Below are 113,443 nucleotides of genomic sequence, written 5' to 3' on the forward strand. Positions count from 1 at the left end.
GCTGTCCTCACGCACGACCTCCGCAGCGGTCGTACCGGCCGTCGGGCTGTCGTCCGCGCCCAGCGCGTTGAAGAGGAGCACCAGGCCGACGACGACGGCGGCGGCTGCCAACAGGCCGATCGCGATCCGGTTCGGCAGGCTCAGGCCCTTCGTCGTGTCGGGCGTCGCGCTGGGAGCGGGGGCGGGGGTCGGCACAGTGGGTGTCTCCTGGTCATGGAACGGCGTCGTCGCGCAGGTGCTTCGGACGGTTCGGCGGTCATTGCTCCTGAGCATCTTCAACAGTACCCGGCATCATGTACTGACCCGGGGCGCCGGGAAGAGCCGGCTACTCCCTCACGGAGGACGGGCCCAGGCGGTGAAGGACCCCCTGCTGACCTAGCGGAAGGACAGCGCGAGGCCGAGCATGGCCAGGGCGAGGAGGGGGAACAGCCAGTCGGTCACCTGGACCATGAGCCGCGCCCCCGTCCCGGTGCCGTCCGCCGTCCCGGAGAGCGGATCGGTGACGTCGTCGGCGCTCCCCGGGCGGGATGACCGGACGGCGTTCGTGATCGACAGGGCCACCATGACCAGGGCGCTGCCGACCACCCAGGGCAGCGGATCCATGGACAGCCAGGCCTCGGCCTGGTTCGTGGGGGTCACGACCGCCGAGAGGATCCCCGCCACAGCACAGGCAGCGGCAAGGGCCACGCAGACCCGGATGCGACGGACGACGGCGTCGAGGTAGAACGGCAGGAGAGCGACAAGCACGACCGGCGTGGCGAGGAAGGCCGCCTGCGCCGGGGACACCAGCAGCAGCTCCGACCGCGTCCAGGACACGACCGCCTGGTTGAAGAGCAGGAAGGCCAAGAGCCCCAGGAGCGACGGCCACAGTGCGGTGCGGATCCAGTCGTGCTTCGGTGCGGCCGGGAGCTCGAGCGCGGCTGCGTAGTCCCGGGCGGGCCCGAACGCCTCCTCGGCCCGCTGGCCGGTGTCGCCGAGGAGTTCCCGGGCGCTTGCGACGGTGTCACCGATGGCGCTCCCGTGCACCTGGCGCAGGCGGAGTTCCATGACGAGCTGATCGAACCACTTCTTGTCGCTGGTCTCCTGCGTCATGCCGGGGTCTCCTTCGTGAGCCGCTCGGGGTCGAGGTAACCGGTACTGGTGTCGGCGAAACGCCGCCAGTCAGCACACAGACGGGTGAGTTCGGCGCGTCCCTGATCCGTCAGTGCGAAGTACTTGCGGCCGGGACCTCCGTCGCCGGCGCGCCATTCCGTGGTCACCAGCCCGGCGGTCTCGTAGCGGGACAGGAGCGGGTACAGCGTCCCGCCCTTGATGGTGCCGAACCCGTGACGCTCGAGCTCGCTGATGATGGCGTAGCCGTAGGACGGTCCCGCGGACAGGGCGCGAAGGGCCAGGAGACCCAGCGTGGCTCGCAGCCAGTCGCTCGGCCAGTCCACGCTGCCCGGGGTCGGGCGATCGGCACTCGGGACATCCATGACTAGATTGTCTATCTAAGTAGTTAGCCTGTAAAGAGCGCATCGTGCGGTCCGTGATCGTGGACCGCACCTCCAGGAGGGAGGCAGCGTGCCCGGCCTGCGCTGATCCGTTCTGCGGCGGGGCCCCGGCATCTACCCGGCGAGGTCGGCTTCCGAGTCGAAAGGCCCGACGACGACCGTGGTGCGCGGCGCCGCGGCGAGTTCCCGGGCCAGCGCCTGGACGTCCTCGGAGGTGACGGACCGGATGCGCTGGAGGGAGGTGTCCATGTCGACGAACTCGCCCGAGACGAGCTCGGACCGGCCGAGCCGCGACATGCGGGAGCTGCTGTCCTCGAGGGCCATGACCAGTCCGCCGGAGAGCTGCCCGACGGCCTTGCGGAGCTCCTCGGCGTCGATGCCGTCGGCGGCGAGCCGGTCCAGTTCGGCGCCGAGCAGATCGATGACCTGGGCGGTCTTGGCCGGCGAGCACCCCGCGTACATGCCGAAGTAGCCCGCGTCCGCGTAGGCCGCCGAGAACGAGTAGGTGGAGTAGACGAGGCCGCGCTTCTCGCGGATCTCCTGGAACAGCCGCGAGGACATGCCGCCCCCGAGGACGGCATTCAGGACGCTCATCGCGAACCTGCGCTCGTCGGTCGCCGTGAGGGAAGGACATCCGATCAGGATGTTCGACTGTTCGACGGCGCGCCGGATCACGTGGACGCCCGTCGCCCCCCTGACCGGCACTTCGGTGGTCCGGCGGCGCGGGACGGGCAGGGCACCCTCGTCGAGGGTCCACCCGGCGGACACGAGCGCTTCCTGCACGAGACGGCAGACGACGTCGTGGTCCAACCCGCCCGCGGCGGTGACGACGAGCTCGGCGGGCGTGTAGTAGCGGCGGTAGTGGGCGAGGACGGACTCGCGCGGCACCGCGCGGATCGCCTCGGGGGTTCCGCCGATCGGCCGGCCGAGGGGGTGCTCCCCCAGCACCAGCTCGACGAACCGCTCGTGCGCCACGTCCGCGGGATCGTCGCTGTCCATCGCGATCTCCTCGAGGATGACGTCGCGCTCCTGCTCGAGTTCCTCGGGGTCGAGCACGGCGGAGGTGACCATGTCCGCGATGACGTCGATGGCCATCGGCAGGTCCGAGTCGAGGACCCGCGCGTAGTAGCAGGTGTTCTCCTTCGCGGTGGCGGCATTGGATTCGCCGCCCACCTCGTCGAAGGCGGACGCGATGTCCATGGCGCTGCGACGCGTGGTCCCCTTGAACAGCAGGTGCTCGAGGAAGTGGGTGGAGCCGTGCTGGCCGTCGGCCTCGTCGCGGGACCCGACGCCCACCCAGAAGCCGATGGTCGCGGAGCGCTGGCCCGGCATCGCCTCGGTGAGCACGCGCACGCCGCCGGGCAGCACGCTGCGCCGCACCACGTTGCCGCCGGGATCACCGGCCACGAACGTGGGATCGGCACCCTCCGCACCGGTGTGGGTGGTGGGCAGCAGGGGAAGGGACACTACGGAGGACAGGGACATCCTGGTCTTTCTGGTCTGTCGACTGGGCAGGGAACGGCAGACGGCCCCGGCGCTGATCGAATCGATCGGCGTCGGGGCCGTACGGTGCTCAGGACGAGCGGGGCAACAGGTCAGTCGTCGCCCTCGGTGGCCTCGGGCAGCTCGATGCCGGCGTCCTCGGAGAGATCCTCCGCGACGACGGGCGAGAGCGAGAGCTTTCCGCGGTCGTCGACCTTGGTGATCTCGACCTGGATCTTCTGGCCCACGGAGACGATCTCGTCGACGTTGTCGACGCGCTTCCCACCGGCGAGCTTGCGGAGCTCGGAGATGTGCAGCAGGCCGTCCTTGCCGGGGGTGAGCGAGACGAAGGCGCCGAAGGTCGTGGTCTTGACGACCGTGCCCAGGTAGCGCTCACCGATCTCGGGGACCTGCGGGTTGGCGATGGCGTTGACGGCGGCGCGGGCGGCTTCCGCCGACTCGCCGTTCGTCGCGCCGATCAGCACGGTGCCGTCGTCCTCGATCGAGATGTCCGCTCCGGTGTCCTCCTGGATCTGGTTGATCATCTTGCCCTTGGGGCCGATGACCTCGCCGATCTTGTCCACGGGGATTTTCACCGAGATGATCCGGGGTGCGAACTCGGAGAGCTCGTCCGGGGTGTCGATCGCGGCCTGCAGCACGCCCAGGATGTGCAGGCGCGCCTCGCGGGCCTGCTTCAGGGCGGCGGCGAGCACGGACGCGGGGATGCCGTCGAGCTTCGTGTCCAGCTGGATGGCCGTGACGAACTCCGACGTTCCGGCGACCTTGAAGTCCATGTCGCCGAAGGCGTCCTCGGCACCGAGGATGTCCGTCAGCGCCGCGTAGCGGGTCTGGCCGTCGACGACGTCGGACACCAGGCCCATGGCGATGCCGGCGACCGGCGCGCGGAGGGGGACACCGGCGTTGAGCAGCGACAGCGTGGAGGCGCAGACCGAGCCCATCGACGTCGAGCCGTTGGAGCTCAGCGCCTCGGAGACCTGGCGGATCGCGTACGGGAACTCCTCGCGGGTGGGCAGGACGGGCACGAGGGCGCGCTCCGCCAGTGCTCCGTGGCCGATCTCGCGGCGCTTCGGCGAACCGACGCGGCCGGTCTCACCGGTGGAGTAGGGCGGGAAGTTGTAGTTGTGCATGTAGCGCTTGCGCGTGACGGGCGACAGCGAGTCGATCTGCTGCTCCATCTTGAGCATGTTCAGCGTGGTGACACCCAGGATCTGGGTCTCGCCGCGCTCGAAGATGGCGGAGCCGTGCACGCGCGGCAGGACCTCGACCTCGGCGGTGAGCTTGCGGATGTCGCTCAGGCCACGGCCGTCGATGCGGACCTGGTCCTTGAGGATGCGCTGGCGGACGACGGCCTTGGTCAGCGAGCGGAAGGCTGCGGAGAGCTCCTTCTCGCGTCCCTCGAACTGGGCGCCGAGGGCGTCCATGAGCTCGCCCTTGAGGGCGTCGGAGGCGCTTTCGCGCTCCTGCTTGTCGGCGATCTGGAAGACCTGCCCGAGCTTCTCGGCCCCGGCGGACTCGACGGCGGCGTAGACGTCGTCCTGGTAGTCGAGGAACACGGGGAACTCGACGGTCGGCTTCGCGGCGCGGGCCGCGAGGTCGGCCTGCGCCTCGCACAGCGCGCGGATGAACGGCTTGGCGGCCTCGAGGCCGTCAGCGACGATCTCCTCGGTGGGGGCGGTGGCGCCGTTCTCCTTGATGAGGGTCCACGAGTTGTCGGTGGCCTCGGCCTCGACCATCATGATGGCGACGTCGTCACCGGCGATGCGCCCGGCGACCACCATGTCGAAGACCGAGTTCTCGAGCTCGGAGTGCTTCGGGAAGGCGATCCACTGGTCGGAGCCGCTGCCGTCGGAGACGAGGGCGACGCGGACGCCACCGATCGGTCCCGAGAAGGGCAGGCCGGAGAGCTGCGTGGACATCGACGCCGCGTTGATGGCGACGACGTCGTAGCGGACGTCCGGGTTGATCGCGAGGATGGTCACGACGACCTGGACCTCGTTGCGCAGTCCCTTGACGAAGGCGGGGCGCAGCGGGCGGTCCATGAGGCGGCAGGCCAGGATGGCTTCGGTCGACGGGCGGCCTTCGCGACGGAAGAACGAGCCCGGGATGCGGCCCGCGGCGTACATGCGCTCTTCGACGTCGACGGTCAGCGGGAAGAAGTCGAAGCCTTCGCGCGGGTGCTTCCCGGCCGTCGTGGCCGAGAGCAGCGCGGTGTCCTCGTCGATGTAGACCATGGCGGAGCCGGCGGCCTGCTGGGCGACACGCCCGGTCTCGAACCGGACGGTGCGTGTTCCGAAGCGACCGTTGTCGATCACTGCTTCGGCGAACTGAATTTCGGGACCCTCCAAGAGAGTCACCTCCGTTTCCTGGTAGGCGGAGGCAATCGGCACCCGACGTGGCCCGTCCCTCATGGACGGCCCACAGCACCCGGTCTTCGATCGAGATCCACGGAACTGCCGGTCCGGCGTTCCGGAGACCACTACCGAGGACCGCGAATGCGTGGTGCCGGTTGACTCCTGTTATGCGTGGGGTACTTCGATGCTGTTTCCAGCAAGAAGGCGGCTCCCCCTCCCGGGGAGAGGGTGCCGCCTTCCGATGCTACTTATCGACGCAGACCCAGGCGCTCGATGAGCGACCGGTAGCGCGTGATGTCGGTGTCCCGCAGGTAGTCCAGCAGGCGACGGCGACGACCGACGAGAAGAAGCAGGCCACGACGCGTGTGGTGGTCGTGCTTGTGCATCTTCAGGTGCTCGGTCAGGTCGAGGATACGGCGGGAAAGCATCGCGATCTGCACCTCGGGTGAACCGGTGTCACCTTCGGCCAGAGCGTATTCCTTGATGATTTCCTGCTTGATGGCGGCGTCAAGGGCCACGAGTAACTCCTAGAGTTGTACCGTGAACATGTGCTGAGCATCGCTTGCACGACGACACAGAAAAATCCAGCCACCACGGACTGCAGCCGGATCTTCCCCAAGTCTAGCGTCTGGGCTGATGTTCTGTCGAAAGCAGGCCGCGCGCGCGGTCGACGTCGAGCCTCATCTGCTCGATCAGCGCCTCGGGCCCCGTGTAGGTCACCTGCCCGCGCAGCCGCTCGACGAATTCGACGACCACGGACTGCCCGTACAGGTCGAAATCCTGCACACGTTCCGGCGGACGGTTGATGACGTGCGCCTCGACCTGGCGGTCCACGCCGTCGAACGTGGGATTGGATCCGACGGAGATGGCGGCGGGCCAGCGCGTCCCCGCCTGGTCGATGAGCCAGCCTGCGTAGATGCCGTCGGCGGGGATGAACCCCTGCGCGGACGGGGCCAGGTTCGCCGTCGGGTAACCGAGTTCCCTGCCCCGGGCCGCCCCGTGCACCACTTCGCCGCGCATGCGGTGGAGCCGTCCGAGGACGCGCGCCGCGGTCCCCACGTCACCGGCCACCAGCGCCTCACGGACCCAGGTCGACGAGCAGCGACGGTCGCCGTCGGCGTCCGTGGCATCCGCCGGATAGCTGGCACCGAAGTCGTCGATGGTGATGACCTCGAAGCCGAGGGTGCGGCCGAGCTCGCGCATCGTGTCGAGATCCCCGCTGTTGCCCCTGCCGAACCGGACATCGTGGCCGATGACCACGGCCTTGGCCCTGAGCGCCCGCACGAACACGCGCTCCACGAATTCCTCCGGCGAATTGGAGGCGAGGTCGAGCGTGTAGTGCATCATCAGCAGGGCGTCGATGCCGGTCTCGGCGAGGGTCTCGACGCGGTCGTCGAGCCCCATGATCAGTTCGGGCGCGGAGTCGGGACGATGGACCTGTGCGGGATGCGGGTCGAAGGACACGACGACGGCCGCAGCGGATCGTTGCCGCGCCGCTTCGACGACCTGCTGCAGGACGCGCTGATGCCCCCGGTGCACGCCGTCGAAGTTGCCGAGCGTCAGGACGGAGGGCCCGAAGTCCTCGGGCACGCTGTCCAGGTCTCTCCAGTAGTACACGCATCTCCTTCGCGATTCGGCCGGACCCCCGGGACCGCGGTGTGGTCCGGCGGGTCGATCGCCGATCCCATTATGGCCGACGGCCCCGTCCCGGACGGCATCGCGCACCCGCTCCCGGGGTGCGGTCCCCGCTAGGTGCGCTGGGAGAACTCCTTGCGGAGCTCGCTGGTCTTCGCGATGTACTTGTGCCAGACGAGCAGGGCCGCCGGGAAGGCCAGTTCGATGACCATGAGGATGATCAGGAGGTAGTTGGGGGTGCCGGAGAACGCCCACGACAGGACGCGTCCGATACCGCCGACGAACACCATGAGGCACACCAGCCAGAGCATGTTGGCCCACTGGAACTTGATGGCGATGGTGATGAAGGCCGCGCCTACACCCACCATCATGGCCGAGTAGAACCGGAACTGGCTTTCGAGGGTGGGGTTGACGGGGGTGCCCTCGGTGTCCGGCAGGCCGGCCGTGCCGAGGATCAGGTAGTAGACGCCGAAGGCGGCGAGGGCCAGTCCCACCAGGACGACGACGGTGCGGAACACGTTCCAGTCACCACCCGTGGACGCTGCCTTGCCTGCCTTCTTCCCCTTGGCCGGGGCCCCGGACGTGGGGGTGCCTGCCCTGGTGCCCGCCGTCGGCCCGGAGGCCGATGTCCCGGTGCCCGATGTCCCGCTACCGGTCGCGGGGGTCGCGGCGCGCGACGAGGAGGGGGCCGATCCGGCGCCGTCGCGCCCGTTGGCGTCGGACCCCGCGGGCCGCCCGCCGGGCGCGGAGGAGTTGTCGTGCTCGGGGGTGTTGCTGGTCATGTCGGCTCCCTGGAGGCAGGCTGGATGGTGCTCTTCCGCCATACTCTCACGGTGCGGCGTGCGCCCAGCGGCGGATGCGACGGAATCCCCCGGACCACGTGTTCGGCTACGATCTGCCGTCGCGCGGGCTCCGGCCCGGCTGGTTCCTGCGCAGCCAGAGAAGGCCCAGGACCGGCAGGATGAGCGGGACGAACCCGTAACCGCGGCCGAAGGCCGACCACACCGTCTCGCTCGGGAACGCCTGTGCGTCGAAGACGCTGAGGAGCCCCACCGCGACGACGCCCACGAGTTCCGTGGTCACGGCGATGACGGATATCCGGTACGCCCGGGCGCCGGGCCGTGCGAGGGAAACGGTGGCGACGATGTACACCACGGCTGCGACCGCCGAGAGCAGGTACGCGAGCGGGGCTTCACCGAACTTCGTCGCGATCTGGAACCCGGCCCTGGCGGTCGCCGCGAGGGCGAACACGCCGTACACGGCGATCAGGAGCCGCCCGGGCCCGCTCGCGCGGCCGGCGCCGTCCGGAGCTGTGGCGGCGGATGCTGCCCCGTTCCCCTGCCTGCTCCTCTGCCCGGTCACAGTCCAGCCACCCCGTCCCAGATCTGCTCCATGCGGAAGAGCATGACGAAGACCGTCACCCCCGCCGCGGCCAGCACGAAATTGCTCCAGCGGGTCTTCTCGAGGATGGCCCACCAGAACGCCCCGACGGGCACGAGGAGCGCGGTGAGGAGGTAGCCCCAGAACTCCCAGGCTTCCCCGAGGACCGGCTCCCCCGCGAGCTGCCGGATCACGGCTCCGACGGCGTAGGCGACGAGGAAGAGTTCTACGGCGGCGATCGAGAGGATCGTGATGTCGTTGGGCGGCCGGCGCAGCACACCGGCCCCGAGGCAGAGTGCCGCGGAGACGGCGCACACGATCACGCCGACGAGGAGGAAGGGATCCACGCCTACTCCTTGCCGCCCGGAGCGAAGACCAGGACGGTCCGGGCCGCTCCCCCGCGGTTCTCGAGCAACGCAACGAGCGTGCCGTCCGGCGCGAAAGCAGCGACCGGTTCGTCCGGGTCCGTGTTCGGAGCCACCTTCCGGCCGTGGGACACGTCGGCGGTCTCGGTGTCCGAGAGTTCCCTGACCGGGAACAGGGCCCGCCCGGCGTCGTCGAGCGGGAGGACCTCCAGCTCCTCGGCCAGCTGCTCCAGGGTGCGTGCCTGCCCGATGGTGTACGGGCCCACCCGGGTCCGTCGGAGGGCCGTGAGGTGGCCGCCCACCCCGAGCGCCGCACCCAGGTCCCGGGCGAGGGCACGGATGTAGGTCCCGGAGCTGCACTCGACGGTGACGTCGACGTCCTGGAGGCGGCCGTTGCTCACGCGGCGGATCGCGTGGATGTCGAAGCGGTGGATGGTCACCGGACGCGCGGGGAGGTCGACCTGCCCGCCGGAGCGGACCCGTGCGTACGATCGCTCGCCCTTGACCTTGATGGCGCTCACGCTGCTCGGGACCTGCTGGATCTCGCCCGTGAGCGCGGCGACGGCGGTGCGGATCTCCTCCTCCGTCACCGCTGCGGCGATACTCCCGCCGGTGACCTCGCCCTCGGCGTCGTCGGTGAGGGTGGACTGTCCCAGCCGGATGGTGGCGGTATACGTCTTGGTGGTGCCCACGATGAAGGTCAGGAGCCGGGTGGCGCGGTTGATCCCGACGACGAGGACCCCGGTGGCCATCGGATCGAGGGTGCCGGCATGGCCGACCTTCCGCGTCCCGGCGAGTCGGCGCAGGCGCCCGACGACGTCATGACTGGTCCAGCCCTGCGGCTTGTCCACGATAATCAGCCCTGAGTGGACCTGCCCGGCATTCACGCCTCCCAGTATATGGTCCGTATCGGGACCCCCTGTGCGCGATAGCATCCTCCGTATGCCCTCCCCTCCAGCCCACGTGGTGAACGTCCCGGTCAACCAGATCCGCGAGATCACGCAGGCGGCCTGGGCCACACCCGACGCCATCGTGCTCAGCATCGGCGAGCCGGCCTTCCCGGTGGCACGGCACGTCCTCGAGGCGGGGATGGCCGCGCTGGACCGGGACGACACCAACTACACCCCCAACGCCGGGATCGCGCCGGCCAGGGCTGCCTTCGCCGGACGGTTCGCGCAATCGTCGGGGGTCGACGACGATCCGTCGCGCGTCTTCGTCGTCGCCGGCGCGCAGCAGGGACTGCACCTGGCGCTGAGCACGCTGATCGGGGCAGGGGACGAGGTGCTCCTCCCGGATCCGGGGTATCCCACGTTCACCATGACCGTCGGCCTGCTCGGCGGCGTGCCGGTGCCCTACCCCCTGGTGCCCGAGCACGATTTCCAGCCGCGGATCGAGGACCTGCGGGGACTCGTCACCGGACGGACGAAGGTCCTCCTGCTGAATTCCCCCTCGAATCCGCTGGGCTCGGTGTTCGACCACGAACTCACGCGCGAGCTCGTGCGGTTCGCGCACGAACAGGATCTGTGGGTCGTGTCCGACGAATGCTACGAGGCCTTCACCTACGACGCCCCCCACGTCAGCCCGGCACGCTTCGACGCCGGCGGGCCGGAGGCGGTACCGGAGGCCCGAGAGCCACGCGTCATCACGTCGCTGACGCTGTCCAAGACCTACGGCCTCACGGGCCTGCGGATCGGGGCGCTCGTCACTCCGCCGGGCATGGAGCCGCTGCTCAGCAACATCATGGAGGCCACGGTGTCCTGCGTCTCCGCGGCGTCGCAGTATGCCGCCGTGGCCGCCCTCACCGGACCCCAGGACTACGTGTCCACGGCGCTGCGGCACTACCGTGCCAACCGGGACGCGGCGACCGCGGTCCTCGACGGTCTGGGCATCGGCTATCTGGACGCCCGCGGCGCCTTCTACCTGTGGGCCGACCTCTCGCACGCGACCGGCGGCGACGTCCGTGCCTGGACGCGCTCGTTCCTCGCGGACCACGGGGTGGCGTTCGCCCCCGGCACGGCCTTCGGCGCCCGCGGCGAGGGATGGGTGAGGACCGCCCTCTGCGGCCGGACGGAGGAGCTCGTGGAAGGACTCTCCCGGCTCCCCTCCCCGCCGCGGACCTGACCGGCTCCGAGGACGCGAAAGGCAGCCGCCCCGTGGGGTCGGCTGCCTTGTGCGTCGTAATCCAGGACGGGTCAGGGACTAGCGCGCTGCCTCGTCGTCCTCCGACGTGCGGTACGGATCGGCGTCACCCGCGAAGTTGGCGCCCTGCGCGATCGCCGCCACTTCGGCGTCGCGCTCGCGCGCCTTCTGCAGGAGTTCCTCGAGGTGGCTGGCGTTGACCGGCACCTCGTCGGGGACGAACTCGAGGGTCGGCGTGAGGCGCGCCGTGATGTTCTTGCCGACCTCGGACCGGAGGACGCCGCGGGCGGACTCGAGCGCCATCCGCGTGGCCTGCTGCTCCTCCGCGTCGCCGAGCACGGTGTAGTACAGGGTCGCGTGCTGGAGGTCGTTCGTGACGCGGGAGTCCGTGATGGTCACGGCTTCCAGCCGGGGGTCCTTCACGCGGCGCCGCAGCGCCTCGGCGACGATGACTTTGATGCGCTGCGCGAGCCGCGCGGCGCGGGCCGGATCTGCCATTGCTGTTACTCCTACTGAAGCTGGTCTGAAGAGGAATCCGCGAGGGGTTCCGGCGGTCCGACGGGTCGGGCGCCCTGGAGGACCAGGGCGCCCGACCTGCCTACCTGCTAGGCGCGGGGCTTCTCCCGCATCTCGAAGGTCTCGATGGTGTCGCCTTCCTTGACATCGTTGAACGAGCCGAGGCCGATACCGCACTCGAAGTCCGTACGGACCTCCGTGGCGTCGTCCTTGAAGCGCTTGAGCGAATCCACGGAGAGGTTGTCTCCGATGACCTTGCCGTCGCGCAGGACACGGGCCCTGGTGTTGCGTCGGATGATGCCCGAACGGACGATCGAACCGGCGATGTTGCCGAACTTCGAGGAGCGGAACACCTCGCGGACCTCTGCGGTACCGAGCTGCACCTCCTCGTACTCCGGCTTGAGCATGCCCTTGAGGGCCAGCTCGATGTCGTCGATCGCGGCGTAGATGACCGAGTAGAAGCGCATGTCGACGCCTTCACGCTCGGCGAGGTCCGCCACGCGCTCCGCCGGCTTCACGTTGAAGCCGATGATGATCGCGTTGTCGACAGTGGCCAGGTTGACGTCGTTCTGCGTGATGGCACCGACGCCACGGTGGATGACGCGCAGCTGCACGCCTTCTCCTACGTCGATCTTGAGCAGCGAGTCCTCCAGGGCCTCGACGGCACCCGACACGTCACCCTTGAGGATGAGGTTGAGGGTGTCGACCTTGCCCTCGGCCACCGCCTGGTCGAAGTCCTCGAGGCTGATGCGCTTGCGGCGCTTCGCGAGGGCCGCGTTCCGGTCCGCCGCTTCACGCTTCTCGGCGATCTGGCGGCCGGTGCGCTCGTCGTCGGTGACGAAGAACGTGTCACCTGCACGGGGCACGTTGGACAGGCCCAGGACCTGGACCGGACGCGAGGGTCCCGCCGTCGTGACGACGTCGCCGTTCTCGTCGAACATCGCCCGCACACGGCCATGGGCCGTGCCGGCGACGATGGTGTCACCGACGTGCAGCGTTCCGGACTGGACGAGGACGGTGGCAACCGCACCGCGGCCCTTGTCCAGGTTCGCCTCGATCGCGATACCGCGGGCGTCCTTGTTCGGGTTGGCCCGCATGTCCAGCGCGGCGTCGGCGGTGAGCAGGACGGCCTCGAGGAGTTCGTCGATACCCATGCCCTGCAGCGCCGAGACGTGCACGAACATGGTGTCGCCGCCGTACTCCTCGGGAACGAGGCCGTACTCGGTGAGCTGGCCCTTGACCTTGTCCGGGTTCGCGCCTTCCTTGTCCATCTTGTTCACGGCCACGACGATCGGCACGTTGGCCGCCTGTGCGTGGTTCAGCGCCTCGACCGTCTGCGGCATGACGCCGTCGTCGGCCGCGACGACGAGCACCGCGATGTCCGTGACCTTCGCACCACGGGCACGCATGGCGGTGAACGCCTCGTGGCCGGGGGTGTCGATGAAGGTGATGGCGCGGGTCGCGTCCTCGTGGACGTGCTGGATCTGGTAGGCACCGATGTGCTGGGTGATGCCACCGTGCTCGCCCTCGACGACCTTGGTGTTGCGGACGGCGTCGAGCAGTCGCGTCTTACCGTGGTCGACGTGGCCCATGACCGTGACGACCGGCGGACGTGCCTCGAGCTGCTCGTCGCCCTCGGCTTCCAGCTCCGCATCGAAGTCGATGTCGAAGCTGCTGAGGAGCTCGCGCTCCTCGTCCTCGGGCGAGACGACCTGGATCAGGTAGCCCAGCTCGGTGCCGAGCACCTGGAAGGTGTCCTCGTCGAGGGACTGAGTCGCCGTCGCCATCTCGCCGAGGTGGAACAGCACGGTGACCAGTGCGGCGGGGTTCGCCTCGATCTTGTCGGCGAAGTCCGTGATGGACGAACCGCGGCGCAGGCGGACGATGGTGTTGCCGTCTCCACGGGGTACGCTCACGCCACCCAGCGAAGGAGCCGACATCTGCTCCAGTTCCTGCCGCTTGGCACGCTTCGACTTGCGCTGCTTGCCGCGACCGGCGCCACCCTTGCCGAAGGCGCCGGCCGTGCCGCCGCGTCCGCGGCCGCCCTTGCCGAAGCCACCGCCGGCGGGTGCCCCACTCGGGCTGTTCGGTGCTCCACCGGGTCCGCGGCGCGGACCGGCTCCAGCACCGGCACCGGGGGCTCCACGGCCGGGGGCGGCGGGACGCTCGGTGCGGTTCGGCATCATGCCGGGAGTGGGACGCGATCCCGGGGCTCCTGCGGGTCGGGGTGCACCCGGACGCGGAGCGCCGGGACGCGGTCCACCGGCACCGGCTGCCGGACGGGGTCCACCCGCACCGGCTGCCGGACGGGGTCCACCGGCGCCGGCGGCGGGACGCTGCTGTGCATCGTCACGACGACCGGGGCGGGGCATGCCCTGCGACGGGGCGAACGGGTTGTTGCCCGGACGCGGGGGACGATCCGAACCGCGCTCGGCACCACGATCGGTGTCGCCACGGCGCGAGCCCATGCCCTGTGAGGGCGCGAACGGGTTGTTGCCGGGACGGGGTGCGCCGCCGGGACGGGCACCCGACGGGCGCGTCGTCCCCGCCGACGGTGCGGCGGGAGGGGTCGCCGGACGGGGCGCGGGACGGGTGCCCTCGCTCGAGTCCTCGGCCCGGGGGGTCTGCTGCGCCGGCGCGGGTGCGTCCTGCGCTGCCGGTGCAGGGGTGCTCGGTGCGGCCGGAGCCGGGGCTTCCGGTGCTGCCGGAGCGGGGACGGAGCCGTTGGAGAACGGCGACGCCTGGGGTGCAGCCGGCGCCGCCGGGGCCGGGGCGGCCGGTGCTGCGGGCTCAGCCGGCGCGGGCGTCTCGGGAGCCGCCTGGGCGGCACCGGGCTTCGGACCCGGCGAAGGCGCCGAGGGTCGCTTCGGTGCGGGGGCTGCCGCGGCCTGGGAGGCGCCGGCATTCGGGAAGGCGCCGCGAAGCTTCTTCACGACGGGGGCTTCGATGGTGGATGACGCGGAACGGACGAATTCTCCCAGTTCCTGCAGTTTTGCAACTGCGTCCTTCGAGGTTATACCGAGCTCTTTCGCGAGCTCGTGTACGCGGACCTTGGCCACATTTCTCCTGTCTCGGTCCGCACCGAGTCAGGCACGAACCGTCTATTTCCTACTGCTGATCCCAGTCGCAAGCGCGTCTGGCAGATCGAATGCCGAGCGCAACGGATTGATCATCGTTGCGCACTCATCGCTGGGTGCTCATCGGGTTTCCATGAGGGTACTGACCCGCTTTCAGGGAGGACGGTGGGTACGGGGCGTCCGTCTCGACGCTCCAGGTATGCGTGGAAGGACGCTGCGAAATGGGCAGTGTCCACCGGCCCGCGGAAGGCCCTGTTGAAGGCTTTCCGCTTGACCGCTGTTTCCATGCATGCCGGGTCGGGGTGCAGCCAAGCACCCCGTCCGGATAGCCGGCGCCGCTCATCGATGACGGCAGTAATCTGGCCGTCGATCGGTCGTGCAACAACCCGCATCACGTGTGACTGGCGGTCCCGCCGACGGCATCCCACGCAGGTGCGTATCGGATGTGCGTCCATCGGTCGGTGCCCGGAATCGTTGCGGCATACAGCCACTTCCGGGCGCGACTGGGCAGCAGTCCCTTCCATTCTACCCCTTCCGATGCCGCTGCCCGACCCGCCGGCCTAGGCCTTCGCCGACGCGGCCTGCTGCGCGGCGTCGGACACGATGTCGATCCGCCAGCCCGTGAGCTTGGCGGCGAGGCGGGCGTTCTGGCCTTCCTTGCCGATCGCCAGGGAGAGCTGGTAGTCCGGGACGACGACCCGCGCCGAGCGGGTGGCTTCGTCGGTGATCGTCACGGAGGTCACGCGCGACGGCGAGAGTGAACTGGCGATGAAGGCGGCGGCGTCGTCGTTGTAGTCCACGATGTCGATCTTCTCGTCGTTCAGCTCGTTCATGACCGCACGGACGCGGCTGCCCATCTCGCCGATGCAGGCCCCCTTGGCGTTGACGCCCGGGATGTTCGCCTTCACCGCGATCTTGGTGCGGTGCCCGGCTTCGCGGGCGAGGGCGACGATCTCGACCGTCCTGTCGGCGATCTCGGGCACCTCCAGCTCGAAGAGCTTGCGCACGAGGCCGGGGTGCGAGCGGGACAGGGTGATGGAGGGTCCCTTCATGCCGCGGTGCACGTCGACCACGAACGCGCGCAACCGGGTGCCGTGCAAGTACTTCTCCCCCGGTACCTGCTCCGGCGGAGGCAGGACCGCCTCCACCGAGCCGAGGTTGACCTGGATCATGTGCGGGTTGGTGCCCTGCTGGATCATCCCGGCGACGAGTTCGCCTTCCTTGCCGCGGAACTCCCCGAGGATGTTGTCGTCCTCGGCGTCCCGCAGGCGCTGGAGGATGACCTGGCGTGCGGTGCTCGCCGCGATGCGTCCGAAGCCGGTGGGCGTGTCGTCGAATTCGCCGACGGGGGCGCCGTCCTCGTCCTTCTCCGTCGCCCAGATGGTGACGTGCCCGGTCCGGCGGTCGAGCTCGGCGCGGGCGGTCTCGTGGGAGCCGGGCGAGCGGTGGTACGCGATGAGCAGTGCCTGCTCGATCGTGGGAACCAGCTTGTCGAGGGGGATCTCGCGCTCGTGCTCGAGGAGTCTCAGCGCGCTCATATCAATATCCATGTGGGTCTCCTTACGCGTGGTGCACGGCGCCGGAGATCTCCGGATCGGCCCCATCGCTGTCATCGTGGTGTTCATCCTCGAGATGCGCGAATTCGACCTGCACGGTCCCCTTGCGGATCTTGGAAAACTCGAGGGCGAGCGGCTCGCCCTGCTTGGGCTTCATGCCCTTCTTGACCGGCAGTTGTGGGATCAGCCGGATCCCGGTGTCGGACACCTCCTGCAGGCGGCCGAGGATCACGTCGCCGGTCACGGGCTTCACCTCGACCATGCGCCCCACGTTGCGGCGCCAGTGCCGCGGTTCGGTGAGGGGACGGGAGACCCCGGGGGACGACACTTCGAGGTTGTACGGACGATCGTCGTCCTCCAGGCTGTCCATCGCCGTGGAGAGGTCCGTGGAGATGGCGGAGATCACATCGAAACCGACGCTCCCCGTGCTCTCCTCGGGCAGGTCCACGACGACGTGGACCGTGCGATGGGACCCTGCGACCTTGACCTCGACGTCCTCCAGGTACAGGTTGTGCTGGTCGACCACCGGCTTCAGTCTGGTCCTGAGGCGCTGCGCTTCGGCCTGCAGTTCGACCTCTGAGGCCGACCTGCTGGTCGAGGCATGATTTTCGTTCCCGGACCGGACCGCCATGGCTGCCTCCCACTCGATGATGTTGTGCTCCAAGAGTACCGACATTCCGCGGCACCGGCGGTATCGGCGGCCGAAACGGGGAGCGCCATGACATCATCGGGAACTGTGATGAAGCGGGCGGAGACGGACAGGCAGCTGGGCGGCGGAGGACGCCGCGGATCCCGCGCCGGACGCCTGGCGCGGCGCTCCCTGGGCCTCGTCGGTCTCTTCGCCGTGATGCTCCTCGTGGTCGGCGTCGGGCTGGGCGTCCGGTCCCCGGAGCCGCAGGAGCGCGTCCACTCCGTCTCCGAACAGGCGCAGCTCGACGCCGAGTACCGCTACCGTGCCGCCGCCGACCGGGCGCGCAGGGCGGCTGCGGACCCCGGACTGCCCCCGGAGACCACGGCGGAACTGGCCGCGGTCGCCGTCGACCTCGACGAGCAGGCGGACGCCGTCGCCCTCCCGCGCTCCTCCGGTCCGACGACGGAGGACGGTTCCTCGCCCCACGCCACCCCGCATCCGGACGGTCAGTCGGACCGCCCGGGTCCCGCGACGGCCCCGGCAGCGGGCACCGATGGCTCGGCCGACGCCGCGCCTGCCGATGCGCCCGCCGTGCTGACGGCCCTGCGCGACAGCGCACTCCGGAGCCTTCGGGACGCAGCCCTCGCGGACCCCGGTCCCGGCCGCGTGCTCGCGGCCGCCGGCGTGAACCAATGGCGGCACGCCCTGCAGCTCGGCCACACCCTGGGGATGGACCCCGGACTGCCCGCGGCCGGCTCGCTGTCCCCGGTCGACCTCGCCACCGGCACCGGCCCGTTCGCGGCCCTTGCTGCACCGGCAGGACAGGCCGGCGCCGCACCCACCGGGTCCGCCGTCCCCACCGCTCCTGTTCCCACGACTCCTGTTCCCACGACTCCTGTTCCCACGGCTCCTGTTCCCACGGCTCCCGCCGAGTGCGCCGGGACCCCGCTCGGCCCCGACGCCGACCGCCAGGCCCTCCTCAATGCCAGGACCGCGGAGGATCAGGCGCGGTACGCGTACGAGGTCGCTGCAGCACTGATCCCGGAGCCCGCGCGGGCCCTGGACGCGGCGTCCACCCACCGGGAGGCAGCGGATGCCGCGGCCGACCGCCTCGCCGCCCTGTGCGTGCCCACGGGCCCGACGCCGGCCGGCTATGCGATCGGGCCGGACTTCCGCGACGATCCCGTCGCCGCGATGCAGGCGATCGAGCAGGACCACACCGAGCTGTACGCGGGCCTCATCGCGACGGTCGGTCCGGAAGCCCGGGCCTGGGCCGTCACCTCGTTCAGCGCTGCCGCCCAGCGCAGCCTCGACGCCGGCGCGCCGCTGGAAGCCCTCCCCGGCCTGGCCGGCAGCGCTCCGGCACCGGACGCCGCCCCCGCGCAGACTCCCGAGAAGGTCCCAGTGCGGGCGACGGAGCAGCCCGGTGGGTAGCGACGCCGGGGCCGGGACGAGCGGGCGGTCGTCGGCCGCCGGCCGGCTCGCGGACCTCCCGGACCTCCCGCCGGCCCTGGTCCACTCCGCGAGGACGATCGAGGGCGGTGCCCGATGGACCCGCTCGTGGCACGGTCTCCTCGCGGAGAGACTCGACGCCTGGAACCTGGACCTCGACCTCCGTCCGGGACAGGCCGCCTGGGCGGGCCGGTGCGCCGTCGTCGTGCCGGTGCTGCAACGCACCGGTGGTACGCCCGACGCCGTGCTCAAACTGAGCATCCCCCACGACGAGGCCCTGCCCGAGCCCGATGCGCTGACGCTGTGGGACGGGACGGGCGCGGTCCGCCTGCTGGCGTCGTCGCGCCCCGACTACGCGCTGCTGCTGCAGCGCCTCGACGGGGACCACTCGCTGCGGGACGTGCCGCTCGACGAGACCCCCGCGCCGTGGGGGGCGGTGCTGCGGCAGCTGTGCGTCCGGCCCGAGGGCGGTGCGTCCTGGGCGGTCTTCCCCCACCTGGCGTCGGAGGCCGAGCAGTGGACGGACACGCTGCCCGCGCAGTGGGACGACCTCGGCGAGCCGTTCCCCCGCTGGCTCATGGAGGCCGCGCTGGAGGTCTGCCAGTCGCGCGGAGTCCTCGGCCGGCGGTCGGAGCGCGACGTCCTCGTCCACTCGGACCTGCACTACGACAACCTCCTGCCGTCCTCGCCGGACCGCCTCGGGGACTTCGTCGCGATCGATCCGAAGCCCGTGCTGGGTGACGCGGAGTACGCGGTGGCCCCCATGCTGTGGAACAGGCTCACCGAACTCGATCCTGCCGACCCCGCCGGCCACCTGCAGGCGCACTGCCGGGCGCTGGCGGCGGCCGCGGGCCTCGATGCCGAGCTGGCCCGGGGGTGGACCGTGGTCCGCGAGGTCCGCAACGCCCTGTCCTACCTGGCGCACGGACACGAAGGCGACGCCGACCGGTCGCTGTGGGTGGCGAGCTCTGTGCTCGGCCGGACGCTGGACGGACTGCCGCCCGTCGGAGCGCTGCCGTCCCTCTGACGGGCCCGGCCGGGCGTCAGCCTCCGGCGACCAGCGAGCGGAGGTTCTCGACCCAGACGTCGTAGCCGAGCTTGACGATCAGGGCACCGACGACCAGGAGGAACACGATCCTGATGAACCGGCTGCCCTGGCTGATCGCCATGCGGGACCCGGTGTAGCCGCCGGCCATGTTGGCGACGCCGAGCAGCAGCCCGAGGCCCCACAGGAGGGACCCGTTGGGCAGGAAGAACAGAAGGGCTCCGAAGTTGGTCGCCATGTTCACGATCTTGGCCTTGGCGCTGGCACCGAGGAAGTTGTAGCCCAGCAGCGTGACCATCGCGATGATCAGGAAGGACCCGGTGCCGGGGCCGATCAGCCCGTCGTAGAAGCCGATGACGAGGCCGATGGCGCACGCCGTCCCGTAGTGCCGGGCGCCCTCGTACCGCAGCCTGGTGAGCGTCCCGACGGAGGGCTTCAGGGCGGTGAACACCGCGACGCCGACGAGCGCCACCACGATGATCGGCTTGAAGACCGACGAGGGCAGCGACGACGCGAGGACGGCCCCACCGAAGCTGCCGAGCAGCGCGACCCCCGCCATCGGCAGCGCCGTGCGCAGGTCCGGGTGGGCGCGCCGGTAGTAGGTGACGGCGCTCGTCGTCGTCCCGAAGATGGACCCCATCTTGTTCGTGGCCAGGGCCTCCACGGGCGCGATGCCGGGCACGAGGAGCAGTGCCGGCAGCTGCAGCAGGCCGCCCCCGCCGACGACGGCGTCCACCCAGCCGGCGGCGAACCCGGCGACGAGCACCAGCAGGATCGTGGCGAGGTGCAGCTCCTCGAGTCCCGAACCCCCCAAGGTCAGTGCGCGGTGAGTTCGCGCAGCAGCGCGGCGGCCTGGTCGACGGCCACGTTCTGCGCCTCGCCCGTGCGCCGGTCCTTGACCTCGAGCACGCCGTCGGCGAGCCCGCGCCCGACGACCACGATGGTGGGCACGCCGATGAGCTCGGCGTCGCCGAACTTCACCCCCGGGGAGACCTTGGGACGGTCGTCGTACAGCACGGTCAGGCCGGAGGACTCGAGCTCGGCCGCGAGCTTCTCGGCGGCCTCGAACACCTCGGACCCCTTGCCCGTGGCGACGATGTGCACGTCGGCGGGCGCGACGTTGCGGGGCCAGATGATGCCGCGGTCGTCATGGTTCGCTTCGGCGAGGGCGGCGAGGGCGCGTGTCACGCCGACGCCGTAGGAGCCCATGGTGACCGTGGCGAGCTTGCCGTTGCGGTCGAGGACCTTCAGGCCCAGCGCGTCGGCGTACTTCCGCCCGAGCTGGAAGATGTGGCCCATCTCGATGCCGCGGGCCGCGACCAGGGGGCCGGAGCCGTCGGGTGCCTCGTCGCCCTCGCGCACCTCGACGGCCTCGACGACGCCGTCCCAGGTGAAGTCGCGGCCGGCGACCAGGCCGAACACGTGCTTCCCGTGCTCGTTGGCGCCGGTGATCCACGGGGTGCCGCTGACCACGCGGGGGTCCACGAGGTATCGCAGGCCCGTGGTGGACCCGGCACCGAGGACGGCGGCGTCCGGCGTCAGGCCCGGGCCGATGTAGCCCTTCACGAGGCCCGGGTGCTTCCTGAGGTCCTCGTCGGTGGCGGCCTCGACGGCCACCTCCCCGCCGGTCTCCAGGTGGCCCGCGATGTTCGCCTCGATGCGCTTGAGGTCCACGGTGCGGTCGCCGGGCACGCCGACGACGACGATCTCGCGCTCCCCGGTGGGCAGGACGGCGGCGAGCACGACGTTCTTCAGCGTGTCGGCGGCCGTCCAGGGCCGGTCCCCGCGGGGGGCCATCGTGTTGGCGCCGGCCACCAGCGTGTCGATGGTCGGCGTGTCCGGGGTGTCCCGCACCTCGGCCGCAGGAGCGTCGGAGTAGTCGACGGCGTCCGGGATCACGGTCGTGACGGCCTCCACGTTCGCGGTGTATCCGCCCGCCGAGCGGACGAAGGTGTCCTCGCCGATGGGCGTCGGGTGCAGGAACTCCTCGCTCTTCGATCCGCCCATCGCTCCGGCGGTCGCCGTCACGGGGATCACCTCGAGGCCCAGCCGCTCGAAGATGCGCAGGTAGGCCGCCCGGTGCAGCTGGTAGCTGGCCTCGAGGCCCTCGTCGTCGATGTCGAAGGAGTAGGAGTCCTTCATGATGAACTCGCGGCCCCGGAGGAGCCCGGCCCGGGGGCGTGCCTCGTCGCGGTACTTGGTCTGGATCTGGAACAGGTTCAGCGGCAGGTCCTTGTACGAGCTGTACAGGTCCTTCACGAGCAGCGTGAACATCTCCTCGTGCGTCGGCGCCAAGAGGTAGTCCGCGCCCTTGCGGTCCTGGAGCCGGAACAGGCCGTCGCCGTACTCCGTCCAGCGGTTCGTCGCCTCGTAGGGCTCCTTGGGCAGCAGCGCCGGGAAGTGGACCTCCTGGGCGCCCATGGCCTCCATCTCCTCACGGATGATGCCCTCCACGCGTGCGAGGACCTTCAGGCCCAGGGGCAGCCAGCTGTAGATGCCCGGGGCAGCGCGCCGGATGTAGCCGGCCCGGACCAGCAGGCGGTGGCTGGCGACTTCGGCGTCGGCTGGATCGTCACGCAGGGTGCGCAGGAAAAGGGTGGAGAGTCGTAAGACCACGCGGGTGTCCGTTCGTATTCATCGAGCACTGCTGAATCGAGCACTGCCATTCACTCCCCCGCCGTCCGGCGGGAAACAACAGGTACCAATCTAGCCGGTCCGCCTGCCCCGCCGCCGTCACCTGCGCGAGGGACCCGCCCTCAGAAGAGGATCGTCGCGAAGGTGTCCACCTGCTCGAATCCCACGCGCTTGTACGCCGCGATGGCGCGCGCGTTGTAGGAGTTCACGTAGAGGCTCACGGTGGGTGCCAGGGAGCGGGCGGCGACGACGACGCCGGCCATGTAGGCGGCGCTGAGTCCCCTGCCCCGGTGATCGGGATTCACCCAGACCCCCTGCACCTGGACCGCCTGCGAGGACACGGTGCCGAGCTCGGCCTTGAAGATCACGGTGCCGTCGTCGTCGAACGCCGCGAGCGAATGCCGGCGGCCGATCAGCGAGGCGACCCGCCGGCGGTAGTGGTCGGACCCTCCGATGAACGGCGAGTAGCCCACTTCCTCCTCGAACATCGCGGCGCAGGCGGGCAGGAGGCGGTCGAGCTCGTCAGGGCGCGTGAAGCGCAGATCGGGAGCGGGGGTGATGAGGGGGTCCGTGTCGATGGCCATGAGGGGCTGGGTGGGCCGGACGTCGAACGGCTCGGCGCTGTAGTCCTCGAGGGTGGACCACAGGTCCATGACACCCTCGGACAGGCCGAAGATCGAGGAGAAGGTGCGCCCCGACCGGCCGAGGTGGTCACCGAAGATGGCACCGGTCTCGTCCGTCACGCCCACCGGGACGAGGTTGACGCCGGCCCAGCAGGCGGCGCGGAGCTCGTGGTGGCGGAACATGCCGATGACCTCGCCGCCGGCGAACGACGGCGCGGCGCTGCCTGTGACTTCGAGGTGCGAGGCGACGAAGACGTTGGCCACGGGATCCGCGTTGACGAGGCTCCAGAGGTCCGGGGTGTCCGCCTCGCCGAGCACCCGGAAGGACCACGGCCCTTCCGGGTCGGGCTGGGGCCTAGCTAACGGTAACCATGGGGCCACCCTGGCCAGCAGTTTCGCCATCAGCCTCCCCCATCTCCTCCGCGAGCCGCATGGCTTCCTCGATCAGCGTCTCCACGATCTGGTCCTCGGGCACGGTCTTGATGACCTCGCCCCGGACGAAGATCTGTCCCTTGCCGTTACCGGAGGCGACACCGAGATCGGCCTCGCGGGCTTCACCGGGTCCGTTGACAACACAGCCCATCACGGCCACGCGCAGCGGGACCTCCATGCCTTCGAGGCCGGCGGTCACTTCCTCGGCGAGGGTGTAGACGTCGACCTGCGCCCGGCCGCACGAGGGGCAGGACACGATCTCGAGCTTGCGGGGGCGCAGGTTGAGGGACTGCAGGATCTGGTTGCCCACCTTGATCTCCTCGACCGGCGGCGCGGAGAGGGACACGCGGATGGTGTCGCCGATCCCCTTGGACAGGAGCGCGCCGAACGCGGTGGCGGACTTGATGGTGCCCTGGAAGGCGGGCCCGGCCTCGGTCACACCGAGGTGCAGGGGCCAGTCGCCGCGCCCGGCCAGGAGCTCGTAGGCCCGGACCATGATCACGGGGTCGTTGTGCTTCACGGAGATCTTGAAGTCGTGGAAGTCGTGCTCCTCGAACAGGGACGCCTCCCAGACTGCGGATTCGACGAGCGCTTCCGGGGTGGCCTTCCCGTACTTCTCCATGAGGCGCGGGTCGAGCGACCCGGCGTTCACGCCGATGCGGATCGAGGTCCCGGCGGCCTTCGCGGCGTCCGCGATCTGCTTGACCTGGTCGTCGAACTTGCGGATGTTGCCCGGGTTGACGCGGACGGCCGCGCAGCCGGCGTCGATCGCGGCGAACACGTACTTCGGCTGGAAGTGGATGTCCGCGATCACCGGGATCTGCGACTTCTTCGCGATGATCGGCAGCGCCGCGGCGTCGTCCGCCGAGGGGCAGGCGACCCGGACGATGTCGCAGCCGGTGGCCGTCAGTTCGGCGATCTGCTGGAGCGTCGCGTTGATGTCGGTGGTCGGCGTCGTCGTCATCGACTGGATGCTGATCGGGGAATCGGATCCCACGCCCACCGAGCCAACCTTGATCTGGCGGGTCTTGCGCCGGGGAGCGAGGACGGGCGGCGGTGCTGCTGGCATTCCTAGGTTGACCGAGGTCAAAACATCCTCCATGCTGGCGGCCCTGGCCGCACGTGTGACGACATACTTGATTTCATTATCCACCCGGCGTGGCGCTGCGTCGTCCTGCCGGGACACAGGTCACACGAGGTCCCGGAAGGCTCCGATCACGGGGTTCCAGGCGGTGGTCTTGACGGCGGAGATCGCCCCGGCCTGCGCGAACGGGTCCTCGCTCACGAGCTGGTTGAGGTCCGCCTCGGTCTCGGAGGCGAAGAGCAGGAGCGCCCCGGTGCCGTCGGCGAAGGGACCCGAGGCGAGGACGCGGCCGTCGCCGACGAGTCCTTCGAGCCACTGGCGGTGTGCCGGCCGGTGCTCGGCACGGAGGTGGTCATGGTCGGGGTTGTACACGTACTCGACGGCGTAGATACTCATGGGTTTCACCCTACGTGACTCCCAGCAGGTAGACCTTGACGATCGTCGCGACGCCGGCGGCCCACAGCAGGGAGGTCAGCGTGCCGATGATGAACCGTTCCGCCGCGGCAGGGGTCTCCTTCAGCTCGGCGTAGCGTCCGAGGGCCTTGACCGCCACGACATAGGCGATGGCGACGGGCTCGCCGCCGAGGATCGCGAGGGTGACGGAGAGTCGCTCGAGCACGCCGATGACCAGTCCGCCGCGGAGCACGCCCGGGGGCAGCGCGTCGATCGGAACCTGGGGCGGGTGGGCCGGGGGCTCCGGGAGTTCGAGCTGCGGCTGGTCCGCGGGCTCGGGGAGTTCCCGGCGCCGTTCCGCGGTGTCCACCGATCGCGCCAGGCGCAGCACGAGCATGGTGACGGGCGAGCCCAGGCCTCCCGCTGCGACGAGGGCCACCGCGATCCACAGTGCGTCCACCGATACCTCCCGAACCGTCGTCGACCGTGTCGCTCACCGTCGTCCGTCATGTCTACCGCACGCCACCCCCTGCGGAGCCAGGACTCAACCGGGCCGGTCGGTCCAGGCCAGGAGGCGTGCGGCCGCGTGGCGGACCGCGCGCTCCTCGTGCCAGGCCGCACGGGCGGCCGCCTTGCTCACGGCCTGCGGACTGATGCCGAGGCTCCGCGCGACGACGGTCTGGGTGCCGCGTTCGCCGGGCTGCAGGAGATCGAGGATGCGCCACTCCGCCTCGGACCGCGCCATGACGTGCCGGCCGAGCAGCGCGAGCACGCCCTCGGCCTCCGCTGCCACGTCGGTGCGGCCGTCCGGCCCCTCGACGGCCAGCGGCGCGCGGTCACCGGTCTTCTTGGCGCGGTCCACGGCCTTCCGGGCGGCGACGAACGCGGAGCCGCGGCCCTCCCGTGGAGAGGACGGGAACGGCTCCTCGACCCCGCCGACGCCGATCCCCACGTACCAGCCCCCCGCGCGCAGGCAGAGCAGCACGGCGTCGACGACGTCGGCCGGATCGGCCAGGACGCCCTGCGCCTCGTCCCCCACCGAGCGCTCCCAGGGGAGCACGGCCCGGAAGGGCTGCAGGAGGTCCAGCAACTCGGGGATCCGGTCCGGGGAGGTGCGGCTTGCGGCCTGATCGATCGTGAGGACGAACATTCTTCAACCGTATGGGGTTGAATTTCGATTTACAACCGATCAGCCGAAGAGATCGACCGGCTTCACGATGTCGGCGTAGATCAGCAGGACGCCCATGCCCATGAGCAGGATCGCGACGGCGTAGGTGAGGGGTAGCAGCTTCGCCATGTCGAACGGTCCCGGATCCGGGCGCTTGAACAGGCGGGCGATGCCGCGGCGGAGCCCCTCCCACAGGGCCCCTGCCACGTGGCCGCCGTCGAGCGGCAGGAGCGGGATCAGGTTGAACACGAACAGGGCGAGGTTCACGCCCGCGACGAGTCCGATGAGGGTCGCGGCGCGGGAGGCCACGGGGACCTCCTCCATCGCGGAGATCTCCCCTGCGATCCGGCCGACGCCGACCACGCTGATGGGCCCCTCGGGGTCGCGGGGGGCGTCCGAGAACGCCGCCTGGCCCACCTCGACCACGCGCTGCGGCAGGTTCAGCACCACGCCGGCCACGCGCGCCAGGGAGTCGCCGACGGCGGGCAGCACCTCGGTGGCCGGCTGGGGCACGAGCTCCTGCGTGGAGCCGACGCCGATGAAGCCGACCTCCTGGGTCAGCGCGGTGCCGTCGTCGTCGACCGCCGGCGTGCCGTCCTCCGCCGCGACGGGCCGTTCCGTCAGCAGCGGCGTGATCCTGGAGTCGATGGTCTCGCCGTCGCGGACGTAGGAGATGGCGACCTCGCGCCCGGCGGCGTCCCTGATCCAGCCCGACAGCTCGTCCCAGTCGGTGACCTCCCGGCCGTCGAAGGCGACGACGCGGTCGCCGGGTTCCAGGCCCGCCTCGAACGCCGGCGCGGCGGGGTCGTCCGGTCCGCAGTCGGTCTGGCCCGTGGCTGCCTGCTGGCTGGCGGGCACGACGCAGCGGTACACCTCGGAGACCGTGGTGGTGGCCTGGGCGGCGCCGAAGCCCATGATGAGGACCGCGAAGAGCACGGTCCCGATCAGGAGGTTCATGAGCGGCCCGCCGAGCATGATGATGATGCGCTTCCAGATGGGCAGCTTGTAGAACACGCGGTCCTCGTCGCCGGGCTGGAGCTGCTCGGCAGCGGCGCGCCGCGCGTCGTCGGACAGTTGCTGGAAGACGCCGGTGCTGGACTGGCGGACGGCGCCGGCCTCCGTCGTCGCGGGCGGGAACATGCCCACCATGGCGACGTAGCCACCGGCCGGGATCGCCTTGAGCCCGTACTCGGTCTCGCCGCGGCGCCTCGACCAGAGGGTGGGGCCGAACCCGACCATGTACTGGGTGACGCGGACCCGGAAGAGTTTCGCGGGCACCAGGTGGCCCACCTCGTGCAGCGCGATCGACGCGGCGATGCCGACGACGACGACGAGCACTCCGATGATGAACAGCAGAACAGTCACAGCGTTTCCTTCTGGCCTTGCATATCCCCTGCACCGTCCGGCAGGGACGACTCCTCGAGCCCACAACGGGCGCGGGCGCTCCGGCGTGCCCAGCGCTCCGCCGTCAGCACGGCGTCCAGGGTGAGCTCGCCACCGGCAGTGCCCGGGTCGTGGGCACGCTGCTCGTCGACGACCGCGGAGACCGTGTCCACGATGTCAGTGAAACCTATGACCCCCCTGTGAAAGGCATCCACGGCCTCCTCGTTCGCGGCGTTGAAGACGGCCATGCGGGTGCCGCCCTCGGCTGCTGCCCGCTTGGCCAGGGCGACGGCCGGGAAGGCGTCGTCGTCGAGCGGCTCGAAGGTCCACTCCTCGGGGCGGCTCCAGTCGCAGGCCCTCGCCGCCCCGGGTACGCGGAACGGCCAGCCCATGCCCAGGGCGATCGGGAGGCGCATGTCGGGCGGCGAAGCCTGCGCCAGGGTGGACCCGTCGACGAACTGGACCATCGAGTGGATCACGGACTGCGGGTGCACGACGACGTCGATGCGCTCCAGCGGGATGTCGAAGAGGAGATGAGCCTCCACCAGCTCGAGGGCCTTGTTGACCATGGACGCCGAGTTGGTGCTGACCACGCGCCCCATGTCCCAGGTGGGGTGGGCGAGGGCCTGGCTGGGGGTCACGTGCTGCAGCTGCGTGCGGGTCATGCCGCGGAAGGGACCGCCCGACGCCGTGAGGACGAGCCGGTCCACCTCGTCCGCCGTCCCCCCGCGGAGCGCCTGCGCGATCGCCGAGTGTTCGGAGTCGACCGGGACGAGCTGCCCCGGGGCGGCCGCCGCCCGCACCAGGGCTCCACCGGCGATCAGCGACTCCTTGTTCGCGAGCGCGAGGAGGTGCCCGGCGCCGAGCGCGGCGAGGGTGGGCTCAAGCCCGATCGACCCGGTGATCCCGTTGAGCACGACGTCGGCGTCCGGCCAGGCGGCGACATCCGCTGCGGCGCGGTCGCCGGCGAACAGGTGCGGTGCGTAGCCGGTGACACCGGCGTCGTCGGCAGCTTCTCCGATGGCCTTTTCCAGCTCGGCCTCCGTGGCGGACGCAACACCGACGGCGGGGGCCCGGACGGCGACGGCCTGGCGTGCGAGGAGTCCGAGGTTCCGTCCGCCCGCGGTGAGACCCGCAACGCCGAAGCGGTCCGGGGCGGCGGCGATGACGTCGAGCGCCTGGGTGCCGATCGAGCCGGTCGAACCGAGGATGGTGACGCGCCGGTGCCCGCGGGTGGGGTTGCTGAAATCCATGGCCCCAGTATCCCGCAGACTGCCGACGCTGACCGTCCAGGCTGCGCGGTGGTGGTCGTTCCGGGTGTACGGCAGTCGGTCTCTTCACTCCGCGGTCAGGCATTCAGATGTCGAGGAGTCAGCGCTTTTCCGGGCCCGCGATAGCCCCTTATTTTGTCGGTGCGGGGTGATTGGCTGGAGCCATGACCACCGGATCGGCGCTGCTGACCCTCGAGGACGCCTACAGCGAGGCGCTTCAGGGCTGGCCCGCGGATGCGTTCGAGGAAGTCCTCGGGTCGGATGGCGAGTTCGACGATGACGGGGTCGACCAACATGCCCGTGCGCGCGTCGAGGACGCGTCTCCCTACGGTCTGGTCGGTCGGTTGGAGGGTGCGGCGTCCGGTGCGATCGATCCCTCCAGTCTCGCCGCCATCCTCGATCTGGTGCGGGCTGCGGACCGGCTCACGTCATGGGCCGCCGCGCAGCGGGCCCGCTTGGTCGCCCGGGTCCACACCTTCAGCAATCCCGACCATCATTCCTGGTCGGGCTCTGCCTCGTCCCTGGCCTTCACTGAGACGGTCGCCGAGACCGCAGCGCTGCTCACGATGTCCGAAGGGTCCGCCGCACGGCTCGTCTCGGAGTCGCTGGCGTTGACCGGTGACCTGACGACCACATTGGCGGCCCTGGAGAAGGGCACGATCTGCCCCGGGCGCGCGTCGGTCATCGTGGAGCAGTCCCGCACCCTCCCCGACGAGGCCGTGCCCGCGTTCGAGACAGAAATCCTGAAGGTCGCAGGCAGCCTGAACCGGCCGAAACTCACCGCACGGTGTCGTCGGCTGAGAGAGAAGCTCCACCCCGAGACGCTGACCGTGCGCCGGGTGAGAGCGGCGGCCGACCGGTGCGTCGCGTTCGAGCCGGACCGCGACGGCATGGCGTGGTTCAGTGCCTATCTGCCGGCCGAACAGGCCCTGGCGCTCCACACGTCGGTGGACGCGGTTGCCCGGACGCTCCGCAGTGGCGATGATCCGCGGACGTTACCGCAGCTGCGGGCCGATGTCCTGGCCGACATGCTGCTCGGCGCCGGCCGGCCCGCCGTGATGCCGTCCACCAACGGCAGCTGCCGTTGCGGAGGCAGCGAAGGGCGCGGCGCCGCGGGCAGCAATGTCGGCCAGCGTGGCGCCGCGGGCAGCAATGTCGGCCAGCGTGGCGCCGCGGGCAGCAATGTCGGCCAGCGTGGCGCCGCGGGCAGCAGCGCCGGCCAGCGTGGCGCCGCGGGCAGCAGCGCCGGCCAGGGCGTGCGTCCTTCCACGGCGAAAATCGTGGTCACCGTCCCGGTGTTCTCGCTGATGGGGCTCACCGAGGAGCCGGCCGAGCTCGAGGGCTACGGCCCGATCCCGGCCGACGCGGCCCGCCATCTGGCTGCCGACGCCACGTCGTGGATGCGCCTGCTCACCCACCCGTACACGGGTGCCGTGCTCGGTCTGGACCGGACGAGGTACCGCCCGAGCGAGGACCTGCGGACCTGGGTGCAGCTCCGGGAGAAGACCTGCAGCTTCTACGGGTGTTCCCGTCCCGCGAGCCGGTGCGACCTCGATCATCTGGTGTCCTGGGCCGACGACGGATCCACCAGTGCGGACAACCTCTATCCCGCCTGCAAGCGGCACCACATGATGAAGCACCGGACGGACTGGACGCCGATGCCCAATCCCGGCGGCGGCCTGAGCTGGCTGTCGCCGGGTGGTCGGACCTATACGACGCCGCCCGAACCGCCGCCGGGCGACCCGCACTCGTCGGCGACCGCCCGGATACTGCACGAGCTCGAGACAGCGATGCGCACTGGGCGGGTGCCAGACGCGGAAGCCCTGCCACCCTTCTGACAGTCGGGCGGACGGCGGCACCACGGCAGGTCCGGCGAGCGCAGCGCCGTCCGATCACCTGTCGCCGCATCGATGGTGCGGGCGATGGGTTCGGTCCACGCGGGCCCCGGGCCGTCCGGCCCCGGCGGACGACGATCACCGCGGAGCACGACCCGCGCCGCAGGATGTGCGGCAAGGACTGTCAGCTGCCCGACGCCCTGCCCAGGACACTGCGCGCATGCCTGAGGATCGGTTCGTCCACCATGCGCCCCTCGAAGGTGAAGACCCCTCGCTCGTTCTCGGCCGCAGCGAGCAGCTCGCGGGCCCAGGCCACGTCGGCCTCGGCAGGGGCGAAGGTTGCCCGGACCACCGCGACCTGGCCGGGGTGGATGCAGGCCTTCGCCGCGAAACCGGAGGCGACGGCGTCGTCGGTCTCGGCCGCGAGGCCTTCGTGGCCAGTGATGTCCATGTAGACGGCATCGATGGCTTGCCGGACCGCTGCCCCGGCGGCGAGCAGCACCTGCGAGCGCGCGTGGAGGGCCACTGCACGGTAGGCGCCGCCCGGATACCGGCTCGATGTCCCGCCGAGCGAGGCCACGAGATCCTCGGCGCCCCACATGAGAGCGACGACGCCCTCGGCGCGGGCGATCTCCACCGCGTTCACGACTCCCCGCGCGGTCTCGCACAGTGCGATGACGTCCACCGCGCCGAGTGCCTCTCGGACGGCGGCGACGTCGTCGGGCGATTCCGTCTTCGCGAGCATGACCGTGCGGTAGGGCGTGCGGCGGACGGCGTCGCAGTCGAGTGCGAAATCAGGTGTGCCGACGGCGTTCACACGCACCACGGTGCGTTCGGGGTCGAGAGCGGACGCGACGAGCGCCTCCCGAGCGGCGTCCTTCGCCGTCGGCGCGACGGCGTCCTCGAGGTCGAGGATGACGGTGTCGGAGCGGTCTGCTGCCTTCCCGTAGCGTTCCGGGCGGTCCGCCGGGCAGAACAGCAGGGCCGGGCCCAGTGCAATGGGGATGACGGTGGCGCTCATGCCAGGCCGTCCCGGGGCGCCGTCGAGGACCACATGAGCACGCTGCGGGTCGCCGTCGCCACGACGTCCGCGTGCTGGTTCCGCCCGGTGTGGGCCATGGTGACGATGCCCTGCCCCGGTCGGGACGACGACGGACGCACGCCGGTGATCTCGGTCTCTGTATACAGGGTGTCCCCGTGGAAGAGCGGCTTCGGGAAGGCGACGTCGGTGAGCCCGAGTTGCGCCACGATGGTGCCCTGCGTCAGCTGGGACACCGACTGCCCGACGAGGGTCGCCAGGGTCAGCATCGAGTTCACGAGCCGCTGCCCGAACGGCTGCCCCGCCGACCACGCCGCGTCCAGGTGCAGCGCCTGCGTGTTCATGGTGAGCGTGGTGAACAGGACGTTGTCGGCCTCGGTGAGCGTGCGGCCCGGCCGGTGCGCATACACGGACCCGACCTCGAGCTCGTCGAAGTACAGGCCGCGCTGCTCGATCACAGTGTGCCTGAACGGCGCGGGATCCCGAGCACCGCTCTCCTGATCGTTCACGCCGCGGCTCCCCCGAGCTCCACGCGCAGCGGCGCGCCGGTGGCCGCGAGGACGTCGTCGGTGCTGACGCCGGGCGCCGTCTCGCGCAGCACGAGGCCGTCGGCCTCGACGTCGATCACGGCGAGGTCGGTGATGATCCTGTCGACGCAGCCCTTGCCGGTGAGCGGCAGGGAGCAGGACTCGACGATCTTCGACCGCCCGGCACGGTCCACGTGCTCCATCATGACGATCACGCGCTTGGCCCCGAACACCAGATCCATGGCACCGCCCATGCCCTTGACCATCTTGCCGGGCACCATCCAGTTCGCGAGGTCGCCGTTCCGTGCCACCTCCATGGCGCCGAGCACTGCGACATCCACGTGCCCGCCGCGGATCATGCCGAAGGAGGACGCCGAGTCGAAGAACGCGGCCCCGGCGTTGGCGGTCACGGTCTCCTTGCCGGCGTTGATGAGGTCGGGATCGACGGCGTCCTCCGCCGGGTACGGCCCGACGCCGAGGATGCCGTTCTCGGAGTGCAGCACCACTTCGACGCCGTCCGGGATGTAGTTGGGGATGAGGGTCGGCATGCCGATCCCGAGATTCACGTACTGGCCGTTCTCGAGCTCCTGCGCGACCCTGGCCGCGAGTTTGTTGCGTGTCAGTGCCATGGTCATGCTCCTTCGGAGGCGGCGGGTGCAGCGGATCCGGCGGGTACGGCCAGCGAGACCGTCCGCTTCTCGACGCGCTTCTCGGGGTCCGGCGCGACGACGACGCGCTGGACGAAGATGCCGGGCGTGTGGACCTCGCCGGGGTCGAGCTCGCCCGGTTCGACGAGCTCCTCCACCTCCGCGATGGTGATGCGCCCGGCCTGGGCGCACAGCGGGTTGAAGTTCATGGCGGTCGCGTGGAAGACGAGGTTGCCGTGGCGGTCGCCCCTCCACGCGTGGACCAGCGCGTAGTCCGGACGCAGGGACTCCTCGAGCACGTAGTCGACGCCGTCGAAGGACCGCACCTCCTTGGGTTCCGAAGCGAGGGCGACGTTCCCCTCGGCGTCGTAGCGCTGCGGCAGGCCGCCCTCGCTGACCTGGGTGCCGACGCCAGCCGTCGTATAGAACGCCGGGATGCCCGCGCCCCCCGCGCGCAGCTTCTCGGCGAGGGTGCCCTGCGGCGTGAGCTCCACCTCGAGCTCGCCGGCGAGGTACTGGCGGGCGAACTCCTTGTTCTCCCCGACGTAGGAGCTGATGGTCCGGCGGATGCGGTGGTCGGAGAGGAGGATCCCGAGCCCCCAGTCGTCCACGCCGCAGTTGTTGCTCACCGTCTCCAGCTCCGCCGTCCCCTGCGCGTGCAGGGCACCGATCAGGGTCGCCGGGATGCCGCAGAGGCCGAACCCGCCGACCGCGAGCGACGCGCCGTCGGGAATGTCCGCCACGGCCTCCGCCGCGCTGCCAACCACCTTGTTGATCACTGCTTCTCCTTCGTGTCGCCGCCGTCGTCGCCGGCTGGATGGACCTAGAGGCCGAGTTCCCTCGCGATGAGCATGAGCTGGACCTCGGTGGTCCCCTCACCGATCTCGAGGATCTTCGAGTCACGGTAGTGCCTGGACACCACGAACTCGTTGATGAAGCCGTAACCGCCGAAGATCTGTGTCGCGTCGCGGGCGTTGTCCATGGCGGCCTCTCCGGCCACGAGCTTCGCGATGGACGCCTGCGTCTTGAACGGCTTGCCCGCGAGCATGCGGGACGCGGCGTCGTAGTAGGCGAGGCGCGCGGTGTGGGCGCGGACCTGCATGCGGGCGATCTTGAACTGGATGGACTGGTAGGCGCCGATGTTGCTGCCGAAGGCCATGCGCTCCCCGGCGTACCGGCTGGACTGCTCCACGCAGCCCTGGGCCGCGCCGGTGGCGAGCGCCGCGATGGCGATCCGGCCCTCGTCGAGGATCTGCAGGAAGTTGGCGTAGCCGCGGCCACGCGTGCCGAGCAGGTTCGCCTCCGGGACGCGGACGTCCTTCAGGGTCAGCGGGTGCGTGTCGGAGGCGTTCCAGCCCACCTTGTTGTAGGCCTTCTCCGCGGTGAACCCGGGCGTGTCCGTGGGCACGAGGATGGTGGAGATCTCCTTCTTCACCGTGCCGTCGGGCCGTTCGGAGGTGCCCGTGACGGCCGTGACGGTCACCAGGGAGGTGATGTCGGTGCCGGAGTTGGTGATGAATTCCTTCGTGCCGTTGACCACCCACTCGGAACCGTCGACCCCCTCCTCGAGCTTCGCGGTCGTCTTCGTGCCGGACGCGTCCGAGCCTGCCTCGGACTCCGTGAGGCCGAAGCCGCCCAGGGCCGAACCCGACGCGAGGGACGGCAGCCACTGCTGCTTCTGCTCCTCGGTGCCGAACCGGTACACGGGCATGGCCCCGAGGGAGACACCGGCTTCGAGCGTGATGGCGACCGACTGGTCCACGCGGGCCAGCTGCTCGAGGGCCAGGCACAGCGCGAAGTAGTCGCCGCCCATGCCGCCGTACTGCTCGGGGAACGGGAGCCCGAAGAGGCCCATGTCGCCCATCTGCTTGACGACCTCGTACGGGAAGCTGTGTTCGGCGTCGTGCTTGGCGGAGACCGGTGCCACCACCTCGTCGGCGAACTCGCGGACGGTATCCACGAGGCTCTGGTATTCCTCGCTCAGTTCGAAGTTCATGCTGCGTTCCCTTCCGTGGAACCGGGTGCGGTGCTGGATTCGGAGGTGGTGGCGGCCTCGATGGTCGCGACGATCTGTTGTGCCTTCACGAGGTCCCCGGGCTTGAGGGACAGGCGGACGACGCCGGACAGGCCGGCGGTGAGCTGGTGTTCCATCTTCATGGCCTCGACGGCGACGAGGACGTCGCCGGCCTCGACCGTGGCTCCGTCCGCGACCGCGACGGACACGACCGTCCCGGGCATGGGGCTGCGGACCAGCGGATCAGCGGCGCCCTCCTCCCGCGTGATGCGGGACCGTGCGGCGTCGACGAGTTCGCGGCGGCCGGGACGGCGGATGCGTGTGGACCAGCCGGCGTCGCCGATCCAGACGGTGTCCCCCTCGACCGCGTACGGGCGGAGCGACCGGACGCCGTCGATCGTCGCGCCGGGCACGCCCGCCTGGACCGAGACGGCGATCGGGACGGCGGGGATCACGTCGTCGACCGTCGCGGTCCATCCGGCGCGGTGGCGCAGCAACGAGACGGTCGCCGTCCCGCCGTCGTACTCGAGGGGCACGGAGCGCGGGCGCGCCGGGCCGAGGCGGAAGCCGTCCCCGCGGCTCCACGGGGACCCGCTGCCCAGTCCGGACCCGGCCTCGCCCTCGCCCTCGACGAGGAGGACGGCTGCGAGCGCCAGGTCCTTCGCGGAGACGTGCCGGAAGGCCAGCGCGGGGAGCTTCCGCTCGATCAGCGTCGTGTCCAGGTGTCCGGCCCGGACGTCGTCGTCCCCGATCAGCAGGCGCAGGTACTCGATGTTGGTGTCCACACCGAGCACCACGGTGCCGGCGAGCGCCGCGTCGAGGCGGTCCAGCGCCTGTGCACGGTCGGTTCCCCAGGCGATCACCTTGGCGAGCATCGGATCGTACGACGACGAGACGGTCCCGCCGGGCAGCAGCGAACTGTCCACGCGGATGCCGTCCCCCGCCGGTTCGGCGAGCGCCAGGATGCTGCCCGTGGACGGCAGGAAGCCGGCCTCCGGGTTCTCCGCGTAGACGCGCGCCTCGACCGCGTGGCCGGTGAGGACGACGTCGTCCTGCGCGAGGGGCAGGCGCTCCCCCGCGGCGACGCGGATCTGCCACTCGACCAGGTCCACCCCGGTGACGAGCTCCGTGACGGGGTGCTCGACCTGCAGGCGCGTGTTCATCTCCATGAAGAAGAACTCGTCCGGTGCGGCATCGGAGACGAGGAACTCGACCGTCCCTGCACCCGTGTAGTCCACGCTGCGGGCGGCGTTGCACGCGGCCTCGCCGATCCTCCGGCGCGTGGCCTCGTCGAGCAGGGCCGACGGCGCCTCCTCGATCACCTTCTGGTGGCGGCGCTGCAGCGAGCACTCGCGCTCGCCGAGGTGGATCACGGTGCCGTGGGTGTCGGCGAGGACCTGCACCTCGATGTGGCGGGGCCTCTCGATGAGGCGTTCCAGGAACAGGGTGTCGTCGCCGAAGGCGCGGGCGGCGACGCGGCGGGCGGTCGTGAGCACTTCCGGCAGGTCCTCGGCGCGGTGGACGGCGTGCATGCCCTTGCCGCCGCCTCCCGCGGACGGCTTGATGAGGAGGGGGAACCCGACGTCGTCGGCCGCGCGGAGGAGGTCCGGATCCGTCAGTCCCGGCTCGGCGATGCCCGGGACCACCGGCACCCCGAACCCGGCCACGTGGTTCTTGGACCGGATCTTGTCCCCCATGACGTCGAGGGAGTGGACGCTGGGGCCGATGAAGACGATCCCGGCCTCCTGCAGCGCGTCCGCGAAGGCGGCGTTCTCGCTGAGGAACCCGTACCCGGGGTGCACCGCCCCGGCTCCCGTGCGACGGCAGGCGTCGACGACGGCGGGGATGGAGAGGTAGCTCTCCGACGGTGCTGCGGCACCGAGACGGACGGCGACGTCCGCCTCCAGGACGTGCCGGGCACCGGCGTCGGCGTCGCTGTACACGGCGACCGAGCGCAGGCCCAGCGCACGGACGGAGCGGATGACACGGCAGGCGATCTCCCCCCGGTTGGCCACGAGGACGGTGTCGAAGGGCCATGCGGCCGTGGTGGGGATAGCGTTGGAGATCGGGCTGGAGGTCGGGCTGGAGGTCGGGCTGGAGGTCGGGCTGGAGGTCATCGGGTCACATCCGGAAGAGGCCGAAGGAGGTATCGGGCAGGGGCGCATTGGCGCAGACCTCGAGGGCGAGGCCGAGGACGGTGCGGGTGTCGGCGGGATCGATGACGCCGTCGTCCCAGAGCCGCGCCGTCGAGTAGTAGGGGTTGCCCTGCGCCTCGTACTGGTCGCGGATGGGCGCACGGAACGCCTCCTCGTCCTCGAGCGCCCATTCCTCGCCGCGGGCCTCGAGCTGGTCGCGGCGGACGGTGGCGAGGACCGAGGACGCCTGGTTGCCTCCCATGACGGAGATGCGGCTGGCGGGCCACATCCACAGGAACCGCGGCGAGAACGCCCTGCCGCACATGGAGTAGTTGCCGGCACCGAAGGACCCGCCGACCACGACCGTCAGTTTCGGCACCCGCGCGGTGGCCACGGCGGTGACCATCTTGGCGCCGTTCTTCGCGATGCCGCCGGCTTCGTAGTCCTTGCCGACCATGAAGCCGGAGAGGTTCTGCAGGAAGACCAGGGGGACGCCGCGCTGGTCGCAGAGCTCGATGAAGTGGGCTCCCTTGAGCGCGGACTCGCTGAACAGGACGCCGTTGTTCGCGACGATGCCCACCCGGTGGCCGTGGATGGTCGCGAAGCCCGTGACGAGCGTGGTGCCGTACTCGCGCTTGAACTCGTGGAAGAGCGACCCGTCGACGATGCGCGCGATGATCTCGCGGGCATCGTAGGAGGCGTTGACGTCCGTCGGCACGGCCCCGTACAGCTCGTCCTCCACGACGGCCGGCTCGGGGGCCGGCGCGGTCGGCACTGGGGTGGCGGGCGGCAGGGTGGCGATGATGTCGCGGACGATCTCGAGCGCGTGCTGGTCGTTGTCCGCCAGGTGGTCCGTGACGCCCGAGATCCGGGAGTGCACCTCGCCGCCGCCGAGCTCCTCGGCCGTCACCACCTCGCCGATCGCGGCCTTCACCAGCGGTGGTCCGCCCAGGAAGATGGTGCCCTGGTTGCGGACGATCACGGTCTCGTCGCTCATGGCGGGGACGTAGGCGCCGCCGGCCGTGCAGCTCCCCAGCACTGCGGCGATCTGCGGGATCTTGCGCGCCGACATGGTGGCCTGGTTGTAGAAGATGCGGCCGAAGTGGTTGCGGTCGGGGAACACGTCGTCCTGGCGGGGCAGGAACGCTCCGCCGGAGTCCACGAGGTAGACGCACGGCAGGTTGTTCTCGAGGGCGATCTCCTGTGCGCGGAGATGCTTCTTCACCGTCATCGGGTAGTAGGTGCCGCCCTTGACGGTCGCGTCGTTCGAGATCACGAGGACGTGGCGACCGTGCACGAGGCCGATCCCGGCGATCACGCCCGCCCCCGGGCACTCGTCGTCGTACATGCCGTTCGCGGCCAGCGGCGCGATCTCGAGGAACGGGCTGCCGTCGTCGAGGAGCCGGTCGATGCGCTCACGCGGCAGGAGCTTGCCGCGGGCGACGTGCCGCTCGCGCGACCGTTCGGGCCCGCCGAGGGCGGCGGTGGCGAGGCGCGAGCGGAGGTCCTCGACGAGCGCGGTCTGGGCGGCATGGTTCGCGGTGAACGCCGGTGAGAGCGGATCCACCTTCGACGTGAGGGTCTCCATCGACAACTTCCTCGAGCACGGTTCAGTTAGCACGCGCTAACCGGTTTCAGGTTAGTGGTCATTAACCCGGAAGTCCATCAGAATGAGGGAGACGTTCCCCTGGACAAGACCGGAACCACAGCAGACGAGGACCCGCATGGAGGCATCGCCCATCGAAGAGCGCGTGACCGGCCGGAGCATCGCCAAGGCCACGCGGCGTGCCGCCCTGCTGGAAGCAGCCGCCCAGCTGTTCGCCGAGCGGGGCTACAACGGTGTGTCCATCGAGGACCTCGGCGCCGCAGCGGGCGTGAGCGGGCCCGCCGTCTACCGGCACTTCGCGGGCAAGCCCTCCGTGCTCTCCGCCCTGCTCACCGGGGTCAGCGAGGACCTGCTCGACGGCGGACGGGAGGTCGCCGGGGCGGCCGCGTCACCCGAGCAGGCCCTGAAGGGCCTCATCCGGTTCCAGGTGGAGTTCGCCGTGAGCCACGCCGACGTCATCCGCGTCCAGGACCGCGACCTCGGCGCGCTGGCGGCCGACGACCAGCGCGCCGTGCGGTCCCTGCAGCGCACCTACGTGCAGGTGTGGGTCGACGAGCTCGCCGCCTATCGGCCGGACGCCGACCTCTCGCTGCTGCGCCGCAAGGTGCACGCCGTCTTCGGGCTGATCAACTCGACCCCGCACACCACCCACCGACCCAGCTCCGCGCGTGAACTGGCCCTGTTCCGGGACCTGCTGGAGCAGATGGCGTGGGCGGCGCTGACGGTATGAGGGACCGCGTCCCACCCGCTCCGCGGGCCGCGCCGCCTAGTACGCTGAAGCACGAGAAGTTCCCGCCGCGCCGACCGCCCGGCCACTCCATCGACTGAAGGTACCGCCGTGATCACGCTACGTCCCGTTGAAGCCACCGACCTCGACGAGTTCTTCTCGCACCAGCTGGACCCGAGCGCCAACCACATGGCCGCCTTCGGCGCCAAGAACCCCTCCGACCGCGGGGTGTTCGACAACCACTGGCAGGACATCCTCAACGACAGCCGGATCACGGTGCGGACCATCCTCTCCGACGGCGACGTCGTGGGCAGCATCCTCGCCTATCACGACGACGAGACACCCGAGATCAGCTACTGGATCGACCGTTCCCGCTGGGGGCAGGGCATCACCACCGCCGCCGTCGGCCAGTTCCTGAGCGAGGTGACGCAGCGGCCCATCCGGGCCCGTGCGGTCGCCGACAACGTGAGCTCCATCCGCATCCTCGAGCGCTGGGGATTCCGGCAGGTCGGCGAGACGCAGGGCTTCGCTCCCGCCCGCGGCGCCGTGGTCAGGGAGCTCATCCTCGAACTGCCGTAGCCCCACCGATTCCCAGGAGGACACCGCATGGACACCACACCGCTCGGCCGCCGCGCGACACGCGACGGCGAGGAGCAGCTCGTCCTCACCCGCTCGTTCGCCGCGCCGATCGCCGACGTCTGGGCCGCCTGCACCGAGCCGCAGCGGATGGAGCGCTGGATCGGCACCTGGAGCGGGGACCCGGCCGCCGGCGAGGTCGTGTTCCGGATGACCGCCGAAGGTGACGACGTCCCCGAGGAGGTCTACCTCGTGGAGGCCTGCGAGCCGCCGCGCCGGCTCGTGGTACGCAGCCGTGACAGTGCTCCGTTCTCGGCCGACGGATCCGGCCCGCGCGTGACCTGGCAGCACACCCTGGAGCTCACCGAGGCAGCGGGCTCGACCACCCTCACCTTCACCCAGGCCGTCCCCGACGGGCCGGTAGGAGCGGCGCTGGCCGGCAACGTAGGACCGGGCTGGGACTACTACCTGGACCGGCTCGCTGCCGCGATCGGCGGCGCCGACCCCGACGCGATCCTGTGGGAGCCCTACCTCGAGCGCTCCGACGGGTACCGCGACCTCTTCTCCTAGCGCCCGGCCCGCTCGTCGGACCGCGTCACACCATCGTCAGGACCATCGCCGGATTCCTGAGGATGGTGCCGACGTCCGCCAGGAAGCGCGAACCCTGCTCGCCGTCCACGAGCCGGTGGTCGAAGGACAGGCTGAGCGTCATCACGGAGCGCAGGGCGATCTCGCCCCGGTACTCCCAGGGCGTGCTGCGGACGGCGCCCATCGCGAGGATCGCCGCCTCCCCGGGATTGAGGATCGGCGTGCCGGCGTCGATGCCGAAGACACCGATGTTCGTGATCGAGATCGTGCCGCCCGCGAGATCTGTCGGCGGCGTCCGGCCGGCACGTGCGGTCTCGGTCAGCGCACCGAGGGCCTGCGCGAGGTCCTTCAGGGTCAGCGACTGCGCGGCCTTGATGTTCGGCACGAGCAGCCCTCGCGGCGTCGCGGCGGCGATCCCCAGGTTCACGTCCGCGTACTGCACGATCTCCTGCGCCTGCTCGTCCCACGACGAGTTGAGGATCGGATTGCGCGCGATCGCGATGCACACCGCCTTCGACACGACGGTCAGCGGCGTCACCCGGGTGCCCTCGAAGGCGCGGCCCGCCTTCAGCTCCGCGAGCAGCTCCATGGTCGGCGTGACGTCGATGGTGAGGAACTCGGTTGCATGCGGGGCCGAGAACGCACTGGCCACCATGGCGGCGGCCGTGTGCTTCCGCATGCCACGGATCGGCGTCCGGATCTCTCCGGTGCTCGAGCGGACCGCCCGAGGGCGGGGCCCCGGGGAGGCGGGCTCCGCCGTGGACGAAGGGGTTCCCGCGAGTGCGGCCAGGACGTCCGCCCGGGTGATGAGCGCGCCGGGACCGGTTCCCGTCAGGGTGTCGAGGGTGATGCCGAGGTCACGCGCCAGCTTGCGGACGGGCGGCGTCGACCGCGGCCGCTCGCGTGGCTGCGGGGCCGCTGCCGGTTGGAGGACTGCAGCGGGCTGCGGGGCGTTCGCCGCCGGGAGCGAACGACCACGCCGCTGCGGGCGCCCGCCCTTCTCCACCGCGGCTCCGTACCCGACGAGGTTCGGCTCACGCCGGGCGGGTGCCGGCTCAGCGGGCACCGGTTCGTCGGGCACCGACGCCGGGACCGGGACGGCGTCGTCGGGCCCGGCCGCCACCTCGAACGAGACGATGGGGGCTCCGACGTCGACCACGGTTCCCGCCGCCTCGTGCAGCCGCACCACCACGCCGGCGTAGGGCGACGGCAGTTCGACGACGGCCTTCGCGGTCTCGACGTCGGCGATGATCTGGTTGAGCTCCACGGTGTCGCCCTCGGCGACGTGCCACTGGACGATCTCCGACTCCGTCAGCCCCTCCCCCAGGTCGGGCAGGCGGAACTCGCGGATCCTGGTGTTCGTCCTCGATGCGGTCACGGTCACTGTCCTGCTCCCTGGCTGCTGTCCGGGCGGTCGAGTCCGCTGAGGGAGTTCGGCCGGCGCAGGGCACGGTCCACTCCGTCGAGGATCCTGTCGAGGTCCGGGAGGTGGTGGAATTCGAGCTTCGAGTACGGGTAGGGGATGTCGAAGCCCGTGACGCGCACGGGCGCGTGCTCCAGGTAGTCGAAGCACCGCTCGGTGATGCTCGCGGCGATCTCCGCCCCGAGCCCGCCGGACTGCGCGGCCTCGTGCGTGACGACGAGCCGGCCCGTCTTCCGCACCGAGGCCTCGACCGTCGCGAAGTCGATCGGTGCGAGCGAGCGCAGGTCGATCACCTCGATCGAGATGCCGTCGTCGGACGCCGCGACGGCCGCGTCGCGGGCCGTCGGGACCAGCGGGCCGTAGGTCACGAGCGTGACGTCGGTGCCACGAACGACCACGCGCGCGGCTCCCATGTCCGACGACGCCGGATCCACGCCCTCGTCCACCTCGCCCTTGACGTGGTAGCGCCGTTTGGGCTCGAAGTAGAGGACGGGATCGTCGCTCGCGATGGCCTGCTGGATCATCGTGTAGGCGTCCTGCGGGTCGGAGACGCTGACCACCCGCAGGCCTGAGGTGTGCGTGAAGTAGGCCTCGGGCGACTCGGAGTGGTGCTCCGGGGATCCGATGCCGCCGCCGAAGGGCACGCGGACGGTGATCGGCATCTTCACGGCGCCCTGCGTGCGGTAGTGCAGCTTGGCCACCTGGCAGACGATCTGGTCGAAGGCGGGGTAGATGAAACCGTCGAACTGGATCTCGACGACGGGCCGGTACCCGCGGTACGCCATGCCGACGGCGGTGCCCATGATGCCGGCCTCGGCGAGCGGGCTGTCCATGACGCGGTGCGGCCCGAAGTCCTTCTGCAGTCCGTCGGTGATGCGGAAGACGCCCCCGAGCTTGCCGATGTCCTCTCCCATGAGGATCACCTTGGGGTCCTCGTCCATGGCGCGGCGGAGACCGGCGGTGATCGCGCGGCCGAAGGTCATGGTGGACATCAGCGGGGTCCTTCCTGGGGCGCCTGGGCGAAGGAGGCGAGGTAGCGCTCGTAGTGGTCCTGCTGGCGGTCCAGCCAGGAGTTCGGCGTGCTGTACACGTGCTTGAACACGTCCGACGGCGCGGGTTCGGGCATCGACAGGCAGCCCTCCCGCAGTTCGGCGGCCACGGCGTCGGCCCTGGCCTTCACGGAGTCCGTGTACCCGGCGTCCAGCAGGCCGAGGGAGTCGAGCAGGGTCGCGAGGCGGGCCAGCGGGTCGCGCGCCGCCCAGTCCTCGAGTTCGTTGGCGTCCCGGTAGCGCGTGGGATCGTCCGCCGTCGTGTGCGGACCCATGCGGTAGGTGACGGCCTCGATGAAGGTGGGTCCGCCGCCGGAGCGGGCGCGGGCGAGGGCTTCCCGGGTCACGGCGAGGCACGCGAGGACGTCGTTGCCGTCCACGCGCACCGACGGGATGCCGAAGCCCGGCGCCCTGCGCGCGATCGGCACGTGCGCCTGCAGCCCTACCGGTTCGGAGATGGCCCAGTGGTTGTTCTGGCAGAAGAAGATCACCGGCGCCTGATAGCTCGCGGCGAAGACCATGGCCTCGTTGACGTCGCCCTGGCTCGTGGCGCCGTCGCCGAAGTAGGCGACGGCCACGGAGTCGGCGCCGTCGTTGACGATGCCCATCGCGTACCCGGTGGCGTGGAGGGTCTGCGCCCCGATGATCACCTGGGGGGTGGCCATGTTGATCGTGTAGGGGTCCCAGCCGGAGGACGCGTTGCCGCGCCAGACCCGCAGGATGTCGGCGAGGTCGACGCCGCGGCAGTACGCGACGGCGTTCTCCCGGTAGCTGGAGAACACGAAGTCGTCGGAGCGCAGGGCGCGTCCGGACCCGATCTGCGCCGCCTCCTGTCCCAGCAGCGGCGGCCAGAGGGCGAGCTCGCCCTGGCGCTGGAGCGCGGTGGCCTCCGCGTCGATGCGCCGCACCACCACCATGTCCTCGTAGAGCCTCTGCAGCGCGGCGCCGTCGACGTCGGCCACGAGCGCGTCGTAGTGTCCGTGCGGGTGCCGGACGCCGTGGTGGTCGATGAGCTGGACGAGGTCGTCCGCCCCGGCATGGGCGGGGCCCGGGAGTACCGTCCCGCTCGCGGGCCCGGCGTCGTCGTTCCCGCCGGTGGATCCCGGTCCTGGCCGGGTGCCGTCCTGAGCCATTGCACGCAACCTTCGCATTTGCAGAGGACCCTTCCGCCGGCGGTCCGCACGGCTGGAAGGGCCCCGGGCGCCGTTGCCCGGAGTGGTTGTGACCCTACTCACACCGCACAGGCGGCACAACCGTAGCGCTTCCGACTGAGCAGAGTGCCCTGTAGGAGCCTCGACGACCGTGTTAGCGTTGCGCACTATGCACCCCCTCGACCTCACCGACACACGCCTGCTGCAGGCCCTGGCGAAGGACCCCCGACGCACCGTCGTCGCCCTCGCCCAGAAGCTCGGCCTCTCCCGGAACACGGTCCAGGCGAGGATGGCGCAGCTCGAGAAGAAGGGGGTCTTCCTCTCCTTCGAGCGGCGCATCAGCACCGTGGCCCTGGGCTACCCCCTGACGGCGTTCATCCACGTCCATGTGCAGCAGCAGAAGCTCGCGGCCGTCACGCGCAGCATCGCCGCCGTGCCCGAGGTCATCGAGGCCTTCGGCCTGACCGGGCAGGCCGACATCCTGGTCCGCGTGGTCGCCGTGGACGCCGAGGACCTCTTCCGGATCAACGGCAAGATCCTCGCCTGCGACGGCGTGGAGCGCTGCGACACCTCCCTGGCCATGGGGGAACTCATCACGTTCCGGGTCGAGCCGCTGCTGGCCCGCGGACCCCGACCGCCTTCCTGATCAACGGTCCTGATCGTCCGTCCCGGAACGGACGAGGCCGCCCCACCGTGCGGTGGGGCGGCCTCGATCGTGCGGGGGTCGACGGATCAGTGGTCGGTGGCCTTCTCGGCTCCGACACCGGTCAGCGAGCGCACCTCCATCTCGGCCTGCTTCATCGGGTCCTCCGGGGTCCGGGAGAGCGTGGTGCCCAGCCAGCCGAGGAAGAACGCCAGCGGGATCGAGACGATGCCCGGGTTGCTGAGCGGGAAGAGCGAGAAGTCGGCGCCCTGGATCATCGACTTCTCGCCGCCGGAGACGACGGGCGAGAGGGCGATCAGCAGGATCGCCGAGCCGAGGCCGCCGTACATGCTCCAGACCGCGCCCTGGGTGTTGAACTTCTTCCAGAACAGCGAGTAGAGGATGGTCGGCAGGTTGGCGCTGGCCGCCACGGCGAAGGCGAGCGCCACGAGGAACGCGACGTTCTGGCCCTGCGCGCCGATGCCGCCTGCGATCGACAACAGGCCGATCACGATGACGGTGCGGCGGGCCACCTTGACCTCGCCGTCCGGGTTGACCCTGCCCTTGCGGATGACGCTCGCGTAGATGTCGTGGGCGAAGGAGGCCGCGGCCGTGATGGTCAGGCCGGCGACGACCGCGAGGATCGTCGCGAAGGCGACGGCCGAGATGAGGCCGAGGAGGATCGACCCGCCGAGCTCGTAGGCGAGCAGCGGGGCCGCCGAGTTCACGCCGCCCGGGGCGCCCAGGATGCGCTCCGAACCGATCAGCGCACTGGCACCGTAGCCGAGCACGAGCGTGAACAGGTAGAACGCACCGATGAGCCAGATGGCCCAGACCACGGAGCGGCGGGCCTCCTTCGCCGTCGGGACGGTGTAGAAGCGCATGAGCACGTGCGGCAGGGCCGCGGTACCGAGGACGAGCGCGAGCGCCAGCGAGAGGAAGTCGAGCCGCGTGATGGCGCTGAGGCCGTACTGCAGACCCGGGCTCGTGATGGCCGCGTTGCCCGAGGTCTCGATCGCCGCGCCGAGCAGCGTGGAGAAGTTGAAGTTGTGCAGGGCCAGGACCCAGACGGTCATGATGAACGCGCCGGAGATCAGCAGGCAGGCCTTGATGATCTGCACCCAGGTGGTGCCCTTCATGCCGCCGATCAGGACGTACATGATCATGAGCACGCCGACGACGGTGATGACGAGGGACTGGCCGAGGCGGTCGTCGATGCCGAGCAGGAGCGAGACGAGCCCGCCGGCGCCCGCCATCTGCGCGAGGAGGTAGAAGAAGCAGACGGCCAGCGTGGTGATGGCCGCCGCGATGCGGACGGGACGCTGCTTCAGGCGGAAGGACAGCACGTCCGCCATGGTGAACTTGCCGGTGTTGCGGAGGAGTTCCGCGACCAGCAGCAGCGCCACGAGCCACGCGACGAGGAACCCGATCGAGTACAGGAACCCGTCATAGCCGTTGATGGCGATCGCGCCGACGATGCCGAGGAACGACGCCGCCGAGAGGTAGTCCCCCGCGATGGCGGTGCCGTTCTGCCCGCCGGTGAAGGAGCGGCCGGCGGCGTAGTAGTCGGCCGCGGTCTTGTTGTTGCGGCTCGCCCTGAGCACGATCACCAGGGTGACGGCGACGAACAGTCCGAAGATGGTGATGTTGAGCAGCGGAGAGCCGACCGTCGTCGTCTCGGTGGTCTGGAACGGCACGCGCACGCCCGCACTCATGAGAGGGATCATTTCTTTCCGCCTGACGGGTCGATGAACGCTTCGGGTGCCGCTTCCTCGAGCTCGTGCCGCAGGTTCGCGGCGATCGGGTCGAGGCGCCGGTTGGCGTAGCTGACGTACCACATGGTGATGGCGAAGGTGCTGACGAACTGCAGCAGCCCGAGGATGATGCCGATGTTGATGTTGCCGAACACCGGCGTGGCCATGAAGTCGATCGCGTAGGCGGCGAGCAGCACGTAGGCGAAGTACCAGAGCAGGAAGAACACTGCCATGGGGAAGACGAAACTGCGGTGGCGCTTGCGCAGTTCCCTGAACTGCTCGGTCTGCTGGACTTCGGTGAAGTCGACAGCAGGACCGGAGCCGGCTGCCGGCTCTCCTGGGTGCGAGCCCATGGTTCCTCCTTCTTGGTCGGGAGTCACTCCAGCCGCGAGGGCGGCACCGTCGCAGCGCAGGAAGGCACGTCGGTGTGACTCCCATCACTGTGCTGGACGGCCGCCGACTGCACCAGCCGGACACGGCCGTTCGTCGCCGAGCGCGCGGGTGGGTGCGGTGAACGGTCAGCGGGCGCGATGAGCGGCAGGTCCGGGCGGATACTCTGGAGCAATGTTCAGCGCCGCCGTCGACACCGCCCTGGTGTGCGCCGTCGTCGTCATCACCCTCGCCGTCGTGGCCTCACTCGGCTTCCGCCTGTCGCGCTCGTACCGGGACCTCGGGTCCGACGCCGACCGCGCCACCTACGCCACCCTCCACACCGCGGCCCTCGCCTCCGAACACCTGCGCGAGGGCCTGACGCCGTCGGGGGCCTCGAAGGCGAGCCGCTACCTGCACGGACTCCTGCGATGCGACGTGCTCATGATCAGCGACGACGCCGGGGTGCTCGCCTGGGACGGCGGGCGCGGGACGCCGCCGGACGTGATGCCCCTGGTGCGGCAGGTCCTCGAGAGCGGCCGCACGCAGATCTTCCGCCGCCAGCGCCTCGAGGCCGCGGGGCTGGCGGAACCCGGCGAACTGGTGCTCTCCCCCATCCGCGTGGACGACCGCGTCGTCGGCACGGTCGGGGCGGTGGCCGAGGACGTCAACGCCGGCCTCGTCCGGGCCACGAACGAGCTCGCCGGGTGGGTGTCCACCCAGGTGGAACTCGCCGAACTGGACTATTCGCGCAGGCTCCTCGCGGAGGCGGAGGTGCGTGCCCTCCGGGCCCAGATCAGCCCGCACTTCATCTACAACTCGCTCAACGCGATCGCGTCCTTCATCAACACCGACCCGCAGCGTGCCCGTGACCTCGTGGTCGAGTTCGCCGACTTCACGCGCTACTCGTTCCGGCGCCACGGCGACTTCACGACCGTGGCGGAGGAACTGCGCAGCATCGACCGCTACCTGCTGCTGGAACGCGCCCGGTTCGGCGACCGGCTGAAGGTCAGCCTCGAGATCGGCCCCGAGGTCCTCAGCACCGTCATCCCGTTCCTCAGCCTCCAGCCGCTCGTCGAGAACGCGGTCCGCCACGGCCTCGACTCCAAGGACGGCATCGGGAACATCACCATCACCGCTCACGACGTCGGTCCCTTCGCCGAGGTGACCATCGAGGACGACGGCGTGGGCATCGAGCCCGAGCACCTCCGGTCCGTGCTGGCCGGGCACACCGAGGGTGTGCACGTGGGCCTGCGCAACGTCGATTCCCGCCTGCGGCAGGTGTACGGCGACGACCACGGGCTGATCATCGACACCGCGCCCGGCGCCGGCACTCTCATCACGATGCGCGTCCCCAAGTCGCAGCCCGACCACCGGGCATGAGGCGCGTAATCTAGGGAGCATGCTCTCTGTGCTCGTCGCCGACGATGAACTCCCCGCCGTCGAGGAACTGGCGTTCCTGCTCGGCAGGGACGCGCGGGTCGGGACCATCCACCGCGCCTCGAGCGGCGCGGAGGCGCTGAAGGTCCTCGAGCAGCACACCGTCGACGCCCTGTTCCTCGACATCCACATGCCGTCCCTCTCGGGGCTGGACATCGCCCGGGAGATCTCCCGCTTCAGCCGTCCGCCCGCCGTCGTGTTCGTCACCGCCGACGAGGACCGCGCCCTGGAGGCCTTCGAACTGCGCGCCGTCGACTATCTCCTGAAGCCCGTGCGCACCGAACGCCTCGCGGAATCCGTCCGCCGGGTGTGCGAGCTGATGGAGGGCACGACGGCCGCGCCGGAGGTCATCACCGTGGACCAGGGCGGCATCAGCCGCATGATCAGGCGCGACGACGTGCGCTACGTCCAGGCGCAGGGCGACTACGCGCGGCTGCACACCTCCGAGGCGAGCTACCTCATCCGGATCCCGCTCAACGACCTCGAGCGCCAGTGGGCCACCGCGGGGTTCCTCCGCACCCACCGCTCCTACCTCGTGGCGATGGACCAGGTCCGGAAGGTCCGGATCAGCGCAGGCCGGGCGAGCCTGTTCGTCGGCGACGCCGAGCTGCCGGTCAGCCGGCGGCACCTGCCCGACGTCCGCGAGAAGCTCGAGGCCACCCGCCTCCGGCCGGGCCAGTGACCCCCGACGACCGCCGATGACGCAGCCGTCCGAGCCGCCCCACCGTGTCCGGGTGACCGCCCCGCGGACGGCCGCCCGCGCGACGGGTGCGTCCTTCCCCGTGGCCCGCGAGATGGCCGAACAGTCCGAACTGGGCCAGCTGTTCGTCGCCTCGCTGATCCGGTCGCAGCTGCGCCTCGCCCTCGTGGTGGCGGGCGGCTTCCTGGTCATCCTGATGGGCATCCCGGTGCTGCTCGCGGTGTTCCCGGACATCGAGTCGATGACCGTGCTGACGGTGCCCCTCCCGTGGCTGATCCTCGGCCTCGGGGTGTACCCGCTCGTCATCGGCTGCGCGATCCTGTACGTGCGCAGCGCCTCCCGCAACGAGCGGCGCTTCCAGGACCTCGTGGACGATGACTGACGCGCTCGACGCCGGCAGCCTGCACCTCACCCCCGCCGTCGGTTACACGGCCCTGCTCCTCGTGGCCCTCAGCACCGTGCTCATCGGCATCTACGGTCTGCGGATCTCCCGGACCACCGGGGACTTCTACGTCGCCTCCCGGACGGTGCGCCCCTGGTGGAACGCCTCCGCGATCGGCGGCGAATACCTGTCCGCCGCGAGCTTCCTCGGCGTCGCCGGGCTCATCCTCATCTCGGGCGTGGACGCCCTCTGGTTCCCGATCGGGTACACCGCCGGGTACCTGATGCTCCTGCTGTTCGTCGCCGCTCCCCTGCGCCGCTCGGGTGCCTACACCATCCCCGATTTCGCGCAGGCGCGGCTGGACTCGCTGCTGGTGCGCCGCGTGACGAGCATGCTCGTCGTCATCGTCGGCTGGCTGTACATCGTGCCGCAGCTCCACGGCGCCGCCCTGACGGTGCAGATCACCACGGGCCTGCCGTCGTGGGTGGGACCGCTCGCCGTCGTCGTCGTGGTGTGCCTGAGCGTGGTCACGGGCGGCATGCGCTCCATCACGTTCGTCCAGGCGTTCCAGTACTGGCTCAAGCTGACGGCCCTCGCCGTCCCGGCGGTGTTCATCCTGTTCCGCCTGGGCGCCGAGGGCGCGTCGATCACGGCGGGTGGCAGCGTGTTCACCACCGACCTGAACACGACGGCGCACGCCTCCCTCTACGGCACCATCTCGCTGGTCATCGCGCTCCTGTTCGGCACCCTCGGGCTCCCCCACGTGCTGGTGCGCTTCTACACGAATCCGGACGGGGCGTCGGCGCGGTGGACCACGGTGCTCGTGCTCGGCCTGCTCTCGGTCTTCTACCTGTTCCCCACCGTGTACGGCATCCTGGGGCGCATCCACACGCCGGAGCTCGCGGCGGGCGGCGCCGCGGACGCGACGGTCCTCCTGCTCCCCGGCCGCATCTTCGACGGCGCGACCGGCGACCTGCTGTCCGCCCTGGTGACGGCGGGCGCCTTCGCCGCGTTCCTGTCCACGACGAGCGGCCTCGTGGTCTCGCTCGCCGGTGTGATCAGCCAGGAGTTCTTCCAGGGCAGCGTGACGGGGTTCCGGCGGGCCGCGCTGCTGTCCACGATCGTCCCCCTGGTGATCGCCCTCCTCACCGACACCCTGGCACTGGCCGGCAGCGTCGGGTCCGTCTTCGCGTTCACCGCCTCCACCATCTGCCCGCTGCTGCTGCTGGGCATCTGGTGGCGGGGCCTCACCGACGCCGGCGCGATCGCGGGGATGGCCGTCGGCGCGATCCTGTGCGGCGGCGCGATCACCGCCACCGCGGCGCTGGGAGCGGGGGCGGGCGACCGCTGGGTCTGGCTCGGCCAGCCGGCCCTGTGGACGGTACCGGCGGCGTTCCTCACCATGGTGCTCGTGTCGCGCGCGACCGCGGGACGGCGGCCGACGACGGCGTCGCGCGTGCTGGCGCGCCTCCACACCCCCGAGCCGCGCTAGGTCAGTCGATCCCGGCCATCAGTTCGATGACGCGGTCCAGGAACGCATCCACCTGGCTCTCCTCGTAGCCGTCCGCTCCCCGGGCCTCGCGGAACACCGCACGGCGGACGACGTCGACGCTCATCGGCACATGGTTCTCCAGGTACTGCAGGAGGTCGTCGCACAGGCGGTCGACGTCCTCGATGTCGTAGCTCGGGCTGCCCTGCTTCGCGGGCCGGCGGAAACGCTCGCCGGCCGGGCGGTGGAGCCTACGGCGCAGTACGGCGGCGGTCCGACCGATCTGCCGGAGCCACGCGTCCTCGCCCTCGGTCCGGATCAGGTGGTCGCGTTCCCGCTGCGCGAAGACGTCCTCGAGGCGGTCCAGCGCGGCGTCGACGGCCCGCGGGTCGTACCCGCCGCGGGCCGGGTCGAAGGCCATGGACCGGACGTCCCTGCTCGTGATGGCCGCCGCCGGATCCTCGGCGTCGTAGCAGCCGCGCGCCCGGGCCAGGAACCGGTCCACCTGGCGGGTGTTGTAGCCGAGCTCCCGCCGTCCGACACGCGTGAACGGGGAGGTGCCGGGCCGAGCGAGGTCCATGGATGATCCTTCCGCCTAGGCCGTCGAGGGACAGTTCAGGAGCCCGCGAGCCCCGGGATTCCGCCGTCGGCCCGTCGTCAGAGCAGTCCCGGTACCAATGTAGCGGACAGCAGATAGGCGACCGGGCAAGCCAGCACGATCGAATCCAGCCGGTCCATCACGCCGCCGTGACCGGGGAGGATGGTGCCCATGTCCTTGACGCCGAGCTCCCGCTTGATCATCGATTCGGCGAAGTCGCCGGCGGTGGCGGAGGCGACGACGACGACGGCGAGGGCGAGGCCGATCCACAGCGGCTGCCCGAGCAGGAGCACCGCGCAGAGCCCGCCGATGATCATCGCGCCGCCGATGGAGCCGCCGAAACCCTCCCAGGATTTCTTCGGGCTGATCTTGGGCGCCATGGGGTGCTTCCCGAAGAACGCCCCGACCAGGTACCCGAAGGTGTCGTTCGCGACCACGAGCAGCAGGAGCGTGGCGATGACGAGGTAGCCTCCCTCGGCGCGCATCAGGAGCATCGCGAAGCTCATCATGAACGGTACCCAGAGCAGCGTGAACGTACCGGCCATGAGGCTCTTCGCGGCATCCGGGGCGGGGTCGAGCGAGCGCCACAGGAAGATGCCGACGACGGCGGCGACGGTGGCGACGGCGAGCCCCTCCGCTCCGCCGAAATAGGCGGAGAACGGGAGCACGAGCGTTCCCGCCAGGGTGGGCGCGAGCGGCACGCGGATGCGGCGCAGCCCCAGCGCCCGGGAGATCTCCCAGACGCCCACGGCAGCGAACAGGGTGACGATGCCCGCGAAGACGACCGGGAAGAACAGCAGGCCGACCAGGACCGGGATGAGGAGGCCGGCGCCCACACCGATGGCCGCCGGGAGGTTGCGGCCGGCGCGCGACGGCGCACCGGGCTCCCGGGCGGATCGCCGCCGCTTCAGCAGTCCGAGACCGGGCGTCCAGCCGGTACGCCGCGATCGGCGGGACGCAGGGGCGGCACCGCCCGGGGCGGCACCCGCCTCGGGCACCGCGGCGGTCGCTGTCCCGGCGTCGGGCTTCGGGACGGGCCCGACGCCGGGACCGGCTGGATTAGGATCTGCCATCAGACCTCGAGCAGCTCCGTTTCCTTGCGCTTCAGGAGCTCGTCGATGAGGTCCACGCGCGCCTTGGTCATGGCGTCGAGTTCCTTCTCGGCGCGCGAGCCCTCGTCCTCACCGGCGTCGCCGTCCTTCACGGCCTTGTCGATGCCGTCCTTGGCCTTGCGGCGGACGTTGCGGATGGAGATCTTGGCGTCCTCGGCCTTGGTCTTCACCAGCTTCACGTACTCCTTGCGGCGCTCCTGCGTCAGCTCGGGCAGGACCACCCGGATCACATTGCCGTCGTTGGACGGGTTGGCTCCGAGGTCGGAGTCGCGCAACGCACGCTCGATGTCGTTGAGGGAGGCGCGGTCGAACGGGGTGATGAGCAGGGTGCGCGCCTCCGGGTTCTGGAAGGACGCGAGCTGCTGCAGCGGGGTGGGGGCGCCGTAGTACATGACGACCACCTTGGAGAACAGGGAGGCGTTGGCTCGGCCGGTGCGGACCGTCGCGAAGTCCTCCTTTGCGACCTCCACGGCCTTGTCCATCTTGTCGGTGGCTTCCAGCAGGGTCTCTTCGATCACAATGTCTCCTTCGATCCACAGTCGGCTGCACGGCAACCGTTCCAGTGGTCAATCCTAGTTCAACGGCGCGCCGCACCCCGGCGCGGCCCGGTGCGGCACCGCCGTTCCCGCCCGGGGGCTAGGTGGTGACGAGGGTGCCGAGCTTCTCGCCCCGGATGGCACGCGTCACGTTGCCCTCGCCCTGCATCCCGAAGACCACCATCGTCAGGTTGTTGTCCTTGCACATGGTCATGGCCGTCTGGTCCATCACGCGGATGTCGCGGCGCAGGGCCTCGTCGTAGGACAGGGTCTGGAGCTTCTCCGCCGTCGGGTCCTTGTGCGGGTCGGCGGTGTAGACGCCGTCGACGCCGCTCTTCGCCATGAGGACCTCGTCCGCGTGCACTTCCAGCGCACGCTGGGCCGCGACCGTGTCGGTGGAGAAGTAGGGCAGGCCCGCGCCGGCGCCGAAGATGACCACGCGGCCCTTCTCGAGGTGTCGGATGGCGCGCCGCGGGATGTACGCCTCGGCGACCTGGCCCATGGTGATCGCGCTCTGCACGCGCGTCTCGACACCGGCCTGCTCGAGGAAGTCCTGCAGGGCCAGGCAGTTCATGACCGTGCCGAGCATGCCCATGTAGTCGGCGCGCGAGCGGTCCATGCCGCTCTGCGACAGCTCGGCGCCGCGGAAGAAGTTGCCGCCGCCGACGACGATCGCCACCTCGACGTCGCCGACGGTCGCGGCGATCTGCTGGGCGATACCGCGGACCGTGTCCGGGTCCACGCCCAGCTTGCCGCCGCCGAAGACCTCACCGGAGAGCTTGAGCAGGACCCGGCGCCGCCCCGTGGGACCACCCGTCGGAGCAGTGGATGTGGTGTCCATGAAGTGCCTCCCGGGCATAGTGCTGTGGGCCGGTCCTGGGCGGACGGCCGATGGTGCGAAGGTGGGATGGTGCCGGACCCGTTACAGGATACGGCGCGCCTCCCGGGCGCAGGAAAGGGCGGCCACCTCGAGGGTGGCCGCCCTTCACAGTTGTGCTGTCGACCTGGCCTGAGGTACTAGGCGCCGACGCGGAACCGCGCGAAGGCCGTGGCCTTGGCGTCGGCCTCGGTGAGGACCGCGGCGACGGACTTCTTCGCGTCCTTGGCGAAGGCCTGGTCCACCAGGACACCCTCCTTGAAGAAGCCGGTGAGGCGTCCTTCGACGATCTTCGCGAGGGCCTGCTCGGGCTTGCCCTCGGCGCGGGCCGTCTCGTCGGCGATGCGACGCTCCGACTCGACGAGCTCGGCGGGGACATCCTCGCGCGTCAGGTAGGTGGGGGAGTAGGCGGCGATGTGGACGGCCACGTCGTGCGTCGCCGCGACGGCGGCGTCGCCCGAGCCCTCGACGGCGAAGAGCACGCCGACCTGGGCGGGGAGGTCCTTGGACGTCTTGTGCAGGTAGGCGTCGACGATCTGGCCTTCGACGCGGGCGATGCGGCGGACGTCGACCTTCTCGCCGAGCAGCGCACCGGCTTCGATGACGTGCTCCGAGACGGGCTTGCCGTCCAGCTCGAAGGCCAGGAGGGTCTCGACGTCGGTGGCGCCGGACGCGACGGCCGCGCCGAGCACCTTGTTGGAGAACTCGATGAAGGGGCCGGCCTTGGCGACGAAGTCGGTCTCGCAGTTGACCTCGATCATGACCCCGACGTTGCCGTCGACGCGAGCGGCGACGAGGCCCTCGGCGGTCGAGCGGCCTTCGCGCTTGGTGGCGCCCTTGAGACCCTTGATCCGGATCAGTTCCAGGGCCTTGTCGGCGTCGCCATTGGCCTCGTCGAGGGCCTTCTTGACGTCCATCATGCCTGCGCCCGTGCGCTCGCGCAGGGCCTTGATGTCAGCGGCAGTGAAATTTGCCATATGAACTCCTAAGTTGAGGTGGATCGGAACATGCGTAAGGGGCATGGTTTGACCCACACCCCTTACGCATCGAGGACTACTTGGTGTCGCTGGCAGCTTCCGTGGCGGGAGCTACTGCTTCGGGGACTTCCTCGGCGATGGGAGCCTGCAGGCCTGCAGGCGCCTCCTCGACGGCGGGAGCCTCGACGGCGGGTGCTTCGACGCCGGGTGCTTCGGCGGCAGCTTCGGGAGCCGCGGCTTCGGTCGCCTCGGGCGCGCCAGCGGCGGCGTCCGAGGTGCCCTGGAGCAGCTCACGCTCCCACTCGGCCATGGGCTCGTCGGCGGCGGCTTCGTTGTTGCCCGAGCGGTTGTGGCGGGCCATGAGGCCTTCGGCCACGGCGTCGGCGATGACCCGGGTCAGCAGGTTGACGGCGCGGATGGCGTCGTCGTTGCCGGGGATCGGGAAGTCGACCTCGTCGGGATCGCAGTTGGTGTCGAGGATCGCGACGACGGGGATGTTGAGCTTCTTCGCCTCGTCGATGGCGAGGTGCTCCTTCTTGGTGTCGACGACCCACACGACCGAAGGGGCCTTGGTCAGGTTGCGGATACCACCGAGGTTGCTTTGCAGCTTGGTGAGCTCACGCTTGAGGAGCAGGAGCTCCTTCTTGGTGTGGCCCGAACCGGCGACGTCGTCGAAGTCGATCTCTTCGAGTTCCTTCATGCGCTGGATGCGCTTGGAGACCGTCTGGAAGTTGGTGAGCATGCCGCCGAGCCAACGCTGGTTGACGTAGGGCTGGCCGACGCGCGTGGCCTGGTCGGCGATCGCTTCCTGGGCCTGCTTCTTGGTGCCGACGAAGAGCACGGTTCCGCCGTGGGCGACGGTGGCCTTGACGAACTCGTAGGCGCGGTCGATGTAGCCCAGCGACTGCTGGAGATCGATGATGTAGATGCCGTTGCGCTCGGTGAAGATGAAGCGCTTCATCTTCGGGTTCCAACGGCGGGTCTGGTGACCGAAGTGGACGCCGCTGTCGAGCAGCTGGCGCATGGTTACGACTGGCATGTTCTGCCTTTCCTCAGCTTCGGCTCGGGCGCGGAGCGCCGCCTGAAGCTTGTTGACGGTTGTCTCGGTGCCGGCCGGGGTGGCCGGTACGTCCTGGTACCGGGTCGTCCGATGGACGCGCCCTCCCCAACCGGACTGGTCCGGACCGCAGGGTGGGCACTTCGGCGCCGTTCGTCGGCGCAGAATCGCAGGTACGCGTAGTCAGCCTGCGGATTCCACGACCCATCGATGCCAGGGGCATACGGATGTGGGAGCAGCAGACTGCTGGGTCCAGTGTACTACAGCGGCGGTGGCGGATCGGGCCGGCGACGGCGGTCGGGCAGCGGTCCCGGTGACGCTCCGGGGGTGCCTCCACCCCTCGGCTCCGACGCGTGATGTCCACATACGGGCCCGGGGTGCGCGCCCGGCGGACGGGAGATGCAGGCTGGGGCCATGAGCGATCCCCTCGATTCCCTCGATTCCCCGATGCACCAGCCGGGCCGCCGTCGCGCAGGCGTCCGGGAGGGTGCCGCCCCCGCCGTCGCGGTGGCCCTTCTCACGGTGCTGCTCTGCGTCCCGTCCGGAGCCGGCACCTCCCGCCCTGCTCCCGCTGCCGGCGGGGGGGCCACTCCGGCACCGTTCGTGCCCGAGTGGACCTGGCCCCTGGACCCTGCGCCCGAGGTCCTCCGTCCCTTCGAGAAGCCGCCGCAGACGTGGAAGCGGGGGCACCGGGGCGTCGACCTGTCCGCCCATGCCGGCGGGCCCGTCGGGGTGGTGAGTCCGGCGGACGGCGTCGTGTCCTTCGCGGGAAGGGTGGTGGACCGGGGTGTCCTGTCCATCGACCACGGCCAGGGTCGGATCAGCAGCTTCGAACCCGTCTCCACCGATCTGTCCCGGGGTGAGCACGTCAGCCGGGGACAGGTGGTGGCGACGCTCGACGCCTCCCCTGCCCGCCGACCCGCGGACGGACCTGTCCGGGAGCACTGCGGTCAGCCGTGCCTCCACTGGGGCGTCCGCGAGGACGGCGAGTATGTGGACCCGCTGTCCTTCGTGACGGACCGGCGGCCGTCGGTACTGCTTCCGCTCGGTGACGGCGTGCGGATCCGGCGGTAGAGCGCTAGACGAACGCGGCGATGCCCGTGATGGACCGGCCGGCGACGAGGGTGTTGATCTCCTGCGTGCCCTCGTAGGAGTAGATCGCCTCGGCGTCGGAGAAGATCTTCGCCATCTCGTAGTCCACGACGATCCCGTTGCCCCCGAGGATGTTGCGCCCCGCTGCGACGCTCTCGCGCATGCGGGCCGTGGTGAACGCCTTGGCGAGGGCCGACTGCTCGTCCTTCGCCTTGCCCGCGTCCTCGAGCTGGGACAGCCGCACCATCATGCCCATGGAACTCATGGCATTGCCCAGGATCTGCACGAGCTGCTGCTGCACGAGCTGGAAGCCGGCGATCGGCCGTCCGAACTGCTCGCGCTCCACGGCATACCGGCGGGCGACGTCGAAGGCCGCGAGCTGCTGGCCGACGGCCTGCCAGCCGACGGCGAGGCGCGTGACCTTGAGGACCTTGTTGGTGTCGCGGAAGCTGTTGGCGCCCTTCAGGTGGAAGTCGTCCGACACGACCACGTCATCGAGGACGATGTCCGCGTTCTCGACGGTGCGGAGGGCGATCTTGTTCTCGATCGTGGACGAGGAGAAGCCCGGGAGCGTGGTGTCCACCAGGAAGCCCTTGACCTGGTTGTCCGCGAGGTCCCGCGCGTAGATGACCACCCAGTCGGAGAACGTGGCGTTGCCGATCCAGCGCTTGGCGCCGTTGAGCACCCACGACCCTCCGTCGCGGCGCGCCGTCGTCCGGGTCCCGCCGGCGACGTCGGAGCCGCCGAGCGGCTCGGTGAGGCCGAAGGCGCCGATCTTCTTCATCGCGTAGATGTCCGGCAGCCACTCCTCCTGCTGCTCCTTCGAGGCGAGGGCCTCGATGGACCCCGTGAAGAGCCCGTCGTGGACGCCCATGAAGGTGGCGAACGAGGTGTCGGCGCGGGTCATCTCGGCATGGGTGATGCCCGCGAAGAGGTTCGAGTAGCCCTGGCGGTAGACCGGGCTCATCGGGTCCAGTTCGGCGATCTTCGGGATGAGGTCCTGGGGGAAGACACCCTTGTTCCACCAGTCGGCGGCATGCGGGCGGACCTCGCGGGTGAGCCAGCCTCGGATCTCCTGCAGCCTGGAGCGCTCCTTGTCGGACAGCAACTCCTCGAAGGCGAGGAAGTCGCCGTCGGCGTACGGAAGGTTGTCGATGTCGATCGTCGTCCTGCTCATGGGATGCCCCTCACTCTGGTCGTCGGCGACCAGCACTGTTCCTCGACCTCTGAGTCCTGTGGGCATGAGCCCACGACCCTATGTTACCCGCCGGTAACTTATGGCGCCAGTGGCACCGGGGGTGGTGGCCGACGGATCGGAGGACGACGAATGCGCCGCCCCGGGAGGGCGGCGCATTCGTGGGTCGTCACCGACCGGGTGCGTAGGGCTGCTGGGGCTTGAACCCAGGACAAACGGATTATGAGTCCGCTGCTCTAACCAGCTGAGCTACAGCCCCCAGGGAGCGCACGGCCCCTGGTGCACCGGCGCCGGGACGACCGCCCCGGCGCCGGACGCAGCCTTCATTGTATGCGGCCGGCGAGATCCGCTTCGCGGGGGGCGGGGGGCTGCGAGGAGAGGGTCCCGTAGTACAGGCCCTCGAACGTCTCCAGCGTCGCGTTGATGTCGTGCTTGCCCACCATGGCCCGGCTCACGGCGCCCATCGCCTGCTGCTCCTCCCGGGAGAGGCTGAGGATCTCCGTGATGCGCTTGCCCAGCTGGTCCGCGTCGCCCGGCTCGAACAGGTAGCCGTTCTCGCCGTCGGACACCAGGTGCGGCAGGGCCATGGCGTTGGCGAGCAGCACGGGCGTGGACGCGGACATGGCCTCGAGGGTGACGAGCGACTGCAGTTCGGCGGTACCCGGCTGGCAGAACAGCGACGCCCGGATGTAGCTCCGGCGCAGCTCCTCGTCGTCGATCAGGCCGCGGAAGCGCACGCGGTCACTGATACCGAGACGGGCGGCCTGCGCCTGCAGCGCCGGCTTCACCTCGCCGCCGCCCACGATCTCGAGGTGCACCTCGAGGTGCTCGGGGGTCCGGGCGACGGCGTCGATCAGCACGTCGATGTGCTTCTCCTCGGCGAGCCGGCCCACGAAGAGGACCGTCGGGTGCTCGTTCGGTTCGATGACCTCGCCCGGCCGGACCTCGTAGGCCGCGGCATCGATGCCGTTGGAGACGGGCAGCACCTCACGCAGGAAGGCGTGGTCGTGCATGGCCTTCGCGGCCAGCGGCGTCGGGGTGGTGACCGCGGCGGCCCTGCCCATCACCTTGCCCATGTCCCTCCACGAGTTCTTCGCCACGATCCGCTTGAACCACTCGGGGAAGGGCAGGAAGGGGTTGATGTTCTCGGGCATGAAGTGGTTGGTGGCCACGACCCGGATGCCCCGCTTCACGGCTTCGTACAGCGCGTACTGCCCCACCATGTAGTGGCACTGGATGTGGACGACGTCGGGCCGGACCCGGTCGAACAGCAGGCTGATGTCCCGCTTGATCTCCCAGGGGAGGCAGATGCGCCAGTAGTCGTGGGTGGGGACGCTGTGCGAGCGGAGGCGGTGGACGGACCAGTCGCCGTCCGGCTCGGTGACGCTCGGGCCGTTGGACGGGCGCGGAGCGAGGACGTGCACCGCGTGGCCTCGCCCCGCCATCCCCTTCGCCAGCCGGTAGCCGAACTGAGCCGCGCCGTTCACGTTGGGCGGGTATGTATCCGCGGCGATCAGGATGGTCAGGGGCTTGAAATCAGCCGGGTAACTCACGGAGGGATCCCTACGTCGGTGTGCTGGACAAGTACTTCGATGGCTCGGATCAGCGCTGCCGCTTCACGACGTCGGGGTGGTGTCGGGCCAGGGCAACGACCCCAACAATAGCAACGAGGGCTGCTGCGCCCATGCCCAACGCGGTCACCGTCCGCACATCGGGCTGGAGTTCCTGGAGGATCGTGATGCCCACGGCGATGCCGACGATCGGGTCGATCACGGTGAGGCCCGCGATGACGAGGTCGGGTGGGCCGGTCGCGTAGGCGCTCTGCACGAACCAGATCCCCAGCGCCACGGCGGCGGCGAGGGCCAGCAGGGTCGCGATCGGGACGTTGAGCAGGAACCGCCCGTTCGGGTCCAGCAGGTGGCCCGCGACGATCTTGGTCAGGACGGCGACGAACCCGAAGAGGACGCCCGCCCCGAGGATGTAGGCGAACGCGTTGAGGCGGTGCCGGCCCACCACGGCCAGGGAGCCGAACAGCAGGACCGCGGCCCCCAGCAGGAGCACCACCGACAGTTCCTGCGCGGGTTCGACCGCGTGGTTCTCGCGGGTGACGTTCACGGCGAGGATCACGAAGAGGGCACTCCCCGTCACGCAGGCGGTGATCGCGGCGACGGTGGGACGGTTCAGGCGGATGCCCTGGTCGCGGGAGTTGACGATCGTGGTGATCACGAGCGCGATGGCCCCGATGGGTTGCACCACGGTGAGGCTGGCGAGCGACAGGGCGATCACGTTCAGCGCCGTCCCCGTGACGAGCAGGAAGAGCCCGAACAACCAGCGCGGGTTGGTGAGGAGGCGGGTGAAGCCCGAGGAACTCAGGTTCAGGCCGCCCGTGTTCGCCCGCACGGCACTGCCCTGGCGCTGCGCTCCGAACGCGAGGAAGACCGCGCCGAGGAGCGCCAGCGCGATGGCTAGGGCGGGCACGACTGCTGCTCGGCCCGCTCCAGACGGTATTTGCGGTGTGCTGCGATGAAGTAGGCCCCGAAGGCGACGAGGTGCAGGAAGCATCCCACGGCGAGCATGGCCTGGGCGAGAACGAAGATCCACTCCTGCTCGAAGCCCTCGACCTCGTGCAGCAGGAGCAGCGGCGCCCCGACCAGCAGCAGCGCGGTCCGGATCTTCCCGACCGTGATGACGGGGAGGTGCAGCGGCCCGCGGAAGAGGACGAGGGCGTTGACGATGAGGATGAGGTCCGGGATGACGATGGTCCAGACGAGCCATGCGGGGGCGATGCCGTCGACGACGAAGGTCACGGCGACGACGATCATGGCGGTGCGGTCGGCGACCGGATCGAGCCACTTCCCGACGACGGACACCTGGTTGAGCCGCCGTGCGAGGTATCCGTCGACCCAGTCGGTCGAACCGATCACCACGAGGGTGGTCACGGCGGCTCCGTAGCGCTGCTGCGTGATGAACCAGACGAACAGCGGGACCCCGAGGAACCGGACGATCGTGACGAGGTTGGGCAGGGTCCAGGCCGTCGTGAGCACCGGGCCCTCGCCACCCGGCCGTCCTCCAGCCCCGATCAGTCTCATCACCCGTGCCTCCCGGTCCCATTATGCAGGCAGACGGCCGGTCCCCCGTCCCCCGCTCGCGGGCGGGGATCGGGGACCGGCCGTCTGTCGGTCGGGCTGCCTGCTACTTGCTCAGGAGGCGGCGCAGCATGACGAGCATCGCGGCGACGGACGCAGCGAGGACACTCAGCGGCTTCCAGCGGTCGGCGAGGCTCGTGTTGAGGGGCACGTCGCGCCGGACGGCGACCGCCCCGGTCCTGCCGCCGGCGGTCGAACTGCCGGCCGTCGGCGTGCCCTGGGGCGAGCGGTGGCGGGCGCCGTCGAGGCGTGACTTGACGTCCACGCGCGCACCGAGCGAGTCGCGGGCGTCGGCGATGTGCGTCCGGCGCTCCCCGGTGCGGCCGCGCAGCTCCTCGTAGGAGGGCGTCGGCTCCTTCGGCCGGGTGTCCTTGTCGGCGTCCTTGGGCTTCTTCTCCTCCTTGGGCTTCTTGACGTCCAGCGTGGCCGGGTCGAAGCTGCGGCCCTCCTTGAGCACACCGAGGTCGTAGCGGATGCCCCGGATCGCGTCCTCGGGCAGCAGCGGGAGCTGCTTCTTGAGGCGGGAGACCCCGATCAGCGCGAGGATGCCGCCGATCACGAGGAAGACCAGCGCGACCAGCAGGGCGGCCAGCCATGCGGGCATGATCTCGGCGAGACCCATGATGGCCGCGACGACGAGCGCCACGGCGAAGAACAGGACGAAGACCAGGGCGACGACGAGGAGGGCGGCGGCGATCCCGGCCTTGGTGCCCTTCTGCTTCAGCTGTGCGACGGCGATCGAGAACTCGTCGCTGGCCTGCCGCGGCGTCAGGCGGGCGAGCAGCCTGATCAGTCCGACGATCGAGAGTGAGCCTGTGGACCGCTTGCTGCGCGTACTAGCCGAGCTGTTCATAGGCCCTGCCTCCATTCGTAGGTGTCTTGCTGGACATTCGCTGAACCAAAATTACCATCGGGCCCGGGCACGTCGGCCGCCCGCGGGCGGCGGCGCCGTCGGGAGCGGGATACGCCGCGATGCGGTACTGCCGCCCGCCCTGCTCCCCCGGTGCCCGTCATCGTGCCGGCGCGAGCTCGGCGTTGTCCTCGAGGTCCCTGCCGGCGAACTCGGGGAGCCTGGTCCGGACGAAGACGAAGGACACCACGGCGAAGACCGTGAAGGCCGCGTACATGACCCACAGGCCGAGGTTCGCGCTGACCCACGGGAAGGTGAGGGTGACGATGAAGTTGAAGACCCAGTTGACCATCGTCGCGACGCCGAGGGCGATCGAACGGATGCGGTTGGGGAACATCTCGCCGAGCGTGACCCACATGACCGGGCCCCAGGTCGCGGCGAAGAAGATGACGAAGAGGTTCGCGCCCACGAGGGCTATCGGACCCCAGACCCCGGGCAGGGCCACGTCGTCGCCGGTCCCCTCCGCCTGGAGGAAGGCGAGGGTCGCTGCAAGGAGCCCGACCGTCATGCCGATCGAACCGGCGAGGAGCAGCTTCCGGCGACCGATGCGGTCGACGAAGAAGATGGCGACGAACGTCATGGTGACATTGATGATCGAGGTGATCACCGACGTCGTGAAGGGATCGCTCTCGCTGAAGCCCACGGACTTCCACAGCGTCGTGGAGTAGTAAAAGATCGCGTTGATGCCGACGAGCTGCTGGAGCGCCGCGATGGCCATGCCGACCCACAGGATGGGCTGCAGCCCCAGCGCGGGACCGCGCAGGTCGCGGTACCCGGCCCGGTCCTCGCGTTCGAAGCTCTCGCGGATCTGGCGGATCTTGCCCTCGGTGTCCCGGACGCCGGACACCCGTGACAGGATGCGGGCGGCGTCCTCGTCCCGATCGGCCCGGACGAGGAACTGGGGCGACTCGGGGATGATGAGCGCGAGGACGCCGTAGACGACGGCCGGGAGCACGCCGACGAGGAGCATCCAGCGCCAGGCGGACAGCCCCCACCAGAACTCGTTCGCGGCGCCGCCGGCGGCGTTGGCGAACGAGGCGTCGGAGAGCAGTGCGACGAAGATGCCGATCGTGATGGCGAGCTGCTGCACCGAGGCGAGTCCCCCGCGCCACTTCGACGGCGCGATCTCCGCGATGTACCCGGGCACGATGACGGAGGCGATACCGATCGCCAGGCCCCCGACGAGACGCCAGGCCATGAGGTCCCACTCGGAGAAGGCGAACGCGGATCCGGCGGAGTTGATCGCGAACAGGAAGGCTGCCGCGACCATCACCTTCTTGCGCCCCCACCGGTCGGCGAGCCCGCCGGCGAACCACGCACCGGCGGCACAGCCGAGCAGCGTGATGGCGACGGTGAACCCGAGGACGCTCGCGCTCAGCTCGAAGTCGGCCTGGATCGAATCGACCGCACCGTTGATGACGGCCGTGTCGAAACCGAAGAGGAGGCCTCCGACGGCGGCGGCCATCGTGATGCCGATGACCCGCGCGAGGTGCCGCGGTGGTTCCGCGGTCTCCGTGTCGACGTCGTGCTCGCTCATGCTCGGTTCTCCCTGCTCGTTCGGCCCTTCAACACCCTACGTCAGTCCGAAGCCTGCTTAGCAGCGCGCCCGACGTTCGGCCAGTGCCGGAGGGACGGCGCGAGGCTTGACGGGGGTCGTAGGATAGGAACACCGTTGATTCGCCGCAGCAACCAATTCGTCCCGATCGGGACGGCCTGCTGCACGTCGCGAGCCGCTCCGCCGCCGTCGCCGGGCCGCCGCCGCAGTCGATGCATCCCCTGCTCCACCCGATCCGCACCCTGGCCGCACCACCGTTCCCGTTAGGCAGCATCTTGAGCACCACCGTGAGCACCATCACCCATCCCGGCGACGCCCTCTCCCGCCGCGAGAAGATCATCTACGTCTTCATCCTCGGCACCCTGACCGCCCTCGGACCGTTCACGATCGACCTGTACCTGCCCGCCTTCCCGGCCCTGCGGTCGGACCTGGGTGTCTCCGAAGCGGCCATCCAGCTGACGCTGACGGGAACGATCATCGGGTTCGCCGGCGGACAGCTCCTCGTGGGGCCGCTCAGCGACAAGATCGGGCGGCGCCTGCCCCTCATCTTCGCGACCACGCTGCACGTCGGGGCCTCCATCGGCGCAGCGTCCTCCGAGGACATCAACATGCTCATGCTGTTCCGCGTGCTCCAGGGCATCGGCGCCGCGGGCGGCGGCGTGGTCGCGATGGCCATGGTGCGCGACCTCTTCGGCGGCTACACCCTCGTGCGCATGCTGTCCTACATGGCGCTCGTCAACGGGATGGCACCCATCTTCGCCCCGGTGATCGGGTCCCAGCTGCTGCTCCTCTTCCCCTGGCCGGGCATCTTCTGGTTCCTCGCCGGCTACGGCGTGCTGGTGATCACCGCGGTCTCGCTGTTCATCGTCGAGACCCTCCCCCGGGAGAACCGCCGCCAGTCCGGTCTCACCGTCGCCCAGCGGTACCGCACGGTCCTCAGCGACCGCATCTTCATCGGCATCCTGCTGGTCGGCGGCATGAACTTCTCCGGGCTCTTCTCCTACCTCTCGGCGTCGCCCTTCCTGTTCCAGGGACCGTACGGCCTGAACGAGCAGCAGTACGGGCTGCTGTTCGCCGTCAACTCGCTCGGCATCGTCGCGGGCGTGCAGATCAGTGCGCGGGTGCTCCGGCGCGTGGGTCCGCAGTGGGTCATCGCGGCGGCGACGATCGTCCAGCTCACCATGGCGATGCTCATCATCGCCTTCGACCAGCTGGGTCTCGGCTTCTGGGGGACGGCCGTCCCGCTGTGGTTCTACATCATGGCAACGGGCTTCGTCTTCCCGTGCGTGCAGGTGCTGGCGCTCATCAACAACGGGGCGCAGGCCGGCACGGCGGCGTCCCTCCTGGGCGCGGTGACCTTCGGGACGGCGGGCCTGATCTCGCCGCTCGTCGGTCTGCTGGGCGAAGGCATCGAATCGGCCACCCCCATGGCGCTCGTCATGGCTGCGTGCATCGCCCTGGGCGTGGTCTTCCTCTGGACGGTCGTCCGGCCCAGGACCGTCCCCGCCCTGCAGTAGCGGCGGGTCGCGCCACCGCAGGGCATCCGGCCTCAGGCCGCTGCGCTCTTCGACCCCGGCCCGGTGTCCGAGGGGAGGGCCTCCGCCGTCGTGGCGATGTTGCGGGCCATGGACTTGAAGATGAAGCCGTGGAAGGGCAGCACCGCCAGCCAGTACAGGCGCCCGGAGAGCCCCTGCGGGAAGAACACCGCCCGCTGGTAGAAGGAACTGCCGGAGCCGTCCGGTTCGACCCTGAACTCGAGCCACGCCCGGCCGGGTACCTTCATCTCCGCACGGAGCCGCAGACGCTCGCCGCGCACGATCTCCTCGACCCGCCAGAAGTCCAGGGCCTCGCCCGTGAGCAGTTCCTTGGCGTCCCGCCGTCCGCGCCGGAGGCCCACGCCCCCGGCGATCTTGTCCATCCAGCCGCGGGCCGCCCAGCCCACGGGCCAGGAGTACCAGCCGTTCTCGCCGCCGATCCCCTCGACGACGCTCCACAGCCTGTCCGGAGAGGCGCTCGAGCTGTAGGTCTGGACGTCGGTGAAGACCGTGTGGCCGGCCCACTGCGGGTCCGACGGCAGCGGATCGGCTTCGGAGTCCACCTGTGTCGCCCCGGCCCAGCTCGTCTCCACCTCTCCCCCGCGCATCTTGCCGAGCGCCAGGTCCACCGCACGGCGGTAGCCCGTGAGCCCGCCCTCGGGCGCCGCGATGTACTGGTCGATATCGTGTTCGGCGGTGACGGCGTCGTGCTGCAGGGATTCGATGAGCGGCATGGCCATCGCCCGCGGGATGGGAGTGACGAGGTTGACCCAGTGCCCGGCCAGGCGCGGCGTCAGGACCGGCAGTGCCAGGATCCTGCGGCGCGGCAGCCCGGCGGCCTCGGCATACTGGTTCATCATCTCGGCGTAGGTCAGCACTTCGCGGGACCCGAGGTCGAACGTCCGGTTCAGGCCCTCGGGGAGGTCCAGCGCTCCGAGGAGGTAGTGGATGACGTCGCGGACCGCGATCGGCTCGATGTGGTTCAGGACCCACTTGGGCGCGGGCATGACGGGAAGGACGTCCGACAGGTGCCGGATCATCTCGAACGATGCCGACCCCGACCCGATGACCACTCCGGCCTGGAAGGCGATGGTCGGCGTGCCGGACCCGAGGAGGATGGTGCCCACCTGGGTACGTGACCGCATATGGGTGGACAGCTCGACGCCTTCGGGGTGGAGTCCACCCAGGTAGACCATGCGGCGCACTCCGGCGTCGCCGGCGGCCTCGGAGACGATGGTCGCGATGTCCGCCTCGCGCCTGTCGAAGTCCCGTCCGGAGCCCATGGAGTGGACGAGGTAGTAGAGCGTATCGACGCCCCGGGTGACCGTGCGCATGGCCTCCCGGTCCTGCAGGTCACCCTCCACGATCTCGACGGACCCGGCCCAGGGGACGTCCTTGAGCTTCTGCGGAGACCGCACGATGACGCGGACCCGGCGGCCCTCGGCGACGAGCTTCGTCACGAGCCGACCCCCGATGTACCCCGTGGCCCCGGTAACGAGGATGAGCTTGCCGTCACTGCCTTCAGTGTTCATGGCCGAAGCCTACGCCCGCCCTCTGACAGCTCCCTGGAGCCTGTCCTCCCTCACCCAGGGGAAAGGAGAAGGGCCGGCGACCTGGGTACCCCCTGGTCGCCGACCCTTTGTTGCTCCTCCGACTGGACTTGAACCAGTAACCCTTCGATTAACAGTCGAATGCTCTGCCAATTGAGCTACGGAGGAAAGCGCGGTCTCTACTTTACATACCCCGGGCAGTGAAGTGAAATCGGCCCGGGGTCACTCCTGGCGCAGCTGCCGCCGCTGCATCTCGAGCTCCATCAGGTCCCTCTGCAGCTGGTTGTAGAGTGCCGGATCGGTCGCGGGATCCATGCGCTGGAGCTGCCCGAGCTTCTCCGCCTTCTGCTGCGTGATCCGCAGTTCGGTGAGCCGGTTCAGGATGTCCCGGCAGTAGCTCACCATCGCGTCGGCGTCCTTGGCCGGCAGCGGACGGACCGCCAGTTCGCTCACCAGGGGACGCAGGACGTCCGGCACGCCGTCGCGCACCGATTCCACCCACCGCGACAGCTCGGTGCCCGCCGCACCAGCCGCGAGGACGGCGTTGTGGAGGGCCTCGTACACCGGGACGGTGAAGTGCATCGTCGAGAAGCTCTCCCACTGGGGCGCCGTGAGGAGCGTGGGCTGCTGCAGGACCACCTCGAGGGCTTCCCGCTCCATGCGGGCGATCGGGTCCCGGGGGTCCGGCCGCTCGAAGAACGGCTCCTCCGAGTGCGCCGCCCCGGTGCTGTCCGACGCCGCGGTCCCCGGCTGGGCCTGGCTCCCCTGGCTCCCCTGACTTCCCTGGTGCGCCTGCCGGCCCTGCTGGCCCTGCTGACGACCGCCGGCCGACGGCGAGTTCTCCCGGCGCGCGGCCGCGGACACCGCCCGCGCCACCTGGTCCTCCCCCACGTACTGCATCCCGAGCCAGCGGGAGAGCTCCCGCGTGTAGGTGGACCGCAGCGACACGTCGCGGATCTGCGCGACGATCGGCGCCGCATGGCGCAGCGCCTTGACCTGCCCCTCACCGGAGGAGAGGTCGAAGTTGCCGAACGAGGCCTTGATGGCGAACTCGAACAGCGGACGGCGGTCGGCGATGAGTTCCCGTACGGCGTCGTCGCCCCGTCTCTGGCGCAGCTCGCACGGGTCCGCGCCGGAGGCCTCGACGGCGACATAGGTCTGGGAGGTGAACCTCTGGTCCTCCTCGAACGCGCGGAGCGCGGCCTTCTGGCCCGCGGCGTCACCGTCGAACGTGAAGATCACCTCGCCTCCGGTGCCGTCATCGGACAGGAGCCGGCGGGCGATCTTGATGTGGTCCGTGCCGAACGCCGTGCCGCACGTGGCGACGGCGGTGCCCACGCCCGCGAGGTGGCAGGCCATGACATCCGTGTACCCCTCGACGACGACGAGCTGCCGGTTCTTCGCGATCTCCCGCTTGGCGAGGTCGATGCCGTACAGCACCTGGGACTTCTTGTAGAGCGAGGTCTCCGGGGTGTTGAGGTACTTGGGACCCTGGTCGTCCTCGAACAGCTTGCGCGCACCGAAGCCCACGGTGTCCCCGGTGATGTCCCGGATGGGCCAGATCAGGCGCCCGCGGAACCTGTCGTAGAAGCGCCCGGCGTTGCTCGAGGAGGCGCTGAACATCCCGGTGAGCTTCAGCTCGTCGAGCGTGAAGCCACGCCCCGTGAGGTGGGTGAGCAGGCCGTCCCAGCCCTGGGGTGCGTAGCCGACGCCGAAGTGCGCGGCCGCCTCGCGGTCGAAGCCGCGGTCCTGCAGGAACTGGCGGGCGGTGCCGGCGCCGGGGGTGAGGAGCTGGTCGCGGAAGAACTCCGCGGCGATCTTGTGCGCGTCCAGGAGCCGCTGCCGCCGGCCGACGTCCTCGCGGCGCGGCCCGGTGCCGCCGTCCTCGTAGTGCAGCTCGAAGCCGATGCGCGCGGCGAGCTTCTCGACGGTCTCGCTGAAGGAGGTGTGGTCCAGCTTCTGCACGAAGCTGATGACGTCCCCGCCCTCGCCGCAGCCGAAGCAGTGGTAGGAGCCCATCTGCGGCCGCACGTGGAAGGACGGAGACCGCTCGTCGTGGAACGGACACAGGCCCTTCCACGAGCCGATGCCCGCGGACTTCAGGGTGACGTAGGCCTCGACGACCTCCTTGATGTCCGTGCGCTGGCGTACCTCATCGATGTCTTCGCGTTTGATGAGTCCGGCCATGTCCCCAGTTTAGGCCCGCCCCGCCGACACTCCGACCGCCCTCCGGGCCGATGGGGGCGGGAGCGGGCAGGCGAGCGCGCAGGCCTACCAGAGGGCCGGGACCGGCCCTACGATGCGTTCATGGAGTCCGAGGGCGGACACGTCGGTGAGCGAGGCGACCTGGTCGACGACCACGCGCAGGCGGGCGTCGTCGTCCTCCGCCTCCCGCCAGTCCGCGGCGAACATCGGTTCGAGGTGCCGGTCCCCGTCGGCGTGGATCTGCGCCACGAGGGACCCCAGGATCTCCCGCTGGCGCTCGTAGAGGGGCTGGCGGTGGTCGGTGGTCATCACGTAGGTGGTGGCCAGGCCCTTCATGACGGCGATCTCCATGACCGTCTCCTCCGGGACCACCATCTCCGCGTTGTAGCGTGTCAGCGGATCGGGGCCGTAGATGGACCGCGTGGACTGCATGGCGCTCAGGCAGAACCGGCCGATCAGCTGGCTCGTCATGTTCTTGAGGGCCGCCATCGACCGTCGCGTGCCGTCCGCCTCGCGCACCCAGACCGGTGTCCTCTCGAGCCGGGAGAGGGCGGCGTCGACGGCCGCCGGGTCGCTGCCCGGCAGGTACCACTGCTGCGTGTAGCCGACCACGCGGGCGCGGGCGTCGGCGCTGTCCATCCACCGGAGCTGCAGGTGCCCCGCGACGATCGCGTCCTCGACGTCGTGCACGGAGTAGGAGATGTCGTCCGCGAGGTCCATCACCTGCGCCTCGAGGCACGAGCGGCCCTCCGGGGCGCCGTCTCGCAGCCACGCGAAGACCGGGAGGTCGTCGTCGTACGCGCCGAACTTCGTGGTCCGCTGACCGCTGATGACGGGCGCCGCGGCCGCCGTCCACGGGTACTTGCAGGCGGCGTCGAGGCTGGCCCGCGTGAGGTTCAGCCCCGCGGGACCGCCGCCCGGAGCGAGGACCTTCGGCTCCAGCCGGGTGAGGAGCCGCAGGGTCTGGGCGTTGCCCTCGAACCCTCCGATGCCGTGGGCGAGGTCGTTGAGCGCCGATTCGCCGTTGTGCCCGAAGGGCGGGTGCCCGAGGTCGTGGGCCAGGCACGCGGTGTCCACGATGTCCGGATCGCAGCCGAGGGTCCTGCCCAGTTCGCGGCCCACCTGGGCCACCTCCAGGGAGTGGGTGAGGCGCGTGCGCACGAAGTCGTCGGTGTCGGGTGCGACGACCTGCGTCTTCGCGCCGAGGCGGCGCAGCGCGGAGGAGTGCAGCACCCGCGCGCGGTCGCGTTCGAAGTCGGTCCGGTGCGAACTCTTGGGCGGTTCCTCCACCCACCGCTCGGTGTCCGCGGCACTGTAGCCGGGGGGGACGGACGGATCGCGGAAACTCATGATGCCTTTCTAGCGCAACGGGGGCGGGACGGTGTGCCGGTCCGCATCCTTGTGGACTGCGGGGAGGGCGTCATCCGCCGGATACGTCCACCTCGGCAGCGGCGATGTCCGCCTGCTGCGCCGCATTGAGGACGCGGCCGTCGAGCCAGTGCTCGGGCAGCGCGGTCCTCTTGGGCGAGCCCGCGCGGCCCCGGGGTCCCTCGGCGTCCTGCCCGGGGTACGGCGAGTCCTTGTCGAGTTCGTCCAGGAGCCCGCGCAGCACCTCGAGGGTGGGCACGGTGGCCAGCTTGGCGCGCAGCTCCCCGCCGACGACGTAGCCCTTGAAGTACCAGGCCATGTGCTTGCGGATGTCGCGCAGCCCCATCATCTCGCTGCCGAAGGTCTCCACGAGCAGCTCCGCGTGCCGGTACACGGTGTCCGCGACCTGCCCGAGGCCGGGACGGTGCCGGGACGAGCTGCCCTCGAAGGCGTTCACCAGGTCCCCGAAGAGCCACGGCCGCCCCTGGCAGCCGCGCCCGATGACCACGCCGTCGACGCCGGTCTGCCGCACCATCCGGACGGCGTCCTCCGCGCTCCAGATGTCGCCGTTGCCGAGCACAGGGATGTCCGGCAGGGCCTCCCGCAGCTCCGCGATGGCGTTCCAGTCGGCCTGTCCCGAGTAGAACTGCGCCGCGGTGCGGCCGTGGAGGGCGACGGCGGCGACCCCGCTGTCGCGCGCGATCCTGCCGGCCTCGCGGAAGGTGAGGTGGTCCTCGTCGATGCCCTTGCGCATCTTGATGGTCAGTGGGACGTTCCCCTTCGACGCCTCGCGCACGGCGGTCTGCACGATCCCCGTGAAGAGGTCGAGCTTCCACGGCAGGGCGGCGCCGCCGCCCTTGCGGGTGACCTTCGGGACGGGACAGCCGAAGTTCAGGTCGATGTGGTCCGCGCGGTCCTCCTCGACGAGGAGGCGGACGGCGGCGCCGACGGTCTTCGGATCGACGCCGTAGAGCTGGACCGAACGGACCGCCTCGTCGTCGTCGTGCGAGATGATCCGCATCGATTCCGGACTGCGCTCGACGAGCGCTCGGGAGGTGACCATCTCGGACACGTACAGGCCGCCGCCGTACTCGCGGCAGAGCCTGCGGAACGCCTTGTTGGTGATGCCGGCCATGGGGGCGAGGATCACCGGCGTGTCCACGGTGATGGGGCCGAGGGTGAGCGGCGGCAGATCGAGCTTCAGCGCGCCGTCGGGTGCGTCGGGAAGGGCATCCGCGGGGTCGCCGTAGCCGGGATCGCCGGAAGGGACGGGGAGGGTCGATACTGCTGTCACCCCTCCATTGTCGCAAGCACCCGCAAATCCGGCGTCGTCGCCCGCCGCACGCCCTCGGTCCGCGCTGTCCGCCCTGGCCGCCCGTGCCGCCTTGCCCGCCCTGCGCCACGCGTTCGTCATGCGCCCGGCTCCGGGACGCTCCGGGCAGGGCGTTCGCCGAGCGCCACGAGCCGTTCCCCCGGGGCGAGGGTTCCCGCGCCCTCGGCGGCGAGGACCGCCGGTGTCGCACCCTCGCCGGGGTCGCCGTCGTCGTGCCTGCCGCGCGTGGTCCTCGGACCCACCGCCTTCACCACCAGCACCGCGATGAGCGTGGTGAGCGGGATGGCCAGGACGAGGCCGATGGAGCCCACCAGGGTCCGCACCACCTCCTCGGCCAGTTCGCCGCTCGTGAGGGTGTCGATGAGGGTGCGGTCGTAGAGGGAGACGAGGATCAGCACGGGCAGCGCCGCCCCGGCGTACGCGAAGGCGATGGTGTAGACGGTGGAGGCGATGTGGTCGCGGCCGATCCTCATGGCGGACCCGAAGAGCCGGCGCCCGGAGGTGTTCGGGGCGAGCTCGTACAGTTCCCACACCGCCGAGGACTGCGTGATCGTCACGTCGTTGAGGACACCGAGGCCGGAGATGATCAGGCCGCACAGGATGATCGAGGAGATCGACAGCTCGTCCGAGGCGTTCACGAGCGTGTACGCGTTCTCGTCGCCCACGCCGGTCAGGTGCGCGGCGTCGGTGGCCCAGGCCGCGAGCACCGCCGTGATGCCGAGCCCGAAGACCGTCCCGAGCAGCGCCGTCGAGGTGCGCGCGGAGAAGCCGTGCGCGAAGTAGAGGACGCCGTACATGATCACGATCGAGCCGACGAGTCCCAGCAGCAGGGGCGGCGCGCCCTCGACGAGGCCGGGCAGGATGAACTGCGCCAGGACCACGAGGGCGCCGACGAGGCCGATCATGGCCCGCAGGCCCCGCCAGCGGGCCACCGCGATGACGACGACGGCGTACAGGACGGCGAGCGCGACGATCGGGACGGAGCGGACGAAGTCGACGAATACGTAGGGCGCCGCCCCGTCCTGCATCACGGACGCCAGGTCGAGGTAGCGGATCTCGTCGCCCGGCTCGACGGCGTCGGTCTTCGCGAGCTCGGGCGTCACCTCGACGGGGATGAGGCCGCCCCCGAGCGCCGGCTGCGTGTAGGCGATGGTGCAGGTGAGCGCCGTTCCGCCGGCGTCGACCGTGGCCCGGGAGGACGGGCAGTCGCCCTCCCCCACCTCGCGGACCGTCCCGCGGTCGAAGCTGACGCCCTCCGCCGTCGCGTACGGACTGGCGACGGCGAGCGAGCTGCGGTCCCCGCCCGGCCACAGGAGCACCATGGCGATGAGGGTGACCACGCCCAGGGGCACGAGGACGGCCGAGAGCAGGAGGTTCGCCCGGCGTCGCGCGGCAGTCGCGGGGGCGGACGGCTCCGAACTCCCCCTGGTGTGCTGGTGGCTGTGGCCCACGGGCATCCTCGGTGGTCGGGCTGGTTTGATGGTGCGGTGGCAGGTGCGCCGGGCACCGTCTGCGATTCTACGCAGGGAGCCCGCCGGGCAGCGGCAGCCCCGTCCGGGGCGGAGAGAGGTGGTGCGTGGCAGCGAAGGCATCACCTCCCGCACGGGACAGGGATCCGGTGCTCTCGATCCGCGGTGCGTCGTCGCCGGTGCGCGGCGTGGCGCTCGTGCTGCACGGCGGCCGGGCGGACAGCTATGACGCCGTGCAGCCCACGCACCTCAGCCCTCTCCGGATGCGCCCCTTCGCCGCGCGCCTGGCAGCCGCCGGCGGCGGGGAGGGGCTCGCGGTCTGGACGCTCCGCAACCGGGTCCGCGGGTGGAACGGGGAGGACCGGTCGGCCCTCCGGGACGCGCGCTGGGCTTTGGGACGGATCACTGCGGAGCATCCCGACGTACCGGTCTACCTCCTCGGCCATTCCATGGGCGGGTTGACGGCGCTCTCCGTTGCGGGCCACCCGCAGGTCCGCGCCGTCGCGGCCCTCGCCCCGTGGCTGGCGCCCTCGAGCCCCGTCGAACCGGTCCGCGGGCGCAGCCTCCTGATCATGCACGGGGACACCGACCGGTGGACGAGCCCGACGGCGTCGCTCGCCTTCGCCCGCCGGGCCCAGCCGGTGGCGGCGGACGTGCGCTACGTGCGGATGCTCGGCGCCGGCCATTTCATGTTCCGCACGGTGCCGGTCTGGCACGGCATGAGCACGTCGTTCCTGCTGGGCCGCTTCGCCGAGGACACCGGTGCGGTGATCGACCGCCGCGTCCTCGCGCGCTCCGCTCCGCTCTTCAGCGCCGCGGATCCGCTCGACATCGCCGCGTGAGCCCCGGCCGTGCAGCGCAGGTCCCCCCGTCCGGGGTACAAAGAGTACAGAGAGAGCACCAGCGGGTTCGTCCCGCGACCGCCGAGGGCAGGAAGAGGGATCTGAGCATGGGATGGAAGCCGCGGCAGAGCGACCGCATGTACCGGTTCGTCGTCTACGCGGGCAAGACCGCGTTCGCGGCGCTGCGCCTGCCGGTCACGGTCACCGGGACGCAGAACCTGCCCGCGTCGGACCCCCTGAACGGGCGCTCGCGCCGGGCCGTGCCCGGGCACGGCGCCGTCGTCGCCATCACGCACTTCGGCTACCTGGACTTCGCCTTCGCGGAACTCGTCCTGTGGAACCACGCCCGCATCCAGGCGCGCTACATGATCTCCAAGCGCGCGGCGGAGCACTGGTTCGTCAGCCCGTTCGTCGTCGGCCTCGGCCACGTCATCACGGACCGGAAGGCGGGTGCGGCGGCATACGACGACGCCCTCGCGAAGCTGCGGGCTGGCGAGTACGTGGCGATCCTCCCCGAAGCCGGGGTGTCCCGCAGCTACACGGTGCGCGCGCTCAAGACCGGCGCGGTGCGGCTCGCCGCCGAGGCCGGCGTCCCCGTGATCCCCGTCTCCGTCTGGGGGTCCCACCGGCTGCTGACCCGCGGCCACGGCTTCTCCGTCCGGCGCGCCTGGAAGTCCCCCGTCCGCGTCCACATCAGCCCCGCCATCCACCACGCCCCGGGACTCGACGTCGCCGAGGAGACGGAGAAGCTCCGCCAGGAACTCCAGGACGGCATCGAGACGTGCATCGCCGACTTCCCGGTAGCCCCGGAGCCCGGCGCATGGTGGATGCCCGCGCACCTCGGCGGCGGGGCCATGACCGTGACCGAGCGGGAAGCCGCGGACCTCGCGGACCAGAAGGCCGGCCGGCACGACCGCGGCTGAGCACGGGTGAGCGTCAGCCCGTCGCGACGACCAGTGTCTCCGGTCCCGCCAGGCGTGCCGCACCCGTGGCCAGCAGGGGATCGACGACGGCGACCAGCGCCTCCATGGCGTCGTCGACCTCCAGCTGGATGGGGTACTGGTGCACGAGCATCGCGATCAGGGTGGCGACCGCGGCCTGCTGCTCCTGCTCGGGCAGCGTCGTGTCGTAGCCGAGCAGCACGTCCGCCGGGTCGTCGGTCCGCGCCTGCGTATAGCTGACCGCGAACGCCGCGATGGCCCCGCCGTCGGCCTTCGGCCGGTCCCGCAGCACGATCGCTCCCCCGGCCCCGCTGGCGTCCCCGAGGAACAGCTGCTGGGCCCGGCCCAGGCTGATGTCCGCCCGGTCCCAGGCGTGGACGGACTCGTAGAAGGCCGCCACGGCCCGCGTCAGCTCCACGGACCCGGTGGCCGCCTCCTCCAGCTGCGGCCCGGCCGCGTCGTCGAAGGCCGGCGCCGCGAGGGCCCCGGGCGCGACGACGACGAGCCGCGAACGCTGCAGGGTCCCGAAGCCCGTGGCCTCGGCGAACGCAGCGCCGGTGGTCCCGGGCGACACCTTCGACCGCAGGACCGTGACCCCCGACGGCGACGCCGCGGCCTCGTGCTGGAGCATGGTGAGGAGCGTCGAGCCGACGCCGGCCCGCCGGTGGTCCTCGGCGACCTCGATGTAGCACCAGAGCCGGTCCGGGTGGAGCGCCGCCCCGTACACGCAGCCCGCCGCCACGGGGACGCCCTGGTCGACCGCCGTGATACAGCGGTTCCAGGGGGTGTCCGACGGCGGGCGGAAGGAGCCGCGGAACTGCTCGGCGGCCGCCGACTCGGGGCCTCCCCAGAGCTGGAGGAGCTCGAGATCGTCCCCGTCCTGCCAGGCACGGTAGTCCAGGGCCATCAGGCTCCGACCAGGCGCTCGGCGAGGTAGCCCTGCACCTTGTCGAGGGACACGCGCTCCTGCGTCATGCTGTCGCGCTCGCGGATGGTCACGGCCTGGTCCTCGAGGGTCTCGAAGTCCACCGTGATGCAGAACGGCGTGCCGATCTCGTCCTGCCGGCGGTAGCGGCGGCCGATGGCGCCGGCGTCGTCGAACTCGATGTTCCAGGACTTCCGCAGCTGGGCCGCGAGGTCCTTGGCCTTCGGGGAGAGGTCCTCGTTGCGGCTGAGCGGCAGGACGGCGGCCTTCACCGGGGCGAGGCGCGGATCCAGCTTCAGTACGGTGCGCTTGTCCACGCCGCCCTTCGCGTTGGGGGCCTCGTCCTCGGTGTACGAGTCCACGAGGAACGCCATGAAGGAGCGGGTCAGGCCGGCGGCCGGCTCGATCACGTACGGCGTGTAGCGCTCGTTGGTGGCCTGGTTGAAATAGCCGAGATCGGTGCCCGAGTGCCTGGAGTGCGTGGACAGGTCGAAGTCGGTGCGGTTCGCGATGCCCTCGAGCTCGCCCCACTCGGAGCCGGCGAACCCGAAACGGTACTCGATGTCCGTGGTGCCCTTGGAGTAGTGGCTCAGCTTCTCCAGCGGGTGCTCGAAGAGGCGCAGGTTGTCCGGGGCGATGCCGAGGTCCGTGTACCAGGAGAACCGCTGGTCGATCCAGTACCGGTGCCACTCCTCGTCGGTGCCCGGCTCCACGAAGAACTCCATTTCCATCTGCTCGAACTCCCGCGTCCGGAAGATGAAGTTGCCCGGCGTGATCTCGTTCCGGAAGCTCTTGCCGATCTGCCCGATGCCGAACGGCGGCTTCTTGCGCGCCGTGGTGAGCACGTTGTTGAAGTTCACGAAGATGCCCTGCGCGGTCTCCGGGCGGAGGTAGTGCATGCCCTCCTCGGAGGCGACGGGGCCGAGGAACGTCTTCAGGAGTCCGGAGAACTCCTGCGGTTCGGTCCACTGGCCCCTGGTGCCGCAGTTGGCGCACGTGACGTCCTGCAGCCCGTTCTCCGGGGCGCGACCCTTCTTCTCCTCGTACTCCTCCTCGAGGTGGTCGGCCCGGTACCGCTTGTGGCAGGAGAGGCACTCGACCAGCGGATCGCTGAAGACCTCGACGTGCCCGGAGGCCTCCCAGACCTGGCGGGGAAGGATGACGGCGGAGTCGAGTCCGACGACGTCCTCGCGGCCGCGCACCATCGTCTGCCACCACTGCCGCTTGATGTTCTCCTTGAACTCGGCGCCGAGGGGCCCGTAATCCCACGCAGACCGTGAACCGCCGTAGATCTCCCCCGACTGGAACACGAAGCCCCGCCGCTTGGCGAGCGAGATGATGGGGTCGAGCGCTGACTTGGCTGCTGCCATGGTGATGTCTCCAGTTCTGGGCAGGCCGCTGGGTGCGGTCGCTGGTGGGGTCGCGTGGATCGGGCCGTCCGGCCCGGACGACGGGCACGGAAGCTACCCGCCAGCCTACCGGTCCGCCCCACGCGTCAGGGGCCGTCCTCCGCGGCGGCCCGCACCGGGACCCGCCGGACCTTGACGCGACACCCGAAGTGTTCCTAGGTTGAACCCACGGTGACGTGTGATCCATGTCACTTGAGCCCGGACGGACCGGGCGCTCGCATCCTGAGGAATCCCATGACCCTATCCCTACCGCCGCGCGCCCGCCTCGGGCGCTCGGCGCTGGCACTCGCGGGCACTGTCGCCCTCGTCGCCAGCGGCAGCTTCGCGGCCAATGCCGCCCCGACCTTCGACAACAGCAACAACAACTCCTCCAAGAAGCTCCGGACCGCCGTCACGGTGGAGAAGGTGGTGGGTCACCTCACCGCCCTGGACGCCATCGCCGAGGCCAACGGTGACACCCGGGCGTCCGGCACCGAGGGCTACTCGGACTCGGTCGACTACATCGTGGGCAAGCTGACCGCGGCGGGCTACACGCCCACCGTCCAGCCCTTCACCTTCCCCTTCTTCGCCGAACTGAGCCCTGCCGTCCTGGAGCAGACCGCGCCGAACGACGTCACCTACGGCCCCGACGACGTGGCCACGATGACCTACTCCGGCGCCGGCGACGTCTCCGGAGCCATCAGGGCCGTCGACACGACCGGTGCGGCGAGCGCCACGGGCACGAGCGGCTGCGAGGTCTCCGATTTCGCCGGGTTCCCGGACGACGCCATCGCGCTCGTACAGCGCGGCAGCTGCACCTTCGCGGTCAAGGCCGCCAACGCCGAGGCGGCGGGCGCCAGCGCCGTCATCATCTTCAACACCGGGGTGGGGGCGAACACCGGCCCCGTGGCCGGGACGCTCGGGGCACCCGACCTCGTCCGCATCCCCGTCGTCGGGGCGAGCTACGCGGCCGGCGAGGCCCTTCTCGGAGAGGGCGTCAGCGGCAGGGTGGCCGTCGACACCATCTCCGAGAACCGCGAGACGTACAACGTGATCGCCGAGACGGCCACCGGCAACCCGGACAACGTCGTCATGATCGGCGCGCACCTGGACAGCGTGCTCGCCGGCCCGGGCATCAACGACAACGGGACGGGCAGCGCCGGCATCCTCGCCGTCGCCGAGGGCATGAGCAAGGTCAAGCCCGCGAACAAGGTCCGCTTCGCCTGGTGGGGCGCGGAGGAGGAAGGCCTGCTCGGCTCCGAACACTACGTGGCCGATCTCGTGGCGAAGGACCAGCTGGACTCCGTGGGCCTGTACCTCAACTTCGACATGATCGGCTCCCCGAACTTCGGGCGCTTCGTGTACGACGGCGACAACTCGGCCTTCCCCGTCGGCCCGGGCGCCGCAGCGGGGCCTGCCGGTTCCGGGCAGATCGAGCAGGACTTCCATAACTACTTCGCCTCGGTGGGCCTGGCGTCCGGTGAGACCGCGTTCAGCGGCCGCAGCGACTACGGGCCGTTCATCGCCGAGGGCATCCCGGCCGGCGGACTGTTCACGGGTGCCGAGGGCATCAAGACCGCCGAGCAGGCAGAGCTCTTCGGCGGGGAAGCGGGTGCCCCCTACGACGCGTGCTACCACGCGGCGTGTGACGACACCGACAACCTCAGCATCGAGGCCCTCGACCAGATGAGCGACGCCGTCGCCCATCTCACGATCACCTACGCCATGAGCACGGCGGACGTGAACGGCGCCGGCGCCCCCGTGAAGGGCAAGGGCGCGAAGGACCGCTTCGAGGGCAACCCCCTCGGCGGCGGCACGGAGAGTGGCGGCGGGCTCCACCCGGAGCACGACCACGACCACGAGGTCGCGGACCGCTAGCTGACCCGAACCGCTCACGGCAGGGGCCGGTCCTCCGGGACCGGCCCCTGCTGCGTGCTGGAGCCCTCCCCTGTGCCGACCGCCGGACGCTATGCCCGGGCGCGCCGCGGCCAGGGCAGCGTGGTGAGGATGATCGCCGCGAGGGTCAGGAGCGTGCCGGCAACCGTGGCGAACACCACGATGGTGCCGGGCGCGGGAACCACGAGGTCCAGGAGGAGCGAGCCCACGAGCTGGCCGCCGATCATGCACAGCCCCGTGAGCAGGACGCCGAGGCTGCGCACGAGCAGCGCCCCCAGCGCGATGAAGATGCATCCCATGGGCCCGCCGAGGTAGTACCACCACTCGGTGGGCAGCGGGTTGCCCGGTCCGGCAATCGCGACCTTGACCAGCCACGCCGACAGCAGGACCGCCGTGCCGGCGATGAAGTTCATGAGCGTGGCCGCGAGCGGCGTGCCGTAGTGGAGCGCCGCCGTCCCGTTCATGGCCTGCTGGAAACTCAGGAGCACTCCGGCCACGACGGGGAGCAGGACCGGGACCAGCCAGGCCGAGACGTCGCCGGCCGCACCGAAGCGCGGGGACACCGCCCAGATGACGGACAGGACGGTCAGGACGACGCCGATCACCCGCATGGGCGTCGCGGCGCGCTTGCCGCCGGGCCCGATCCCTGCCTTGTCGACGAGGAGCCCGCTGAGCGACTGGCCCATGACGGTCGCCACGGTGAACAGGGCGACGCCGAGGATCCCGATGGTCAGGGACTGGGAGAACACGAAGAACGCCCCGATGGCCCCGGCGGCGATGTAGAAGGGCGGGAACCGCCGCTCCCGGACGGACGGGATGATCTGCAGGGCACCCGCCCGCGCGCCCGGCAGCGCGAGCGTCAGGACGATCATGACCACCAGTCCCGTGCCGAAGCTGATCAGCGCGGCTGCGATGCCGTCGCCGAGCACCGTGCCGAGGGCGCCGTTGATCCTGCCCTGGACGGGGATGGCGAGGCCGGCCACGAGGGCGAGCGGGAAGCCGAGGGCAGGGGGCAGCACGGGGGCATCAGGCACCCGTACAGCCTAGTGCGGCGCATCCGGCATGATGGGATGCATGACCGACGACGCAGGCACCGCCGAACTGCCCATCCGCGACGACATGATCCGGCTGGGGCAGGCGCTGAAGCTCGCCTCGCTCGCGGAGGACGGCGCCGAGGCCAAGACGCTGATCGACAACGGACTCGTGCAGGTGAACGGCGAGATCGAGGAGCGCCGCGGCCGGCAACTGCACGCCGGGGACACCGTCAGCGTCAACGGGCAGACGATCCGGATCAGCCGCACCCGGGCGTGAGTCTCGCTGCCGGGCCGGGTCAGCGGCGGCCGAGGACCGTCATGGTGAGGAACTCCCGGACGTGCGCCAGTTCCTGCTGGTTGATGCTGTGGAACATGTTCGGGTAGAGGATCTTCGTCAGCTTCGTGTGCTTCACCAGCCAGGCGTGGGTGACCTCGATCATCTCGGGCATGATGACCTGGTCCTCCTGGTCGCGTCCCCAGAAGAACTGCACGGGCGACGCCGCGGCCTCGTCGTCCCGGAAGAACGCGTGGCCCTCCGACGGCACGGTGAACCCCGAGAGCCCGACGACGCACGCGAAGTCCGTGGGCCGGTGCCGCAGGAGCGACGTCGCGACCGCCATGCCCTGGGAGAAGCCGAGGATGCTGACGCTGGAGTGGTTCCCGCGGACGGAGTCGAGCCACCCGGACACCGCGGTGACGCTCTCGACGACGCGCTCCACGGAGTAGTCGGCCTCGCGGGAGAGCGGGAACCAGGAGTAACCGGGCCCGGCCGCCAAAGGCGCCCGCACGGACGCCACGGTGAAATCGGCGGGCAGGTGGTCGACGAGGCCCATGAGGTCCTGCTCGTCGGCCATGTAGCCGTGGAACAGGACGAGCAGGGGCGTGCCCCCGCGCTCGGATTCCGGCTTCGACCACAGGACCACAGGGGTCCGGGAGTCGGTGGAGGGCGCGGCAGTGCCGGTGGCAGGTTCAGTCATGGCTCCTATCCTTTCACCTCTCCCCCGCGGAGGCCGTACGGTGGCGCGCGGGCGGGGCCCGTTGCAGAATGGCCCGGTGAACCTTTCCGACGGCGAGACCCTGCTGCCCCCCGACGCCGCACCCGTCCAGGACGGTCCGGTGGTCGACCCCGGCCTCAACCCCGACCCTCATCCGTGGCACCGGTACGTGGCGCTGGGGGACTCCTTCACCGAGGGCATCGGCGACCCCAACCCGGAGAGCATCGGAGGCAACCGGGGCTGGGCGGACAGGACCGCGGAGGAGCTGGCCCGGGGGCAGGCGGACTTCGCCTACGCGAACCTCGCGGTGCGCGGGCGCCTGCTGCAGCAGATCATCGACCAGCAGGTGGACGCCGGCCTGGCCCTCCACCCGGACCTCGTCACCATCTCGGCCGGCGGGAACGACCTCCTGCGCCGTGGCGGGGACCCGGACCTGCTCGCCGAGAAGCTCGACCCGGTGGTCGGGACCCTCGGCGCTTCCGGCGCGACGGTCGTCCTGCTCACGGGGCCCGACGTCCGCGAGACGGTCCTCGGGAGCGTGCGGTCGAGGACCGCCATCTACAACGAGAACCTGCGCACCATCGCCGCCCGGCACGAAGCGGTCATCGGCGACATGTGGGCACTCCGCCAGCTCACCAATCCGCAGATGTGGTCCACGGACCGGCTGCACTTCTCCCCCCTCGGGCACCACACCATCGCCGCCATGGTGCTCGACACCCTCGCCGTCCGGCACACCCTGCTGCCGCTGCAGCCCAAGGACCTGCCGGCGCGGAGCTGGCGGACGGCACGGTCCGAGGACCTCGTCTGGGCGCGCGAGCACCTCGTACCCTGGGTGCTGCGGCGGCTCCGGCACCAGTCCTCCGGCGACGGCGTGATCGCGAAGCGTCCCGAGCCCGGGCCCATCTTCGGTCCGGGCATGCCGCCGGGCACCGCGGGCTAGCTCCCGCCGCGGCCCCTCGGCCGGACGGCAGGGATGACCGGGCTTCCGCCCGGTCATCCCTGCTCCATCGTGCGTCGGCTCTATCGTGCGTCGGCGGTCCGGCCGCCGGGACTCAGCCGTCGAGCGAGACCTCGCCGTTGGCCACGGCGTCGGCGCAGGCGCTGAGATCCGGCCCGGGCTTGAAGTCGACGAACTGCGGCTGCAGCTTCTGGAAGAGGAACTCGTAGACCTCGTCGCGGGACTTCCCGTCCATGGTCTCCGCGGCCTCCCGGACCGCACCCTGCAGCGCGCGGTCGGCGTCGAGCAGGATCTTGTCGCGGGCTTCCTGGTTCCAGCCGATGGTGCTCAGTTCCATGAACAGCTCCTCTTCGTCGCGGATCGATGCGTCCGGGACCCTTGCCCCGGACGGGCCCGCCACCACTTCCTAAGCAGGCTTACTGCCAGCCTAGGTGCTTGCCGGGGGAATCGGCTACCAGCCGTAGAAGGCCGACCCGAGCTGGTGGTCGAGCTGGTGGATCTGGGTGAGGAAGGCGTCGTGGCCCATGGGCGAGGAGATCATGTGGACGGGGACATCGCCGGGCAGGCCGGCCGCGAGCCGGTGCGACTGCCAGGGGAAGTACAGGCGGTCCGTGTCCACCGCGGCGATGAAGAACTCCGACGTCGCCGCCCCCAGGACGTCTTCCAGGCTTCCGCGATCGCGCGCGGCGTCGTGGCTCATCAGCGCCTCGGTGAGGATCACGTAGCTGTTGGCGTCGAAACGGTCCACGAGCTTGTCGGCCTGGTGGTCGAGGTAGCTCTCCACCCGGTAGCGGCCCCGGTCGGCGGGCAGGACGGCCCCGAGGGGCTGCTCGGCGTCCTGCTCCGCGCGACCGAAGCGTGCTTCCAGTTCCTGCTCCGCGCGGTAGGTGATGTGCGCGATCCGCCGCGCGATGCCGAGGCCCGCCTCCGGGTGCGGGCCGCCGTAGTAGTCGCCGCCGCGGTAGGCGGGGTCGAGCCGGATGGCCTGCAGCTGTGCCTGGGCGAACGCTATCTGTTCGGCCGAACTGGCGGCAGTGCAGGCGATGACGGCGCACCGCTCCACCCGCTGCGGGTACATGAGTGCCCATTCGAGGGCCCGGGCGCCGCCCATCGACCCGCCGAGCACGGAGTGCCAGCGCCGGATACCGAGCTGGTCGGCGAGCAGGCCCTCCGCGCGGACGGCGTCGCGGATGGTGACGAAGGGGAACCGCGCACCCCAGGGTTCGCCGTCGGGTGCCAGGCTGGCCGGCCCCGTCGAGCCGTAGCAGCCTCCCAGCATGTTGACGGCCACCACGAAGTAGCGGTCGGTGTCCACCGTGCGGCCGGGGCCCACGAGCGAGTCCCACCAGCCCTCCTCCTCCGAGGCGCCACGGGCCACGTGCGAGCTGCCGGTCAGGGCGTGCTGCACGAGGACGGCGTTGGAGCCGTCCCGGTCCAGCCGGCCCCAGGTCTCGAACGCCAACTGGACGTCGGGCAGCTCACCCCCGGTCTCGAGGACCAGCGGCCCGATCGACGCGACACGGAGCAGCCCGTCCCCCTGAGGAGGTGCGTCGTCGGTCCATGCGGGCAGCGGAGCAGGAGGGTACGTGGTCACGAACGGTCAGGCTCCCTTGGCGGCGCGGAAGCCCGCATCCAGATCGGCGAGGATGTCGGTGATGTTCTCGACGCCGACGGACAGCCGCACCAGGCCAGGCCGGACGCCCGCGGTGAGCTGCGCCTCCGCCCCGAGCTGGCTGTGCGTCGTGGACGCGGGGTGGATGACCAGCGAGCGGACGTCGCCCACGTTCGCGACGTGCGAGTGCAGTTCGAGGCCGTCGACGAAGCGCTTCCCCGCCTCCAGCCCTCCGGCGATGTCGAAGCTCACGATCGCCCCCGTGCCGTTGGGTCCGTACTTCCTCCCGCGCTCGTACCACGGACTCGAGGAGAGCCCCGCGTAGGTGACGCGCTCGACGTCGTCGTGCCCCTCCAGCCACTCGGCGACCGCCTGCGCGTTCTGCACGTGGCGTTCCATGCGCAGGCTGAGGGTCTCCAGTCCCTGGGCGATCAGGAAGGCGTTGAACGGGGAGACGGCAGAGCCGAGATCGCGGAGCAGCTGGACGCGGGCCTTGAGGATGTAGGCGAGGTTGGCGCCCAGCGCACTGCCCACCCCGAGATCGCGGGCGTACACGAGCCCCTGATAGCTCTCGTCCGGCGTGTTGAAGCCCGGGAACCGTTCGGGGTCCTGCGCGAAGTCGAAGTTGCCCGAGTCCACGATGACCCCGGCGATGGCGTTGCCGTGCCCGCCGAGGTACTTGGTGGCCGAGTGCACCACGATGTCCGCTCCCCATTCGATGGGCCGGATCAGGTACGGCGTGGACAGCGTGTTGTCGACGATCAGCGGGATGCCGTGCTCGTGGGCGACGGCGCTGATGCCCTCGATGTCGAGGACGTCCTGCCGCGGATTGGAGACCACCTCGCCGAAGAAGAGCTTGGTGTTCGGCCGGAGTGCCGCGCGCCACTGCCCGAGGTCGTCCGGGTCCTCGACGAACGTGGTCTCGATCCCGAACTTCTTCAGCGTGTGCTTGAAGAGGTTGTAGGTGCCGCCGTAGAGGCTGGGGCTGGCCACGATGTGGTCCCCCGCCTCCGCGATGTTCAGCACGGCGAACGTCTCGGCGGCCTGGCCGGAGGCCAGCAGGAGCGCGCCGACGCCGCCTTCGAGGCTCGCGATGCGGGTCTCCACGACCTCCTGGGTCGGGTTGCCGATCCGCGTGTAGATGGGCTCGAGTTCGGTCAGCGCGAACCGGTTCGCGGCGCTCTCCGCGCTCGGGAAGACGAACGACGTCGTCTGGTAGATGGGGAGCGCACGCGCCCCTGTGGTGGCATCCGGCACCTGGCCGGCGTGGATCTGGCGTGTTTCAAAGGACCAATCGTTGGACATGGTGTTCCCTCTGATCAGGGGCTCCGCCTGTCCGATGCTCCGGCCGGTGGACGCCGCTCCGGGAGACCGGACCCCGCAGGAGCCCGCGCTTGAACGGCGCCGATGGGCGCCGGACCTGGTCTTCACCCGGGGCACCCCACCGCGGTTGGAGGGTTGCCGGCCAGCAAGCCGGGGCTGTGTGCTGGCACTCATGACCTGCATTCATGTAAACCGATCCGGGCGGATCCGGCAACCGTGTGACCCTCCGTGAAGCCGCCCGAGGGCACGCTCCCGGTACGCCCGACGTCGGCTCCCGATCGGCTCCCAGGACACGCTCCCGGGAGTAAGGCAAGCCTTAGTCGAGACCCAGATCACTTAGTGCCAAGATAGCCGCATGCGCCTGGACCATGTATCTTATGCCTGCGAACCCGATGGACTTGCCGCGACGGCCGATCGAATCTCGGCCAAGCTCGGCGTGGAGCCGGTGAAGGGTGGTGTGCACCCCCGCTTCGGCACCCGCAACATGATCTTCCCTCTGGTCAACGGCCAGTATCTGGAGGTCGTCGAGGTGCTGAACCACCCGGCGTCGGACAAGGCTCCGTTCGGCCAGGCCGTCCGCGCCCGCTCCGAGGCCGGCGGAGGCTGGATGGGCTGGTGCGTCGCCGTCGACGATCTGGCACCGTTCGAGGAGCGCCTCGGGCGCAGCGCGGTGCCCGGCAACCGGAAGTTCCCGGACGGCCAGGAGCTCACCTGGCAGCAGATCGGCATCAAGGGACTCATCGCGGACCCCCAGGTCCCCTACCTGCTCCGCTGGGACGACGGCACGGAGGACCTCCACCCCTCGAAGGCCCGCCCCGCCTCGGTGAAGCTGGACTGCCTCACCATCGCCGGCTCGTCCGAGCGGGTGACCGACTGGCTCGGGACGGACGTCGAGAGGACGCTCGACGGCGTGCAGGTCCAGTGGATCGCCCCCAACGGGACGCCCGGGGTCATGTCGGTGACGTTCGAGACCGACAGCGGTCGCGTCGAGATCTAGGCTCCGGTCACGTGCCGATCCCCAGGGCCGGCCCGAGCAGGGCGTAGCCGACGAAGCCCGTGATGTCGATGAGCGCGTGGGCGATCACGAGCGGCATGACCCGCCGTGTCCGCGTGTAGAACCAGGCGAACAGCAGGCCCATCAGCACGTTCCCGATGAACGGCCCGAACCCCTGGTAGAGGTGGTAACTGCCCCGGATGAGGGCACTCGTGATGATGATTGGGGGGGTGGACCAGCCGAGGTCCCGCAGGCGGATGAACAGGTACCCGACCACGATGACCTCCTCAAGCACCGCATGCCGGAGCGCGGACAGCACGAGCACCGGGATAGTCCACCAGTAGTCGTCGAGCGCGGCCGGCACGAGCGCCGTCGTGATGCCGAGCGCGCGGCCTCCCGCGTACACCCCGAGCGTGCCGACGGCGATGATCGCGGCGAGCCCCACCCCGAAACCGACGGTGCGCAGCGGCTGCTCGAAGGTGAGGCCCAGGCGCCGGACGGCCGAGACGCCGGGACCGCTGAGCAGGAACAGGACCAGGGCCACGGGCATCAGCGCGAAGAGGATGTCCAGGAGCTGGTAGGCGAGGTCGAAGTACTCGCGCTCGTTCAGCACCGGGTTCAGGGTGGTGGTCTGGCCCGCGAGGGGTCCCCGCGTGAGCTTGTCCGCGAGGCTCACGACGGCGTACACGCCGGACTGCCCCAGGGAGAGCCCGAAGACGATCAGCAGTTCTGCGGTGATCCGCCGCCTCGGGAGCGGATCCACGGAACCTCCCGCTGCGGACGGGACGGTGGAGGACGAGGACTCGGCAGTCATGACGCTATCCTGCCAGCGGGAAGGACAGCCTGTCCCCGGATCCCGTCGTCGTCGGTCAGGCGATAGAGATGCGCCACCCGGAGCCGCGGATTACGTCACCCGATTGGGTCTTTTTGATCGCCTCCATCAGGCCTACCGTGGACGCAGGATGCAGCCCGGCCGGGCAGCTGAACCAGGGAGGACCTTCGTCATGAGCACACAAGTTGCAGAATGCAGCGTCGCCAGTTGTTCCTTCAACGACCATTCCCATTGCAACGCAGCCGCCATCACAGTAGGCGGAGAAGAGGACCACGCAGCGTGCGCCACCTTCATCGACATCGGTGTCCACGGCGGCCTGCCCAAGGTCCTGGCCGGCGTCGGAGCGTGCCAGCGCACCGAATGCGCCCACAACGATCATCTGATGTGCAACGCGCCCGAAGTCCGCGTTGGCCCAGGACCCGACAACGCCGACTGCCTCACCTACAGCCACCGGTAGCGCGAATCACCATCCGGCAACTCGGTCAGTCCCATCACTGCGGCGGCGTGCCTGACCCCTCGCGCCTGTCCCGCAGGAATTGTCCGATGGCCGCACCCGCTCTGCCTGCCGTGCCCATCCCGCCACGAGCCGGCACCAGGTGGATTCCTCCTGTCGTTGACGCGGTGGCCGTCTGCAGGCAGGTCGCTGGTGTCCGAGGCAGGACGCTATCCGGCTCGAGTGACTGACCCGGTTTTGAGAACCATACTCATCCCGTTACCGTTGGTGAGAACGGTAGTCAATAACGGGAGGGTGGGTGTGGGGTGGATCTTGCCCTCAGTGGTCTGTCCGTGCGGATCGGGGACCGGTGGATCATCAGGGATGTAACCCTGGCGGTTGCTCCTGGTGAAGCAGTGGCCGTGATCGGGGCTTCCGGGTCGGGCAAGTCGATGACTGCCGCGGCCATCACGGGATCACTCCCGGGAAGCGCACACGTCACCGGTCGCTTGGAAATTCGGGGTCGGGACGTTCGTCCTGCCACGAGGCTCCGCCCGGAGGTGGCCGCGGTGCGTCAGGACTCCCTGACTGCTCTTCATCCGTTGGTGCGGATCGATCGGCAACTCGTGCCCGTTCTCCTTCGATCAGGTGCCGCCACGACCCGGGAAGCGGCGACCGGCCGTGTTGCGTCGATGCTCGAGGAGGTCGGTTTCGCCGACCCACTGCGGGTCCTGCGAAGCTTCCCGATGGAACTCTCCGGCGGACAGAGGCAACGCGTCTGCATCGTTCAGGCGCTGGCCTGTCGTGCCTCGTTCCTGGTTGCGGATGAACCGACGACGGCCCTCGACGTCGTGTCACAGCAGCTCGTGCTCTCGGCGTTGCGGACAGCAGCCCGAGCCGGCACCGGCATCCTGCTCATCACCCATGACGTCCCGGCGGCCGCTTCCCTGTGTTCCCGGGCAGTGGTCATCGATGACGGGATGGTCGTCGGTGAGGGTTCCTTCGTCGACCTCGCCGGCAGTACCGCGCATGCGCTGATGCAGTCCGTACGGCATGCGCCCGGCGGGGAAAGCATCACGGCCGCATGACTTCCACTCCTACCGGGACGCTCACGGCACGGGAACTACGGCTCTCCCTGTCGCGGCCCGGGCGGTCCTTCAGCAGGAGTGTGCCCACGGGCATCCTTCACGGGGTGTCGCTGCAGGTCTCCAGCGGCAGCAGCATGGGACTTGTCGGCAGCTCCGGCTCCGGGAAGTCGACGCTTCTGCGCACACTGCTGGCCCTCGAGACACCGGACTCCGGATCGGTGACCCTGCAGGACCAGGCGATCCGGACCGGGTCGCTGAAGTCGCTCCGCTGGTACCGGCAACAGGTGCAGTACGTACCCCAGGATCCCGCAAGCAGTCTCGATCCCAGGATGACCGTCGACCAGCTCCTGCGTGAACCCCTGGTGTGCCTCGGCGTCGACGGACAGCACACCACCCGGATCTGCGACGCACTGTCCCGGGTGGAGCTTCCCGCGGCGGCTTCCGGGAAGCGGCCCTCCGAACTGTCCGGCGGGCAGAACCAGCGTGTGGCGATCGCCCGCGCCCTCGTGGTCTCCCCGATGATCCTCCTCGCGGACGAGCCGGTGAGCGGGCTGGACCTGCCGTTACGCAACCAGGTGCTCGATGTCCTGAAGATGCTGATCAGCGATCAGGGGATGGGGCTGCTGTTCGTCTCCCATGACCTCGACGCGATCGCCGCCGTGTGCGCCAGGACCGCGGTCCTCGCCGACGGCCGGATCGTGGAAGAAGGACCCACCGAGCGGATCCTCGATGATCCGCAGCACGAGGCGACCCGCGCACTCAATGCCGCACGACTGTCCCGGGGTGCTGTTCCTCGATGACCCCCTCCTTTCCTCCGAGGACCCCCACCTCGGTGTCCTTGCTTCTGCCCACCCAGCTGGTGTTCAACATCGGTTTCTACGCGGTCGTCCCCTTCCTCGCCCTCGTCATGAGCGAGGACCTCGGTCTTGGCGCCGCGGCGGTCGGCCTCGTCCTGGGTGCGCGGACCTTCAGCCAGCAGGGCATGTTCCTCCTCGGCGGGGTCATCGCCGACCGTTGGGGGCCACGCCGCAGCATCCTCACCGGCTGCGCCATCCGCGCCGCCGGATACTTCGGGCTCGCGGCCTCCGACAGCTTCTGGCCCTTCCTGCTCAGCGCCGTGCTCACTGGTGTTGGCGGTGCTTTCTTCTCACCGGCCATCGAAGGGCTCGTCGGCACGCTCGATCGTGCCCGCACCTCAGCGACCACGACAGACAGCGGAGGACAAGGCACCCCGCCGCGGAACGTGTTCGCCTGGCTCGTGCTGTTCGGGGAGGTCGGCGCTGTCGCCGGGCCCCTCATCGGCCTCGGTCTTCTGTCCTTCGGGTTTCCCGTGGTCGCAGTATCGGCCGGGGGCCTCTTCCTCATCGTCGGCATGGCGCTGTGGCTCCTCCTGCCACACCACGCCGGCTCGACCGGGAACGGTGCCGACCCCGAGCCTGACAACTCAGGGATACGCGGTGCCTTCGCCTGCCTGGAGGATCGCCGGTTCATCCTCTTCGCCGCGCTGTTCGGCGTGAACCTGCTGGCCTACAACCAGCTGTACTTCGCCCTCCCGCTCGAACTGGGTCGAGGCGGCGCCGGGACACTGGCCATCCTGTTCGCCGTTGCCTCGGCCCTGACCATCGCGTTGCAGCTGCCGATGTCCGCCCTGGCAACCCGCCTCGGCCCGGCTGCTGCTCTGCGCGCCGGCTTCACCTGCATCGCGGCGGGATTCGCGGCGATCGTCCTCCTCGGAAGTGCCGGACTGCATCTGGTGCCAGGGCTTCCCGTCCTGACCGGACCGGTCGCACTCGTCACGCTTCTCAGCCTGGGGCACATGCTCGTCGGACCCGCCGGGCTGCAGCAGGTCCACCGGTTCGCAGGCCACCGGCCCTTGGGCGCCTACTACGGCCTCCTCGCCAGCTGCGGTGGCATCGCCGTGCTGATAGGTAACGGCCTGACCGGTGTCCTCCGCGACACCCTCGGCAGCACCTCCAGCTGGGTGCTCCTCATCCTCCTGGCCCTCGTCAGCGCGACGCTGCTTCCCCGCTTCCTTCCCGCCACCTCCGTGCATCCCGGACGTCCTGCACGTCCCGTTCTTCCGTCCGTTCTTCCGTCCGTTACCGATCAGAAGGTTCAGTCATGACCCACCGCCACTCCCTTGCCCTTGTCGCTGTCTCGACCATCAGTTGCCTGGCCCTGACGAGCTGCTTCTCGACCGGGCCTTCCGAGTCGGCCCCTGCTACGGACGAGGCAGATGGCGGCCGTCTTTCGATCGTCCATATGCAGCCACCCCGCTCGGGCCTCACCCCGCTCAGCGACGATGCGTTCAAGCTCTCACGCTGGTCCGCAGCCGAGACGCTCGTCATTCTCGATGACCTGGGAGAGGCCCAGCCCTCCCTGGCGTCGGAGTGGGAACAGACCGCTGCGACGGAATGGACGTTCACCATCCGCGACGGGGTGCGCTTCCACGACGGCACCCCGCTGACCGCCGAGGACGTCGCCCGCTCCCTGACCGCGGCCGCGGGCGCGTCACCCACCCCGCGGATCCTGGACGGCGTCGACCTGGCCGCTGCGGCCACCGATGGGATGACGGTGACCGTCACAACGGCGGTCGAGGACCCGCTCGTGCCGCAGCGCCTGTCCAGCCCCCAACTCTCCATCCTGGCCGCCAGCGCCTACGACGGCGACACCGTTGACTCGCTGGGTACCGGCACCGGCCCGTTCGTCCTCACTGCGGTGGACGGCACCTCCAGTGCGACCCTGGACCGGAACGAGGACTACTGGGGGGAACTCGCTGCCTCGTCCGGCATCGACGTCCAGTTCGTGCCGGACGGCACCGCCCGCGCCGCGGCCCTGCGTGCAGGCACCGCTGACGTCGTCGAGTCCATCCCGGTCAGCCAGGTCGCGCAGATCGACGAGGACTTGGTCTTCGAGGTACCGATGCCGCGCACGAACACCCTGTACCTGAACACGGAATCGGGCCCGTTCGCGGACCCCGCCGTGCGTGCCGCCGCCCGGGAGGCCATCGACCGGGCGACCATCGTCGCGAACGTGTACGAGGGCCGTGCGGACGTCGCCGAAGGACTCCTCGGCCCCGCCCTGCCCTGGGCCGCGGAGGAACGCGACGACGCCTACCAGGGAATTCTCGAGGGCCGGCCCGAGCCGGCACCGGTCGACGGGGTGCGGATCAGCCTGGGCACGTTCACGGATCGTGCCGAACTCCCCGAGGTCGCCGTGCAACTCGAGCAGCAGCTCGAAACCGCCGGCTTCGTCGTCGAGCAGGACGTGCGCGAGTACCAGTTCATCGAGGCCGACGCCCTGGACGGGGCCTTCGACGCCTTCATCCTCTCCCGGGCCACCGTCCTCGACTCCGGGGATCCCGTGGCCTACATGTACAGCGACTTCGCCTGCGAAGGGTCCTTCAACATCTCCCAGTTCTGCGACCCGGCCGTCGACGACGCCCTGCAGAAAGCCGCCGCCACCCCGGCGGGCGCCGAACGGCGGGAGGCGATCATCGCCGCCGAGGCGGAGATCCTTGCTCGGGATGCCGCGATCCCGATGCTGCACGAGCGCGTCATCCAGGGCGAAGCGGCAGGCGTGGACGGCGCGGCCCGGGACCCCCGGGAGCGGTCGCTGGTGACCGGCGACACCCACGTCGAGCAGTGACGCGTTTCCCTCCCAGGGCATTCCCGGCCAGTGCCATCCTGGTCGGCCTGTCCCGGGCGGGGGCCCTGCTCGCCGTCATCATGGTGATCGGGATGCTGCCCTGGCTCTCCGGACAAAGCCCTGAATACACGGTCCTGCGCGCCCGGTACACCGACCTGGAAGCAACACCGGCGGCATTGGCGATGGTCCGTGCCGAACTCGGCCTGGACCGGGGCCCGATCCTGGTCTTCCTCGACTGGTTCGCCGGGATCCTCACCGGGGACTTCGGCCGATCCTGGATCTCCCACTCCCCGGTGCTGCCGGGAACCCTCACAGCCCTCGCTGTGTCCGTGACGCTCATGATCTGCGCCGGTGTGATCGCACTGCTGATTGCCGGGTTGTTCGCACTCCCCTCGCTCCTGCGCGGCTCCCGGGGTGAGCGGCGGCGAGGGGCCGGGCTCCTCGCGACGACGGCGACCTCCCTGCCCGATTTCCTGCTGGCCTCCCTGTTCCTGGTCATCGGCGCGGTCTGGTTACGCTGGTTCCCGCCGTCGGGGTGGCTGGGACTGCACTACGCGGTCCTGCCGTCCCTCGCCCTGGGCCTGCCGGCCGGAGGGCTGATGGGCAAACTCCTGGCCGACGCCATCAGCTCCGCCGGCGATGAACAGTGGGTGCCCGCGTGGCTGTCGGCCGGTTTTTCTCGCCGCCAGATCGCTGCCGGTCTCCTGCGGCGGGCGTTACCGACAGTCTCCAGCCAGGCGGCCCTGGTCGTCGTCGGGCTCACCGGCGGGGCGGTCGCCGTCGAACGGGTCTTCGCCATCCCCGGAATCGGCAGGGCCACCCTCGGTGCCGCCACGTCGCAGGACATCCCCGTGCTGCAGGCCGGCGTCCTCGCCCTCCTCGTCCTCGCGATCATGGCCGGCATCGCCGCGGCACTGATCCGCACGGCGCTCCTCGGGCCGGCCGGACGGCTGGGCGTGATCCCCGTCGCCGTCGTCCCTCCCGTCTTCCACCGGCGGGACCTCGCCGTGCCCCTCGGGGCAGCGACACTGCTCGGCCTGATCACCATCGCCGGGATCCTCCGCGACCCGTTCGCCTCAGCCCACCCGCGCCTCGCCCCGCCGAGCTGGGCTCTACCGTTCGGGGCCGATGCCAGCGGCCGCGACCTGCTCGCCCGCGTAGGACACGGCACCGTGACCACCGTGGGCACCGCCCTCGTCGTCGTCCTCGTGTCCCTGCTGATCGGCATCCTGATCGGTTCCCTGCCACGCCTGGGAACAGGGCCGCTCGAGGTCGCCAACGCCGCCCCTCCCGTCATCGCGGGGATCATCGTCGCCGCGATCTCCGGGGCATCCATTGGAGGCGCCGCCCTCGCTGTCGCCCTGGTGAGCTGGGCGCCCCTGGCAGCGCACACCTCCGCCCTGACCCTGCAGGCCCGCAGCCTGCCCTTCGTCACCGTCCTCCCGGTCCTCGGCGTCGGGCCGGCCCGGATCCTGCTCCGGCACATCCTCCCGCACATCCTCGGACCCCTGGTCCGGCACGCGATGCTCCGCCTCCCCGGAACGGCCCTCGCCCTCGCGGCGCTGGGCTTCCTCGGACTCGGAGCCAACCCGCCCAGCCCCGACTGGGGCCTGGTGCTCGCCGAAGGCATGGCCTACGTCGAACGGGCGCCCTGGACGGTTCTCGCTCCGGCCTCGGCCCTGATCCTCGCGTCCGCCCTGGCCGTCTCGACGTCCGGGCTCACCCTCCCCCCAACCCCACGCCGCCGGACGAGGGCGGCCATCGAGGACGGCGCACCCGTAGCAGCCTGATCCCGGTGACCCACCGGCTCAGAGGACGAGGGCCCCTTTTTCCTACGTGCATGGTCGGATGCATACGCGTTCATGTATTGGTATGACGGATGACGCTCAACTCGAGAAGGTAGCGGAGCTGTTCAAGGCGCTCGGCACGGTATCCCGGTTGAGGATCCTGACGTCCCTTGCCGGCAGTGCGGGGTCGGTGAAGAGTCCCCAGCGTCAGCCCTCCTACCGAAGGCGCGTGCCCGCCCGCCAGACGGCGTGCACGAGCGGCATCCCGGGCCGGTACGCCAGGTGCGTGGCCGACGGCGCGTTCAGCAGCTGCAGGTCCGCGCGGTGCCCGACGGCGAGGGACCCGACGGCGCGCAGGCCGTCGGCGTCGCGTCCCGTGTGACGACGCAGCGCCAGCGCCCCGCCGTGGGTGGCGGCACGGACCGCCTCGTGGACCGTCAGCCCCATCTGCAGGACGGCGGTGGCGACGCAGAAGGCCATGGAGCTCGTGTAGGAGGTGCCGGGATTGCAGTTGCTCGCCAGGGCGATCCGGGCACCGGCGTCGAGCAGCCGCCGGGCGGGTGCGAACGGCTGGCGCGTCGACAGATCGCAGGCCGGCAGGCACGTGGCGACGGTACCCGGTGCCTCGTCCGCGCCCGATCCCGACCACGTGCCCGCGAGCGCGTCGACGTCGGCGTCGGAGAGGTGGTTCACGTGGTCGACGCTGGCGGCGCCGAACTCGACGGCGAGCGCCACGCCGGCGCCCGGGCCGAGCTGGTTGCCGTGCACGCGCAGGCCGAGGCCCGCGGCGGCGCAGGCCGCGAGGACGCGGCGTGACTGGTCCGGGGTGAAGGCGCCGGTCTCGCAGAAGACGTCGGCCCAGCGCACGTACGGGCGGACGGCGTCGAGCATCGGCCCGCACACGAGATCCGTGTAGTCCTCGGCGTCCTCCCCTGCGGGCACGAGGTGCGCGCCGAGGAAGGTGACCTCGTCCACCACGCCGGCCGCGATCCGCGCGCTGCGCGCCTCCTGCGCGACGTCGAGCCCGTAGCCCGTCTTCGTTTCGAGGTACGTGGTACCGCCCGCGGCGGCCTCCGCGGCGCGGGCCAGCAGGAGCCGCGTGAGGTCGTAGTCCCCCGCGGCGCGCGTGGCCTCCATGGTGACCGCGATGCCGCCCGCGGCGTACGACTCCCCCGCCATGCGGGCCTCGAACTCCGCCGTCCGGTCCCCGGCGAACACGAGGTGCGTGTGGCTGTCGACCCAGCCGGGCAGTCCCGCGCGGCCCCCGGCATCGTAGGCCTCGTCCGTCGCGGGCGCGCGGGTGGCCGGGCCGATCCAGCTGATCCGCTCCCCCTCGAGGACCAGGGCGGCGTCCCGCAGGACGGCGCCGTCGGCGTCCTGCGTCATGAGTTCGCCGATGTTGGTGATGAGGACGGACATCAGGACCGGCCCCCGGGAGGTGCGGCGGTGGGGTGTGCTGCGTCGAGGCGGGCGATGGCCGCGACCAGCAGGGGCCCGGGATCCCCGAGCGTCGTGTGCACGCCGTCCCGCGCCCTGAGGACACCGCCGACGACGACGCCCGTGACGTCCTGAGCCGTCGCCGTCGAGGCGAGCTGCTCCCGGGAGGATCCGGCGGTGCGTGCACTGTGGGGGTCGACCGCCATGAGATCGGCCGGGTGGCCCGGACCGAAGCCCGCGCCGGGACGGCCCTGGGCCCGCGCGCCGCCGAGGGACGCGATGCCGTGCAGCCGCTCCGGGGCGAAGTGCCCCCGCCGCCCGGTGCGCAGGCGCTCCCCGAGCTCGAGGGCCCGCATCTCCAGCCACGGGTCGACGGCGGCGTGCTGGTCGGTGCCGAGGGCGAGCTGCGCTCCGGCCTCCCGGAAGTCCCCGGCCGGCCCGAGCCCGTCGGCGAGATCCGCCTCCGTGGTGGGGCAGAACACGATCACCGCTCCGGCGTCGGCGAGGGTCGCGATGTCGCGGTCGGTGACGTGGGTGGCATGGACGGCGGACAGGCGGTCGGTCACGAGGCCGTGCCGGTGGAGCAGCGCCGTCGGGGTGCGGCCGGTCGCCCGGAGGCACTCCTCGTTCTCGGCGGGCTGCTCGGACAGGTGGATGTGCAGGGGCAGGTCCGGCGGCAACCGACGAGCGATCACGGCGAGGTCCTGCTCCGGCACCGCGCGGACCGAATGGATGGCTGCGCCGACCGTGACCTGGCGTGCGGGGTAGCGCGAGGAGATCGCTGTACGCAGGGACGCCAGCCGTGCGAGCCACCGCTCCGCGGTCCCGTCGGAGAAACGGCGCTGGCCCGCCGCGAGGGGTGTCCCGAAGCCGCCGGCGAGGTAGCACGTGTCGAGCAGCGTCAGGCGGATGCCCGCACGGACGGCGGCCCGGGCGAGGGCCAGCTCCATGGCATGCGGTCCGTCGTCGTCCCCCTGCCCGTACGGCGTGCCGTCTGGGCGGTGGTGCACGTAGTGGAATTCGGCGACACTCGTCCACCCCGCCACCACCATCTCGGCGTACACCGCAGCGGCGAGCTCCTCGTACAGTGCGGGCGTGAGGGCACCCGCCGCGCGGTACATCGTCTCCCGCCAGGTCCAGAACGTCCCGCCGCTCCCGTGGGTGCGCCCGCGCAGCGCGCGGTGGAACGCGTGCGAATGCGCGTTGGCGGCGGCGGGGAACACCACGCCGCGGAGGACGACGTCGCCCTCCCGCGCCGGCACGCCCGCGAGCACGCCGAGCACCAGGCCGTCGTCGTCCACCTCGACGCGCACGGCGTCGCGGATCCCGTCGGCTCCCAGCCACGCGTGCTCGCACCAGACGGCGCGGACGGCCCGATCGGTGCGGGGTCCGGTCACAGCAGGTCGTCGAGGACGTCCGCGAGCGCGGTGGCCCCGGCGTCCGCGTCGTCGCGCTCCACGAACTCCTCGGGCGAATGGCTGACGCCGGTGGGGTTGCGGACGAACAGCATGGCGGTGGGCGCGATGGCGCCGAGGATGCCGGCATCGTGCCCGGCGCCCGTCGGCAGGGTCGGTGCGCCGGGGAAGGAGCGGCCGAGGGCGTTGCCGAGCGTGCGCTGGAGCGCACCGTCGAAATGGACCGTGCCGCTGCGCGATTCCTCGGTCAGGGTGGTCCGGCAGCCCTCGAACGCGCAGATCTTCTGGGCCTGGCCGTGGATCCTCTCGATGAGCGAGGCCGTGACGGCGTCCTCCTCGTGGCGCACGTCCAGCCACAGGTCCACGCGGGAGGCGATGACGTTCGTCCCGCCCGGCACGGGCTGCAGGCGTCCCACCGTCGCGCGGGCGCCGTCCTGCTCCGCGGCGGCCTTCCGGACGGCGAGGACCACCTGGGCGGCGGCGACCATGGGGTCGGCGCGGTCGGCCATGAGCGTGGTGCCCGCGTGGTTGCCCTGGCCGGTGATGGACAGGCGCCAGCGGCCGTGGCCCAGCATCGTGGAGCCGATGGCCACGGCGGAGTCGAGATCGATCAGGCCTCGCCCCTGCTCGACGTGGAGTTCCACGAAGTCCCCGATGCGCCGGATCGCCTCCTCGTCGCGGCCCAGGTGCGTGGGGTCGACCCCCGCGGCGCGGGAGGCCTCGGCGAAGGTGGTGCCGTCCGCGTCCGTCAGGGACCGGACGGCATCGGGGTCGAGCGTGCCGGTGAGCAGGCGCGATCCCAGGCAGGAGACCCCGAAGCGGGACCCCTCCTCCTCGGGGAACACGGCGATCGCGAGGGAGCGCTGCGGGGTCGCCCCGCGCTCGCGCAGCAGGTCCACGGCCACGAGGGCGGAGGCGACGCCGAGCGGGCCGTCGTAGGCGCCGCCGCCGGGCACCGAGTCGAGGTGGCTGCCGGTGACGAGCGCGCCGTCCCGGCTGTCCGTGGCGTCCCACCACGCCCAGAGGATGCCGTTGCGGTCCGTCTCGACGGCCAGCCCGCGGGCCTGGGCCTCGGCGCTGAACCATTCGCGCAGCGAGGACTCGGCGGGGGTGTGCACGCCGCGCGAGTAGCCCCCGCGGGTGGCGTCGCGGCCGATGTCACTGATGGAGTCGAGGACGGAGGAGACGGTCTGCACGGGGGTACCTTCCGGTCGGGGACGGGTCTTCAGGATTGCATGGGGATGCGGACGCCGTGCTCCACCGCGACCTCGCGGGCGCGCCCGTACCCGGCGTCGACGTGGCGGATCACGCCCGTCCCGGGATCGTTGGTGAGGAGCCGCTCGAGCTTCTGCGCCGCGAGGTCGGTCCCGTCGGCGACGGAGACCTGCCCGGCGTGGATGGAGCGGCCGATCCCGACGCCGCCGCCGTGGTGGATGGACACCCAGGTGGCCCCGGAGGCGGTGTTCAGGAGGGCGTTCAGCAGGGGCCAGTCGGCGACGGCGTCGGAGCCGTCCGCCATCGCCTCGGTCTCCCGGTAGGGCGAGGCGACGGACCCGGAGTCGAGGTGGTCGCGGCCGATGACGATGGGGGCCGAGACCCTCCCCTCCGCGACGAGCCGGTTGAGGAGCAGGCCCGCCTTCGCGCGGTCCCCGTAGCCGAGCCAGCAGATCCGGGCGGGCAGGCCCTCGAACTCCACGTGCTCGGCCGCCGCGTCGAGCCAGCGGTGGAGGTGCCCGTTGTCCGGGAACAGCTCCTTGAGGGCGGCGTCGGTGACGGCGATGTCCGCCGGATCCCCCGAGAGCGCGACCCAGCGGAACGGGCCGAGCCCCTCGCAGAACAGGGGTCGGATATAGGCGGGGACGAACCCCGGGAAGGCGAACGCACGGCCGTAGCCGCCCTTCCGGGCCTCGTCGCGGATCGAGTTGCCGTAGTCGAAGACCTCCGCTCCGGCGTCGAGGAATCCGACCATCGCCTCGACCTGCAGGGCCATCGACGCCTGGGCCTTCTTCGTGAAGCCTTCCGGGTCCGCGGCGGCCTCACGCTCCCACTCGTCGACGGCGATCCCCTCGGGCAGATAGCTGAGCGGGTCGTGGGCGGAGGTCTGGTCGGTGACGATGTCGACGTCGAGCCCGCGCCGGAGCAGTTCCGGGAACACGGTGGCCGCGTTGCCGACTACGCCCACGGACAGCGCCCGCTGCTCGCGTTTCGCGGCGAGGACCTGCGCGACGGCGTCGTCGAGCGTGTCCGCGACGGTGTCCAGGTAGCGTTTCGCGACGCGGCGGCGCAGGCGCGCCTCACTGACGTCCACGATGAGGACGGCTCCGCCGTTGAGCGTGACGGCGAGGGGCTGGGCGCCGCCCATGCCGCCACAGCCCCCGGTCAGGGTGAGGGTGCCGGCGAGGCTGCCGCCGAACCGTGTGCGGGCGATCGCCGCGAACGTCTCGAAGGTGCCCTGCAGGATGCCCTGCGTGCCGATGTAGATCCAGGAGCCCGCGGTCATCTGCCCGTACATCATGAGGCCCTCCGCCTCGAGGCGCCGGAACTCGGGCCACGTGGCCCAGTCCCCCACGAGGTTGGAGTTGGCGAGCAGCACGCGCGGCGCCCACGGGTGGGTGCGGAACACCCCGACGGGCTTGCCGGACTGGACGAGCAGCGTCTCGTCGTCCTCGAGCTCCGTGAGGGTGCGGACGATGGCGTCGTAGGCGTCCCAGCTGCGGGCCGCCCGGCCGGTCCCGCCGTACACCACCAGGTCCTCGGGCCGTTCGGCGACCTCGGGATCGAGGTTGTTCATGAGCATCCGCAGCGGCGCCTCGGTCTGCCAGCTCTTCGCGGTCAGGCGGGTGCCGCGCGCGGCCCGGATGGACCGGGAGGGATCGTGGGTCGCGGAGGTGGGGGTGGTCATGCCGGTTCTCCTGTCAGGTCCTCGGGCACCGGGACGGCGCCCGCACCGGGCTCCGTCAGGAGGGCCGCGGCCTCCTGTGCCACGAGCGAACCGATGCGGTGGGCCTCCGCCTCGGTGATGCGGTAGCTGGGGACGACGACGCTGAGCGCCGCGACCGTCCGGCCGCCCGGCGAGAGAGGCGCCGCGATGGCCGTGACATCCTTCTCGACGCCGTCGCGCACGACGACGAAGCCGCCGTCCGGGGGCCCACCCGTGAGCACAGCGCCGACGGCGGTCTGCGCGAGCGGGATGCTGCGCCCCACCCAGCTGGCGTGGCGCACCGAGTGGGTGCCCTCGCGCATCGCGAGGTAGACGCCCTCGCCGTCGTGCGAGGGGACGCTGAGGTAGGCCGACTCGCCGGTCCGCTCCACGAGGCGATCCAGGGCGGGCTCCGCGAGGGAGACCAGGGATTCGTGGCCGAGGGCCTGCGCGCCGAGCTGCACCACGCGGAGGCCGGGCCGGTAGGCGCCGAGGGCGTCCCGGCGCACGAACCCCGTCCCTTCGAGGGTGCGCAGGAGCCGCAGCGCCGTCGACGCCGACAGGTCGGCCTCCCGGGCCGCGTCCGCGAGTGTCAGCGAGCCGGCCCCGCAGACCGCCCCGAGCAGCACGAGGGCCCGCTCGACGGTGCGGGTCGATGATTCGGCCATGCTCGCTCCTTGCTTTCGTGGTCGACGTATATTTCACTTATTGAAACTCCATTTTCACTCAATGGCAAGAGCGGCAGGCGCCGCGGGAACCGAGGCACAGCGTGAACCAGCAGACCGTGATCGTGGGCACCGGCCCGCTGTCCCCCGCCGACGTCGTCGCGGTGGCGCGGGACGGCGCCCGGGTGGATCTGGCGCCCGAGGCCCTCGCCGCGATGGCCGGATCCCGAGCGGTGGTCGACGCGCTCGTGGACGACGGCACGCCGCACTACGGGGTCTCGACCGGCTTCGGTGCCCTGGCCACCCGGCACATCCCGCTGGACCAGCGCACCCGGCTGCAGCGCAGCCTCATCCGCAGCCACGCGGCGTCCTCGGGGGCCGAGGTGGATCGCGAGGTGGTGCGCGGCCTGATGCTCGGCCGCCTCTCCACCCTCGCCACGGGCCGTACCGGGGTGCGCCCGCTCGTCGCGTCCACCTACGCCGCCCTGCTGAACGCCGGCATCACACCGGTGGTCGGCGAGTACGGTTCGCTGGGCTGCTCGGGCGATCTCGCGCCGCTCTCCCACGTGGCCCTGGCGCTGATGGGCGAGGGGCAGGTACGGGACCGCGCCGGGCACCTGGTGGAGGCGGCCGAGGCGCTCGCCGAGGCAGGCATCGCCCCGGTCGAGTTGCGCGAGAAGGAGGGGCTGGCCCTCATCAACGGTACGGACGGGATGCTCGGGATGCTCGTCCTCGCCGCCGCGGACCTGCACCGGCTCCTCACGACGGCGGATCTCGCAGCGGCCATGAGCGTGGAGGGGCTGCTGGGTACCGACGCCGTGTTCGCCGAGGATCTCCACGCCCTGCGCCCGCACCCGGGCCAGCTGGCGTCCGCCGCGAACATCCGCGCCCTGCTGGCGGGGTCCCCGCTGCTCGCCGACCAGTTCACGTCCGAGACCGGCCGGCACCGGTTCACCCGCGTCCAGGACGCGTATTCCCTGCGCTGCGCGCCCCAGGTCCACGGAGCCGCCCGCGCCACCCTCGCGCACGCCGACGCCGTCGCCGCGATCGAGCTGGGGTCCGCGATCGACAACCCGGTCATCACCCCCGACGGCAGGATCGAGTCCAACGGCAACTTCCACGGGGCGCCGGTGGGCTACGTGCTGGACTTCCTCGCGATCGCCGTCGCGGACGTCGCCTCCATGAGCGAGCGCCGCACGGACCGCTTCCTCGACACGTCCCGCAGCCACGGGCTCAACGCCTTCCTCGCCCACGATCCCGGCGTCGACTCCGGCCACATGATCGCCCAGTACACGCAGGCCGGCATCGTGTCCGAGCTCAAGCGCCTCGCCGCGCCGGCATCCGTGGACTCCATCCCCTCCTCGGCCATGCAGGAGGACCACGTCTCGATGGGCTGGGCCGCGGGTCTGAAGCTGCGCCGGGCCGTCGACGGCCTCACGCGCGTCCTCGCGATCGAGATCCTCACCGCAGCACGCGCCCTGGACATGCGCGGAGGCGGGGCGGGCACGGGCGCGGTCGGGCGCAGTTCCGCGCCGATCACCGCCGTCCGGGCCCGGCTCCGGCAGGACGTCGAGGGCCCCGGCACCGACCGCTACCTGGCCCCGGAGATCGAGGCCGCCCGGCGGCTGGTGGACGACGGCTCCCTGCTCGCCGCAGCCCGGAGGGCAGTCCCGGGGTCCCTCCAGTAGGGCTTGTTAGGGTGGGCTGACCACCCCGAGAAAGAGGCGCCGCCCCATGTCCTCCCCCGTCCCCGTGCCCTCCGTCAAACCCCCGCGCCCCCAGGCGGTCCTCACCGTGCTCGAGACGCAGTGGCTGAGCCCCCACCTGGTGCGGGTCGTGGTGGGTGGTCCCGGCTTCCGGGACCTGCAGGACTGCGACGCGACGGACAGGTACGCCAAACTGCTGTTCACCAAACCCCACCTCGGGCTGACCCCGCCCTACGACCTCGCGGCCCTCAAGCACGCCTTGCCCGCGGGCGACCGACCCGTGAAGCGGACCTACACCGTACGGTGGCTCGACGCCGCGGCGGAGCGCCTGGCCATCGACTTCGTGGTGCACGGGGACTCCGGCATCGCCGGCCCGTGGGCGGCGCAGGCCGCCCCGGGCGATCCCCTGGTCCTCATGGGCCCCTCCGGCAAGTGGTCGCCGGACCCGGACGCCGACTGGCACCTCTTCGCGGGGGACGACTCCGCGCTCCCCGCGATCGCCGCCGGCCTCGAGGCCCTGCACCCGGCCGCCGTCGGACACGCCTACCTCGAGGTGGACACCGCCGCCGACGTACTCGCGCTCGCCGCCCCCGCGGGGGTGGAGCTGCACTGGCTGACGCGGGACGGCCGGGAACCGGGCACGACGACGCTGCTCGCGGACGCCGTCGCCGCCGGACCATGGCCCGAGGGACGCGTCGACGCCTTCGTCCACGGGGAGCGCGGCGCCATGAAGGCCCTGCGGGACATCCTGTTCCGGGACAGGGGGCTCACCCGCGCGCAGGTCTCGCTCTCCGGCTACTGGGCGTACGGCCGCGAGGAGGACACCTTCCAGGCGGAGAAGCGTGAGCCGATCGGCAAGATCCTCGACGACTGACCCCGGGTACGTGCGGCCCGGTGCGCCTCAGGCGACCGGCACCGCGCGGGGGCCCCGCCTCGGGAACCGTTCCAGGAGTTCCATCGCGGGCTCGGCGATACGCGCCAGTACGGGCCCGAGCACGGCCATGATCAGCACGTACGTCGTCGCCAGGGCGGCGATCTCAGGGATCACGGAGCCGGAGGCCACCGCGAGCCCGGCGATGACGATCGAGAACTCCCCGCGCGCCACGAGGGCCGTGCCGGCCCGGGCCCGGCCGAGGCGCCCGATGCCCTGGCGGCGGGCCGCCCACCAGCCGGTCGCGATCTTCGTCGCCGTCGTGACGAGCGCGAGGAGCAACGCGACCCCGAGGACCGGGGGGATCGACGCCGGGTCGGTATTGAGCCCGAAGACCACGAAGAAGATGGCGGCGAAGAGGTCCCGCAGCGGTTCGAGGAGGCGGGCCGCGTTCTCCGCCGTCGCGCCGGAGATCGCGATGCCGAGGAGGAACGCCCCCACGGCCGCCGAGACCTGCAGGGCGGAGGCCACACCCGCGACGAGCAGGGCCGCCCCGATGAGCGTCAGGAGGAAGACCTCTCGGTCCTTGCTGTCGACGACCGCGGAGACCGCGTTCCCCCAGCGCAGCGCGACGACGAGCACGAGGGTGACGACGAGGAGGGAGACGCCGACCGTCCCGAGTCCGCCGGCGAAGCTGAGCCCCGCCAGCACCGCGGTCAGGACGGGCAGGTAGACGGCCATCGCGAGGTCCTCGAAGACGAGGATCGCGAGGACGGTGGGCGTCTCCCGGTTGCCGAGGCGGCCGAGATCGCTCATCACCTTCGCGGCGATACCCGAGGAGGAGATGTACGTGACGCCGCCCATCACGAGGGCCGCGACCGGCCCCCAGCCCAGGATGACCGCGACGAGGGCGCCCGGCGTGAAGTTCAGGACGAGGTCCACGATCCCCGCCATCCAGGACTGCCGCATCCCGGTGACGAGTTCCTTGGCCGTGTACTCCAGGCCGAGCAGCAGCAGGAGGAGGATGACGCCGATCTCACCGGCCACCTCGCTGAATTCCATGACCCCGTCGAGCTCGAGGAAGCCACCCTGCCCGAAGAACAGGCCACCGAGGAGGTACAGCGGGATGGGCGAGAGTCCGATCCGGCCCGCAAGCCGCCCGAGGACCCCGAGGAACAGGAGAATCGCGCCGAGTTCGATCAGGGTGAGGGCGGTCGTGTGCATAGACGGCGATCAGCCGTTGCGCAGGATGTCCGCTGCGGTGTCCAGGCCCTCCGAGGTCCCCACCACCACCAGCAGGTCGCCGCCGGCGAGCGTGAAGTCGGGGGCGGGTGAGGCCTGGACCTGGCCGGAGCGGAGCACGGCGACGAGGGATGCGCCGGAGCGCGACCGCATCCTGGTGTCACCGAGGGTGCGGCCGTCGAAGGGCGATCCGTGGTCGATGTAGAACTGGCGCGTCGAGACCCCGGGGAGGTCCCGGTGCTCCTCCGTCAGCTGGGCGACGAGCTGCCGGGACCCGAGGAGGCTGCCGATCGTCGCCGCCTCGTCCGGGGTCAGCGGGATGGAGGCGACGCAGGCGTCCGGGTCATTGGCCTTGGAGATGATGAGGTCGAGCTCGCCGTCGCGCTGCGCGACGATGCCGACCCTCCGGCCGGACCCGGTGACGATCTCACGCCGCACCCCGATGCCGGGAAGGCGCGTTTCGATGACGTTCATGCGATCATCCTAGACCTGCGTGGACTGCTCGCCGGCGGGCAGGGCGCTGGTTGCGCGGCCCGTTCGCTGAGGGCGTCGAGGCCTCGTTCGGCGCTGACGGATCGGGCTCCGGATGGATGGTCCTCAGGCCGGACGGAGCGCGGCGGCCGCGGCGCCCACGCGGTCCGGGGCGGCGCCGAGATCGGCCGGATCGGCGCCGGTGAGGAGGACGGCGGCCAGTTCGGCGATGCCCGACGACGTCTGGAACCCGTACCCGCCCTGCCCCGCGAGCCAGAAGAACCCGGGGTGGCCGGGATCGAACCCCACGACCGGCACGGTGGAGTCCCGCTGGGTCCGCAGCCCCGTCCAGGATCGGTGGACGGCCGTGATCCCGAGGGTCGTCACGGCTCCGAGCCGCTCGATGAGGCGCTCGACGTCGCCCGGGTGCGGTTGGGCGTCCCCCGCCTCCGCCGGTTCCGATTCGGCGGGCGAGATGAGGACGCCGTCGGCGTCCGGGCGGTAGTAGAAGGACTCGTCGGCCGCCGCGACCATCGGGGACCCTGCCCGCGGCGCGTTGGCCGCCGCCACGATCGCCGCGGTCCGTCGGTGCGGCACGAGTCCCTGGGGCGCGACGCCGCACAGCGTCGCGACGCCGTCGGCCCAGGCTCCCGCCGCGTCGACCACGACCCCCGCGGTGATCGGCCGGTAGCCGGCGCGGACGCTCCACGCGGAGCCGTCGTAGCGGGCCTCGGTGACCAGCGCCCCGGTGAGGATGATGACGCCGTCGTCGCTCGCGCTCCGCCGGTGGTACTCGAGCAGCAGGTCCGTGTCCGTCCCCACGCAGTCCGTGTCGATGGCGGCGGCCGCGAAGGCCTCGGGGCGCAGCTGCGGGCAGAGGTCGAGGGCCTGGGCGTGGGTGAGGCGGTGCATCGCGGCGCTGGCCCGCGCGTCGACCTCGGCCTCGGATCCGATCAGGAGGAAGGACCGCGGCACGGTCAGGGGGAGCCCCGTGGAGGACTGCACGCCGCCCAGCAGCTCGAGGGTGCGCCGGGTCAGGTCCAGGACGGGCTCGGGGCCGTAGCTGGGGATCAGTTGCCGCGCCGAGCGGGAGGAGGTGTGGTAGCCGAGGGTCGGCTCGGCTTCCACGAGGACCACGCTGGAGAAGGGGGCCAGCGCGGAGGCCAGCGAGAGGCCGGCGATCCCGCCGCCGATGATCAGGACGTCGCACTCGAGGGAGCTCATCCCGTCATCCTAGGCTCGCCCTCCCCCAGCCGGCGCCTCCGTTCCGTGCCCTTCCCGTTGTTCCTCAGCCGACGTGTGCGCCCGGGGCGTCGCCGACGTCGACCGGGCTCGCGGCCACCTCGGCGCGGGCGGCGACGAACGCCTGCACGCAGGCCCCGATGTCCTCCGCCGTGTGCGCTGCGGAGAGCTGCACACGGATCCGGGCGGCGCCCTTCGGGACCACGGGGTAGCTGAAGGCCGTCACGAAGACGCCCTGCGCGAGCATGGCGTCGGCCGTGCGGGCCGCGAGGACGGCGTCGCCGAACATGACCGGGACGATCGCGTGCTCCCCTTCCAGCAGGTCGAAGCCCTCCTCCGTCATGCGGCGGCGGAACAGCGCGGCATTGGCGGTCAGTGTGGACCGCAGGTCGGTGCTGTTCTGCACCAGGTCCAGGGCGGTCAGGGTCGCGGCGACGATCGATGGTGCGAGCGAGTTCGAGAACAGGTAGGGGCGCGCGCGCTGCCGCAGGAGGGCGACGATCTCGGCGCGGGCGGCCACGTAGCCGCCGGACGCCCCGCCGAGCGCCTTGCCGAACGTGCCCGTGAAGATGTCCACCCGGTCGGCGACCCCGGCGTGTTCGGGCGTCCCGGCGCCGGTGGCACCCATGAACCCGACGGCGTGCGAGTCGTCCACCATGACCATCGCGTCGTAGCGCTCGGCGAGGTTGCAGATGGCCTCGAGGGGGGCGAGGTAGCCGTCCATGGAGAAGACGCCGTCGGTGACGACCAGGCGCCGTCGTGCCCCCGACGCCTCCTGCAGCTTCGCCTCGAGGTCCGCCATGTCGCGGTTGGCGTAGCGGAGGCGCTGCGCCTTCGACAGCCGGATGCCATCGATGATGGATGCGTGGTTCAGGGCGTCGGAGATGACGGCGTCCTCCGGTCCGAGGAGCGATTCGAACACGCCGCCGTTCGCGTCGAAGCATGAGGAGAACAGGATGGTGTCCTCGGTGCCGAGGAACCGCGAGACGCGGCGTTCGAGTTCGAGGTGCAGGTCCTGGGTGCCGCAGATGAAGCGCACGGACGCCATGCCGAAGCCGCGCTCGTCCAGGGCGGTCTTGGCCGCGGCGATGATCTCCGGGTGGTCGGCGAGGCCGAGGTAGTTGTTGGCGCAGAAGTTCAGCACCCGGGCGTCGTCGGCCCCCAGCGCGCCGGCCGTGATGTGGCTGGACTGCGGCGAGGAGATGCGGCGCTCGTGCTTGAACAGGCCTGCACTGCGGATCTCGTCGAGTTCTCCGGCGAGCTGGTCGCGGACTGCTGAATACATGGTGTTCCTGCCTCCTAGAAGGTGGTCCAGTCGAGGACCACTTTGCCGCTCGCGCCGCTGCGCGCTGTTGCGAAGCCCTGCTGCCAGTCCCGGGCGGGCAGGCAGTCGGTGACCACGGACGAGACGGCCTCGCGCAGGGTCCCGTTGGACTGCAGCATGGCGCTCATCGCGTACCAGGTCTCGAACATCTCCCGGCCGTAGATGCCCTTGAGGGTCAGCATATGCGTGACCACCTTCCCCCAGTCGATGGAGATCGGGCCTGCCGGCAGGCCTAGCATGGCGATGCGCCCGCCGTGGTTCATGTTGTCGATCATCTCGGGCAGTGCCGTGGCATGACCGGACATCTCCATCCCGACGTCGAAGCCCTCCTTCATGCCGAGCTCGCGCTGCGCGTCGGCGACGCGCCTCCGGCTGACGTCGATGGCGAGGTCCGCCCCGACGCCGCGGGCGAGGGCGAGCCGCGGCGCGGAGACGTCGGTGATGGCGATCTTGCGGGCACCGGCATGACGGGCGACGGCAACCGCCATCAGGCCGATGGGGCCGGCCCCGGTGATCAGCACGTCCTCCCCGACGAGCGGGAAGCTGAGCGCGGTGTGGACGGCGTTGCCGAAGGGGTCGAAGACGGCGCCGAGCTCGGGCGTGACGGTCGCGTCGTGCACCCAGACGTTGGTCTCGGGCACGACGACGAACTCGGCGAACGCGCCGTCGCGCTGGACGCCGACGCTCGAGGTGCGGATGCACATCTGGCGGCGGCCGGCGCGGCAGTTGCGGCAGATCCCGCAGACGATGTGGCCTTCACCGGAGACGCGGTCCCCGATGCGGACGTCCCGGATGCCCTCGCCGAGGGCGACGACCTCGCCGTAGAACTCGTGGCCGGGGATCAGGGGACCGTCGATCATGCCCTGCGCCCAGGGATCCCAGCTCTCGATGTGGAGGTCCGTGCCGCAGATGCCGGTGGTGATGACCCGGATCTTGACCTCACCCCACCCGGCGTCGGGTTCGGGCCGGTCGACGAGCTCGAAGCCGGGGTGTGCCCCGGATTTGTACAGCGCCTTCACTGAACGGTTCCTTCCATGCCGCGCCTGTCCCCGACGGATCGCGTCGGGGCCGTGCGGTACGAGTGCGAGGGCGGAATGTGCCCGGAGCAACAGTAGCAGCGGCGGGCGGCGGCGGGCCGTCATCGTGGGTGCGCCGTCGCGGCGGGTGGGCAGGGCCGGGTAGACCACTCCGCGGGCGGGCTACGGCGCGTCGTCGAGGACGGCGGCCAGGGTCTCGACGCCGAGGCGGAGGAACGCCGGGGAGTCGTCGGAGGATGCCGCCATGGCGCTCCCCATGCTCAGCGCCCAGCCCCTGGCCCGATCCCAGGTGGCAGCGTCGATCGGGCGCAGCCCCTCGAGTGCCGTGCGGAACGCGGACCGACCGACGGCGTCGAAGTGCAGCCACGCCGCCGCGAGATCCATCGCGGGGTCCCCGGAGCACAGGTCACCGAAGTCGACGACGCCCACCAGCCCGCCGTCGGGCGCGAGGACGACGTTGGCCGGATGCAGGTCACCGTGCAGCCAGAGCGGCTCCCCCGACCACCTCGGTGCTGCGAGGGCGGAGTCCCAGACGCGCTGCAGGGAATCCGCAGGTGCGCCGGGGATCTCCGGGAGCGACGCCAGCCGCGGACGGACGACGCCGTCGCGGGCTGCCAGCGGGCCGCCACGCCCCACGGGGCTGACGGGGGCGTCGGCGGGCGCGGGTCGGTGGAAGTCCGCGAGGAAGCGCGCGAGCGGGACGGCGGCGGGAGAGCGCCCGGCCCGCGGGACCGTGATGCCGCTCGCCCCGTCGATCCATCGGGAGACGGACCAGTGCCACGGGTATCCGGCACCGGGTCGGCCGATCCGCACGGGCGCCGACGTCGCGACGGACAGGGGCGCGCTGAGACCCGGCAGCCATTGCTGCTCCGCGACCATGAGCGCGTCGGCGACGGCGCGCCGGGGCAGGCGCGCCACGAGGTCCTCCCCCACCCGGAACAGCGTGTTGTCCCAGCCGCCGTCCACGAACCGCACCGGCAGGTGCGCCAGATCCGGCATCTGGAGGCCGAGCAGGGCGACGACGAGGGACGCCGCGACGTCGACCTCCGCCTGGGGCCTCACGGCCACGTGGACCTCCTCGGTACGCAGGACCGGAGCGCGGGGCGGACCCGCGGGAACGTCGCCCCCGGGCCTGCCCCGCGCTCCGCCCCGGCAGCCCGGCGTCGGGGGCTAGCCCTCGACGCCGAGGCGCTGCAGGATGAGCTCGCGCACGCGGCCGGCGTCGGCCTGCCCGCGGGTGGCCTTCATGACGCCGCCCACGATCGCGCCCACGGCCTGGACCTTGCCGCCGCGGATCTTGTCCGCGACGTCGGGCTGGGCCGCGAGGGCGCCGTCGATCGCCTCGAGCAGCGGGCCGTCGTCGGACACGACGGCGAGGCCGCGCTTCTCGACGACCTCCGCGGGCGTGCCCTCGCCGGCGAGGACGCCGTCGAGCACGTCGCGGGAGAGCTTGTCGTTGATCTTGCCGGTCTCGATGAGCGCGTTGAGCTCGACGATCAGCTCGGGCGTGACGCCGAGCTCGGCGGGCTCGACGTCGGCCAGCTTGGCGCGGCGGGAGATCTCGCCCATCCACCACTTGCGGGCGACGGCGGCGCTGACGCCGGCGGCGATGGTGTCCTCGATCGAGGACATGACCCCGGCGTTGACGACGTCGCGGAACTCGGCGTCGGAGTAGCCCCAGTCGGCCTGCAGGCGCTTGCGGCGCTCGGCCGGCGGCTCGGGGAGTTCGGCGCGGAGCTTCTCGATCCACGCGTCGTTCGTCACGACCGGCACGAGGTCCGGCTCGGGGAAGTAGCGGTAGTCGTCGGCGTCGGACTTGGGGCGCCCCGACGTCGTCGAGCGCGTGTCCTCGTGCCAGTGGCGCGTCTCCTGCTGGATCGGCGTGCCCGAGTCGAGGACGGCGGCGTGCCGCTGGATCTCGTAGCGGACGGCGTGCTCGACGGCGCGCAGCGAGTTCACGTTCTTGGTCTCGGTGCGCGTGCCGAACTTCTCCTGGCCCTTCGGCTTGAGGGAGACGTTCGCGTCGCAGCGCACGTTGCCGCGCTCCATGCGGGCGTCCGAGACGCCAAGGTTCTTGACGATCTCGCGGATGGCGGCCACGTAGGCCTTCGCGAGCTCGGGGGCACGCGAGCCGGCGCCGACGATCGGCTTCGTGACGATCTCGATGAGGGGCACGCCCGCGCGGTTGTAGTCCACGAGGGAGAACTCGGCGCCCTGGATGCGGCCCGTCGCGCCCCCCATGTGGGTGAGCTTGCCGGCGTCCTCCTCCATGTGGGCGCGCTCGATCTCCACCGTGAAGACGGTGCCGTCGGCGAGCTCGATGTCGATGCTGCCGTCGTAGGCGATCGGGTCCTCGAACTGGGAGGTCTGGAAGTTCTTCGGGGTGTCCGGGTAGAAGTAGTTCTTCCGCGCGAAGTAGCACTTCTCGGCGATCCTGCAGTTGAGCGCCAGGCCGATCTTGATCGCGGACTCGACGGCGACGCCGTTGACGACGGGCAGGACGCCGGGCAGGCCGAGGTCCACCGGGGTCACGTTGGTGTTGGGCACGTCCCCGAACGCGTTGGGCGCGGAGGAGAACATCTTCGTCCGCGTGTTGAGCTCCACGTGGACCTCGAACCCGAGCACGGGATCGTACTTCTCCATGGCCTCGTCGAAGGACAGGACCTCATCGGTTACAGCAGTCATTACTTACCACCTGTGATCTCGGGGGCCTGGGCCAGCATCGGCCCGCCCCACGTGGCTTCGAGCAGCGATTCGAGGACGGCGCCCACGCGGTAGAGGCGCGCGTCCTTGCGGGCGGGGGCGAGGAGCTGGATGCCGACGGGCAGCCCGTCCTCGTCCGCGAGGCCACCGGGCAGGGACAGCCCGGGGACGCCGGCCAGGTTCGCCGGGATGGTGGCGACGTCGTTCAGGTACATCGCCAGCGGGTCGTTGAGCTTCTCGCCCAGCTTGAACGCCGTGGTCGGGGCGGTCGGCGAGATCAGGACGTCGGCCTGCTCGAACGCGGCGGCGAAGTCGCGCTGGATGAGCGTGCGCACCTTCTGCGCCGACCCGTAGTAGGCGTCGTAGTAGCCGGCGCTCAGCGCGTAGGTGCCGAGGATGATGCGGCGCTTGACCTCGTCGCCGAAGCCGGCCGCGCGGGTGGCGCCCATGACGCGCTCGATCGTGGGCATGCCCTCGGGCACCACGCGCAGGCCGAAGCGCACGCCGTCGTACTTGGCCAGGTTGCTGGAGGCCTCCGACGGCATGATCAGGTAGTAGGCGCCGAGCGCGTACCGGAAGTTGGGGCAGGAGACCTCGACGATCTCGGCGCCCGCCGAGCGCAGCAGCTCGAGCGACTCGTGGAAGCGCGTAAGGACGCCGGCCTGGTAGCCCTCGCCCTGCAGCTCCTTGATGACACCGATGCGCATGCCGTCGACCTGGCCGAGGCGGGCGGCCTCGACGAGTGCGCCCACCGGGTCGGTGAGCGACGTGGAATCGTGGGGATCGTGGCCGCCGATGACCTCGTGCAGCAGGGCGCTGTCGAGGACCGTGCGGGACACCGGGCCGATCTGGTCGAGCGAGGACGCCATGGCGATCGCCCCGTAGCGGGAGACACCGCCGTAGGTGGGCTTCACGCCGACCGTGCCGGTGACGGCGCCGGGCTGGCGGATGGAGCCGCCGGTGTCGGTGCCGAGCGCCAGCGGTGCCTCGAACGCGGCGACGGCGGCCGCGGACCCGCCGCCGGACCCGCCGGGGATGCGGTCGAGGTCCCAGGGGTTGCGGGTGGGTCCGAACGCGGAGTGCTCGGTGGAGGAGCCCATGGCGAACTCGTCGAGGTTCGTCTTGCCGAGGATCGGCATCCTCGCGGCACGGAGCTTGCGGACCACGGTGGCGTCGTAGGGGCTCTGCCAGCCCTCGAGGATCTTCGACCCCGCCGTGGTGGGCTGGCCCTTGGTGACGATCAGGTCCTTCACGGCGATGGGGACGCCCGCGAGCGGGTGCAGCGTGTCGCCGTCGGTACGTGCCTTGTCGACGCCGGCGGCGACGAGCAGCGCCTCGTCGGTGTTGACGTGCAGGAACGCGTTGATCGCGCCGTCCACGGCGTCGATGCGGTCCAGGTAGGCCTGCGTCGCCTCGACGGCGGAGACCTCCTTCGCGGCGAGCTTCTGCGCGAGGGCGTCGGCGGAGAGGTGGATCAGGTCTGTCATGGGTTACTCCCCGTCCAGGATTGCCGGGACCTTGAAGCGGCCGTCGGCGTTGTCGGGAGCGCCGAGGAGGGCTTCCTCGTTGCTGAGGGTCTCCCCCACGACGTCGTCGCGGAACACGTTGCTCAGCGGGATCGGGTGGCTCGTCGCGGGGACGTCGTCGCCGGCGACCTCGCTCACGCTCTTGATGGAATCGACGATCACCGCGAGTTCCCCGGCCATGCGGTCGAGCTCGTCGTCGGTCATGTCGATGTGGGCGAGCCGCGCAAGATGCGCGACGTCGTCCCGGTTGATCTCAGCCATGGATCTCCCCTGGAAGTCGGAGGTGGGTATCTTCCTCCAGTCTAGTGCTGGCGCGCTCGGCGCCCGGCATCAGCGGAGACCGGACCCGACGACGGCGGATGCGTGCGCCTACAGGGACAGGCGGAAGACCCAGAGCAGGATGTCCTCGTTGGGGACCTCCCAGTCGCGGCCCGGCACGCGGACGAAGCCCATCGACTCGTAGAGGCGGTGCGCCCGCACCATGTCGGAGCCGCTCGTGAGGCTCACGGCCTCGATGCCCGGCAGGGTGCGCGCGTGCTCGATGATGCGCTCCACCATGGCGCGGCCGATGCCGCCGCGCTGCACGGCCGGGTCCACCGCGAGCATCCGGAACTCCAGCTCCCCCTCGACGGCGATGTCGGTGTACCGCTGGCCCGCGAAGGTGAGGGCGACCGACCCGACGACGACGCCGTCGCGCTCGGCCACCCAGACCTCGGCGTGCTCGGCGCGGTGCTCGATGTCGGAGAGCACGGCCATGTAGGGGTGCGCCTCGTCGGCGAAGTACCCGGCCTCGAGGTAGGCGCCGCGCGTGATGCGGCGGACGTCGTCGTAGTCCCCGGGCTGGATGGGCCGGATGGTGATGCGGGCGTCCGAGAGGGCGTCCCCGGAGGGTGCGTTGGTCACCGGCTCATCTTGCCACGCGTCGACGCCGCCGGGACGCCGCCGGCCCGGCGGACGCCGATCCTCTCCGGGCCGGGTCAGGCGCGGGTGATGGGGAGTTTCCTCGGGCCCTCGCGCTTCGTACTGTCCGGCAGCGGCGTCCGCACGTCCAGCACGCCGTCGGCGTAGGTGGCCCGGATGTCCTCGTCCTTCACGCCGTCGGGGAGCACGATGTCGCGGCGGAAGGATCCGTACCGGAACTCGGACCGGTACCGGTCCTTGTCCTTGTGCTCCTCGTTCTCCTCGCGCTGGGCGCGGATCCGCAGGAAGCCGTTCTCGATGCTCACTTCGATGTCCTGGTCGGGATCGAGTCCCGGCATCTCCGCGCGGACCACCATGTCCGTCCCGTCGACGAATTCCTCGACCCGGATCGAGGCCGGCCCGGACGACGACGACTCGAACAGCCGCTCCATCGAATCCAGCAGGTCCATAGGGGACCTGGTGCCCGCGTTGAAGGGGAAGTTCCGCCGGCTGGAGCCGAACGGAGGCCAGCGCCGCGCATCAGTCAT

At 70.7% G+C, this 113,443-nt stretch carries 106 protein-coding genes, 2 tRNA genes and 1 riboswitch; of the genes, 28 read left to right on the forward strand and 80 right to left on the reverse strand.

Annotation, left to right across the window (positions count from 1 at the left end):
• The 11 genes from CXQ92_RS13265 to truB form a co-directional block, all read right to left on the reverse strand.
• Positions 1-195, reverse strand: a 195-nt coding sequence (locus tag CXQ92_RS13265) for a hypothetical protein (protein ID WP_146067472.1), incomplete at its 3' end; no start/stop codon positions are given.
• 180 nt (positions 196-375) lie between these two features.
• Positions 376-1,092 (reverse strand): hypothetical protein, encoded by a 717-nt coding sequence (locus CXQ92_RS13270; RefSeq protein WP_104168264.1) that lies wholly within the window; start codon positions 1,090-1,092, stop codon positions 376-378.
• A complete protein-coding gene (locus tag CXQ92_RS13275; RefSeq protein WP_104168265.1) occupies positions 1,089-1,475 on the reverse strand; it encodes a PadR family transcriptional regulator in 387 nt (128 codons plus the stop codon). The genes CXQ92_RS13270 and CXQ92_RS13275 overlap by 4 nt, the downstream gene beginning before the upstream one ends.
• Before the next feature lie 132 nt (positions 1,476-1,607).
• A complete protein-coding gene (locus tag CXQ92_RS13280) occupies positions 1,608-2,978 on the reverse strand; it encodes a pitrilysin family protein (protein ID WP_104168266.1) in 1,371 nt (456 codons plus the stop codon).
• 110 nt (positions 2,979-3,088) lie between these two features.
• Positions 3,089-5,341 (reverse strand): polyribonucleotide nucleotidyltransferase, encoded by a 2,253-nt coding sequence (locus CXQ92_RS13285; protein ID WP_104168267.1) that lies wholly within the window; start codon positions 5,339-5,341, stop codon positions 3,089-3,091.
• A 254-nt stretch (positions 5,342-5,595) separates the two neighbouring features.
• Positions 5,596-5,865 carry a 30S ribosomal protein S15 gene (gene rpsO / locus CXQ92_RS13290; protein WP_087072138.1) on the reverse strand — a complete coding sequence of 90 codons (270 nt, stop codon included), beginning with the start codon at positions 5,863-5,865 and terminating at the stop codon, positions 5,596-5,598.
• A gap of 103 nt (positions 5,866-5,968) precedes the next feature.
• Positions 5,969-6,964, reverse strand: a complete 996-nt coding sequence (locus CXQ92_RS13295; RefSeq protein ID WP_104168268.1) for a bifunctional riboflavin kinase/FAD synthetase — start codon at positions 6,962-6,964, stop codon at positions 5,969-5,971.
• 131 nt (positions 6,965-7,095) lie between these two features.
• A complete protein-coding gene (locus CXQ92_RS13300; RefSeq protein WP_181033667.1) occupies positions 7,096-7,764 on the reverse strand; it encodes a DUF4345 domain-containing protein in 669 nt (222 codons plus the stop codon).
• Positions 7,765-7,870: 106 nt separating this feature from the next.
• Positions 7,871-8,251, reverse strand: coding sequence for a hypothetical protein (locus tag CXQ92_RS13305; RefSeq protein WP_104168783.1), 381 nt, complete (start codon positions 8,249-8,251; stop codon positions 7,871-7,873).
• Between the two features lie 89 nt (positions 8,252-8,340).
• Complete coding sequence (locus CXQ92_RS13310; protein ID WP_104168270.1) at positions 8,341-8,709, reverse strand: hypothetical protein; 369 nt, start codon at positions 8,707-8,709, stop codon at positions 8,341-8,343.
• A gap of 2 nt (positions 8,710-8,711) precedes the next feature.
• Positions 8,712-9,614: a tRNA pseudouridine(55) synthase TruB gene (gene truB, locus CXQ92_RS13315; protein ID WP_258069940.1), complete on the reverse strand. Its 903-nt coding sequence runs from the start codon at positions 9,612-9,614 to the stop codon at positions 8,712-8,714.
• Between the two features lie 55 nt (positions 9,615-9,669).
• On the opposite strand from truB, the gene CXQ92_RS13320 reads away from it, so the two are divergent.
• Positions 9,670-10,848, forward strand: coding sequence for a pyridoxal phosphate-dependent aminotransferase (locus tag CXQ92_RS13320; RefSeq protein WP_104168271.1), 1,179 nt, complete (start codon positions 9,670-9,672; stop codon positions 10,846-10,848).
• A 78-nt stretch (positions 10,849-10,926) separates the two neighbouring features.
• On the opposite strand, the gene rbfA is transcribed toward CXQ92_RS13320, so the two are convergent.
• The 5 genes from rbfA to rimP all read right to left on the reverse strand — a co-directional run bounded on the left by rbfA (position 10,927) and on the right by rimP (position 16,691).
• Entirely contained in the window at positions 10,927-11,364 is a 438-nt protein-coding gene (gene rbfA / locus CXQ92_RS13325; protein WP_104168272.1) for a 30S ribosome-binding factor RbfA, read from the reverse strand.
• Between the two features lie 107 nt (positions 11,365-11,471).
• On the reverse strand, positions 11,472-14,441 hold the full coding sequence (gene infB / locus CXQ92_RS13330; protein ID WP_104168273.1) for a translation initiation factor IF-2: 2,970 nt from the start codon (positions 14,439-14,441) through the stop codon (positions 11,472-11,474).
• Between the two features lie 110 nt (positions 14,442-14,551).
• Positions 14,552-14,983, reverse strand: coding sequence for a YlxR family protein (locus tag CXQ92_RS13335; RefSeq protein WP_306738634.1), 432 nt, complete (start codon positions 14,981-14,983; stop codon positions 14,552-14,554).
• 36 nt (positions 14,984-15,019) lie between these two features.
• A complete protein-coding gene (gene nusA / locus CXQ92_RS13340; RefSeq protein ID WP_104168275.1) occupies positions 15,020-16,009 on the reverse strand; it encodes a transcription termination factor NusA in 990 nt (329 codons plus the stop codon).
• 10 nt (positions 16,010-16,019) lie between these two features.
• Positions 16,020-16,691 carry a ribosome maturation factor RimP gene (gene rimP, locus CXQ92_RS13345; RefSeq protein WP_258069941.1) on the reverse strand — a complete coding sequence of 224 codons (672 nt, stop codon included), beginning with the start codon at positions 16,689-16,691 and terminating at the stop codon, positions 16,020-16,022.
• 63 nt (positions 16,692-16,754) lie between these two features.
• Between rimP and CXQ92_RS13350 the strand changes: the two genes are divergently transcribed.
• Together CXQ92_RS13350 and CXQ92_RS13355 are read left to right on the forward strand one after the other, a co-directional pair.
• A complete protein-coding gene (locus CXQ92_RS13350; protein ID WP_104168276.1) occupies positions 16,755-18,080 on the forward strand; it encodes a DUF4439 domain-containing protein in 1,326 nt (441 codons plus the stop codon).
• Positions 18,073-19,125 carry an aminoglycoside phosphotransferase family protein gene (locus CXQ92_RS13355; protein ID WP_104168277.1) on the forward strand — a complete coding sequence of 351 codons (1,053 nt, stop codon included), beginning with the start codon at positions 18,073-18,075 and terminating at the stop codon, positions 19,123-19,125. Before CXQ92_RS13350 ends, CXQ92_RS13355 begins: the two co-directional genes overlap by 8 nt.
• Before the next feature lie 16 nt (positions 19,126-19,141).
• On the opposite strand, the gene CXQ92_RS13360 is transcribed toward CXQ92_RS13355, so the two are convergent.
• From CXQ92_RS13360 to dxr, 9 genes are all read right to left on the reverse strand, one after another.
• A complete protein-coding gene (locus CXQ92_RS13360; RefSeq protein WP_181033669.1) occupies positions 19,142-19,957 on the reverse strand; it encodes a TSUP family transporter in 816 nt (271 codons plus the stop codon).
• A gap of 2 nt (positions 19,958-19,959) precedes the next feature.
• Positions 19,960-21,759, reverse strand: coding sequence for a proline--tRNA ligase (locus CXQ92_RS13365; RefSeq protein WP_104168278.1), 1,800 nt, complete (start codon positions 21,757-21,759; stop codon positions 19,960-19,962).
• A 140-nt stretch (positions 21,760-21,899) separates the two neighbouring features.
• Positions 21,900-22,718 carry a GNAT family N-acetyltransferase gene (locus CXQ92_RS13370; protein ID WP_258069942.1) on the reverse strand — a complete coding sequence of 273 codons (819 nt, stop codon included), beginning with the start codon at positions 22,716-22,718 and terminating at the stop codon, positions 21,900-21,902.
• Positions 22,719-22,755: 37 nt separating this feature from the next.
• Positions 22,756-23,922 carry a flavodoxin-dependent (E)-4-hydroxy-3-methylbut-2-enyl-diphosphate synthase gene (gene ispG, locus CXQ92_RS13375; RefSeq protein ID WP_104168280.1) on the reverse strand — a complete coding sequence of 389 codons (1,167 nt, stop codon included), beginning with the start codon at positions 23,920-23,922 and terminating at the stop codon, positions 22,756-22,758.
• Between the two features lie 99 nt (positions 23,923-24,021).
• The gene (locus CXQ92_RS13380) at positions 24,022-24,312 is read right to left on the reverse strand and encodes a YciI family protein (protein ID WP_104168787.1); all 291 of its coding nucleotides are present in this window, start codon (positions 24,310-24,312) and stop codon (positions 24,022-24,024) included.
• A gap of 10 nt (positions 24,313-24,322) precedes the next feature.
• Entirely contained in the window at positions 24,323-24,769 is a 447-nt protein-coding gene (locus tag CXQ92_RS13385; protein WP_104168281.1) for a hypothetical protein, read from the reverse strand.
• An 84-nt stretch (positions 24,770-24,853) separates the two neighbouring features.
• On the reverse strand, positions 24,854-25,459 hold the full coding sequence (locus CXQ92_RS13390) for a MarR family transcriptional regulator (protein WP_104168282.1): 606 nt from the start codon (positions 25,457-25,459) through the stop codon (positions 24,854-24,856).
• Between the two features lie 39 nt (positions 25,460-25,498).
• The gene (locus CXQ92_RS13395) at positions 25,499-26,842 is read right to left on the reverse strand and encodes an RIP metalloprotease (protein ID WP_104168283.1); all 1,344 of its coding nucleotides are present in this window, start codon (positions 26,840-26,842) and stop codon (positions 25,499-25,501) included.
• On the reverse strand, positions 26,839-28,113 hold the full coding sequence (gene dxr, locus CXQ92_RS13400; protein ID WP_104168284.1) for a 1-deoxy-D-xylulose-5-phosphate reductoisomerase: 1,275 nt from the start codon (positions 28,111-28,113) through the stop codon (positions 26,839-26,841). The genes CXQ92_RS13395 and dxr overlap by 4 nt, the downstream gene beginning before the upstream one ends.
• A gap of 182 nt (positions 28,114-28,295) precedes the next feature.
• Here dxr and CXQ92_RS13405 point away from each other — a divergent pair, with 182 nt between their 5' ends.
• Positions 28,296-29,969 carry an HNH endonuclease signature motif containing protein gene (locus tag CXQ92_RS13405; protein WP_104168285.1) on the forward strand — a complete coding sequence of 558 codons (1,674 nt, stop codon included), beginning with the start codon at positions 28,296-28,298 and terminating at the stop codon, positions 29,967-29,969.
• 181 nt (positions 29,970-30,150) lie between these two features.
• On the opposite strand, the gene CXQ92_RS13410 is transcribed toward CXQ92_RS13405, so the two are convergent.
• The 7 genes from CXQ92_RS13410 to CXQ92_RS13440 are packed head-to-tail and all read right to left on the reverse strand — an operon-like array spanning position 30,151 to position 37,916.
• The gene (locus CXQ92_RS13410) at positions 30,151-30,987 is read right to left on the reverse strand and encodes a CoA ester lyase (RefSeq protein WP_104168788.1); all 837 of its coding nucleotides are present in this window, start codon (positions 30,985-30,987) and stop codon (positions 30,151-30,153) included.
• Positions 30,984-31,514 carry a MaoC family dehydratase gene (locus CXQ92_RS13415; protein WP_104168286.1) on the reverse strand — a complete coding sequence of 177 codons (531 nt, stop codon included), beginning with the start codon at positions 31,512-31,514 and terminating at the stop codon, positions 30,984-30,986. The genes CXQ92_RS13410 and CXQ92_RS13415 overlap by 4 nt, the downstream gene beginning before the upstream one ends.
• Entirely contained in the window at positions 31,511-32,161 is a 651-nt protein-coding gene (locus CXQ92_RS13420; RefSeq protein ID WP_104168287.1) for a CoA transferase subunit B, read from the reverse strand. The genes CXQ92_RS13415 and CXQ92_RS13420 overlap by 4 nt, the downstream gene beginning before the upstream one ends.
• A gap of 2 nt (positions 32,162-32,163) precedes the next feature.
• A complete protein-coding gene (locus CXQ92_RS13425) occupies positions 32,164-32,958 on the reverse strand; it encodes a CoA transferase subunit A (protein ID WP_104168288.1) in 795 nt (264 codons plus the stop codon).
• A 44-nt stretch (positions 32,959-33,002) separates the two neighbouring features.
• A complete protein-coding gene (locus tag CXQ92_RS13430) occupies positions 33,003-34,175 on the reverse strand; it encodes an acyl-CoA dehydrogenase family protein (protein ID WP_104168289.1) in 1,173 nt (390 codons plus the stop codon).
• Positions 34,172-36,310 (reverse strand): biotin carboxylase N-terminal domain-containing protein, encoded by a 2,139-nt coding sequence (locus tag CXQ92_RS13435; RefSeq protein ID WP_104168290.1) that lies wholly within the window; start codon positions 36,308-36,310, stop codon positions 34,172-34,174. The genes CXQ92_RS13430 and CXQ92_RS13435 overlap by 4 nt, the downstream gene beginning before the upstream one ends.
• A 4-nt stretch (positions 36,311-36,314) precedes the next feature.
• The gene (locus CXQ92_RS13440; protein WP_104168291.1) at positions 36,315-37,916 is read right to left on the reverse strand and encodes a carboxyl transferase domain-containing protein; all 1,602 of its coding nucleotides are present in this window, start codon (positions 37,914-37,916) and stop codon (positions 36,315-36,317) included.
• Between the two features lie 136 nt (positions 37,917-38,052).
• Between CXQ92_RS13440 and CXQ92_RS13445 the strand changes: the two genes are divergently transcribed.
• The 3 genes from CXQ92_RS13445 (at position 38,053) to CXQ92_RS13455 (ending at position 39,807) form a co-directional block, all read left to right on the forward strand.
• Positions 38,053-38,664: a TetR/AcrR family transcriptional regulator gene (locus tag CXQ92_RS13445; RefSeq protein WP_104168292.1), complete on the forward strand. Its 612-nt coding sequence runs from the start codon at positions 38,053-38,055 to the stop codon at positions 38,662-38,664.
• A 108-nt stretch (positions 38,665-38,772) separates the two neighbouring features.
• Entirely contained in the window at positions 38,773-39,240 is a 468-nt protein-coding gene (locus tag CXQ92_RS13450; protein ID WP_104168293.1) for a GNAT family N-acetyltransferase, read from the forward strand.
• A 27-nt stretch (positions 39,241-39,267) separates the two neighbouring features.
• Positions 39,268-39,807 (forward strand): SRPBCC domain-containing protein, encoded by a 540-nt coding sequence (locus CXQ92_RS13455; RefSeq protein ID WP_104168294.1) that lies wholly within the window; start codon positions 39,268-39,270, stop codon positions 39,805-39,807.
• A gap of 25 nt (positions 39,808-39,832) precedes the next feature.
• On the opposite strand, the gene CXQ92_RS13460 is transcribed toward CXQ92_RS13455, so the two are convergent.
• The 3 genes from CXQ92_RS13460 to pdhA are packed head-to-tail and all read right to left on the reverse strand — an operon-like array spanning position 39,833 to position 43,430.
• A complete protein-coding gene (locus tag CXQ92_RS13460) occupies positions 39,833-41,203 on the reverse strand; it encodes a dihydrolipoamide acetyltransferase family protein (RefSeq protein WP_258069943.1) in 1,371 nt (456 codons plus the stop codon).
• A gap of 2 nt (positions 41,204-41,205) precedes the next feature.
• A complete protein-coding gene (locus tag CXQ92_RS13465) occupies positions 41,206-42,240 on the reverse strand; it encodes an alpha-ketoacid dehydrogenase subunit beta (RefSeq protein WP_104168295.1) in 1,035 nt (344 codons plus the stop codon).
• Positions 42,240-43,430, reverse strand: a complete 1,191-nt coding sequence (pdhA, locus tag CXQ92_RS13470; RefSeq protein ID WP_258069944.1) for a pyruvate dehydrogenase (acetyl-transferring) E1 component subunit alpha — start codon at positions 43,428-43,430, stop codon at positions 42,240-42,242. Before pdhA ends, CXQ92_RS13465 begins: the two co-directional genes overlap by 1 nt.
• Positions 43,431-43,617: 187 nt before the next feature.
• Here pdhA and CXQ92_RS13475 point away from each other — a divergent pair, with 187 nt between their 5' ends.
• Complete coding sequence (locus tag CXQ92_RS13475; protein ID WP_104168296.1) at positions 43,618-44,094, forward strand: Lrp/AsnC family transcriptional regulator; 477 nt, start codon at positions 43,618-43,620, stop codon at positions 44,092-44,094.
• Between the two features lie 86 nt (positions 44,095-44,180).
• Here the strand turns inward: CXQ92_RS13475 and CXQ92_RS13480 are convergent, their stop codons facing one another.
• Positions 44,181-45,806, reverse strand: a complete 1,626-nt coding sequence (locus CXQ92_RS13480) for a cation acetate symporter (protein WP_104168297.1) — start codon at positions 45,804-45,806, stop codon at positions 44,181-44,183.
• 8 nt (positions 45,807-45,814) lie between these two features.
• Complete coding sequence (locus CXQ92_RS13485; RefSeq protein WP_104168298.1) at positions 45,815-46,198, reverse strand: DUF485 domain-containing protein; 384 nt, start codon at positions 46,196-46,198, stop codon at positions 45,815-45,817.
• Positions 46,199-46,409: 211 nt separating this feature from the next.
• Here CXQ92_RS13485 and CXQ92_RS13490 point away from each other — a divergent pair, with 211 nt between their 5' ends.
• From CXQ92_RS13490 to CXQ92_RS13505, 4 genes are read left to right on the forward strand one after another with little or no spacing between them, the layout of a single operon-like run.
• Positions 46,410-47,597, forward strand: a complete 1,188-nt coding sequence (locus CXQ92_RS13490; RefSeq protein ID WP_104168299.1) for a histidine kinase — start codon at positions 46,410-46,412, stop codon at positions 47,595-47,597.
• A 19-nt stretch (positions 47,598-47,616) separates the two neighbouring features.
• Positions 47,617-48,336, forward strand: a complete 720-nt coding sequence (locus CXQ92_RS13495; protein ID WP_104168300.1) for a LytTR family DNA-binding domain-containing protein — start codon at positions 47,617-47,619, stop codon at positions 48,334-48,336.
• A 52-nt stretch (positions 48,337-48,388) separates the two neighbouring features.
• Positions 48,389-48,736 (forward strand): DUF485 domain-containing protein, encoded by a 348-nt coding sequence (locus CXQ92_RS13500; protein ID WP_258069945.1) that lies wholly within the window; start codon positions 48,389-48,391, stop codon positions 48,734-48,736.
• On the forward strand, positions 48,729-50,228 hold the full coding sequence (locus CXQ92_RS13505) for a cation acetate symporter (protein WP_104168302.1): 1,500 nt from the start codon (positions 48,729-48,731) through the stop codon (positions 50,226-50,228). The genes CXQ92_RS13500 and CXQ92_RS13505 overlap by 8 nt, the downstream gene beginning before the upstream one ends.
• A 1-nt stretch (position 50,229) precedes the next feature.
• On the opposite strand, the gene CXQ92_RS13510 is transcribed toward CXQ92_RS13505, so the two are convergent.
• From CXQ92_RS13510 to rpsB, 6 genes are all read right to left on the reverse strand, one after another.
• Positions 50,230-50,805: a DivIVA domain-containing protein gene (locus CXQ92_RS13510; RefSeq protein WP_104168303.1), complete on the reverse strand. Its 576-nt coding sequence runs from the start codon at positions 50,803-50,805 to the stop codon at positions 50,230-50,232.
• 77 nt (positions 50,806-50,882) lie between these two features.
• Complete coding sequence (locus CXQ92_RS13515; RefSeq protein ID WP_104168304.1) at positions 50,883-51,896, reverse strand: phosphatidate cytidylyltransferase; 1,014 nt, start codon at positions 51,894-51,896, stop codon at positions 50,883-50,885.
• Positions 51,896-52,453, reverse strand: coding sequence for a ribosome recycling factor (gene frr / locus CXQ92_RS13520; protein WP_043447395.1), 558 nt, complete (start codon positions 52,451-52,453; stop codon positions 51,896-51,898). Before frr ends, CXQ92_RS13515 begins: the two co-directional genes overlap by 1 nt.
• Before the next feature lie 118 nt (positions 52,454-52,571).
• Positions 52,572-53,312 carry a UMP kinase gene (gene pyrH, locus CXQ92_RS13525; protein WP_104168305.1) on the reverse strand — a complete coding sequence of 247 codons (741 nt, stop codon included), beginning with the start codon at positions 53,310-53,312 and terminating at the stop codon, positions 52,572-52,574.
• A gap of 176 nt (positions 53,313-53,488) precedes the next feature.
• The gene (tsf, locus tag CXQ92_RS13530) at positions 53,489-54,325 is read right to left on the reverse strand and encodes a translation elongation factor Ts (protein WP_104168306.1); all 837 of its coding nucleotides are present in this window, start codon (positions 54,323-54,325) and stop codon (positions 53,489-53,491) included.
• Positions 54,326-54,401: 76 nt separating this feature from the next.
• A complete protein-coding gene (gene rpsB, locus CXQ92_RS13535) occupies positions 54,402-55,364 on the reverse strand; it encodes a 30S ribosomal protein S2 (RefSeq protein WP_104168307.1) in 963 nt (320 codons plus the stop codon).
• A gap of 432 nt (positions 55,365-55,796) precedes the next feature.
• On the opposite strand from rpsB, the gene CXQ92_RS13540 reads away from it, so the two are divergent.
• Positions 55,797-56,456, forward strand: a complete 660-nt coding sequence (locus CXQ92_RS13540) for a M23 family metallopeptidase (RefSeq protein WP_306738639.1) — start codon at positions 55,797-55,799, stop codon at positions 56,454-56,456.
• A 4-nt stretch (positions 56,457-56,460) separates the two neighbouring features.
• On the opposite strand, the gene CXQ92_RS13545 is transcribed toward CXQ92_RS13540, so the two are convergent.
• From CXQ92_RS13545 to CXQ92_RS13575, 7 genes are all read right to left on the reverse strand, one after another.
• Positions 56,461-57,651 (reverse strand): acyl-CoA dehydrogenase family protein, encoded by a 1,191-nt coding sequence (locus CXQ92_RS13545; RefSeq protein ID WP_104168792.1) that lies wholly within the window; start codon positions 57,649-57,651, stop codon positions 56,461-56,463.
• A gap of 203 nt (positions 57,652-57,854) precedes the next feature.
• Positions 57,855-57,928 (reverse strand) — tRNA-Ile (locus tag CXQ92_RS13550).
• 64 nt (positions 57,929-57,992) lie between these two features.
• Positions 57,993-59,222: a glycosyltransferase gene (locus tag CXQ92_RS13555; protein WP_104168308.1), complete on the reverse strand. Its 1,230-nt coding sequence runs from the start codon at positions 59,220-59,222 to the stop codon at positions 57,993-57,995.
• 49 nt (positions 59,223-59,271) lie between these two features.
• On the reverse strand, positions 59,272-60,147 hold the full coding sequence (locus tag CXQ92_RS13560) for a DMT family transporter (RefSeq protein ID WP_104168309.1): 876 nt from the start codon (positions 60,145-60,147) through the stop codon (positions 59,272-59,274).
• Positions 60,135-60,758 (reverse strand): CDP-alcohol phosphatidyltransferase family protein, encoded by a 624-nt coding sequence (locus CXQ92_RS13565; RefSeq protein WP_104168310.1) that lies wholly within the window; start codon positions 60,756-60,758, stop codon positions 60,135-60,137. Before CXQ92_RS13565 ends, CXQ92_RS13560 begins: the two co-directional genes overlap by 13 nt.
• A gap of 103 nt (positions 60,759-60,861) precedes the next feature.
• Complete coding sequence (locus tag CXQ92_RS13570; protein WP_104168311.1) at positions 60,862-61,668, reverse strand: phage holin family protein; 807 nt, start codon at positions 61,666-61,668, stop codon at positions 60,862-60,864.
• Positions 61,669-61,825: 157 nt separating this feature from the next.
• A complete protein-coding gene (locus CXQ92_RS13575; RefSeq protein ID WP_104168312.1) occupies positions 61,826-63,262 on the reverse strand; it encodes a sugar porter family MFS transporter in 1,437 nt (478 codons plus the stop codon).
• A 305-nt stretch (positions 63,263-63,567) separates the two neighbouring features.
• On the opposite strand from CXQ92_RS13575, the gene CXQ92_RS13580 reads away from it, so the two are divergent.
• The gene (locus tag CXQ92_RS13580; protein WP_258070006.1) at positions 63,568-64,797 is read left to right on the forward strand and encodes a multidrug effflux MFS transporter; all 1,230 of its coding nucleotides are present in this window, start codon (positions 63,568-63,570) and stop codon (positions 64,795-64,797) included.
• Positions 64,798-64,829: 32 nt separating this feature from the next.
• Here the strand turns inward: CXQ92_RS13580 and CXQ92_RS13585 are convergent, their stop codons facing one another.
• The 6 genes from CXQ92_RS13585 to CXQ92_RS13610 all read right to left on the reverse strand — a co-directional run bounded on the left by CXQ92_RS13585 (position 64,830) and on the right by CXQ92_RS13610 (position 72,728).
• Positions 64,830-66,347, reverse strand: coding sequence for an SDR family oxidoreductase (locus tag CXQ92_RS13585; RefSeq protein ID WP_104168314.1), 1,518 nt, complete (start codon positions 66,345-66,347; stop codon positions 64,830-64,832).
• Positions 66,348-66,460: 113 nt separating this feature from the next.
• A tRNA-Asn gene (locus CXQ92_RS13590) sits at positions 66,461-66,533 on the reverse strand.
• A gap of 54 nt (positions 66,534-66,587) precedes the next feature.
• Entirely contained in the window at positions 66,588-68,552 is a 1,965-nt protein-coding gene (gene dnaG / locus CXQ92_RS13595) for a DNA primase (protein WP_104168315.1), read from the reverse strand.
• Positions 68,553-68,636: 84 nt separating this feature from the next.
• Entirely contained in the window at positions 68,637-69,920 is a 1,284-nt protein-coding gene (locus CXQ92_RS13600; RefSeq protein WP_104168316.1) for a deoxyguanosinetriphosphate triphosphohydrolase, read from the reverse strand.
• 70 nt (positions 69,921-69,990) lie between these two features.
• The gene (gene dusB, locus CXQ92_RS13605) at positions 69,991-71,142 is read right to left on the reverse strand and encodes a tRNA dihydrouridine synthase DusB (RefSeq protein ID WP_104168793.1); all 1,152 of its coding nucleotides are present in this window, start codon (positions 71,140-71,142) and stop codon (positions 69,991-69,993) included.
• A 206-nt stretch (positions 71,143-71,348) separates the two neighbouring features.
• Entirely contained in the window at positions 71,349-72,728 is a 1,380-nt protein-coding gene (locus CXQ92_RS13610; RefSeq protein ID WP_104168317.1) for a YibE/F family protein, read from the reverse strand.
• Between the two features lie 119 nt (positions 72,729-72,847).
• On the opposite strand from CXQ92_RS13610, the gene CXQ92_RS13615 reads away from it, so the two are divergent.
• Entirely contained in the window at positions 72,848-73,582 is a 735-nt protein-coding gene (locus CXQ92_RS13615; protein ID WP_258069946.1) for an alpha/beta hydrolase, read from the forward strand.
• Positions 73,583-73,689: 107 nt separating this feature from the next.
• Positions 73,690-74,505, forward strand: a complete 816-nt coding sequence (locus CXQ92_RS13620; RefSeq protein WP_104168319.1) for a 1-acyl-sn-glycerol-3-phosphate acyltransferase — start codon at positions 73,690-73,692, stop codon at positions 74,503-74,505.
• A gap of 13 nt (positions 74,506-74,518) precedes the next feature.
• Here CXQ92_RS13620 and CXQ92_RS13625 read toward each other — a convergent pair whose 3' ends face one another.
• Together CXQ92_RS13625 and CXQ92_RS13630 are read right to left on the reverse strand one after the other, a co-directional pair.
• Entirely contained in the window at positions 74,519-75,430 is a 912-nt protein-coding gene (locus CXQ92_RS13625; RefSeq protein WP_104168320.1) for a GNAT family N-acetyltransferase, read from the reverse strand.
• A complete protein-coding gene (locus tag CXQ92_RS13630; protein ID WP_104168321.1) occupies positions 75,430-76,818 on the reverse strand; it encodes a glycine--tRNA ligase in 1,389 nt (462 codons plus the stop codon). The genes CXQ92_RS13625 and CXQ92_RS13630 overlap by 1 nt, the downstream gene beginning before the upstream one ends.
• Before the next feature lie 273 nt (positions 76,819-77,091).
• On the opposite strand from CXQ92_RS13630, the gene CXQ92_RS13635 reads away from it, so the two are divergent.
• A complete protein-coding gene (locus CXQ92_RS13635) occupies positions 77,092-78,714 on the forward strand; it encodes a M28 family peptidase (RefSeq protein WP_104168322.1) in 1,623 nt (540 codons plus the stop codon).
• Positions 78,715-78,803: 89 nt separating this feature from the next.
• Here CXQ92_RS13635 and CXQ92_RS13640 read toward each other — a convergent pair whose 3' ends face one another.
• The gene (locus CXQ92_RS13640; protein ID WP_104168323.1) at positions 78,804-79,766 is read right to left on the reverse strand and encodes a DMT family transporter; all 963 of its coding nucleotides are present in this window, start codon (positions 79,764-79,766) and stop codon (positions 78,804-78,806) included.
• Between the two features lie 40 nt (positions 79,767-79,806).
• On the opposite strand from CXQ92_RS13640, the gene CXQ92_RS13645 reads away from it, so the two are divergent.
• On the forward strand, positions 79,807-80,043 hold the full coding sequence (locus CXQ92_RS13645) for an RNA-binding S4 domain-containing protein (protein WP_104168324.1): 237 nt from the start codon (positions 79,807-79,809) through the stop codon (positions 80,041-80,043).
• A gap of 19 nt (positions 80,044-80,062) precedes the next feature.
• Here CXQ92_RS13645 and CXQ92_RS13650 read toward each other — a convergent pair whose 3' ends face one another.
• The gene (locus CXQ92_RS13650) at positions 80,063-80,743 is read right to left on the reverse strand and encodes an alpha/beta hydrolase (RefSeq protein WP_104168325.1); all 681 of its coding nucleotides are present in this window, start codon (positions 80,741-80,743) and stop codon (positions 80,063-80,065) included.
• Between the two features lie 139 nt (positions 80,744-80,882).
• On the opposite strand from CXQ92_RS13650, the gene CXQ92_RS13655 reads away from it, so the two are divergent.
• Positions 80,883-81,701 carry an SGNH/GDSL hydrolase family protein gene (locus CXQ92_RS13655; RefSeq protein WP_258070007.1) on the forward strand — a complete coding sequence of 273 codons (819 nt, stop codon included), beginning with the start codon at positions 80,883-80,885 and terminating at the stop codon, positions 81,699-81,701.
• 112 nt (positions 81,702-81,813) lie between these two features.
• Here CXQ92_RS13655 and CXQ92_RS13660 read toward each other — a convergent pair whose 3' ends face one another.
• The 3 genes from CXQ92_RS13660 to CXQ92_RS13670 all read right to left on the reverse strand — a co-directional run bounded on the left by CXQ92_RS13660 (position 81,814) and on the right by CXQ92_RS13670 (position 84,636).
• Complete coding sequence (locus tag CXQ92_RS13660; RefSeq protein WP_104168794.1) at positions 81,814-82,056, reverse strand: hypothetical protein; 243 nt, start codon at positions 82,054-82,056, stop codon at positions 81,814-81,816.
• Between the two features lie 114 nt (positions 82,057-82,170).
• The gene (locus CXQ92_RS13665; protein WP_258069947.1) at positions 82,171-83,313 is read right to left on the reverse strand and encodes a homoserine O-acetyltransferase; all 1,143 of its coding nucleotides are present in this window, start codon (positions 83,311-83,313) and stop codon (positions 82,171-82,173) included.
• A gap of 6 nt (positions 83,314-83,319) precedes the next feature.
• Positions 83,320-84,636 carry a bifunctional o-acetylhomoserine/o-acetylserine sulfhydrylase gene (locus CXQ92_RS13670; protein WP_104168327.1) on the reverse strand — a complete coding sequence of 439 codons (1,317 nt, stop codon included), beginning with the start codon at positions 84,634-84,636 and terminating at the stop codon, positions 83,320-83,322.
• Positions 84,637-84,716: 80 nt separating this feature from the next.
• Positions 84,717-84,832, reverse strand: a riboswitch (SAM riboswitch).
• 177 nt (positions 84,833-85,009) lie between these two features.
• On the opposite strand from CXQ92_RS13670, the gene CXQ92_RS13675 reads away from it, so the two are divergent.
• Positions 85,010-85,651: a VOC family protein gene (locus CXQ92_RS13675; RefSeq protein ID WP_104168328.1), complete on the forward strand. Its 642-nt coding sequence runs from the start codon at positions 85,010-85,012 to the stop codon at positions 85,649-85,651.
• Between the two features lie 7 nt (positions 85,652-85,658).
• Here CXQ92_RS13675 and CXQ92_RS13680 read toward each other — a convergent pair whose 3' ends face one another.
• On the reverse strand, positions 85,659-86,462 hold the full coding sequence (locus CXQ92_RS13680) for a CPBP family intramembrane glutamic endopeptidase (protein WP_104168329.1): 804 nt from the start codon (positions 86,460-86,462) through the stop codon (positions 85,659-85,661).
• 190 nt (positions 86,463-86,652) lie between these two features.
• On the opposite strand from CXQ92_RS13680, the gene CXQ92_RS13685 reads away from it, so the two are divergent.
• From CXQ92_RS13685 to CXQ92_RS13710, 6 genes are all read left to right on the forward strand, one after another.
• Positions 86,653-86,937, forward strand: coding sequence for a DUF1540 domain-containing protein (locus CXQ92_RS13685; RefSeq protein WP_104168330.1), 285 nt, complete (start codon positions 86,653-86,655; stop codon positions 86,935-86,937).
• A gap of 329 nt (positions 86,938-87,266) precedes the next feature.
• Positions 87,267-88,001, forward strand: coding sequence for an ATP-binding cassette domain-containing protein (locus CXQ92_RS13690; RefSeq protein ID WP_258070008.1), 735 nt, complete (start codon positions 87,267-87,269; stop codon positions 87,999-88,001).
• Positions 87,998-88,801, forward strand: a complete 804-nt coding sequence (locus tag CXQ92_RS13695) for an ABC transporter ATP-binding protein (protein WP_104168332.1) — start codon at positions 87,998-88,000, stop codon at positions 88,799-88,801. Before CXQ92_RS13690 ends, CXQ92_RS13695 begins: the two co-directional genes overlap by 4 nt.
• A gap of 32 nt (positions 88,802-88,833) precedes the next feature.
• The gene (locus CXQ92_RS13700) at positions 88,834-90,126 is read left to right on the forward strand and encodes an MFS transporter (protein WP_258069948.1); all 1,293 of its coding nucleotides are present in this window, start codon (positions 88,834-88,836) and stop codon (positions 90,124-90,126) included.
• A complete protein-coding gene (locus CXQ92_RS13705) occupies positions 90,123-91,649 on the forward strand; it encodes an ABC transporter substrate-binding protein (protein ID WP_104168334.1) in 1,527 nt (508 codons plus the stop codon). Before CXQ92_RS13700 ends, CXQ92_RS13705 begins: the two co-directional genes overlap by 4 nt.
• Positions 91,646-93,439, forward strand: coding sequence for an ABC transporter permease subunit (locus CXQ92_RS13710; protein WP_258069949.1), 1,794 nt, complete (start codon positions 91,646-91,648; stop codon positions 93,437-93,439). Before CXQ92_RS13705 ends, CXQ92_RS13710 begins: the two co-directional genes overlap by 4 nt.
• A 213-nt stretch (positions 93,440-93,652) precedes the next feature.
• Here the strand turns inward: CXQ92_RS13710 and hutI are convergent, their stop codons facing one another.
• From hutI to CXQ92_RS13740, 5 genes are read right to left on the reverse strand one after another with little or no spacing between them, the layout of a single operon-like run.
• Positions 93,653-94,855, reverse strand: a complete 1,203-nt coding sequence (hutI, locus tag CXQ92_RS13720) for an imidazolonepropionase (protein ID WP_104168335.1) — start codon at positions 94,853-94,855, stop codon at positions 93,653-93,655.
• A complete protein-coding gene (locus CXQ92_RS13725; RefSeq protein WP_104168336.1) occupies positions 94,855-96,270 on the reverse strand; it encodes a formimidoylglutamate deiminase in 1,416 nt (471 codons plus the stop codon). Before CXQ92_RS13725 ends, hutI begins: the two co-directional genes overlap by 1 nt.
• Complete coding sequence (locus CXQ92_RS13730) at positions 96,267-97,484, reverse strand: allantoate amidohydrolase (protein WP_104168337.1); 1,218 nt, start codon at positions 97,482-97,484, stop codon at positions 96,267-96,269. Before CXQ92_RS13730 ends, CXQ92_RS13725 begins: the two co-directional genes overlap by 4 nt.
• Before the next feature lie 29 nt (positions 97,485-97,513).
• Positions 97,514-99,190, reverse strand: coding sequence for a urocanate hydratase (hutU, locus tag CXQ92_RS13735; RefSeq protein ID WP_104168338.1), 1,677 nt, complete (start codon positions 99,188-99,190; stop codon positions 97,514-97,516).
• Positions 99,187-99,876, reverse strand: coding sequence for an IclR family transcriptional regulator (locus CXQ92_RS13740; RefSeq protein ID WP_104168339.1), 690 nt, complete (start codon positions 99,874-99,876; stop codon positions 99,187-99,189). The genes hutU and CXQ92_RS13740 overlap by 4 nt, the downstream gene beginning before the upstream one ends.
• Before the next feature lie 101 nt (positions 99,877-99,977).
• Between CXQ92_RS13740 and hutH the strand changes: the two genes are divergently transcribed.
• Both hutH and CXQ92_RS13750 read left to right on the forward strand, forming a co-directional pair.
• The gene (gene hutH / locus CXQ92_RS13745; RefSeq protein ID WP_104168340.1) at positions 99,978-101,561 is read left to right on the forward strand and encodes a histidine ammonia-lyase; all 1,584 of its coding nucleotides are present in this window, start codon (positions 99,978-99,980) and stop codon (positions 101,559-101,561) included.
• 46 nt (positions 101,562-101,607) lie between these two features.
• Positions 101,608-102,453, forward strand: a complete 846-nt coding sequence (locus CXQ92_RS13750; RefSeq protein ID WP_104168341.1) for a siderophore-interacting protein — start codon at positions 101,608-101,610, stop codon at positions 102,451-102,453.
• 27 nt (positions 102,454-102,480) lie between these two features.
• On the opposite strand, the gene CXQ92_RS13755 is transcribed toward CXQ92_RS13750, so the two are convergent.
• The 11 genes from CXQ92_RS13755 to CXQ92_RS13805 form a co-directional block, all read right to left on the reverse strand.
• Positions 102,481-103,674, reverse strand: coding sequence for a cation:proton antiporter (locus tag CXQ92_RS13755; protein WP_104168342.1), 1,194 nt, complete (start codon positions 103,672-103,674; stop codon positions 102,481-102,483).
• 9 nt (positions 103,675-103,683) lie between these two features.
• Complete coding sequence (locus CXQ92_RS13760) at positions 103,684-104,166, reverse strand: cation:proton antiporter regulatory subunit (RefSeq protein ID WP_104168343.1); 483 nt, start codon at positions 104,164-104,166, stop codon at positions 103,684-103,686.
• Positions 104,167-104,289: 123 nt separating this feature from the next.
• Positions 104,290-105,387, reverse strand: a complete 1,098-nt coding sequence (locus CXQ92_RS13765; RefSeq protein ID WP_104168344.1) for an FAD-binding oxidoreductase — start codon at positions 105,385-105,387, stop codon at positions 104,290-104,292.
• A 64-nt stretch (positions 105,388-105,451) separates the two neighbouring features.
• Complete coding sequence (locus CXQ92_RS13770) at positions 105,452-106,690, reverse strand: glycine C-acetyltransferase (RefSeq protein ID WP_104168345.1); 1,239 nt, start codon at positions 106,688-106,690, stop codon at positions 105,452-105,454.
• Positions 106,691-106,704: 14 nt separating this feature from the next.
• Positions 106,705-107,748: an L-threonine 3-dehydrogenase gene (gene tdh, locus CXQ92_RS13775; RefSeq protein WP_104168346.1), complete on the reverse strand. Its 1,044-nt coding sequence runs from the start codon at positions 107,746-107,748 to the stop codon at positions 106,705-106,707.
• A gap of 180 nt (positions 107,749-107,928) precedes the next feature.
• Positions 107,929-108,834 carry an aminoglycoside phosphotransferase family protein gene (locus tag CXQ92_RS13780; RefSeq protein ID WP_104168347.1) on the reverse strand — a complete coding sequence of 302 codons (906 nt, stop codon included), beginning with the start codon at positions 108,832-108,834 and terminating at the stop codon, positions 107,929-107,931.
• A 102-nt stretch (positions 108,835-108,936) separates the two neighbouring features.
• A complete protein-coding gene (gene gatB, locus CXQ92_RS13785; protein ID WP_104168348.1) occupies positions 108,937-110,451 on the reverse strand; it encodes an Asp-tRNA(Asn)/Glu-tRNA(Gln) amidotransferase subunit GatB in 1,515 nt (504 codons plus the stop codon).
• Entirely contained in the window at positions 110,451-111,956 is a 1,506-nt protein-coding gene (gene gatA, locus CXQ92_RS13790) for an Asp-tRNA(Asn)/Glu-tRNA(Gln) amidotransferase subunit GatA (protein WP_104168349.1), read from the reverse strand. Before gatA ends, gatB begins: the two co-directional genes overlap by 1 nt.
• 3 nt (positions 111,957-111,959) lie before the next feature.
• Positions 111,960-112,256: an Asp-tRNA(Asn)/Glu-tRNA(Gln) amidotransferase subunit GatC gene (gatC, locus tag CXQ92_RS13795; RefSeq protein ID WP_104168350.1), complete on the reverse strand. Its 297-nt coding sequence runs from the start codon at positions 112,254-112,256 to the stop codon at positions 111,960-111,962.
• 108 nt (positions 112,257-112,364) lie between these two features.
• Positions 112,365-112,898, reverse strand: a complete 534-nt coding sequence (locus CXQ92_RS13800; RefSeq protein WP_104168351.1) for a GNAT family N-acetyltransferase — start codon at positions 112,896-112,898, stop codon at positions 112,365-112,367.
• A 74-nt stretch (positions 112,899-112,972) separates the two neighbouring features.
• Positions 112,973-113,443 carry an Hsp20/alpha crystallin family protein gene (locus CXQ92_RS13805; RefSeq protein WP_104168352.1) on the reverse strand — a complete coding sequence of 157 codons (471 nt, stop codon included), beginning with the start codon at positions 113,441-113,443 and terminating at the stop codon, positions 112,973-112,975.

This window comes from Arthrobacter sp. SX1312 (assembly GCF_002929295.1).
In the GTDB taxonomy this organism is placed as follows: domain Bacteria; phylum Actinomycetota; class Actinomycetes; order Actinomycetales; family Micrococcaceae; genus Arthrobacter_D.

Excerpts from the sequence above, each read along its gene's own strand:
- CXQ92_RS13270 (WP_104168264.1), bottom strand. The coding sequence starts at position 1,092 with ATGACGCAGGAGACCAGCGACAAGAAGTGGTTCGATCAGCTCGTCATG.
- CXQ92_RS13275 (WP_104168265.1), bottom strand. The coding sequence starts at position 1,475 with ATGGATGTCCCGAGTGCCGATCGCCCGACCCCGGGCAGCGTGGACTGG.
- CXQ92_RS13280 (WP_104168266.1), bottom strand. The coding sequence starts at position 2,978 with ATGTCCCTGTCCTCCGTAGTGTCCCTTCCCCTGCTGCCCACCACCCAC.
- CXQ92_RS13300 (WP_181033667.1), bottom strand. The coding sequence starts at position 7,764 with ATGACCAGCAACACCCCCGAGCACGACAACTCCTCCGCGCCCGGCGGG.
- CXQ92_RS13320 (WP_104168271.1), top strand. The coding sequence starts at position 9,670 with ATGCCCTCCCCTCCAGCCCACGTGGTGAACGTCCCGGTCAACCAGATC.
- rbfA (WP_104168272.1), bottom strand. The coding sequence starts at position 11,364 with ATGGCAGATCCGGCCCGCGCCGCGCGGCTCGCGCAGCGCATCAAAGTC.
- CXQ92_RS13335 (WP_306738634.1), bottom strand. The coding sequence starts at position 14,983 with ATGGAAGGGACTGCTGCCCAGTCGCGCCCGGAAGTGGCTGTATGCCGC.
- nusA (WP_104168275.1), bottom strand. The coding sequence starts at position 16,009 with ATGGATATTGATATGAGCGCGCTGAGACTCCTCGAGCACGAGCGCGAG.
- rimP (WP_258069941.1), bottom strand. The coding sequence starts at position 16,691 with ATGTCGGTACTCTTGGAGCACAACATCATCGAGTGGGAGGCAGCCATG.
- CXQ92_RS13350 (WP_104168276.1), top strand. The coding sequence starts at position 16,755 with ATGAAGCGGGCGGAGACGGACAGGCAGCTGGGCGGCGGAGGACGCCGC.
- CXQ92_RS13380 (WP_104168787.1), bottom strand. The coding sequence starts at position 24,312 with ATGAGTATCTACGCCGTCGAGTACGTGTACAACCCCGACCATGACCAC.
- CXQ92_RS13390 (WP_104168282.1), bottom strand. The coding sequence starts at position 25,459 with ATGTTCGTCCTCACGATCGATCAGGCCGCAAGCCGCACCTCCCCGGAC.
- dxr (WP_104168284.1), bottom strand. The coding sequence starts at position 28,113 with ATGGATTTCAGCAACCCCACCCGCGGGCACCGGCGCGTCACCATCCTC.
- CXQ92_RS13405 (WP_104168285.1), top strand. The coding sequence starts at position 28,296 with ATGACCACCGGATCGGCGCTGCTGACCCTCGAGGACGCCTACAGCGAG.
- CXQ92_RS13410 (WP_104168788.1), bottom strand. The coding sequence starts at position 30,987 with ATGAGCGCCACCGTCATCCCCATTGCACTGGGCCCGGCCCTGCTGTTC.
- CXQ92_RS13420 (WP_104168287.1), bottom strand. The coding sequence starts at position 32,161 with ATGGCACTGACACGCAACAAACTCGCGGCCAGGGTCGCGCAGGAGCTC.
- CXQ92_RS13430 (WP_104168289.1), bottom strand. The coding sequence starts at position 34,175 with ATGAACTTCGAACTGAGCGAGGAATACCAGAGCCTCGTGGATACCGTC.
- CXQ92_RS13435 (WP_104168290.1), bottom strand. The coding sequence starts at position 36,310 with ATGACCTCCAGCCCGACCTCCAGCCCGACCTCCAGCCCGACCTCCAGC.
- CXQ92_RS13440 (WP_104168291.1), bottom strand. The coding sequence starts at position 37,916 with ATGGAGACCCTCACGTCGAAGGTGGATCCGCTCTCACCGGCGTTCACC.
- CXQ92_RS13445 (WP_104168292.1), top strand. The coding sequence starts at position 38,053 with ATGGAGGCATCGCCCATCGAAGAGCGCGTGACCGGCCGGAGCATCGCC.
- CXQ92_RS13455 (WP_104168294.1), top strand. The coding sequence starts at position 39,268 with ATGGACACCACACCGCTCGGCCGCCGCGCGACACGCGACGGCGAGGAG.
- CXQ92_RS13465 (WP_104168295.1), bottom strand. The coding sequence starts at position 42,240 with ATGTCCACCATGACCTTCGGCCGCGCGATCACCGCCGGTCTCCGCCGC.
- pdhA (WP_258069944.1), bottom strand. The coding sequence starts at position 43,430 with ATGGCTCAGGACGGCACCCGGCCAGGACCGGGATCCACCGGCGGGAAC.
- CXQ92_RS13475 (WP_104168296.1), top strand. The coding sequence starts at position 43,618 with ATGCACCCCCTCGACCTCACCGACACACGCCTGCTGCAGGCCCTGGCG.
- CXQ92_RS13480 (WP_104168297.1), bottom strand. The coding sequence starts at position 45,806 with ATGAGTGCGGGCGTGCGCGTGCCGTTCCAGACCACCGAGACGACGACG.
- CXQ92_RS13485 (WP_104168298.1), bottom strand. The coding sequence starts at position 46,198 with ATGGGCTCGCACCCAGGAGAGCCGGCAGCCGGCTCCGGTCCTGCTGTC.
- CXQ92_RS13490 (WP_104168299.1), top strand. The coding sequence starts at position 46,410 with ATGTTCAGCGCCGCCGTCGACACCGCCCTGGTGTGCGCCGTCGTCGTC.
- CXQ92_RS13495 (WP_104168300.1), top strand. The coding sequence starts at position 47,617 with ATGCTCTCTGTGCTCGTCGCCGACGATGAACTCCCCGCCGTCGAGGAA.
- CXQ92_RS13505 (WP_104168302.1), top strand. The coding sequence starts at position 48,729 with ATGACTGACGCGCTCGACGCCGGCAGCCTGCACCTCACCCCCGCCGTC.
- CXQ92_RS13510 (WP_104168303.1), bottom strand. The coding sequence starts at position 50,805 with ATGGACCTCGCTCGGCCCGGCACCTCCCCGTTCACGCGTGTCGGACGG.
- CXQ92_RS13515 (WP_104168304.1), bottom strand. The coding sequence starts at position 51,896 with ATGGCAGATCCTAATCCAGCCGGTCCCGGCGTCGGGCCCGTCCCGAAG.
- pyrH (WP_104168305.1), bottom strand. The coding sequence starts at position 53,312 with ATGGACACCACATCCACTGCTCCGACGGGTGGTCCCACGGGGCGGCGC.
- tsf (WP_104168306.1), bottom strand. The coding sequence starts at position 54,325 with ATGGCAAATTTCACTGCCGCTGACATCAAGGCCCTGCGCGAGCGCACG.
- rpsB (WP_104168307.1), bottom strand. The coding sequence starts at position 55,364 with ATGCCAGTCGTAACCATGCGCCAGCTGCTCGACAGCGGCGTCCACTTC.
- CXQ92_RS13540 (WP_306738639.1), top strand. The coding sequence starts at position 55,797 with ATGAGCGATCCCCTCGATTCCCTCGATTCCCCGATGCACCAGCCGGGC.
- CXQ92_RS13545 (WP_104168792.1), bottom strand. The coding sequence starts at position 57,651 with ATGAGCAGGACGACGATCGACATCGACAACCTTCCGTACGCCGACGGC.
- CXQ92_RS13565 (WP_104168310.1), bottom strand. The coding sequence starts at position 60,758 with ATGAGACTGATCGGGGCTGGAGGACGGCCGGGTGGCGAGGGCCCGGTG.
- CXQ92_RS13570 (WP_104168311.1), bottom strand. The coding sequence starts at position 61,668 with ATGAACAGCTCGGCTAGTACGCGCAGCAAGCGGTCCACAGGCTCACTC.
- CXQ92_RS13575 (WP_104168312.1), bottom strand. The coding sequence starts at position 63,262 with ATGAGCGAGCACGACGTCGACACGGAGACCGCGGAACCACCGCGGCAC.
- CXQ92_RS13585 (WP_104168314.1), bottom strand. The coding sequence starts at position 66,347 with ATGAACACTGAAGGCAGTGACGGCAAGCTCATCCTCGTTACCGGGGCC.
- dnaG (WP_104168315.1), bottom strand. The coding sequence starts at position 68,552 with ATGGCCGGACTCATCAAACGCGAAGACATCGATGAGGTACGCCAGCGC.
- CXQ92_RS13600 (WP_104168316.1), bottom strand. The coding sequence starts at position 69,920 with ATGAGTTTCCGCGATCCGTCCGTCCCCCCCGGCTACAGTGCCGCGGAC.
- CXQ92_RS13610 (WP_104168317.1), bottom strand. The coding sequence starts at position 72,728 with ATGCCCGTGGGCCACAGCCACCAGCACACCAGGGGGAGTTCGGAGCCG.
- CXQ92_RS13620 (WP_104168319.1), top strand. The coding sequence starts at position 73,690 with ATGGGATGGAAGCCGCGGCAGAGCGACCGCATGTACCGGTTCGTCGTC.
- CXQ92_RS13625 (WP_104168320.1), bottom strand. The coding sequence starts at position 75,430 with ATGGCCCTGGACTACCGTGCCTGGCAGGACGGGGACGATCTCGAGCTC.
- CXQ92_RS13630 (WP_104168321.1), bottom strand. The coding sequence starts at position 76,818 with ATGGCAGCAGCCAAGTCAGCGCTCGACCCCATCATCTCGCTCGCCAAG.
- CXQ92_RS13635 (WP_104168322.1), top strand. The coding sequence starts at position 77,092 with ATGACCCTATCCCTACCGCCGCGCGCCCGCCTCGGGCGCTCGGCGCTG.
- CXQ92_RS13645 (WP_104168324.1), top strand. The coding sequence starts at position 79,807 with ATGACCGACGACGCAGGCACCGCCGAACTGCCCATCCGCGACGACATG.
- CXQ92_RS13650 (WP_104168325.1), bottom strand. The coding sequence starts at position 80,743 with ATGACTGAACCTGCCACCGGCACTGCCGCGCCCTCCACCGACTCCCGG.
- CXQ92_RS13660 (WP_104168794.1), bottom strand. The coding sequence starts at position 82,056 with ATGGAACTGAGCACCATCGGCTGGAACCAGGAAGCCCGCGACAAGATC.
- CXQ92_RS13670 (WP_104168327.1), bottom strand. The coding sequence starts at position 84,636 with ATGTCCAACGATTGGTCCTTTGAAACACGCCAGATCCACGCCGGCCAG.
- CXQ92_RS13675 (WP_104168328.1), top strand. The coding sequence starts at position 85,010 with ATGCGCCTGGACCATGTATCTTATGCCTGCGAACCCGATGGACTTGCC.
- CXQ92_RS13680 (WP_104168329.1), bottom strand. The coding sequence starts at position 86,462 with ATGACTGCCGAGTCCTCGTCCTCCACCGTCCCGTCCGCAGCGGGAGGT.
- CXQ92_RS13685 (WP_104168330.1), top strand. The coding sequence starts at position 86,653 with ATGAGCACACAAGTTGCAGAATGCAGCGTCGCCAGTTGTTCCTTCAAC.
- CXQ92_RS13695 (WP_104168332.1), top strand. The coding sequence starts at position 87,998 with ATGACTTCCACTCCTACCGGGACGCTCACGGCACGGGAACTACGGCTC.
- CXQ92_RS13705 (WP_104168334.1), top strand. The coding sequence starts at position 90,123 with ATGACCCACCGCCACTCCCTTGCCCTTGTCGCTGTCTCGACCATCAGT.
- hutI (WP_104168335.1), bottom strand. The coding sequence starts at position 94,855 with ATGTCCGTCCTCATCACCAACATCGGCGAACTCATGACGCAGGACGCC.
- hutU (WP_104168338.1), bottom strand. The coding sequence starts at position 99,190 with ATGACCACCCCCACCTCCGCGACCCACGATCCCTCCCGGTCCATCCGG.
- CXQ92_RS13740 (WP_104168339.1), bottom strand. The coding sequence starts at position 99,876 with ATGGCCGAATCATCGACCCGCACCGTCGAGCGGGCCCTCGTGCTGCTC.
- CXQ92_RS13750 (WP_104168341.1), top strand. The coding sequence starts at position 101,608 with ATGTCCTCCCCCGTCCCCGTGCCCTCCGTCAAACCCCCGCGCCCCCAG.
- CXQ92_RS13755 (WP_104168342.1), bottom strand. The coding sequence starts at position 103,674 with ATGCACACGACCGCCCTCACCCTGATCGAACTCGGCGCGATTCTCCTG.
- CXQ92_RS13760 (WP_104168343.1), bottom strand. The coding sequence starts at position 104,166 with ATGAACGTCATCGAAACGCGCCTTCCCGGCATCGGGGTGCGGCGTGAG.
- CXQ92_RS13765 (WP_104168344.1), bottom strand. The coding sequence starts at position 105,387 with ATGAGCTCCCTCGAGTGCGACGTCCTGATCATCGGCGGCGGGATCGCC.
- CXQ92_RS13770 (WP_104168345.1), bottom strand. The coding sequence starts at position 106,690 with ATGTATTCAGCAGTCCGCGACCAGCTCGCCGGAGAACTCGACGAGATC.
- gatB (WP_104168348.1), bottom strand. The coding sequence starts at position 110,451 with ATGACTGCTGTAACCGATGAGGTCCTGTCCTTCGACGAGGCCATGGAG.
- gatA (WP_104168349.1), bottom strand. The coding sequence starts at position 111,956 with ATGACAGACCTGATCCACCTCTCCGCCGACGCCCTCGCGCAGAAGCTC.
- gatC (WP_104168350.1), bottom strand. The coding sequence starts at position 112,256 with ATGGCTGAGATCAACCGGGACGACGTCGCGCATCTTGCGCGGCTCGCC.
- CXQ92_RS13805 (WP_104168352.1), bottom strand. The coding sequence starts at position 113,443 with ATGACTGATGCGCGGCGCTGGCCTCCGTTCGGCTCCAGCCGGCGGAAC.